Origin of the sequence: Micromonospora halophytica, from assembly GCF_900090245.1 — a bacterium.
Lineage (GTDB): Bacteria > Actinomycetota > Actinomycetes > Mycobacteriales > Micromonosporaceae > Micromonospora > Micromonospora halophytica.
Genome location: NZ_FMDN01000020.1, coordinates 1 through 107,843, shown reverse-complemented (window position 1 = coordinate 107,843; position 107,843 = coordinate 1). Strand labels below are relative to the sequence as shown.

98 protein-coding genes and 5 pseudogenes are annotated in these 107,843 nt (G+C 73.3%); 78 read left to right on the top strand and 25 right to left on the bottom strand.

Annotated elements, in window-relative coordinates; genetic code table 11:
- Both GA0070560_RS22450 and GA0070560_RS22445 read left to right on the top strand, forming a co-directional pair.
- Positions 1-320: transposase (locus tag GA0070560_RS22450; RefSeq protein WP_139131570.1), on the top strand; the 320-nt coding region annotated here is incomplete at its 5' end.
- 22 nt (positions 321-342) lie between these two features.
- On the top strand, positions 343-981 hold the full coding sequence (locus GA0070560_RS22445; RefSeq protein WP_091301160.1) for a TetR/AcrR family transcriptional regulator: 639 nt from the start codon (positions 343-345) through the stop codon (positions 979-981).
- Positions 982-1,093: 112 nt separating this feature from the next.
- Here GA0070560_RS22445 and GA0070560_RS29830 read toward each other — a convergent pair whose 3' ends face one another.
- Positions 1,094-1,219 carry a hypothetical protein gene (locus tag GA0070560_RS29830; RefSeq protein WP_281184912.1) on the bottom strand — a complete coding sequence of 42 codons (126 nt, stop codon included), beginning with the start codon at positions 1,217-1,219 and terminating at the stop codon, positions 1,094-1,096.
- Positions 1,220-1,359: 140 nt separating this feature from the next.
- On the opposite strand from GA0070560_RS29830, the gene GA0070560_RS22440 reads away from it, so the two are divergent.
- Positions 1,360-2,847 carry a glycoside hydrolase family 3 protein gene (locus GA0070560_RS22440; RefSeq protein ID WP_091301139.1) on the top strand — a complete coding sequence of 496 codons (1,488 nt, stop codon included), beginning with the start codon at positions 1,360-1,362 and terminating at the stop codon, positions 2,845-2,847.
- A gap of 99 nt (positions 2,848-2,946) precedes the next feature.
- Here GA0070560_RS22440 and GA0070560_RS22435 read toward each other — a convergent pair whose 3' ends face one another.
- Positions 2,947-3,234 carry a GNAT family N-acetyltransferase gene (locus tag GA0070560_RS22435; protein WP_091301137.1) on the bottom strand — a complete coding sequence of 96 codons (288 nt, stop codon included), beginning with the start codon at positions 3,232-3,234 and terminating at the stop codon, positions 2,947-2,949.
- A complete protein-coding gene (locus tag GA0070560_RS22430) occupies positions 3,231-4,457 on the bottom strand; it encodes a cysteine desulfurase-like protein (protein ID WP_091301136.1) in 1,227 nt (408 codons plus the stop codon). Before GA0070560_RS22430 ends, GA0070560_RS22435 begins: the two co-directional genes overlap by 4 nt.
- A gap of 85 nt (positions 4,458-4,542) precedes the next feature.
- Between GA0070560_RS22430 and GA0070560_RS22425 the strand changes: the two genes are divergently transcribed.
- The 7 genes and pseudogenes from GA0070560_RS22425 to GA0070560_RS22395 all read left to right on the top strand — a co-directional run bounded on the left by GA0070560_RS22425 (position 4,543) and on the right by GA0070560_RS22395 (position 8,904).
- Positions 4,543-4,908: a hypothetical protein gene (locus GA0070560_RS22425; RefSeq protein ID WP_091301158.1), complete on the top strand. Its 366-nt coding sequence runs from the start codon at positions 4,543-4,545 to the stop codon at positions 4,906-4,908.
- Between the two features lie 60 nt (positions 4,909-4,968).
- Positions 4,969-5,790: a DUF1206 domain-containing protein gene (locus GA0070560_RS22420; protein WP_091301134.1), complete on the top strand. Its 822-nt coding sequence runs from the start codon at positions 4,969-4,971 to the stop codon at positions 5,788-5,790.
- A 78-nt stretch (positions 5,791-5,868) separates the two neighbouring features.
- Positions 5,869-7,059 (top strand): annotated as a pseudogene (locus tag GA0070560_RS22415) (mechanosensitive ion channel family protein); the annotation flags it as partial.
- Between the two features lie 317 nt (positions 7,060-7,376).
- Entirely contained in the window at positions 7,377-7,811 is a 435-nt protein-coding gene (locus GA0070560_RS22410; protein ID WP_091301130.1) for a phage holin family protein, read from the top strand.
- Complete coding sequence (locus GA0070560_RS22405; protein WP_091301128.1) at positions 7,808-8,143, top strand: DUF3618 domain-containing protein; 336 nt, start codon at positions 7,808-7,810, stop codon at positions 8,141-8,143. The genes GA0070560_RS22410 and GA0070560_RS22405 overlap by 4 nt, the downstream gene beginning before the upstream one ends.
- The gene (locus GA0070560_RS22400) at positions 8,140-8,412 is read left to right on the top strand and encodes a DUF4235 domain-containing protein (protein ID WP_091301126.1); all 273 of its coding nucleotides are present in this window, start codon (positions 8,140-8,142) and stop codon (positions 8,410-8,412) included. The genes GA0070560_RS22405 and GA0070560_RS22400 overlap by 4 nt, the downstream gene beginning before the upstream one ends.
- 288 nt (positions 8,413-8,700) lie before the next feature.
- Complete coding sequence (locus GA0070560_RS22395) at positions 8,701-8,904, top strand: cold-shock protein (protein WP_007075740.1); 204 nt, start codon at positions 8,701-8,703, stop codon at positions 8,902-8,904.
- A 142-nt stretch (positions 8,905-9,046) separates the two neighbouring features.
- Here the strand turns inward: GA0070560_RS22395 and GA0070560_RS22390 are convergent, their stop codons facing one another.
- Positions 9,047-9,241 (bottom strand): hypothetical protein, encoded by a 195-nt coding sequence (locus GA0070560_RS22390; protein WP_091301124.1) that lies wholly within the window; start codon positions 9,239-9,241, stop codon positions 9,047-9,049.
- An 88-nt stretch (positions 9,242-9,329) separates the two neighbouring features.
- The gene (locus GA0070560_RS22385; RefSeq protein ID WP_091301122.1) at positions 9,330-10,313 is read right to left on the bottom strand and encodes an aldo/keto reductase; all 984 of its coding nucleotides are present in this window, start codon (positions 10,311-10,313) and stop codon (positions 9,330-9,332) included.
- 85 nt (positions 10,314-10,398) lie between these two features.
- Between GA0070560_RS22385 and GA0070560_RS22380 the strand changes: the two genes are divergently transcribed.
- Both GA0070560_RS22380 and GA0070560_RS22375 read left to right on the top strand, forming a co-directional pair.
- Positions 10,399-11,193 carry a trans-aconitate 2-methyltransferase gene (locus GA0070560_RS22380; RefSeq protein WP_091301120.1) on the top strand — a complete coding sequence of 265 codons (795 nt, stop codon included), beginning with the start codon at positions 10,399-10,401 and terminating at the stop codon, positions 11,191-11,193.
- Positions 11,190-12,215 (top strand): adenosine deaminase, encoded by a 1,026-nt coding sequence (locus tag GA0070560_RS22375; protein ID WP_091301119.1) that lies wholly within the window; start codon positions 11,190-11,192, stop codon positions 12,213-12,215. Before GA0070560_RS22380 ends, GA0070560_RS22375 begins: the two co-directional genes overlap by 4 nt.
- A 448-nt stretch (positions 12,216-12,663) precedes the next feature.
- On the opposite strand, the gene GA0070560_RS22370 is transcribed toward GA0070560_RS22375, so the two are convergent.
- The gene (locus GA0070560_RS22370; protein ID WP_091301117.1) at positions 12,664-14,055 is read right to left on the bottom strand and encodes a HAMP domain-containing sensor histidine kinase; all 1,392 of its coding nucleotides are present in this window, start codon (positions 14,053-14,055) and stop codon (positions 12,664-12,666) included.
- Positions 14,056-14,084: 29 nt separating this feature from the next.
- Positions 14,085-14,774, bottom strand: a complete 690-nt coding sequence (locus GA0070560_RS22365) for a response regulator transcription factor (RefSeq protein WP_088978393.1) — start codon at positions 14,772-14,774, stop codon at positions 14,085-14,087.
- A gap of 73 nt (positions 14,775-14,847) precedes the next feature.
- Here GA0070560_RS22365 and GA0070560_RS22360 point away from each other — a divergent pair, with 73 nt between their 5' ends.
- Complete coding sequence (locus GA0070560_RS22360) at positions 14,848-15,768, top strand: ADP-ribosylglycohydrolase family protein (protein WP_091301115.1); 921 nt, start codon at positions 14,848-14,850, stop codon at positions 15,766-15,768.
- A gap of 2 nt (positions 15,769-15,770) precedes the next feature.
- Here the strand turns inward: GA0070560_RS22360 and GA0070560_RS22355 are convergent, their stop codons facing one another.
- Positions 15,771-16,592, bottom strand: a complete 822-nt coding sequence (locus GA0070560_RS22355) for a DUF1775 domain-containing protein (RefSeq protein ID WP_091301113.1) — start codon at positions 16,590-16,592, stop codon at positions 15,771-15,773.
- Between the two features lie 203 nt (positions 16,593-16,795).
- Here GA0070560_RS22355 and thrS point away from each other — a divergent pair, with 203 nt between their 5' ends.
- On the top strand, positions 16,796-18,805 hold the full coding sequence (gene thrS / locus GA0070560_RS22350; RefSeq protein ID WP_091301111.1) for a threonine--tRNA ligase: 2,010 nt from the start codon (positions 16,796-16,798) through the stop codon (positions 18,803-18,805).
- Positions 18,806-18,907: 102 nt separating this feature from the next.
- Here the strand turns inward: thrS and GA0070560_RS22345 are convergent, their stop codons facing one another.
- Positions 18,908-19,645 carry a D-Ala-D-Ala carboxypeptidase family metallohydrolase gene (locus GA0070560_RS22345; protein ID WP_245675649.1) on the bottom strand — a complete coding sequence of 246 codons (738 nt, stop codon included), beginning with the start codon at positions 19,643-19,645 and terminating at the stop codon, positions 18,908-18,910.
- A gap of 225 nt (positions 19,646-19,870) precedes the next feature.
- Between GA0070560_RS22345 and GA0070560_RS22340 the strand changes: the two genes are divergently transcribed.
- The 3 genes from GA0070560_RS22340 (at position 19,871) to GA0070560_RS22330 (ending at position 22,379) form a co-directional block, all read left to right on the top strand.
- On the top strand, positions 19,871-20,416 hold the full coding sequence (locus tag GA0070560_RS22340) for an HIT family protein (RefSeq protein ID WP_091301107.1): 546 nt from the start codon (positions 19,871-19,873) through the stop codon (positions 20,414-20,416).
- An 85-nt stretch (positions 20,417-20,501) separates the two neighbouring features.
- A complete protein-coding gene (locus GA0070560_RS22335) occupies positions 20,502-21,134 on the top strand; it encodes a CG0192-related protein (RefSeq protein ID WP_091301105.1) in 633 nt (210 codons plus the stop codon).
- A 243-nt stretch (positions 21,135-21,377) separates the two neighbouring features.
- The gene (locus GA0070560_RS22330; protein WP_091301156.1) at positions 21,378-22,379 is read left to right on the top strand and encodes an aldo/keto reductase; all 1,002 of its coding nucleotides are present in this window, start codon (positions 21,378-21,380) and stop codon (positions 22,377-22,379) included.
- Between the two features lie 153 nt (positions 22,380-22,532).
- Here GA0070560_RS22330 and GA0070560_RS22325 read toward each other — a convergent pair whose 3' ends face one another.
- Positions 22,533-24,695 (bottom strand): elongation factor G-like protein EF-G2, encoded by a 2,163-nt coding sequence (locus tag GA0070560_RS22325; protein ID WP_091301102.1) that lies wholly within the window; start codon positions 24,693-24,695, stop codon positions 22,533-22,535.
- Between the two features lie 253 nt (positions 24,696-24,948).
- Here GA0070560_RS22325 and pgsA point away from each other — a divergent pair, with 253 nt between their 5' ends.
- The 8 genes from pgsA to GA0070560_RS22285 all read left to right on the top strand — a co-directional run bounded on the left by pgsA (position 24,949) and on the right by GA0070560_RS22285 (position 31,262).
- Positions 24,949-25,569 carry a phosphatidylinositol phosphate synthase gene (gene pgsA / locus GA0070560_RS22320; RefSeq protein ID WP_091301100.1) on the top strand — a complete coding sequence of 207 codons (621 nt, stop codon included), beginning with the start codon at positions 24,949-24,951 and terminating at the stop codon, positions 25,567-25,569.
- Positions 25,566-26,516, top strand: a complete 951-nt coding sequence (locus GA0070560_RS22315) for a phosphatidylinositol mannoside acyltransferase (RefSeq protein ID WP_091301098.1) — start codon at positions 25,566-25,568, stop codon at positions 26,514-26,516. The genes pgsA and GA0070560_RS22315 overlap by 4 nt, the downstream gene beginning before the upstream one ends.
- Positions 26,517-26,529: 13 nt before the next feature.
- Entirely contained in the window at positions 26,530-27,699 is a 1,170-nt protein-coding gene (locus GA0070560_RS22310) for a glycosyltransferase family 4 protein (protein ID WP_091301096.1), read from the top strand.
- Between the two features lie 8 nt (positions 27,700-27,707).
- Positions 27,708-28,211: a hypothetical protein gene (locus tag GA0070560_RS22305; RefSeq protein ID WP_091301154.1), complete on the top strand. Its 504-nt coding sequence runs from the start codon at positions 27,708-27,710 to the stop codon at positions 28,209-28,211.
- A gap of 187 nt (positions 28,212-28,398) precedes the next feature.
- The gene (gene pdxS / locus GA0070560_RS22300; RefSeq protein ID WP_091301094.1) at positions 28,399-29,316 is read left to right on the top strand and encodes a pyridoxal 5'-phosphate synthase lyase subunit PdxS; all 918 of its coding nucleotides are present in this window, start codon (positions 28,399-28,401) and stop codon (positions 29,314-29,316) included.
- Positions 29,317-29,389: 73 nt separating this feature from the next.
- On the top strand, positions 29,390-29,995 hold the full coding sequence (gene pdxT, locus GA0070560_RS22295) for a pyridoxal 5'-phosphate synthase glutaminase subunit PdxT (protein ID WP_091301092.1): 606 nt from the start codon (positions 29,390-29,392) through the stop codon (positions 29,993-29,995).
- 247 nt (positions 29,996-30,242) lie between these two features.
- Positions 30,243-30,992, top strand: coding sequence for a YebC/PmpR family DNA-binding transcriptional regulator (locus GA0070560_RS22290; protein ID WP_091301091.1), 750 nt, complete (start codon positions 30,243-30,245; stop codon positions 30,990-30,992).
- A 36-nt stretch (positions 30,993-31,028) separates the two neighbouring features.
- Positions 31,029-31,262, top strand: coding sequence for a hypothetical protein (locus GA0070560_RS22285; RefSeq protein WP_245675648.1), 234 nt, complete (start codon positions 31,029-31,031; stop codon positions 31,260-31,262).
- 3 nt (positions 31,263-31,265) lie between these two features.
- On the opposite strand, the gene GA0070560_RS22280 is transcribed toward GA0070560_RS22285, so the two are convergent.
- From GA0070560_RS22280 to GA0070560_RS22265, 4 genes are all read right to left on the bottom strand, one after another.
- Positions 31,266-33,242, bottom strand: coding sequence for a M48 family metallopeptidase (locus GA0070560_RS22280; RefSeq protein WP_091301089.1), 1,977 nt, complete (start codon positions 33,240-33,242; stop codon positions 31,266-31,268).
- Between the two features lie 16 nt (positions 33,243-33,258).
- Positions 33,259-33,855 (bottom strand): LemA family protein, encoded by a 597-nt coding sequence (locus GA0070560_RS22275; protein WP_170839526.1) that lies wholly within the window; start codon positions 33,853-33,855, stop codon positions 33,259-33,261.
- A 210-nt stretch (positions 33,856-34,065) separates the two neighbouring features.
- Positions 34,066-35,013: a permease prefix domain 1-containing protein gene (locus GA0070560_RS22270; protein ID WP_091301087.1), complete on the bottom strand. Its 948-nt coding sequence runs from the start codon at positions 35,011-35,013 to the stop codon at positions 34,066-34,068.
- Positions 35,010-35,351 (bottom strand): PadR family transcriptional regulator, encoded by a 342-nt coding sequence (locus GA0070560_RS22265; protein ID WP_091301085.1) that lies wholly within the window; start codon positions 35,349-35,351, stop codon positions 35,010-35,012. The genes GA0070560_RS22270 and GA0070560_RS22265 overlap by 4 nt, the downstream gene beginning before the upstream one ends.
- A 263-nt stretch (positions 35,352-35,614) precedes the next feature.
- On the opposite strand from GA0070560_RS22265, the gene dnaE reads away from it, so the two are divergent.
- Positions 35,615-39,148, top strand: a complete 3,534-nt coding sequence (gene dnaE, locus GA0070560_RS22260; RefSeq protein ID WP_091301084.1) for a DNA polymerase III subunit alpha — start codon at positions 35,615-35,617, stop codon at positions 39,146-39,148.
- Between the two features lie 102 nt (positions 39,149-39,250).
- Here dnaE and GA0070560_RS22255 read toward each other — a convergent pair whose 3' ends face one another.
- Positions 39,251-40,111 (bottom strand): SPFH domain-containing protein, encoded by an 861-nt coding sequence (locus tag GA0070560_RS22255; RefSeq protein ID WP_091301082.1) that lies wholly within the window; start codon positions 40,109-40,111, stop codon positions 39,251-39,253.
- 164 nt (positions 40,112-40,275) lie between these two features.
- On the opposite strand from GA0070560_RS22255, the gene GA0070560_RS22250 reads away from it, so the two are divergent.
- From GA0070560_RS22250 to GA0070560_RS22220, 7 genes are all read left to right on the top strand, one after another.
- On the top strand, positions 40,276-41,313 hold the full coding sequence (locus GA0070560_RS22250; protein WP_091301151.1) for an aminotransferase class V-fold PLP-dependent enzyme: 1,038 nt from the start codon (positions 40,276-40,278) through the stop codon (positions 41,311-41,313).
- 346 nt (positions 41,314-41,659) lie between these two features.
- On the top strand, positions 41,660-42,421 hold the full coding sequence (locus GA0070560_RS22245; RefSeq protein WP_091301080.1) for an ABC transporter ATP-binding protein: 762 nt from the start codon (positions 41,660-41,662) through the stop codon (positions 42,419-42,421).
- On the top strand, positions 42,408-43,100 hold the full coding sequence (locus GA0070560_RS22240; RefSeq protein ID WP_091301078.1) for an ABC transporter ATP-binding protein: 693 nt from the start codon (positions 42,408-42,410) through the stop codon (positions 43,098-43,100). The genes GA0070560_RS22245 and GA0070560_RS22240 overlap by 14 nt, the downstream gene beginning before the upstream one ends.
- 46 nt (positions 43,101-43,146) lie before the next feature.
- Positions 43,147-44,397, top strand: a complete 1,251-nt coding sequence (locus tag GA0070560_RS22235; RefSeq protein ID WP_091301076.1) for an ABC transporter substrate-binding protein — start codon at positions 43,147-43,149, stop codon at positions 44,395-44,397.
- Between the two features lie 115 nt (positions 44,398-44,512).
- Positions 44,513-45,394: a branched-chain amino acid ABC transporter permease gene (locus GA0070560_RS22230; protein WP_091301074.1), complete on the top strand. Its 882-nt coding sequence runs from the start codon at positions 44,513-44,515 to the stop codon at positions 45,392-45,394.
- Positions 45,391-46,395, top strand: coding sequence for a branched-chain amino acid ABC transporter permease (locus GA0070560_RS22225; protein WP_091301072.1), 1,005 nt, complete (start codon positions 45,391-45,393; stop codon positions 46,393-46,395). Before GA0070560_RS22230 ends, GA0070560_RS22225 begins: the two co-directional genes overlap by 4 nt.
- A 137-nt stretch (positions 46,396-46,532) precedes the next feature.
- On the top strand, positions 46,533-46,802 hold the full coding sequence (locus GA0070560_RS22220; protein ID WP_211565951.1) for a hypothetical protein: 270 nt from the start codon (positions 46,533-46,535) through the stop codon (positions 46,800-46,802).
- 139 nt (positions 46,803-46,941) lie between these two features.
- Here GA0070560_RS22220 and GA0070560_RS22215 read toward each other — a convergent pair.
- Positions 46,942-47,334: pseudogene (locus tag GA0070560_RS22215) on the bottom strand (hypothetical protein); the annotation flags it as partial.
- 572 nt (positions 47,335-47,906) lie between these two features.
- On the opposite strand from GA0070560_RS22215, the gene GA0070560_RS22210 reads away from it, so the two are divergent.
- Positions 47,907-49,472 carry an MFS transporter gene (locus GA0070560_RS22210; protein WP_091301070.1) on the top strand — a complete coding sequence of 522 codons (1,566 nt, stop codon included), beginning with the start codon at positions 47,907-47,909 and terminating at the stop codon, positions 49,470-49,472.
- Positions 49,473-49,483: 11 nt separating this feature from the next.
- Entirely contained in the window at positions 49,484-50,092 is a 609-nt protein-coding gene (locus GA0070560_RS22205) for a TetR/AcrR family transcriptional regulator (protein WP_091301068.1), read from the top strand.
- 4 nt (positions 50,093-50,096) lie between these two features.
- Here GA0070560_RS22205 and GA0070560_RS22200 read toward each other — a convergent pair whose 3' ends face one another.
- Together GA0070560_RS22200 and GA0070560_RS22195 are read right to left on the bottom strand one after the other, a co-directional pair.
- Positions 50,097-52,013, bottom strand: a complete 1,917-nt coding sequence (locus GA0070560_RS22200) for a helix-turn-helix domain-containing protein (RefSeq protein ID WP_091301066.1) — start codon at positions 52,011-52,013, stop codon at positions 50,097-50,099.
- A gap of 14 nt (positions 52,014-52,027) precedes the next feature.
- Positions 52,028-52,810 carry a 3-hydroxybutyrate dehydrogenase gene (locus GA0070560_RS22195; protein ID WP_091301064.1) on the bottom strand — a complete coding sequence of 261 codons (783 nt, stop codon included), beginning with the start codon at positions 52,808-52,810 and terminating at the stop codon, positions 52,028-52,030.
- A 254-nt stretch (positions 52,811-53,064) separates the two neighbouring features.
- Here GA0070560_RS22195 and ruvC point away from each other — a divergent pair, with 254 nt between their 5' ends.
- The 10 genes and pseudogenes from ruvC to GA0070560_RS22155 form a co-directional block, all read left to right on the top strand.
- Complete coding sequence (gene ruvC, locus GA0070560_RS22190; protein ID WP_091301062.1) at positions 53,065-53,592, top strand: crossover junction endodeoxyribonuclease RuvC; 528 nt, start codon at positions 53,065-53,067, stop codon at positions 53,590-53,592.
- Complete coding sequence (gene ruvA, locus GA0070560_RS22185; protein WP_088978427.1) at positions 53,589-54,191, top strand: Holliday junction branch migration protein RuvA; 603 nt, start codon at positions 53,589-53,591, stop codon at positions 54,189-54,191. Before ruvC ends, ruvA begins: the two co-directional genes overlap by 4 nt.
- A pseudogene (locus GA0070560_RS28340) lies at positions 54,188-54,398 on the top strand (Holliday junction branch migration DNA helicase RuvB); the annotation flags it as partial. The gene ruvA and the pseudogene GA0070560_RS28340, both read left to right, overlap by 4 nt.
- Before the next feature lie 17 nt (positions 54,399-54,415).
- Positions 54,416-55,204 (top strand): annotated as a pseudogene (locus GA0070560_RS29590) (LAGLIDADG family homing endonuclease); the annotation flags it as partial.
- Entirely contained in the window at positions 55,193-56,260 is a 1,068-nt protein-coding gene (gene ruvB, locus GA0070560_RS29585) for a Holliday junction branch migration DNA helicase RuvB (protein ID WP_425412694.1), read from the top strand. The pseudogene GA0070560_RS29590 and the gene ruvB, both read left to right, overlap by 12 nt.
- 136 nt (positions 56,261-56,396) lie before the next feature.
- Positions 56,397-56,744, top strand: a complete 348-nt coding sequence (gene yajC / locus GA0070560_RS22175) for a preprotein translocase subunit YajC (protein ID WP_170839525.1) — start codon at positions 56,397-56,399, stop codon at positions 56,742-56,744.
- A gap of 227 nt (positions 56,745-56,971) precedes the next feature.
- Positions 56,972-58,873 carry a protein translocase subunit SecD gene (gene secD, locus GA0070560_RS22170; protein ID WP_170839524.1) on the top strand — a complete coding sequence of 634 codons (1,902 nt, stop codon included), beginning with the start codon at positions 56,972-56,974 and terminating at the stop codon, positions 58,871-58,873.
- 1 nt (position 58,874) lies between these two features.
- The gene (gene secF / locus GA0070560_RS22165) at positions 58,875-60,068 is read left to right on the top strand and encodes a protein translocase subunit SecF (protein ID WP_091301053.1); all 1,194 of its coding nucleotides are present in this window, start codon (positions 58,875-58,877) and stop codon (positions 60,066-60,068) included.
- Positions 60,069-60,167: 99 nt separating this feature from the next.
- Positions 60,168-60,734: an adenine phosphoribosyltransferase gene (locus tag GA0070560_RS22160; protein ID WP_091301051.1), complete on the top strand. Its 567-nt coding sequence runs from the start codon at positions 60,168-60,170 to the stop codon at positions 60,732-60,734.
- 407 nt (positions 60,735-61,141) lie between these two features.
- Positions 61,142-63,421 (top strand): annotated as a pseudogene (locus GA0070560_RS22155) (RelA/SpoT family protein); the annotation flags it as partial.
- Positions 63,422-63,493: 72 nt separating this feature from the next.
- On the opposite strand, the gene GA0070560_RS22150 reads toward GA0070560_RS22155, so the two are convergent.
- Positions 63,494-64,333, bottom strand: a complete 840-nt coding sequence (locus tag GA0070560_RS22150) for a peptidylprolyl isomerase (RefSeq protein ID WP_091301149.1) — start codon at positions 64,331-64,333, stop codon at positions 63,494-63,496.
- A gap of 58 nt (positions 64,334-64,391) precedes the next feature.
- Complete coding sequence (locus tag GA0070560_RS22145; RefSeq protein WP_091301047.1) at positions 64,392-65,276, bottom strand: peptidylprolyl isomerase; 885 nt, start codon at positions 65,274-65,276, stop codon at positions 64,392-64,394.
- Between the two features lie 261 nt (positions 65,277-65,537).
- Between GA0070560_RS22145 and GA0070560_RS22140 the strand changes: the two genes are divergently transcribed.
- The 3 genes from GA0070560_RS22140 to GA0070560_RS22130 all read left to right on the top strand — a co-directional run bounded on the left by GA0070560_RS22140 (position 65,538) and on the right by GA0070560_RS22130 (position 68,774).
- Positions 65,538-66,257, top strand: a complete 720-nt coding sequence (locus tag GA0070560_RS22140; RefSeq protein ID WP_091301045.1) for an MBL fold metallo-hydrolase — start codon at positions 65,538-65,540, stop codon at positions 66,255-66,257.
- A gap of 120 nt (positions 66,258-66,377) precedes the next feature.
- Positions 66,378-67,700 (top strand): histidine--tRNA ligase, encoded by a 1,323-nt coding sequence (gene hisS, locus GA0070560_RS22135; protein ID WP_091301042.1) that lies wholly within the window; start codon positions 66,378-66,380, stop codon positions 67,698-67,700.
- Positions 67,701-67,835: 135 nt separating this feature from the next.
- Positions 67,836-68,774, top strand: a complete 939-nt coding sequence (locus GA0070560_RS22130) for an acyl-ACP desaturase (protein ID WP_091301040.1) — start codon at positions 67,836-67,838, stop codon at positions 68,772-68,774.
- A 186-nt stretch (positions 68,775-68,960) separates the two neighbouring features.
- Here the strand turns inward: GA0070560_RS22130 and GA0070560_RS22125 are convergent, their stop codons facing one another.
- The gene (locus GA0070560_RS22125) at positions 68,961-69,476 is read right to left on the bottom strand and encodes a PaaI family thioesterase (RefSeq protein ID WP_091301038.1); all 516 of its coding nucleotides are present in this window, start codon (positions 69,474-69,476) and stop codon (positions 68,961-68,963) included.
- Positions 69,477-69,532: 56 nt separating this feature from the next.
- Between GA0070560_RS22125 and GA0070560_RS22120 the strand changes: the two genes are divergently transcribed.
- The gene (locus GA0070560_RS22120) at positions 69,533-70,009 is read left to right on the top strand and encodes a winged helix-turn-helix transcriptional regulator (protein ID WP_091301036.1); all 477 of its coding nucleotides are present in this window, start codon (positions 69,533-69,535) and stop codon (positions 70,007-70,009) included.
- A 73-nt stretch (positions 70,010-70,082) separates the two neighbouring features.
- Here the strand turns inward: GA0070560_RS22120 and GA0070560_RS22115 are convergent, their stop codons facing one another.
- On the bottom strand, positions 70,083-70,913 hold the full coding sequence (locus tag GA0070560_RS22115) for a GDSL-type esterase/lipase family protein (RefSeq protein ID WP_091301034.1): 831 nt from the start codon (positions 70,911-70,913) through the stop codon (positions 70,083-70,085).
- Positions 70,914-71,160: 247 nt separating this feature from the next.
- Between GA0070560_RS22115 and GA0070560_RS22110 the strand changes: the two genes are divergently transcribed.
- Entirely contained in the window at positions 71,161-72,216 is a 1,056-nt protein-coding gene (locus tag GA0070560_RS22110; protein WP_091301032.1) for a S1 family peptidase, read from the top strand.
- Positions 72,217-72,243: 27 nt separating this feature from the next.
- Here the strand turns inward: GA0070560_RS22110 and GA0070560_RS22105 are convergent, their stop codons facing one another.
- A complete protein-coding gene (locus GA0070560_RS22105; RefSeq protein ID WP_170839523.1) occupies positions 72,244-72,888 on the bottom strand; it encodes a DUF998 domain-containing protein in 645 nt (214 codons plus the stop codon).
- A 169-nt stretch (positions 72,889-73,057) separates the two neighbouring features.
- Here GA0070560_RS22105 and aspS point away from each other — a divergent pair, with 169 nt between their 5' ends.
- From aspS to GA0070560_RS22090, 4 genes are all read left to right on the top strand, one after another.
- A complete protein-coding gene (aspS, locus tag GA0070560_RS22100; protein ID WP_091301027.1) occupies positions 73,058-74,881 on the top strand; it encodes an aspartate--tRNA ligase in 1,824 nt (607 codons plus the stop codon).
- Positions 74,882-74,998: 117 nt separating this feature from the next.
- The gene (locus GA0070560_RS28330) at positions 74,999-75,109 is read left to right on the top strand and encodes an NAD(P)-dependent oxidoreductase (protein ID WP_139131569.1); all 111 of its coding nucleotides are present in this window, start codon (positions 74,999-75,001) and stop codon (positions 75,107-75,109) included.
- A gap of 87 nt (positions 75,110-75,196) precedes the next feature.
- On the top strand, positions 75,197-75,790 hold the full coding sequence (locus GA0070560_RS22095) for an ArsR/SmtB family transcription factor (protein ID WP_091301025.1): 594 nt from the start codon (positions 75,197-75,199) through the stop codon (positions 75,788-75,790).
- A complete protein-coding gene (locus GA0070560_RS22090; RefSeq protein WP_091301023.1) occupies positions 75,787-77,130 on the top strand; it encodes an MFS transporter in 1,344 nt (447 codons plus the stop codon). The genes GA0070560_RS22095 and GA0070560_RS22090 overlap by 4 nt, the downstream gene beginning before the upstream one ends.
- A 26-nt stretch (positions 77,131-77,156) precedes the next feature.
- Here GA0070560_RS22090 and GA0070560_RS22085 read toward each other — a convergent pair whose 3' ends face one another.
- Entirely contained in the window at positions 77,157-77,897 is a 741-nt protein-coding gene (locus GA0070560_RS22085; protein ID WP_091301021.1) for a GNAT family N-acetyltransferase, read from the bottom strand.
- 117 nt (positions 77,898-78,014) lie between these two features.
- Here GA0070560_RS22085 and GA0070560_RS22080 point away from each other — a divergent pair, with 117 nt between their 5' ends.
- The 22 genes from GA0070560_RS22080 (at position 78,015) to GA0070560_RS21970 (ending at position 105,628) form a co-directional block, all read left to right on the top strand.
- Positions 78,015-78,227 (top strand): hypothetical protein, encoded by a 213-nt coding sequence (locus tag GA0070560_RS22080; RefSeq protein ID WP_074318554.1) that lies wholly within the window; start codon positions 78,015-78,017, stop codon positions 78,225-78,227.
- Positions 78,228-78,302: 75 nt separating this feature from the next.
- Positions 78,303-79,805: a replication-associated recombination protein A gene (locus GA0070560_RS22075; protein ID WP_091301019.1), complete on the top strand. Its 1,503-nt coding sequence runs from the start codon at positions 78,303-78,305 to the stop codon at positions 79,803-79,805.
- Positions 79,806-82,171: 2,366 nt separating this feature from the next.
- Complete coding sequence (locus GA0070560_RS22065; protein ID WP_091301147.1) at positions 82,172-82,795, top strand: hypothetical protein; 624 nt, start codon at positions 82,172-82,174, stop codon at positions 82,793-82,795.
- A 147-nt stretch (positions 82,796-82,942) separates the two neighbouring features.
- Complete coding sequence (locus GA0070560_RS22060; protein WP_091301015.1) at positions 82,943-83,404, top strand: DUF948 domain-containing protein; 462 nt, start codon at positions 82,943-82,945, stop codon at positions 83,402-83,404.
- A 25-nt stretch (positions 83,405-83,429) separates the two neighbouring features.
- Entirely contained in the window at positions 83,430-83,735 is a 306-nt protein-coding gene (locus GA0070560_RS22055) for a hypothetical protein (RefSeq protein WP_091301013.1), read from the top strand.
- Positions 83,732-86,410: an alanine--tRNA ligase gene (gene alaS, locus GA0070560_RS22050; RefSeq protein WP_091301011.1), complete on the top strand. Its 2,679-nt coding sequence runs from the start codon at positions 83,732-83,734 to the stop codon at positions 86,408-86,410. The genes GA0070560_RS22055 and alaS overlap by 4 nt, the downstream gene beginning before the upstream one ends.
- Positions 86,411-86,482: 72 nt before the next feature.
- Positions 86,483-86,944: a Holliday junction resolvase RuvX gene (gene ruvX, locus GA0070560_RS22045; RefSeq protein ID WP_091301009.1), complete on the top strand. Its 462-nt coding sequence runs from the start codon at positions 86,483-86,485 to the stop codon at positions 86,942-86,944.
- Entirely contained in the window at positions 86,941-88,137 is a 1,197-nt protein-coding gene (gene mltG, locus GA0070560_RS22040; protein WP_091301007.1) for an endolytic transglycosylase MltG, read from the top strand. The genes ruvX and mltG overlap by 4 nt, the downstream gene beginning before the upstream one ends.
- 117 nt (positions 88,138-88,254) lie before the next feature.
- Positions 88,255-89,097, top strand: coding sequence for a shikimate dehydrogenase (locus GA0070560_RS22035; RefSeq protein ID WP_091301005.1), 843 nt, complete (start codon positions 88,255-88,257; stop codon positions 89,095-89,097).
- A gap of 94 nt (positions 89,098-89,191) precedes the next feature.
- Complete coding sequence (locus tag GA0070560_RS22030) at positions 89,192-90,706, top strand: glycoside hydrolase family 16 protein (RefSeq protein WP_139131568.1); 1,515 nt, start codon at positions 89,192-89,194, stop codon at positions 90,704-90,706.
- Between the two features lie 95 nt (positions 90,707-90,801).
- The gene (locus GA0070560_RS22025; RefSeq protein WP_091301001.1) at positions 90,802-92,046 is read left to right on the top strand and encodes a hypothetical protein; all 1,245 of its coding nucleotides are present in this window, start codon (positions 90,802-90,804) and stop codon (positions 92,044-92,046) included.
- A 328-nt stretch (positions 92,047-92,374) separates the two neighbouring features.
- On the top strand, positions 92,375-93,196 hold the full coding sequence (locus GA0070560_RS22020; RefSeq protein WP_091300999.1) for a phosphatase PAP2 family protein: 822 nt from the start codon (positions 92,375-92,377) through the stop codon (positions 93,194-93,196).
- 78 nt (positions 93,197-93,274) lie between these two features.
- On the top strand, positions 93,275-94,216 hold the full coding sequence (locus GA0070560_RS22015; protein WP_091300997.1) for a glycosyltransferase: 942 nt from the start codon (positions 93,275-93,277) through the stop codon (positions 94,214-94,216).
- A gap of 227 nt (positions 94,217-94,443) precedes the next feature.
- Positions 94,444-96,417, top strand: a complete 1,974-nt coding sequence (locus GA0070560_RS22010) for a delta-60 repeat domain-containing protein (protein ID WP_425412693.1) — start codon at positions 94,444-94,446, stop codon at positions 96,415-96,417.
- 130 nt (positions 96,418-96,547) lie between these two features.
- A complete protein-coding gene (locus GA0070560_RS22005; protein ID WP_091300995.1) occupies positions 96,548-98,212 on the top strand; it encodes a Wzz/FepE/Etk N-terminal domain-containing protein in 1,665 nt (554 codons plus the stop codon).
- Positions 98,205-99,149 carry a glycosyltransferase family 2 protein gene (locus tag GA0070560_RS22000; protein WP_091300993.1) on the top strand — a complete coding sequence of 315 codons (945 nt, stop codon included), beginning with the start codon at positions 98,205-98,207 and terminating at the stop codon, positions 99,147-99,149. The genes GA0070560_RS22005 and GA0070560_RS22000 overlap by 8 nt, the downstream gene beginning before the upstream one ends.
- A 115-nt stretch (positions 99,150-99,264) precedes the next feature.
- Positions 99,265-100,686 carry an O-antigen ligase family protein gene (locus tag GA0070560_RS21995; RefSeq protein WP_091300991.1) on the top strand — a complete coding sequence of 474 codons (1,422 nt, stop codon included), beginning with the start codon at positions 99,265-99,267 and terminating at the stop codon, positions 100,684-100,686.
- Positions 100,683-102,230 carry a lipopolysaccharide biosynthesis protein gene (locus GA0070560_RS21990; RefSeq protein WP_139131567.1) on the top strand — a complete coding sequence of 516 codons (1,548 nt, stop codon included), beginning with the start codon at positions 100,683-100,685 and terminating at the stop codon, positions 102,228-102,230. Before GA0070560_RS21995 ends, GA0070560_RS21990 begins: the two co-directional genes overlap by 4 nt.
- A 13-nt stretch (positions 102,231-102,243) precedes the next feature.
- Entirely contained in the window at positions 102,244-103,137 is an 894-nt protein-coding gene (locus GA0070560_RS21985; protein ID WP_091300989.1) for a sulfotransferase domain-containing protein, read from the top strand.
- A gap of 68 nt (positions 103,138-103,205) precedes the next feature.
- Entirely contained in the window at positions 103,206-103,847 is a 642-nt protein-coding gene (locus GA0070560_RS21980) for a methyltransferase domain-containing protein (protein WP_091301143.1), read from the top strand.
- A 99-nt stretch (positions 103,848-103,946) separates the two neighbouring features.
- On the top strand, positions 103,947-105,125 hold the full coding sequence (gene aroC, locus GA0070560_RS21975) for a chorismate synthase (protein WP_091300986.1): 1,179 nt from the start codon (positions 103,947-103,949) through the stop codon (positions 105,123-105,125).
- Positions 105,122-105,628, top strand: coding sequence for a shikimate kinase (locus GA0070560_RS21970; protein WP_091300984.1), 507 nt, complete (start codon positions 105,122-105,124; stop codon positions 105,626-105,628). Before aroC ends, GA0070560_RS21970 begins: the two co-directional genes overlap by 4 nt.
- A gap of 119 nt (positions 105,629-105,747) precedes the next feature.
- Here the strand turns inward: GA0070560_RS21970 and GA0070560_RS21965 are convergent, their stop codons facing one another.
- Positions 105,748-106,476, bottom strand: coding sequence for an alpha/beta fold hydrolase (locus GA0070560_RS21965; RefSeq protein ID WP_091301141.1), 729 nt, complete (start codon positions 106,474-106,476; stop codon positions 105,748-105,750).
- An 81-nt stretch (positions 106,477-106,557) separates the two neighbouring features.
- Here GA0070560_RS21965 and GA0070560_RS21960 point away from each other — a divergent pair, with 81 nt between their 5' ends.
- Both GA0070560_RS21960 and GA0070560_RS21955 read left to right on the top strand, forming a co-directional pair.
- Positions 106,558-107,523 (top strand): helix-turn-helix transcriptional regulator, encoded by a 966-nt coding sequence (locus tag GA0070560_RS21960; RefSeq protein ID WP_091300982.1) that lies wholly within the window; start codon positions 106,558-106,560, stop codon positions 107,521-107,523.
- A 95-nt stretch (positions 107,524-107,618) separates the two neighbouring features.
- Positions 107,619-107,843: transposase (locus GA0070560_RS21955; protein ID WP_139131566.1), on the top strand; the 225-nt coding region annotated here is incomplete at its 3' end.

The window sequence follows — 107,843 nt, the reverse complement described above, 5'->3', positions numbered from 1 at the left end:
CCCGCACCCGACCCGATCGGGTCCTGGCTGACAAGGCGTACAGCTCGAAGGCCAACCGTGACCACGTGCGTCGGCGCGGTATCAAGGCCACCATCCCGATCAAGGCCGACCAGGCCGCCAACCGGCGCAAGAAGGGGTCGAAGGGCGGCCGACCACCCACGTTCGACCCCGTCGCCTACAAGCAGCGTCACGCCGTGGAATGCGGCATCAACCGGCTCAAACGCAACCGCGCCCTGGCGACCCGCTACGACAAACTCGCTGTCCGCTATGAAGCCACCGTGCACATCTCCATGATCAACGAGTGGCTACCCCGCTTATGAAACGCGGCCTAGGATGCCGGTGATGTCACCGAGGAGAGCCGCGGCGCTGCGCGGCGGCGACCAGAGCCTGCGCGAGCACCTGATCGCCGCGGCGGGGCGGCTGGTGGCCCGGCGCGGCACGGTCGGGCTGACCGTCCGCGACATCGCCCGCGAGGCGCAGGTCGCCGACGGCGTGCTCTACAACCACTTCGCCGACAAGGAAGAGCTGCTCGCGTACGCGGTGCACGCCCACCTGCGGGCCGCCGAGGCGGCGCTGGAGGGGGAGCCGCCCCGGCCGGGCGAGGGGACCGTGGCGGCGAACCTGCGGGCGTACCTGACCCGGGCGCTGGCGTTGCACGCGGCGATCCTCCCGGCGATGACGGGCGTGTTCACCCAGCCTGGTCTGCTCGCTCGTCTCGCCGAGCTGCCCGACCCGCTGGCCGGCGGCCACGGGCTGCGCGCCGAGCTGACCGGCTACCTGCGCGGTGAGCAGGATCGGGGTCGGGTGGCCCCCGACGCCGCCGTCGGGGCGGTCGCCGCCCTGGTCGTCGGGGTCTGCCACGACCTGGTCCTGCACCACCTGCTCGACCCCGCGGCGCCGGCGTCGGCGTCGGCTCCCGGGATGATCGACGACCTGGTCCGCACCCTGTTGCACGGCATCGTCCCACCCGGGCCGCGCTGACCCCGGCTCATCGCGGGCGAGGCGGCACCTCGCGTGGGTGGAGGCTCCCTCGCCGTCGTCCGGCCCCCGGGCTCACCGGTCGACGCTCAGACAGCGGTGCGGTGGTGATCAGTCAGCGTCGCCGGAACATCGCCCGGATGGCGGCGAGCAGCAGCAGGCCGCCGACCACCGCGCCGAGCAGGCGTACGCCGGGAATGTCGGCCGGTGAGGTGGCGTCGGCGAGCAGCGCGGGATCCATTCCGGAACTGTCGCACGACGCCGGAGAACGTGCCAGGCTCTAACAGTAAGGTTTATTGACTATTTCGTGGCTGGGTGTGACCATGGCAGCACCGCGACGGTGACGGGCCGTCCGATACGACACGGGGGTAGTGCGGCGGCATGAACGAGCGCAACCTGGCCGGCCTGGCGGCCGCCGTCCTCCAGCCGGGCTTCGTCGGCACCACCCCGCCCGAGTGGGTGTGCCGCTGGCTGGGCGAAGGGCTCGGCGCGGTGGTCCTCTTCGCCCGCAACGTCGCCGGCCCCGAGCAGCTCGCCGCGCTCACCGCGACCCTGCGCGCCGAACGCCCCGACGTGCTGGTCGCCATCGACGAGGAGGCCGGTGACGTCACCCGGATCGAGTCGGTGGCCGGCAGCTCCCGCCCGGGCAACCTCGCCCTCGGGGCGGTCGACGACCCGGCGTTGACCGAGGAGGTGGCCCACGACCTCGGCGCCGACCTCGCCGCGCTCGGCGTCACGCTGAACTACGCCCCGGACGCCGACGTCAACGACAACCCGGCGAACCCGGTGATCGGCGTACGCGCCTTCGGCGCCGAGCCGGACCTGGTCGCCCGGCACACCGCCGCCTGGGTACGCGGCCTCCAGTCCGCCGGCGTGGCGGCCTGTGCCAAGCACTTCCCCGGCCACGGTGACACCCGGGTCGACTCGCACCACGACCTGCCCCGGATCAGCGCCAGCCGGGCCCGCCTCGACGCCGTCGAGCTGGTCCCGTTCCGGGCCGCCGTGGCGGCCGGGGTCCAGGCGGTGATGACCGGCCACCTGCTCGTGCCCGCCCTCGACGCGGAACTGCCGGCCACCCTCAGCCCCCGCATCCTCGGTGACCTGCTCCGCGACGAGCTGGGCTTCTCCGGCGTGGTGGTCACCGACGCGGTGGAGATGCGCGCGGTCGCCGACCGGTACGGCTTCGCCGGCGCGGCCGTGCGGGCCCTGGCGGCCGGCGCGGACGCGGTCTGCGTCGGCGGCGACCACGCCGACGAGGCGGCGGCCCGGCACCTGCGCGACGCCATCGTCGCCGCCGTGCTCTCCGGCGAGCTGCCGGAGGAGCGCCTCGCCGAGGCCGCCAAGCGGGTCGGCCAGCTGGCCGCCTGGACGGTCGCTGCCCGCGCCGGGCGACCCGCGCGGGGCCTGCCGACCGCCGACGGATCCCCGATCGGGCTGGCCGCCGCGCGCCGGGCGCTGCGGGTCAGCGGTGAGGCGACCGGACGGCTGCCGCTGGCCGCACCCGCGCACGTGGTGGAGTTCGTGCCACCCCGCAACATCGCCATCGGCCAGGAGACCCCGTGGGGGATCGGCGAACCCCTCGCCGCGCTGCTGCCCGGGACGACCACCCTCCGGCTCGCCGAGACGGACCTGCCCGTCGACCCGACCGCCGCCGCCGGTGACCGGCCGGTGGTGCTGGTCGTCCGCGACCTGCACCGGCACGACTGGATGCGGGTCGCCGTCGACCGCGCCCTCGCCGACCGGCCGGACGCCGTGGTGGTCGAGCTGGGCGTGCCCGCGCTCGCCGTCGGCCGGGTGCACGTCGCCACCCACGGCGCCACCCGGGCGGGCGCCCGGGCCGCCGCCGAACTGCTCGCCGGTCTCGGCTGACCCGAGCCGCAACTGCCTCACGCGCGGCGGGTCGCGGTGTCCAGTGAGGCGGACACCGCGACCCGCCGCCCACCGTGCTCGCGGACCCGGACCGGCCGGTCAGACCGGCGTGACGACCAGGTCGGCGTACTCGGGGTGACGCTCGATGAAGGCCCGCACGAACGGGCACTGCGGCACCACCCGGCCGCCCTGTTCGCGCACCTGCTCCAGGGTGGCCCGGACCAGCGCCGCGCCGACCCCCATGTCCTGGTACTCCGGGCGGACCTCGGTGTGCGTGAACACCCGCACCGCACCCCGGGGCAGGTACGCGGTGAAGCCGGCCAGCGCGCCGTCGACCAGGATCTCGAAGCGGTGCTTGGCGGGGTTCTCCTCGACCAGGAAGCTCACCCGGCCATTGTCTCCCCCCGCCGGGCCAGCCGGTCCAGTTCGGCGAGCAACCGGTCCACCTCGGCGGCCGTGTTGTAGTGGTAGACGCTGGCCCGTACCGCCCCGCCGCTGTCGCGCAGCCCCATCGTGCGGAAGTACTCGTAGGCGTAGTAGTCGCCGCAGGAGAGACAGAGCCCGGCCTCGCCCAGCGCCGCGGCGAGTCCGGCCGGCGACCAGCCGGCGAGCCGGAACGACACCGTCGGGCAGCGGCGGGCCGCCGCGCCGTACACGGTGACCGCCGGCTGGGCGGTCAGCCCGGCGAGCAACCGGTCGAAGAGCGACTCCTCGTACGCCTGCGCGGCGGCCAGGCCCGCGCGGACCCGCTCCCGCCGGTCGCCGGTGGCGCTCGGGTCCAGCCCGGCCAGGTGGTCCACGGCCGCGGCCACCCCGGCCAGCAGCGGGAAGCTCGGGGTGCCCGCCTCGAAGCGGTCCGGCACGGCGTCGGAGGAGGGCAGCAGCTTCGCCGGGTGCAGCGACTCCCATCGGGCCGGGTCGGCGACCACCGCCGCCAGGTGCGGGCCGGACCACTTGTAGGCGCTGGTGACCAGGAAGTCCGCGCCCAGCGAGGCGAGGTCGGTCGGGCCGTGCGGCACCGAGTGCACGCCGTCGACGCAGACCAGCGCGCCCGCCGCGTGGGCGGTCTTGGCGATCGTGGCGACGTCCGGCACGGTGCCGATCGCGTTGCTGCCGGCGGTCACCGCGACCAGCCGGGTCCGCTCGCCGACCAGGTCGGCGTACTGGCCGGCGGGCAGCTCACCGGTGGCCGGGTCGAACTCCGCCCAGCGCACGGTCGCGCCGGCCGCCTCGGCCGCCTGTACCCAGGGCCGCACGTTCGCGTCATGGTCCAACCGGGACACCACCACCTCGTCGCCGGGACGCCAGGTGTCGCCGAGCGCCCGGGCCAGGGTGTACGTCAACGCCGTCGCGCTCGGCCCGAGCACCACGCCCTGCGCCGTCGCGCCCAGCAGGTCGGCCACCGCCGTCCGGGCGGCGGCGACCAGCTCCAGCGACCGCCGGCCGGGTACGAAGGCGGTGCTGCGGTTGCCGAGCGCGGTGCGCATGGTGTCGGCGACCGCGTCGACGACCGACTGCGGGGTCTGGGTGCCGCCGGCACCGTCGAAGTGGGCGAAACCCTCGGTCAGGGCGGGGTAGGCGGCCCGGGTCCGGGCGATGTCGAACGGCATGACCGGACCCTAACGCGAGCACCGGAGCCGGTCGGCTGATCATCGGGCGGTGTCGGCATGGCCCCCGTCTCGTACCCTTGTGCGGGTGACGACCCGAACCGGTTCCTCCCCGCTTCCCCCCACCCGTCGGGCCGCCGGCCTGATCGCCGCCCTGGCACTCGGCGCGGCCCTGCTCGCCGGCTGCAGTTCCGAGGGCGCCAGCACCGACTGCGGCCTGGACGCCTGCACGGTCACCTTCGACCGGGGCGTCGACGCCAGGGCCAACATCCTCGGCATCGAGGCGAAGCTGATCGGCACCCAGGACGACCAGGTGACCGTCGAGGTCGCCGGTGAGCAGGTCTCCCTCACCATGGGCCAGCAGGCCGCCGAGGTGGGCGGCTTCGCGGTGACGCTGGACGCCGTCACCGACCAGGAGGTCAAGATCCGCGTCGCCCGCAGCGCCGGCAACTGACCGGCCGGGCCGGCGGTGGCCCAGGTTTGAGGATCTGGACATCCGGCAATAGACGGCGCCATGTCACTCACCCGGAATGCCGAAGCCACCGCCGCCCGCACCGCGGACAGCCGTTGGCTGGAAATCCTCGCCCGGGCCGGCTTCATCGGCTACGGGATCGTGCACCTGCTCTTCGCCTGGCTCATCCTCCAGGTCGCCTTCGACAGCTCCGGCGAGGAGGCGAACCAGAACGGTGCGCTGCGTACCCTGGGCGCCCAGCCCATGGGCAAGTTCCTGTTGATCGCGATCGCCGTCGGCCTGGTCGCCATGGCGATCTGGCAGGCGCTGGAGGCGGCCGTCGGCCACCACGCCAAGCAGGGCAAGGAACGACTCTTCGAACGCATCGCCTCGGTGGTGCGCACGGTGGTCTTCCTCTGGCTGGCCTGGACCGCCTTCCGGGTCGTGCAGGACGCCAGCAGCAACAGCGCCGACCAGCAGCAGGCCTTCAGCGAGAAGCTGATGGCCTCCGGGGGCGGCCGGTTCCTGGTCGGCCTCGCCGGCCTGGTGCTCGCCGCCGTCGGTGTCGGCATGGTGATCTACGGCCTGAAGAAGAAGTTCGAGCGCAACCTGAAGATCGGCGAGATGAGCCCGAAGACGCGGACGCTGGCCCGGCGGCTCGGCATGGCCGGCTACATCGCCCGCGGCGCGGTGTTCGCGGTCGCCGGTCTGCTGATCGTGGTGGCCGCCGTGAACTACGACCCGGAGAAGGCCCGGGGCCTGGACGGCGCCCTGCGGACCCTGCGCGACCAGCCCTACGGCCAGATCCTGCTGGCGCTGATGGCCCTCGGCGTCGCCGCCTTCGGCGTCTACTGCTTCCTCCAGTCCCGGTACCGGAAGGTCTGAGCTGGCCGATTCCGGAAGCGCCGGGCACCATAGGGCCTTTGCCCAGAAGTGATCAGCCCGGCCGGAGGGAGAACACCAGTGCGGAACTACCTCGAAACGATCGCCGCCGCGACCATCGCGGCGGCGATCGCGTTGCTCGTGGTCGAGGTGGTGCACCGGGTGATCCGCCGGCTCGGCCGGCGGTCGCTGCTGATGACCGAGCTCACCGACCACGTGCACCGGCCTCTCCAGGTGGCCGCCACCGTGCTCGCCGTGCAGTTCGCGGTCCGCTTCAGCACCGGGTACGCCGTCGGCACCCCCTGGCGGCAGGTGGTGCTGCACACCCTGGTGCTGGGGGTGGTCGCCGCGGTGGCCTGGCTGGTCGCCTCGCTGCTGGTGGTCATGGAGGACACCGCGCTGGCCCGGTTCCGGGTGGACGTGCCCGACAACCGGCACGCCCGTCGGGTGCGTACCCAGGTGGTGCTGCTGCGCCGGCTGACCATCGCGGTGATCGTGATACTCGCGATCGGCGTGATGCTGATGACCTTCCCCGCCGTACGCGGCATCGGCGCCGGCGTGCTGACCAGCGCCGGTGTGGTCGGTGTGGTCGCCGCGCTGGCCGCGCAGAGCCTGCTCGGCAACGTCATCGCCGGCCTCCAGCTCGCCTTCAGCGACGCGGTACGCCTCGGCGACGTGGTGGTCGTCGAGGGGGAGTGGGGCCGGATCGAGGAGTTGACCCTCAGCTACGTGGTGGTCCAGATCTGGGACGACCGCCGGCTGATCCTGCCCACGTCCTACTTCACCAGCACCCCGTTCCAGAACTGGACCCGCACCGAGGCGGCGGTGCTGGGCACCGCCGAGTTCGACGTCGACTGGTCCGTCCCGGTGCAGGCGATGCGGGAGGAGTTGCGCCGGGTGGCCGAGGGCACCGACCTGTGGGACGGCCGGGTCTGCGTGCTCCAGGTGACCGACGCGACCGGTGGGCTGATCAAGGTCCGGGCGTTGGTCAGCGCCGCCGACGCGGGCAGCCTCTGGGACCTGCGCTGCCTGGTCCGTGAGCACCTGGTCGGTTGGATCCGCGACCACCGCCCCACCGCGCTGCCCCGCTCCCGCACCGAGATCGGCGACGCCTCCGGCGCCCTGCCGTGGCAGTGGGTGCGGCCGCGCCGGCCGGTGCGCCGACGGTCGGAGACCGAGGTGCCGGACGACGCGCGCGTCTTCGGCGGCAGCGACGACGGCGACGCGCGCAGCGAGGCGTTCGTCGGCCCCGGTGACGACGCCGACTCCCGCGCAGACGGGCATGACGACTCCCGCGCAGACGGGCGTGACGACTCCCGCGCAGACGGGCGTGACGACTCCCGCGCAGACGGGCGTGACGACTCCCGCGACGGCGTTCTCGTCGGCGCCGAGGAGCCGCGCGACGGCCACCGCTGACCACCCCTCGACGGCCCCCGTGACCTCGTGTCCGGGGGCTTCGTCGTACCCGCTTCCGCGTTTCGCCGGACGGTACGGCCCGACCTGCGGTCAGATGTGGTTGGTCACTGCGCGCAGGATTGACGGGCGGCGACTCCGGGCATACAGCGCGGTGTTGATGAAAGGAGGACAGCATGGCTGACGTCGCGAACCACCGCACGTCCCGGACCGGGAGCGAGCCGTCCACCGCCGAACTGGTGCAGCGGGCCACCGAACAGGTCTCCCGACTGGTGCGGGACGAGCTGGCGCTGGCCCGGGCGGAGTTGACCCAGAAGGGCAAGCACGCCGGGATCGGCATCGGCCTGTTCGGCGGAGGCGGGGCGCTCGCCCTCTACGGGCTCGGCGCCCTGGTCGCCACGGCGATCCTGCTGCTGGACCTGGTGCTGCCCGCCTGGGCGGCCGCCCTGATCGTGGCGGTGGTGCTCTTCCTGCTCGCGGGCATCTTCGCCCTGGTCGGCAAGAAGCAGGTCAGCCGTGCGGTCCCCCCGGTTCCGGAGTCGACGGTCCGCAGCGTCCGGGCGGACGTGGACGTCGTCACCGCGGCGGTGAAGGACAGGGGACGGGCATGACGGGCAACGGGACCGGCGACACGGACGCGCTCCGCGAGGAGATCCGGCGTACCCGGGTGGAGTTGGGCGAGACGATGGAGCTGTTGGCCGCCAAGGCCGACGTCAAGGCCCGGCTGCGGTCCTCCGCCGGCCAGGCGAAGGAGCGGATGCGCGAGCAGGCGGCGGTCACCGTGGCCCGGGTACGCGGGCAGGCGGCACAGCAGGCCGGCCAGGCGCGGTCGCAGGGCCACGGGGAGGCGCTCGGGCGAAGCCCGGCACCGTGGGCGGCGGTCGCGGCCGGTGCCGTGGCGACGATGATCGTGCTGCTGATCGTGCGGGGGAGGCGTAGGTGAGCAAGGGGATCGGTAAGGCCGCGTACAGGCCCGTCGGGGTGCTGCTCGGCCTGGCCGCCGGTACGGTCGCCGGGGCGATCTTCCGGCAGGTGTGGAAGATGACCGCCGGCGACGGCGAGGCGCCCAGCGCCACCGACGAGGACCGCGGCTGGGGCGAGGTGCTCGCCGCGGCGGCACTGCAGGGCGCCATCTTCGCGGTCGTCCGGGCGGCCGTGGACCGGGGTGGCGCGGTCGGCGTACGACGGGTCACCGGCAGCTGGCCGGACTGAACAGTGGACGTGAGGACCCCCCTCCCGCATCGACGGGTGGGGGGTCTCTCGCACGTCCGCAACCCCCCTCCCAGCGGACGTCGGGCATCCGTCAGGTCACATGTCGGAGAATTTCGTCCGGTAGGCTGTGCAGAGTTTTTGCGTACGTGGTTTGCTGATCCCCGCTGTTGCGAGATGGCGTGGGTTGAGAGAAGTCTCCTTCGTGGGGGCCGCCTCAGGCGCCGCTGCTCGAAAACGGCCAACCGGCCGCACGGCGTGCTCGGCCGCCAGTTTTAGAAGGAGATACACATGGCGCAGGGAACCGTGAAGTGGTTCAACGCTGACAAGGGCTTCGGCTTCATCACCGTCGACGGCGGGGGTGCTGACGTGTTCGTCCACTTCTCGGCCATCCAGACCAGCGGCTACCGCACGCTGGAGGAGAACCAGCGGGTGGAGTTCGAGATCGCCCAGGGTCAGAAGGGTCCGCAGGCCGAGCAGGTCCGCCCCATCTGAGCAGTGCCGGTCGGCAGCCGCCGGCCCGGGTGATCCGGCCAGCCGGATCGACGAGAAGCCCCGTGTCCCCCGGACGCGGGGCTTTCCGCGTCAGATCACCTGCCGCCGCCGCGCCGGCCCCGCCCGACCGCGGCCGGTCGGCTCAGGTCCGCCGTCGCGAGCGCATGCCGCGCCAGAGCAGTCCCAGCCCCGCCAGGGTCAGCACCGGGCCGAGCACCGCCCAGACCCGCTGGTCGGTCATCACGCTGCCGCTGACGTACCCGAGCCCCTGGACGGTCCAGACGGCGCCGACCACCACGGCCAGCAGGCCCAGGGTGAGCGTGAACCAGCCTCTCATCCGTCTCCCCTCCACTCGCCGGCGCAGCCGGCCCCACCGTGAGCATCCGTGCCGGCGGGGCCGGACGCGAGCACCGTGCCCGTGCGGCTCACCAACGGTCGTGCACGCGCGGGCGGACCAGTTCGTCGTAGACGGCCCGGACGGTGTCGTGCTCCTCGGCGGTCGACGGGGGCGGCGCGGCGGCCGAGGCGTTGCTCCGGGCCTGCTCCGGGTTGCGGGCGCCGGGGATGACGACGGTGAGGCCGGGCTGGTCGATGATCCAGCGGAGCGCGAACTGCGCCATGGTGCGCTCCGGGCCGACCAGCGGGGCGAGCCGGCGGACGACCTTCAGGCCGAGGTCGTAGTCGACACCGGAGAAGGTCTCGCCGACGTCGAAGCTCTCCCCGTGCCGGTTGAAGGTGCGGTGGTCGTCGGGGGCGAAGGTGGTGTGCTCGTCGTAGCGGCCGGAGAGCAGGCCGCTGGCCAGCGGCACCCGGGCGATGATCCCCACTCCGGCGGAGGCGGCGGCCGGCAGCACCCGCTCCAGGGGCTTGAGCCGGACCGCGTTGAGGATGATCTGCACGCTCGCCACGCCGGGCCGGGCGATCGCGGTCAGCGCCTGGTCGCAGGTCTCGACGCTGACCCCGTACCCGGCGATTCTCTGCTCGGACACCAGGGTGTCCAGCGCGTCGAAGACCCGGTCGTCGGTGAAGACCGCCGTCGGCGGGCAGTGCAGCTGGACCAGGTCCAGGGTGTCCGTGCCGAGGTTGGCCCGGGACCGGTCGGTCCAGGCCCGGAAGTTGTCCAGGGTGTACGCCTCCGGCGTCTGTGCCACCCGGCGGCCCATCTTGGTCGCCACGGTCAGCCCGTGCCCGGGCCGCTCGCGCAGGAACCGGCCGATGAGCTGTTCGCTGCGCCCGTCGCCGTAGACGTCGGCGGTGTCCAGGAAGGTGACCCCGGAGTCCACGGCGGCGGCGAGGACGGCCTGGGCGTCGGTCTCGTCGACCTGGCCCCAGTCGGCGCCGAGCTGCCACGCGCCGAGGCCGACCACACCCACCCGTCGGCCGAGCCGGTCGAAGCTGCGCTGTTCCATTCGACCGAGCCTAGTGACCGTGTTGCCGAGCCGCAGCGCGGGCCGTAGGGTCCAAGAAAGACGTACGTACGGTTTGGAGGTTGTGATGTGGGACCCGACCGCCTACCTGCGCTACGGCGACGAACGGTCCCGGCCGTTCCACGACCTGATCGCCCGGATCCCGGCCGACCGGCCGCACGTCGTGGTCGACCTCGGCTGCGGACCGGGCACCCTGACCACCACCCTGGCCCGCCGCTGGCCTGAGGCCCGGGTGGTCGGCCTCGACTCCGCACCGGAGATGATCGACCGGGCGCGGACGCTGGCCGCCCCGGTCGACTTCGCCGTCGGTGACGTCACCGCCTGGCGTCCGGCCCCGGACGTCGACGTGGTCGTCGCCAACGCCGTGCTCCAGTGGGTGCCCGGCCACCGCGAGCTGCTCACCCGCTGGGCCCACGCACTGCCCGCCGGCGCGTGGCTGGCGTTCCAGGTCCCGGGCAACTTCTACGCCCCGTCGCACCGGGCGCTGCGCGAGGTCGCCCGTCGGGACCGGTGGGCGCCCGCGCTGGCGTCGCTGCTGCGCGAGGCGCCGGTCGACGACGCCGTCGGCTACGCCGCGTCGCTGGGCGACGCCGGCTGCGTGGTCGACGCCTGGGAGACTGTCTACGTGCACCTGCTCCCGGCCCACGCCGACGCCGACCATCCGGTGCTGACCTGGATGGAGGGGACGGCGCTGCGCCCGGTCCGCGCCGCGCTGGACCCCGCCGGCTGGGCGGACTTCCGGGCCGAGCTGGGCGTACGACTCGCCGAGGCGTACCCGGTGCGGCATGGTCAGGTGCACTTCCCGTTCCGCCGGATCTTCGTGGTCGCCCGCACCGGCGCCCGTGCAGAGGAGAACCTGTGACCGACCTGCCCACCTTCATCGCCGGACTGCCCAAGGTGGAGCTGCACGTGCACCACGTCGGCTCCGCCTCGCCCCGGATCGTGGCCGAGCTGGCCGCCCGGCACGAGGGGCGCAGCCCGGTCCCGGCGGACCCGGACGCGCTCGTCGACTACTTCGCCTTCCGCGACTTCGCCCACTTCATCGAGGTCTACCTGAGCGTGGTGGACCTGATCCGCGACCCGGAGGACGTCTGGATCCTCACCCACGAGGTCGCCCGGGAGCTGGCCCGCCAGCAGGTCCGGTACGCCGAGCTGACCGTCACCCCGTACTCGCACGTGCACCGGGGGATCCCCGCCCCGGCGTTCTGCGAGGCGATCGAGGACGCCCGCAAGCGGGCCGAGGCCGACTTCGGCATCGCCCTGCGCTGGTGCTTCGACATCCCGGGCGAGGCCGGGCTGCCGGCCGCCGAGGAGACCCTGCGGATCGCCCTGGAGCAGCGGCCGGACGGGCTGGTCAGCTTCGGCCTCGGCGGCCCGGAGATCGGCGTGCCCCGGCCGCAGTTCAAGCCGTACTTCGACCAGGCCCGGGCGGCCGGGCTGCGGTCGGTGCCGCACGCGGGGGAGACCACCGGCCCGCAGACGGTCTGGGACGCGTTGCGCGACCTCGGCGCCGAGCGGATCGGCCACGGCATCGCCGCCGCCGAGGACCCGGAACTGCTGGCGTACCTGGCCGAGCACCGGATCGCGTTGGAGGTCTGCCCGACCTCCAACGTGCGTACCCGGGCCGTCGCCCGCATCTCCGGGCACCCGCTGAGGCGGCTGGTCGACGCGGGCGTGCTGGTCACCGTCAACTCCGACGACCCGCCGATGTTCGGCACCACGCTCAACGACGAGTACGCGGTGGCCGCCCGGCTGCTCGACGCCGGCCCAGACCGGCTGGCGGCGCTGGCGAAGGACGCGGTGACCGCCTCGTTCCTCGAACCGGGGGAGAAGACCCGGATCAGCGCCGAGATCGACGCCTACGCGGCCACCGCCCCCCGCTGAGCCCGGCACCCGGCCCGCCGCCACCGGCCCCGGCAGCGCACGGACCGCTCGGACCCGGGTGGCCATGATCCGGTCGCACGTCTGCACACGTACCGCGGCGTGTCGCGCCGGAAAGTGTGACTGGATCATGAGCGGGGCCGCCTCGTGCGGCGGCGGGGGTGGGAGGTGGACGCGCGGCGGGAGCGGGTGTGGGGGGACCGTACTCCCGCCGCGCGTACGGCTCCACCGGCCGGCAGTTGTCAGGGGCGACAGGCCGGTGGAACTGATGGGTTCGTCGTCGATCCTGTCACCGCGCGGCCCGATCGCCGCCCGCGTTAATCCGGATCTAAGGAAGACTTGCGCCACCCCACAGCCGGCCGCAGCGGTGCGGCGGCCGGCGTGCTCCCGGAGGCGGCGGCGCGAGGTGTCACGGGGCCGGCTCGGCCCACCGCCACGGAAAGTGCCGCGGTCAGGAGCGGCGCCGGGGCCAGCGGCCGCCCGTCTTCTGCTCGCGGGCCTCCCGGGCCATCCGGCCGACCAGCCCGAACCGGTTGACCTGCCGGGGCGTCGCCTCCGGGTCGGCCAGCAGCATCACCACGCTCGCCCCGCCGAGCCGGGCCCGGTCGATGCTGACCGAGCCGTTGGCCTGCAACGCCACCCGCTTGGCGATGTCCAGCCCCAGGCCGGTGGAGCCCTGGTCGCTGGTGCCGCGGCGCAACGCCCGGTCCGGGTTGGCGATGCCCGGGCCGGCGTCGTCGATGCGGATCGCCACGTACCCGTCCCGTCGGGAGACCGCCACCTCGAACGCGGTCCCCTGCGGGGTGTAGCGGAAGACGTTGCCGATGACCGCGTCCAGCGCGGCGGCCAGCTCGGCCCGGGGGACCGGCGCGGGGATCCGCAGCTGGGCACCGATCACCCGGTGCGGGCGGTTCTGGTCGCCGGCCAGGGCCGCCCAGAAGACCATCCGGTCCCGGACCACCTCGCTGACGTCGCACTCCGCCGGCCCGGCCTCGTGGGTGACCGCCTTGCGGGTGGTCTTGATCAGCACGTCGATCTCACCCTCCAGGGTGACGATCGCCTGCCGGATCCGCCGGATCGTGCGCCGCCGGTCCAGCTCCGCCGGGGTGAACGAGCCGACGCTGGTGTCGTCGGAGTCCAACCCCTCGGCGTCCAGCCGCAGCACGGTCAGCGGGGTACGCAGCCGGTGCGACAGGTCCGCCACCAACTCACGCTCGTCGGTGCGGGCGGCGACCATCCGGTCCGCCATCCGGTTGAACGCGTACCCGGCCTCGGCCAGCTCCCGGGGACCGCTCGGCTCCACCCGTACGCCCAGGTCGCCGTCGCCGACGGCCAGGGCGGCCCGGACCAGCCCTCGGGTGGAGTCGACCGCCCGCGCCGCCACCCGGTCCACCACGATCACCGCCGCGCCGACCAGTGCCACGGCCACCGCGGCCAGCAGCAGCCACGTCCCGCCGGCACCCTCGTCCAGTTCGGTGGCGGGGACGAACGTCTCCACCACGGCGATCTGGTCGTCGAGCACCACCGGGTCCAGGCGCAGCACCCCGTCGTCGACGTCGACGACCACCGACCGCTGCCCGTCGCGCGCCCGCTCCAGGTCCGCCTCGGCGGCCCGGCCGGCGGGCTCGGCGCCGCCCAGCCCGTGCACGACCGGCCGGGTCGCCGGGTCGTCGCCGCTGGCCTCCACGGCCCGGCGTACCGCTGCCGGCTCGGTGCTCACCGCGAGCGCCCCGGTGACCAGCGCGCTGCGGCGCGCCGCGTCGGCCAGCGCCTCGTCGCGTACCTCGTCGCGCAGGCTCAACCCGAGGGGGACCAGGAAGGCGAGCGCGACCAGCGCGCACATGCCGGCGGTGAGGTAGGCCAGCGCCAGCCTCAGTCCGGGGCCACCAGCCGGAAGCCCACCCCCCGCACGGTGCGCAGGTAGCGCGGCTTCGCCGCGGACTCGCCCATCTTTCGGCGCAGCCAGTACAGGTGAACGTCGATGGTCTGGTCCTCGCCGACCGACGGCTGCCGCCATACCTCCTCCAAGAGCTCCCGCCGGGACACTACCCGGCCGGGTCGTGCGGCGAGATACGCCAGCAGGTCGAATTCCTTGCGGGTCAGCGCCAGTGGCTCCCCGTCGAGCAGCGCGCTGCGCTCGCCCACGTCCACCCGCAGGCCGCCGACGGTGTGCACCGCCGGCTGCACCGTCCGGCTGGCCCGGCCGACCCGGCGCAGCACGGTGGTGATCCGGGCGTCGAGATGCGCGCCGGTGAAGGGCTTGACCATGTAGTCGTCGGCGCCGGCGCGCAGCAGCCGGACCACCGACTGCTCGTCGTCACGGGCGGTGGCGATGATGATCGGCACGTCGGTGATGCCGCGCAGCATCCGCAGCGCGTCGGAGCCGTCCAGGTCGGGCAGGCCGAGGTCCAGCACGACGAGGTCCGGGGTCTCGGCGGCGACCCGGCGCAGCGCGTCCAGCGCCGTGCCGACGGCGTGCACGGCGTGCCCCCGCTCGGTGAGGGACCGCAGCATCGCGCCGCGTACGACGTGATCGTCTTCGACCAGGAGCACGGTGGCCACGTCAGCACCGTACTGCCCGTGGCAAGTTGATCGCGTTGCGGCGTCCCGGCCGACCGGGCAAGCTGGCACGACGATGACCTTCACGCTGTTTCCCGACGCCAGGGCGGCCCTGGCCCGCGACAGCCTCGCCGGCCTCTCGGTCGGCGATGCCCTGGGATCGCAGTTCTTCGTGCCGGGGCGGCACCCGGCCGACGTCGCGGCCGGGCGGCTGCCCCCGCCACCCTGGCAGTGGACCGACGACACGGAGATGGCCTGCTCCGTGGTCGCGGAGCTGGCCGAGCACGGCGACGTCGACGCCGACCGGCTCGCGCTCGCCTTCGCGCAGCGCTGTGAGCCGTACCGGGGGTACGGGCCGGGCGCGGTGACGATCCTGCGGCTCATCCGGACCGGCACACCGTGGCCGGTCGCCGCCGCCTCGGCCTTCGACGGGCAGGGCTCCTGCGGCAACGGCGCGGCGATGCGGGTCGGCCCGCTCGGCGCCTGGTACGCCGACTCCACCGCGAAGGCGGCGGCCCGGGCCCGGGCGTCGGCCGAGGTCACCCACGCCCACGCGGAGGGGATCGCCGGGGCGGTCGCGGTGGCCGTCGCCGCCTCGCTCGCCGCCCGCGCCCGGCTCGACGGCGACCGGCCGGACCCGGCCCGGCTGCTGGCCGCGGTCGCCGCCGCGCTCGATCCCGCCGCCGAGGTGGCCCGGGGGGTGCGTCGCGCCGCCGGCCTGCTCGGCCGACCGCTCGCCGAGGCGGTCGACGGGCTCGGCAACGGCTCCCGGGTCACCGCCCAGGACACCGTCGCCTTCACGCTCTGGGTGGCCGCCACCCACCTCGCCGACTATCCGGCGGCGGTCCGCGCCTGCGTCGAGGCGGGCGGGGACGTCGACACCACCGCCGCGATCGTCGGCTCGGTGGTGGCCGCGTACACCGGGGTGGGCACCCCGGGCGGCGTGCCGGACGGCTGGCTGGCGGCCCGGGAGCCGCTGCCGGAGTGGGTGCGCTGACCTCAGCGTGACCCCACCGGCTCGGCCGCCGGACGCGACTCGTCGGTCGACGGCTCGCTCTCCGGCTGGTCGTCGTCCGGCTCGGCCCGGTGCCGCGCCCGGCTCACCGCCCAGCCGATCAGCGCGCCCCCGCCGAGGCCGATCAGCAGCCCGCCGCCGAGCAGCACGTCCGCGCTCGGCCCGTCGTCGCCGTCGGCCCGCGCCGCCCCGGCCGGCTCCCCGGCCGCGCCGCCGTGCGGGTCCCCGGCCGCGCCGCCGTGCGGGTGCCCGGCCGCGGCCCCGGCCGCCGCCGGCAGCAGGGTCAACGTCGGCGCGGGGTGCGCCCCGCCGCTGCGGTCGGCCCAGCGGACCACCGTGCCGTCCGAGTACGTCTGCACCACCTCGAAGTCCATCCGGTCGGTCCGCGGCAGCGGCCCCATGGCGACCGAGAGGCGGGCCGGGCCGGGCACCGGCGCGCCGGCGGCCCGGGTCCACACCACCGAGGCGGTCACCGTGGTGACGCCGGGGGCGTGGATCCCGGCCACCGGCCGGTCCAGGGTGCGGGAGGTCATCAGCGGCGCCCAGCCGTCCACCGACAGCGGGTAGACCTCGCCGACCGGGGCGTCCTCCGGCAGCCTGAACTCGATCTTCTCGGTCCGCGCGCCCGGCCGTTCCTCGGGCACCACCAGGCGTAGTGTCACCGCCTCGCCCTGCGCCGCCTGCGTCGGCGTGGTCGTCACGCCCGCCGCCGACGCGGCCCCCGGCCAGCCCAGCACGCCGGCCACGGCCGTGGCCAGCACGAGTACGGTCCGGCCCCGCCGGCTGCCACTGCGGGTCGTCGCCATCCGTGCCCCCATCCGTCTCCACCCGGCCGGCACCGGCTCCGGCCACACCCGGTAGTTCGGACGGGAAGCGGAAAAGGTTCAACCGCCGGCGGGACGACATCCGGGCCCTTCCTTTCCCGACGACCGGGCGGAAGGGGGCGACCGATAGCATCGCAGGAGCCGGACCCCGGCACATCCGTACCGTCTGCAGCTGAGGAGTCACCGTGTCCGCACCCCGTACCCCCGCAGTGGCCGACCCCGTCGTCGTCGCCGCCGGGACGACGGCGGCCGACGCGGTGGCCGCGGCCGGGCTGCCCGCCACCAACCCGAAGGCGATCGTGGTGGTCCGTGACCCGCAGGGCCAGCTGCGTGACCTGGACTGGATGCCGGCCGAGGACACCACGGTCGAGCCGGTCGCGATCGACACCCCGGACGGTCTGAACGTGCTGCGCCACTCATGCGCGCACGTGCTCGCCCAGGCCGTGCAGGACGTCTTCCCGGAGGCGAAGCTCGGCATCGGCCCGCCGATCGAGAACGGCTTCTACTACGACTTCGCGGTGGACAAGCCGTTCCAGCCGGACGACCTCGGCCGGCTCGAGAAGCGGATGCAGGAGATCGTCAAGTCCGGGCAGCGGTTCCGCCGCCGCCGCTTCGACAGCCTGGAGCAGGCCAAGGCCGAGCTGGCCGCGGAGCCGTTCAAGCTGGAGCTGATCGACGTCAAGGGGGAGGGGCTGGACTCCTCCGAGGTGATGGAGGTGGGCGGCGGCGAGCTGACCATCTACGACAACCTCGCCGCGACCGAGGAGAAGGTCTGCTGGTCGGACCTCTGCCGTGGCCCGCACCTGCCGAACACCCGGCTGATCGGCGCGTTCAAGCTGATGCGCTCGGCCGCCGCCTACTGGCGCGGCTCGGAGAAGAACCCGCAGCTGCAGCGGGTGTACGGCACCGCGTGGCCGACCCGGGACGAGCTCAAGGCGTACCTGAAGCTGCTGGAGGAGGCCGCCCGGCGCGACCACCGCAAGCTCGGCGCGGACCTGGACCTGTTCAGCTTCCCCGACGAGATCGGTTCCGGCCTGCCCGTCTTCCACCCCAAGGGCGGTGTGATCAAGCGGGAGATGGAGGACTACGTCCGCGCCCGCCACATCGAGGAGGGCTTCCAGTACGTCGGCACCCCGCACATCTCGAAGGAAGGCCTCTTCCACACCTCGGGTCACCTGCCGTACTACGCCGACGGGATGTTCCCGCCCATCGAGTTCGAGGGCGCGGACTACTACCTCAAGGCGATGAACTGCCCGATGCACAACCTGATCTACCGGTCGCGCGGGCGGTCCTACCGTGAGCTGCCGATGCGGCTGTTCGAGTTCGGCTCGGTGTACCGGTACGAGAAGTCGGGCGTCATCCACGGGCTGACCCGGGTGCGCGGCTTCACGCAGGACGACTCGCACTCCTACTGCACGAAGGAGCAGGCGCCGGCCGAGGTCAAGCACCTGTTGAGCTTCGTGCTCGGCCTGCTGAAGGACTTCGGCATCGACGACTTCTACCTGGAGTTGTCGACCCGCGACGAGTCCAAGCCGGAGAAGTTCGTCGGCACCGAGGAGGACTGGGCGACGGCGACCGCGGTGCTGGAGCAGTGTGCGCGCGAGACCGGGCTGGACCTGGTGCCCGACCCCGGTGGCGCGGCCTTCTACGGCCCGAAGATCTCCGTGCAGGCCAAGGACGCGATCGGCCGTACCTGGCAGATGTCGACGATCCAGTACGACTTCAACCAGCCCAAGGGTTTCGGGCTGGAGTACCAGGCGGCCGACGGCACCCGGCAGCAGCCGGTCATGATCCACTGCGCCAAGTTCGGGTCGATCGAACGCTTCGTCGGTGTGCTCACCGAGCACTACGCGGGCGCGTTCCCGGCCTGGCTGGCCCCGGTGCAGGTGGTCGGCATCCCGATCCGTGAGGACCACACCGACTACCTGCACGAGTTCGTGGCGGCGCTGCGCGCCGAGGGCGTCCGTGCCCAGGTGGACACCGGTGACGACCGGATGCAGAAGAAGATCCGCACCGCGCAGCAGCAGAAGATCCCGTTCATGGTGATCGTCGGCGACGACGACGTGGCGGCCGGCACGGTCTCCTTCCGGTACCGGGACGGCTCGCAGCGCAACGGCGTGCCGGTGGCCGAGGCGGTGGCGCACGTGCGCGACGTCGTCGGCTCCCGGACCAACGCCGGCCCGTCCGCCGCCTGACCCGCTGCTGCCCGGCGCTGGTCGGGCGGAGCGCCCCGCGACGCACCGAAGGTCCCCCCGCCCGGCTTGGCGGGGGGACCTTCGTCGACGGGTCGTCGGGCGTCAGATGCCGCAGGTCGGCGCGGACCAGCCGCCGATCGCCCCGAGGTGGGTGTGGTCGTTGTGATTCGGGTAGCCGGGGCCGAGGATGTTGCCGAAGCCGTGGTAGCGGGCCTGCTGGGCGAGCCGGCAGAACGAGGGCGACCCGACGAGGTCGACGCCGTCGCCGTAAAGGTGCCGGCTGTTGGAGTATCCACCGACCGCGCTGTTGCAGGAGTAGCTGCGGAAGCCGCTGCTGACGGTGATCGGCACGCTGCCGAGGGCCTTCCGCATGGCCTGGAGCTTCCACATCGACACCAACGCGTTGAACTTGGCGGTGCTCGCGGGGACCGCGCCGCCGGACCAGGTGCTGTTGCACCGGTTCAGCTCCGCGTAGCTGAAGTTGACCGGGGTGCAGTCGTTGTCCTGCAACGCGTAGAGCTGGTTGAAGGTCTGCGTGCCGGCTACGCCGTCCGCGCTCAGCCCGTACGCCTGCTGGAAGCGGATGAGGGCGGAGCGGGTGGCCGGGCCGAACGACCCGTCGAGGGAGAGCACTCCGCCGTAGCCCGGGTAGCCGGCGAGCCGGATCTGGAGCTGCCGGACGTCCTCGCCCACCACGCCCTGTTTCAGGACGCGGCCCCAGGTGTAGCAGCCGTCGGCCTGCGCCGCGCTGCTCGTCGCCACCACCCCGACGAGGGTGGTGACCGCGGCGAGGGTACAGGCGACGAACGCCCGGCCGATCCTGCGGAATGCGGTTCTCACAACGACTCCCATCGACAGTGGATGATGTGATGTGTGCGAATGGATTCTTCAAGTCCGTTCACAATTCGGTCAAGAATCTCCACCCCCTATCCGTCCCCTGAACGCACCCCGCTCCCGGGGTCGTCCGGCGCGCGACGGACACCCGTCCCATGGGTCGGGAGCAGGGGTACGGGCCGGCCCCCGGCGTCGCCGAGCGCCGCCCGCCGGGAACGTAGGATCGGTGTCGTGACAGGGGTGGAACGGCACATGGACAGCGGCCTGGCCGACGGGCTGGAACGGCTCTGGACGCCGCACCGGATGACGTACATCTCCGGGGAGGACCGCCCCGAGGGCGGCTACGAGAAACCCACCGGCTGCCCGTTCTGCCTGGCACCCGGCCTGCCCCCGGAGCAGAGCCTGGTGGTGGCCCGCGGCGAGCACGTCTTCGCCGTGCTCAACCTCTACCCGTACAACCCGGGCCACCTGTTGGTCTGCCCCTACCGGCACGTCGCCGACTACACCGACCTCGACGCCGAGGAGACGGGTGAACTGGCGGTCTTCACGCAGACCGCGATGCGGGTGGTCCGCAAGGTCAGCAACGCGCACGGCTTCAACCTGGGCATGAACCAGGGTGGCGTCGCCGGCGCCGGCATCGCCGCGCACCTGCACCAGCACGTGGTGCCGCGCTGGGGCGGCGACGCCAACTTCATGCCGGTGATCGGGCGCACGAAGGTGTTGCCGCAGGTGCTCGGCGACACCCGTGAGCTCTTCGCCAGGGCCTGGCCCAGCTGAGCCGCCCGCGCCCCGCCCCGGCTGCCCCGGCACGCTGACCGCGCCGCCCCCACGGCGACCGGCCCCACCATTACGATCTTGTCGCATGGCCCTGCTGCACCGCGCGGAACTGCGCCCCTCCAAGCTCGACCTCCTGGCGACCTGGCTGCCCGGCCGTGACTGGTTCCACGGGCCGGCCGGCGGCGACGTCACCCGGGTGGCGGCGTACCGCTTCGACGACCCGGCCGGCGCCGTCGGCATCGAGACGATGCTGGTCCGGGTCGGCGACGGGCCGGTGCACCAGGTCCCGCTCACCTACCGCGACGCGCCGCTGGACGGCGGCGGCGACCGGCTGATCGGCACCACGCACCACTCCGTGCTGGGGCGGCGCTGGGTGTACGACGCCTGCGGCGACCCGGTCTACTCCGCCGCGCTCGCCTCGGCCGTCCTGGCCGGCGCCGGCCAGGCGGAGGAGTTCTTCGAGGTCGACGGGGTGCGCGAGCGTCGCGCCCCGAGCATGGGTATCGCCATCACCGGCCCCGCCGTGGCCGCCCCGCCGGCCGTGGGCGCGCTGCGCGGGGTGGTGGACGCCGACCCGACGGTCATCGTCACCGACGCGGTCGAACTGGTCGTGCCGCGTCGCCTGGTGGCGAGTGACCGGCCGGGCGCCGCCACGCTCACCGGCACCTGGGACGGCCAACCCGACCCGCTGCCGCTGGCGTACGCCACCCTTCGCTAGGCACGCGGTCCGCCGCTTCGTCGTCAAGGGCACCGAGGACGCCGCGTGACGGCCGGGGGCGGGCAGCAGCAGCGGCGACGACGCCGCCCGTCGCTGCGCGCGGTGACCACGCCGCGCCGTCCACTGTGTTCGATTCCGCACGGTCGGTGACGTTCCTGTCCGCCCCGGCCCTGAAGGTGACAGGATGCGGCGGTGACGACACGGACGTTGGGCCGCAGCGGCATCGAGGTCAGCGCCCTCGGCATGGGGTGCTGGGCGATCGGTGGCCCCTGGGCCGAGGGGAGCCGGCCGCTGGGCTGGGGCAGGGTCGACGACGAGGAGTCGGTCCGGGCCGTCCGCCGGGCGCTCGACCTCGGCGTGACCCTCTTCGACACCGCCGACACGTACGGGGCCGGGCACGGCGAGCGCATCCTCGGCCGGGCCCTCGCCGGCCGCCGGGACGAGGCGGTGATCGCCACGAAGTGGGGCTACACGTTCGACGAGCGGACCCGGCAGGCCACCGGTGAGGACGCCTCCCCGGCGTACCTGCGTCGGGCGGTCGTCGACTCGCTGCGCCGGCTGGACACCGACCGGATCGACCTCTACCAGCTGCACCTGGGCGACCTGCCGCTGCCGCGGGTGCAGGCGCTGCTGGGCACGCTGGAGGACCTGGTCGCCGACGGGCTGATCCGGGCGTACGGCTGGAGCACCGACCGGGCCGACCGGGTCGCGCCGTTCGCCGAGGCGGCGCCGCGCGCCACCGCCGTGCAGCACAGCCTGTCGGTGCTCCGGGACACCCCGGCCATGCTGGCGGCCTGCGACAAGCACGACCTGGCCAGCGTCAACCGGGGCCCGCTCGGGATGGGGCTGCTCACCGGCAAGTACACGACGGAGTCGACGCTGCCCCGCGACGACGTGCGTGGCCTCGCCCCGACCTGGCTGGAGTGGTTCCGGGGCGGCCGGCCGGCACCGGAGTGGCTGCGCCGGGTCGCCGCCGTACGCGGTGCGCTGACGGCCGACGGCCGGACCCTCGCCCAGGGCGCGTTGGGCTGGCTGTGGGCACGCAGCGGCCGGACCGTGCCGATCCCCGGCTGCCGCACCGTCGCCCAGGTCGAGGAGAACGCGGCGGCGCTGCGCCTCGGTCCGCTCGCCCCGGACCACTTCGCCGAGGTGGAACGGCGGCTCGCCGGGCTGCGCGCCGCCGCCCTGCGCGACGCCGACCGCCCGTACTGGCCGATGCCCCCGGTCCCCGCCGTGCGCCCCTGACCGCCCCGCGCCTCACCCGCCGGCCCGCCCAGGGGCCGCACTGTTTCAGGGAAAGAGTGGCTGTCCGACGCGGGATGGCCACTGTTTCCCTGAACTTGCGGGGGCGCGGCGTGGGGGCGCGGCGTGGGGGCGCGGCGTGCGTGCGGGTGGGTGTCAGGGGCGGGCGGTGTGCTCCTTGCGGAGCTGCTCGGCGAGGTGGGCAGGCATCGGCTCGTACCGGGCGAACCCGCGGCGGAAGGTGCCCGTGCCGGAGGTCATCGAGCGCAGCTCGACCGCGTACCGGAGCAGTTCGGTGGCGGGCACCTCGGCGCGGACCAGGCTGCGCCCCTCGGCGTCCGGGTCCGGTTCGGTGCCGAGCACCCGGCCGCGCCGGCCGGACAGGTCGCCCATCACCGCGCCGACCGAGCCGTCGGGCACCCGGACGACCACCTCGTCCACCGGCTCCAGCAGCGCCGGCTGCCCCTTCTCCGCGGCGTCGCGCAGCGCGAGGGCCCCGGCGGTCTGGAACGCCGCGTCGGAGGAGTCCACGCTGTGCGCCTTGCCGTCGACCAGGGTGACCCGCAGGTCCACCACCGGGTGCCCGGCCACCAGGCCGCGCTCCATCTGCGCCCGGACGCCCTTCTCCACGGAGGGGATGTAGTTGTGCGGGACGGCCCCGCCGACCACCTTGTCGACGAACTCGAAGCCGGCGCCCCGGGGCAGCGGCTCCACCTCGATGTCGCAGACGGCGTACTGGCCGTGGCCGCCGGACTGCTTGACGTGCCGGCCGTGCCCCCGGGCGGGCACGGTCAGCGTCTCGCGCAGCGACACCCGGACCGGCTCGGCCTCCAGCTCCACGCCGCCGGTGCGCAGCCGGTCGAGCACGACGTCGGCGTGCGCCTCGCCCATGCACCAGAGCACCAGCTGGTGGGTCTCCGGGTTGCGTTCCAGCCGCAGGGTGGGGTCACCGGCGACCAGCCGGCCCAGGTTGCGGGCCAGGGCGTCCTCGTCGGCCCGGCTCTTGGCCACGATCGCCACCGGCAGCAGCGGCTCGGGCATCTCCCACGGGGCGATCAGCAGCGGCTCGTCCTTCGCCGAGACGGTGTCACCGGTCTCCGCGCTGCCCGACTTGGTGATCGCGCAGATGTCGCCGGCGACGGCGGCGGGCACCTCGCGCAGCGTCGCGCCCAGCGGGCTGTAGACGTGCCCGACCCGCTCGTCGGCGTCGTGGTCGGGGTGCCCGCGCTCGGCCATGCCGTGCCCGGAGACGTGCACCACCTGGTCGGGGCGGAGCGTGCCGGAGAAGACCCGGACCAGGGAGACCCGGCCGACGTGCCGGTCGACGGTCGTCTTGACCACCTCGGCGACCAGCGGGCCGTCCGGGTCGCAGACCAACGGCGGGCGGGGGGAGCCGTCCACCCCGGTGACCGCGGGCAGTTCGTGTTCCAGCGGCGAGGGGAACGCGGCGACCAGCCCGTCGAGCAGCACGTCCAGGCCCACGCCGGTCTCCGCGCAGACCGGCACCACCGGGTAGAAGTGGCCCCGGGCCACCGCCTTCTCCAGGTCGGTGACGAGCACCTCGGTGTCGATCTCCTCGCCGCCGAGGTAGCGGTCCATCAGGGTCTCGTCCTCGCTCTCGGCGATGATCCCCTCGATCAGCTCGTTGCGGGCCTCCAGGATCGCCGGCAGGTGCTCCGGGTCCGGCTCGCGCACCGCCGCGGGCAGGCCCTGCGAGTAGTCGAAGACCCGCCGGGTGATCAGGCCCATCAGCCCGGCCACCGACTCGCCGTCGTCGCCGAGCATCGGCAGGTGGAGCGGGAGCACGTTGTCACCGAAGACCCGCTGACAGAGCGCCACCGCCTCGTCGAAGTCGCCGCGCGGGTGGTCCAGCCGGGAGACCGCCACGGCGCGCGGCATGTCCACCGCGGCGCACTCCTCCCAGAGGGCGGCGGTGGCCATGTCCATCCCGTCGACGGCGGAGACCACGAACAGCGCGGCGTCGGCGGCGCGCAGCCCGGCGCGCAGCTCGCCGACGAAGTCGCCGTACCCGGGGGTGTCCAGCAGGTTGACCTTGACGCCGGAGTGGACGAGCGGGGCACACGCCAGGCTCACCGAGCGCTGCTGGCGTACCGCTGCGGGGTCGTGGTCGCAGACGGTGGTGCCGTCGGTGACCGTGCCGGCCCGGCCGATCGTGCCGCTGGCCGCGAGCAGCGCCTCGACCAGGGTCGTCTTGCCCGCTCCGGAGTGCCCGACGAGCACCACGTTGCGAACCCTGCCGGGCTCGGTCACCACCGGCGTGCCGCCGGTGACACCCTTCTCCTGGTTCTTCTGCGCCATCGCGGCGCACCTCCCTCAGCCGTGGTTGGTGGCGACCGCCGCGCGCGACGGGAAGCGGGCCCGGGCGGGTGCCGCGGCGATATCCTCCGGTGCTCTCCTGGACGACGGGTACTCCGGCCGTTCGGTCGGTGAACTGGCTCACCTCCCACACTCGATCTCACACCCGTTGCCGACGCGGCACAAGCCTCCGCCACGCGGGTCGGACGAGGTGGCCGTATCGCCGCCGGGTGCCGGCCGTTATCGTGGGACCGCCATGGCGAAGATCTTCCAAGTGACGGCCCGCGCGGGGATGACCCGCGTCGTGGAGCCGGTCGCGCGCGGCCTGCTCCGCGCGGGCGTGTCCCCCAACGCGGTCACCGTGACCGGCACCGTCGGCGTGCTCGTCGGCGCACTGGGCTTCGGCGCCCGGGGCGACCTGGTCGCCGGAGCCCTGATCGTGACCGTCTTCGCGCTCACCGACCTGCTCGACGGGACGATGGCCCGGATGAGCGGCGGCTCCACCCGGTTCGGCGCCTTCCTCGACTCGAGCATGGACCGGATCGCCGACAGCGCGGTCTTCGGCGCGGTCGCGTACTGGCTGGCCACCGAGGGCAACCACTCGGGGGTGGCCGCCGCGCTGCTCTGCCTCGCCGCCGGCGGGCTGGTCTCCTACGTCAAGGCACGGGCCGAAGGGCTCGGCATGAGCGGCGACGTCGGCATCGCCGAGCGCACCGAACGGCTGCTCATCGTCGGCGTCGGCGGTCTGCTCACCGGCCTCGGTGTCGACCCGGCCCTGGAGATCGCGCTCTGGCTGCTCGCCGCCGTCTCGATCTTCACGGTCGGGCAGCGGATGGCCCACGTGTACCGGCAGGCCCAGCGGGTCGGCCAGGAGTGAACCTCACCGAGCTCGGCTACGTCGCCGGGTGGCGCGTGGTCCGGGCGCTGCCCCGGCCCGTCGTGGCCGCGGCGTTCCGGGCGGGCGCCGACCGCGCGCACCGCGCCGGCGGCGGCGGTACGGCCCGACTGCGCGCCAACCTGCGCCGGGTGGTCGGCCCCGACCTGCCCGAGGTCGAGCTGGACGACCTGGTCCGGCGAGGGTTGCGCTCGTACGCCCGGTACTGGATGGAGGCGTTCCGGCTGCCCGCGTTGAGCCGCGCCGAGATCCTCGCCGGGTTCCGGCTGGCCCCGGAGGGGGTCGACCGGCTCTCCGCCGACGTGGCCGCCGGCCGGGGTGCGGTGGTGGCGCTGCCGCACGCCGGCAACTGGGACGCGGCCGGCGCCTGGGTGGCGGCCACCGGCTGGCCGATCACCACGGTCGCCGAGCGGCTGAGGCCCGAGGGGCTCTACGAGCGGTTCCTCGCCTTCCGGCAGGGGCTGGGCATGGAGATTCTGCCCACCCACGGCGGTCCGCGTCCCGCCTTCGACGTGCTGGTGGACCGGTTGCGTGCCGGCACGGTGGTGCCGCTGCTGGCCGACCGGGACCTCTCCGCCCGGGGCATCGAGGTCGACTTCTTCGGCGGCCGGACCCGGATGCCCGCCGGGCCGGCGCTGCTGGCCCTGCGCACCGGAGCGCCCCTCTACGTCGCCTCGATGTGGTACGAACCGGACGCCGCGTGCGCGTCGATCGAGGGTCCGCTGCCGCTGCCCGACCCGGACTCCGCCCCGCTCGACGCCCGGGTCCGCACGGTCACCCAGCGGATTGCCGACGGTCTGGCGGCCGGGATCGCCCGCCATCCGGAAGACTGGCACATGTTGCAGCGGATGTGGCTGGACCAGCGCGCGGCGACCGACGGCGGCTCCCGCCCCTCGGCGCAGCCGCCGGCCACCACCGGGACGAACTGAGGGAGCGGGCGCAATGCGGATCGGCATCGTGTGCCCGTACTCCTTCGACGTGCCCGGCGGGGTGCAGAACCACGTCATGGACCTCGCCGAGGCGCTGATCGGGCTCGGCCACGAGGTGAGCGTGCTCGCCCCGGCCGACGAGGACTCGCCGCTGCCGTCGTACGTGGTGTCGGCGGGGCGGGCGGTGCCGCTGCCGTACAACGGTTCGGTGGCCCGCATCGCGTTCGGCCCGGTCTCCACGGCGCGGGTCCGCCGGTGGATCATCCGGGGCGACTTCGACGTGCTGCACGTGCACGAGCCGCTCACGCTGAGCCTGTCGATGCTCGCCGTGCTCTCCGCCCGGGGCCCGGTGGTTGCCACCTTCCACACCGCGATGACCCGGTCCCGGGTGCTCGCCGCCGCCCAGGGGGTGCTGCAGATCGTGCTGGAGCGGATCACCGCCCGGATCGCGGTCAGCGCCCTGGCCCGCAAGGTGCAGGTCGAGCACATGGACGGTGGCGCGGTGGAGATCCCCAACGGGGTCGCCGTGGCGAAGTTCGCCGGCGTGGAGCCGCTGCCCGGCTGGCCGGGGGAGTGCGCCCCGGGCGCGGGCGGCACGATCGGCTTCCTCGGCCGGTTCACCGAGGCCCGCAAGGGTTTCCCGATCCTGGCCGACGCCTTCGTCGCGCTGGCCCCGCACCGGCCCGGGCTGCGCCTGCTGGTGGCCGGGCCGGGCGACCCGGACGACCTGTACGGCCGGTTCCCGGCCGAGTTGCGCGACCGGGTGACCTTCCTCGGCATGGTGCCCGAGTCGGACAAGGCGCGGATGCTGCGCAGCCTGCACCTCTACGTCGCCCCGAACACCGGTGGGGAGTCCTTCGGGATGATCCTCACCGAGGCGCTGGCGGCGGGCGCGACCGTGGTCGCCAGCGACCTCGACGCGTTCCGGCGGGTGCTCGACGGCGGGCGGGCCGGGCGGCTGTTCCCCACCGGCGACGCGGCGGCCCTGCGGGCCGCCCTGGCCGAGCTGCTCGACGACCCGGAGCAGCGGGGCGCGCTGACCGCCTGCGGCGACCAGGTGGTGGCGCACTACGACTGGCCGGTGGTGGCCCGCCGGGTGATCGAGGTGTACGCGGCGGCGATCGAGGCCACCGACGGCCGGGTCATCGATCAGGAGTGGGCGGGACTGGGCGGGGCGGTGTGAACACGACCATGCCGCACCTGTGGTGGGCGTTGGGCGGCGCCGTCCTGGTCGCCCTGGTCGTCGTGTACCTGGTCTGGACGGCCGGGCGGGTCGCGCGGTTGCAGGCCCGGGCGGAGTCGGCGGCCCGGGCGCTCGACGCGCACCTGTTGCGCCGCGCGGCGGCGGCCGCGGTGCTGGCCGAGAAGCGGTACGGCGTCGAGCTGTACGCGGCGGCGCGGATCGCCCTGGACGCCGCCCCGGAGGAGCGCGAGGCCGCCGAGAACGACCTGACCCGTCAGCTGCGCACGATCGCCCTCGATCCGGCCGATCCGGCCTGCGAGGCGGTGATCGCGGCGAGCCGCCGGCTGGCTCTGGCCCGCCAGGTGCACACCGACCTCGTCCGGGATGCCCGGGCGGCCCGCAGCCGCCCGCTGGTGCGGCTGTTGCGGATGGGGCGGGGGCACGAGTGGCCTCGCTACTTCGACGTCGACGACCCCACCCTCACCGTGCCCGCCGAGGCTCCCGCGAGTTGACCCGCCCGGTTCCTGCCGGGTGGTCCCCGGTGACCGTTTCCGGGGCGCCGATTGGCCTGCGCGGCCCGGGTGATGACGGCCACAGTGCAGGCCACCGTGGGGCTGATTGGCTGTCGGAGTGGCGTTGAGCCCGTCGTAGCATCGCACTAGCCAGCCCCCCCCCCGAAGGTCCGAGGAGCGATAACCCGTGCCCGAAACCACCTCCCCGAACGCCACCGCCACGCCGGTCGTCGGCACCGCCCGCGTCAAGCGCGGCATGGCCGAGATGCTCAAGGGCGGCGTGATCATGGACGTGGTCACCCCCGAGCAGGCCAAGATCGCCGAGGACGCCGGCGCGGTCGCCGTGATGGCGCTGGAGCGTGTGCCTGCCGACATCCGCGCGCAGGGCGGCGTCTCCCGGATGAGCGACCCGGACATGATCGACGGCATCATCGCGGCCGTCTCCATCCCGGTCATGGCCAAGGTCCGCATCGGCCACTTCGTCGAGGCCCAGATCCTGCAGTCGCTCGGCGTCGACTACATCGACGAGTCCGAGGTGCTGACCCCGGCCGACTACGCCAACCACATCGACAAGTGGGCGTACACCGTCCCCTTCGTCTGCGGCGCCACCAACCTGGGTGAGGCGCTGCGCCGGATCACCGAGGGTGCGGCCATGATCCGCTCGAAGGGCGAGGCCGGCACCGGCGACGTCTCCAACGCCACCACCCACATGCGCAAGATCCGGCAGGAGATCCGCCGGCTGCAGTTCCTGCCGGAGGACGAGCTCTTCGTCGCCGCCAAGGAGCTGCAGGCGCCGTACGAGCTGGTCAAGGAGGTCGCCCGGACGGGCAAGCTGCCGGTGGTGCTCTTCACCGCGGGCGGCATCGCCACCCCGGCCGACGCCGCCATGATGATGCAGCTCGGCGCCGAGGGCGTCTTCGTCGGCTCCGGCATCTTCAAGTCCGGCAACCCGGCCCAGCGCGCCGCCGCGATCGTCAAGGCCACCACCTTCCACGACGACCCGGACGTGCTGGCCAAGGTCTCCCGCGGCCTGGGTGAGGCGATGGTCGGCATCAACGTCGACGAGATCCCGCAGCCGCACCGGCTGGCCGAGCGGGGCTGGTGACCGCGCGGCAACGCACCCACGAGCGACCGGTCACGGCGGCCCGCACCGGGCCGACGACGAGAGGACAACACGCATGAGCGACGCACCGACCATCGGTGTGCTCGCCCTCCAGGGTGACGTCCGCGAGCACGTCGCGGCCCTGGCCGGCGTCGGCGCGGACGCCCGGCCGGTCCGCCGTCCGGCCGAGCTCGACGCGGTCGACGGGCTGGTCATCCCCGGCGGCGAGTCCACCACCATGAGCAAGCTCGCCGACATCTTCGAGATGCGCGAGCCGATCGACAAGCGGATCGCCGGCGGAATGCCGGTCTACGGGTCCTGCGCCGGCATGATCATGTTGGCCGGCGAGGTCCTGGACGGTCGGCCCGACCAGCGTGGCTTCGCCGGCATCGAGATGACCGTGCGGCGCAACGCGTTCGGCCGGCAGGTCGACTCGTTCGAGGCGCCGGTGCGGATCGCCGGGGTCGAGGGCGAGCCGTTCCACGCGGTGTTCATCCGGGCCCCGTGGGTGGAGCGGGTCGGCGCGGGCGTGCAGGTGCTGGGCCGGGTCACCGACGGCCCGGCCGCCGACCGGATCGTCGCGGTCCGGCAGGGCAACCTGCTGGCCACCTCGTTCCACCCCGAGCTCACCGGCGACCTGCGGCTGCACCGGTACTTCGTGGACCTGGTCCGCGCCGCTTGAACATCCTGTCGACTGACCGACCAGCGCTTTCGCCCCGTCTGTCCCGATAAGGGCGGGCGGGGCGGTGTCGCGGCGCGCGGCGCGTGACACCGGCCGGGCGGACGTCGGTAGGATTGCCGAGATTCGGCAGGGCCATCTGCCCGCCACGGCTTGCCGCAGGGCTGACCGGCACCGTCCGCGTGCGCCGGCGGGAACGGGGCGTGCGCGGTGCGGTCGATGCGGACGACGGTAGCAACGGAGGTAACAGATGTCCGGCCACTCAAAGTGGGCGACCACCAAGCACAAGAAGGCCGTCATCGACGCCAAGCGCGGCAAGATGTTCGCCAAGCTGATCAAGAACGTCGAGGTCGCGGCGCGGACCGGCGGCGGCGACCCGGCGGGCAACCCGACGCTCTACGACGCCATCCAGAAGGCCAAGAAGAACTCGGTCCCCAACGACAACATCGACCGCGCGGTCAAGCGGGGCTCCGGCCTGGAGGCCGGTGGCGCCGACTACCAGACGATCATGTACGAGGGGTACGGCCCGAACGGCGTCGCGCTGCTCATCGAGTGCCTCACCGACAACCGCAACCGCGCCGCGACCGAGGTGCGGACGGCGCTGACCCGCAACGGCGGCTCGTTCGCCGACGCCGGCTCGGTGTCGTACATGTTCTCCCGCAAGGGTGTGGTGATCGTCCCCAAGGCCGGGACGACCGAGGACGACGTGATGATGGCGGTCCTCGACGCCGGCGCCGAGGAGGTCAACGACCTCGGTGAGGCGTACGAGGTGGTCTCCGAGCCGGGTGACCTGATCGCCGTCCGCACCGCCCTGCAGGACGCCGGCCTCGAGTACGAGTCGGCCGAATCCTCCCTGATCCCCAGCGTGAACGTGCCGCTGGACGAGGAGGGCGCCCGGAAGATCTTCAAGCTGATCGACGTGCTGGAGGACTGCGACGACGTGCAGAACGTCTACGCCAACTTCGACGTCTCCGACGAGATCATGGCGGCGGTCGGCTGACCCGGTCGTGACCGGCGGCACCTCGCGCCGGGCGACGTGGTCGTCCGGCGCGAGGTGCTGCGCGGCCAGGTGTGGTTCGACTGCCCGACGATCTGCGTCGAGGACTCCGCCGACCTGCTCGCGCTCCACCTGCCGCCGGACGCCGAGTTCGGCTTCCCCGACCACGGCGCCTTCCCGTGCGGCCGGCACGGCTCCGCCCCCGCGATCGTTCGACCACCCTGCGGCCCGGACCGGCTCGCCGCGGCCCCACCGGCCGGCGACGCGGGCTGACGTTCAGCCGACCCCGTCGCCCGCCATCGGGGGCAGCGGGCAGTGCAGCAGCCCGCAGACGGTGCGCAGCAGCTCGATCTCGGGCACGGTCATCGTGCCGTCGTGGCTGATCACCGCGACCGTCGCCGCGACCAGCCGTTCCTTGTCGCTCGGGCGGAGCCCGTCCAGCACCGGCCAGGCGGTCTCCAACGCGAGGACGCCGTCGTCGGGCGGCGAGTACGGCAGGGTCGTCCCGGGCCGTAGCGCCGCGACACCGGCGGCGAAGGCCCGTTCCGCGGCGGCCCGCTCGGTGTGCCCGGCCTGAGCGAGGACGGTCAGCAGGGAGGCCGCCGCCGAACGGGCGTCGGTGAGTCTGCGCCGGTCGGCACGCCAGCGCGAGTCCGGGTGCAGCGACTCCTGGAGTCCGTTCAGCAGCAGCCGGGACAGGCAGTACTCGGAGACGTCGATCGCACCGTCGGCACGGATCACCGTGAAGACGCTCGCCAGCAGCGACTCCAGCTCCGGGCCCGGGCGGTCGCGCAGGGCGGGGAAAGCCAGCTCGGCCAGGGGCAGCCGGAATGCCGGGTGCAGCCCGGCCACGGTGTCGGCCGCCCGCAGGGCGGCGTCGGCCGGGCCGGGTCCGTGCCGGTCGGCCAGGGCGGCGTGCTGGTGTCGGCGTACCCCAGGGTCGCCGCTGAGCAGCAGACCGAGCAGCAGCGGCACGACCGCCTCCCGGTCTCGTGCCCGGTCCAGCAGCTCCGGCGGGATCCGGTCCAGGATCGCCGCCGCGTGCGTGTATGCGGTCCCGGTCGGGGCGGCCACCCGGTCCAGCACCTCGGCGGGTGCGACGGGCACCTGCAGGCCCTCCACCGGCAATGCCCGCCCGGGGGTCGGCGGCGTCTCTCCGGCCGGCCCGGTGGCAGCCGCCGTCGACACGTCACGCGGAGCCAGCCCGAGGGCGACGTCCTCCTGCCGGCCGGAGGGGGGCGATGCCGCCCACTGCCGGGCGAGGCGGGACAGCTCGGCCGGGTCGAACGACGGGTCCAACGCCCTGATCCGGTCGGCCAGCGGCGGGTGGGTGGCGAACCAGGACGCCCGGCCGGTGGCCTCTCCGAGCAGCATGTGGCCGACCTCGTCGCGCTTGGGGGCCTTCAGCTCCGACCCCTCGGCGACCCCGCCGATCTTCTTCAGTGCCCCGGCGATGCCCTGGGTCTGGCGGGTGTACTGCACCGCCGAGGCGTCGGCGAGGTACTCCCGCTGCCGGGACACCGACGCCTGGATCAGCCGCCCGGCGAGGACCCCGACGTAACCGGCGGCCACCATCGCCAGCCCGACCAGCGGCAGTGGGTTGGCGCCCCCGCCGCCCCCGCGGTTGCGGCCGCCGCCGAGGATGCCGGCGCGCAGCAGGCCGCGGCCGATCACCGCGAGGAAGAGGATGCCGAACAGCAGGCCCATCAGCCGGATGTTGAGCCGCATGTCGCCGTTGACGACGTGGCTGAACTCGTGGGCGATCACCCCTTGCAGCTCGTCCCGGTTGAGTCGTCGCAACGCGCCGCGGGTGACCGCGACGGCGGCGTCCGACGGTGTCCAGCCGGCGGCGAAGGCGTTGATCGCCGGCTCGTCCGGCAGCACGTACACCTCGGGCACCGGCACCCCCGAGGCCAGCGCCATCTCCTCGACGACGTTGCGCAGCCGGCGCAGTTCGGGGTCGGTGGTGTCCGCCGGAACGGGTACTCCGCCCAGTTCGCGGGCCACCTTCCCGCCGCCGCCGCGCAGCGCCACGGTCCGGAACAGCGCGGCCAGCCCGATCGCGGCGAGGGTGCCGACGGTGACCACCGCGATCAGCCCGAGCAGCTCCTGTGCCGGGGCGGCGGTGGCGTTGAACGCCACCACCGCAGCCAGGTCCACCACCAGCACGATGCCCACCACCGCCAGGACGAACAGCAGCACCAGCCGTACCGACAGCCGGCGTACCCGGCGCTGGCGTTCGAAGAAGTTCATCGGTCGGTACGGGCGGTCAGAAGGAGACCTGAGGGGCCTGGCGCTGCTGCGGGTCGTCCGGCTCGAACAGCGCTGCCGGGCCGAACGAGAACATCCCCGCCACCACGCTGGAGGGGAACACCTCGCGCTTGTTGTTGTAGGTCATCACCGCGTCGTTGTACGCCTGCCGGGCGAAGGCCACCCGGTTCTCCGTCGAGGTCAGCTCCTCCGACAGCTGCATCATGTTCTGGTTGGCCTTGAGGTCCGGGTAGGCCTCGGCCAGCGCGAACAACCGTCCCAGGCTCGCGGTGAGCATGCCCTCCGCGCCGCTGAGCTGCTGCATGGCGGTGGGGTCACCCGGGGCCGCGGCGGCGTTGGCCTGCGCGTTGACCGCGGACGTCCGGGCCGCGATGACCGCCTCCAACGTCTCCCGTTCGTGCCTGAGGTAGCCCTTGGCCACCTCGACCAGGTTGGGGACCAGGTCGTGCCGGCGGGCGAGTTGCACGTCGATCTGGGCGAACGCGTTGCGGTAGGCGTTGCGGGCGCGCACCAGCCCGTTGTAGATGGCGACGCCGAAGCCGAGCACCGCCACGACGACCAGCGCCAGGCACGCCAACCCGATGATCCACTCCATGGCCGCTCCTCGTCGCCGTACGTCTGCCCTGGTGACGATGGTACGGCCGGTGGCGGTCGATCGTCGGGGCGTGGCCGAGGAGGCGACGCCGCGCCCCCGGCTCCCGGAGGTACTCGCCGACCTCCTCACCGTCCCCGGCCCCGCGCAGGCGGCCGGTCGAGCGCCGGCCCGGCACCTTCCGGTGTGCCGGGCCGGCGGTGCCGCCGAGGGTCAGCGGGTGTGCCGGCGGGCCTTGACCACGCTGTCGACGACGTCCCAGACGGTGATGACCACGACGACCACGATCGTCACCCGGCCGACCATCTCCAGTCCGCCCTCGCGCAGCCACTCGAACCGGTCGACCAGGTCCGGGTTGAGTAGGCGCTCGGTGGCCAGCAGCCAGATCAGCGGCACGGCGAACGCCAGGTTGAGCAGGGCGTTGAGGCCGACCAGCGGCCAGGTCCACCCGCCGAGCCGGTACTTCACCAACTCCAGGCCGATGGACAGGACCAGCACGACGGCGAGCACCGGCAGCCAGGACGTCCACAGTGCCGGGTCGAGCAGCGGCAGGCCCCTGCCGTCGGTGTCGGAGACCCAGGAGCGCAGGTGCTGCCAGGGCAGGAATGCCAGGGTGATCAGCAGGAAGGCGATCGAGGCGCAGGTGTCGCTCAGCTTCACGTCCCGCTCGACTGGCGCCTCGGCCAGTTGGTCGGGGCTCCATTCGGGCAGCGTGAGCGGGGTGCGGGTGCGTTCCAGCACCGCGAAGCTGAGCGTCACCCAGAAGGCGATCTGCACACCGGTCTGGAAGGCGACGACGATGCCGGCCCCGACCGCCGCCTCCGGCTCGTCGCCCACGGTCGCCTTGAGCACCCCGACCACCACGCCGACGACGGCCGGGATCACGGTGAGCAGCCGGCGCAGCAGGCTCTGCCAGACCAGGTAGTACGCCGGGCCGATGAGCTGCAGCGGCCGGTCGACGTAGCGGGCGGCGAGCCGGTCGGGGTGGCCCAGTTCGGTGAGCACCTCCCGTTCGGCGGCATCGGCGTCCTGCCCGGCGGCGGCCCGCCCCTCGATCATGTCCTTGATGGAGGCACGCAGCTCGTCGGCGATCTCGGCGCGGCGCGGCGCGGGCACCGTCCGCAGGGTCGCGGCGACGTAGCGGTCGGTCAGGGAGGTCATCGCTTGGCTCCTTCGATAAGCCCGGTGACGGAGGTCTGCACGGCGGCGAGGTCGTCGAGCAGGCGTGCCAGGACCGCCTCACCGTCGGCACTGGTCCGGTAGAACTTGCGCGGCCGGCTCTCCTCGGTGTTCCACTCGCTGGTCAGCAACCCCTGCTCCTCCAACCGGCGCAGCAGCGGGTACAGCGTGTTGGCGTCGACCGGGAAGCCGTGTGCGGTCAGGCGCTGCAGCAGCGCGTAGCCGTAGTCGGGGTGACGCAGGGCGACCAGGCTCGCCACCACGACGGTGCCGCGGCGCAACTCCTGGAGGTGGGTCCGCAGGATCTCGTCGCTAACCATGCTTCGCACTATACCGTGCGGCACACACTATTGGTATGGCACACCACTGCCGCAGTCGCGACGCGCCCGGAGGCGACCGTCCGCTGCCCGCTTCGTCGCGGCCCCGGTGTGACCGGTCGCCGAGGTGACAGGGCGGATCCGGTCGCGTCGAGAGACTCGTGCCACCGCCCCGGCGCGGACGGTGGAGCCCTGCAGGGCACCTCGGTAGGGTGGGCCGGTCGAATCCGACGCAGCCTTGATCCACACCCCGGGGGGCGCCACGCATGGGCGATTCGTTCGCGCATCTGCACGTACACACCGAGTACTCGATGCTCGACGGGGCGGCCCGGCTCAAGGACCTCTTCGCCGAGGCCAACCGGCTCGGCATGCCGGCGGTGGCGATCACCGACCACGGCAACATGCACGGCGCGAACGACTTCTACAACCAGGCGATGGCCGCCGGGATCACCCCGATCCTGGGCGTCGAGGCGTACGTGGCGCCGGAGTCGCGCTACCACAAGGCGCGGGTCAAGTGGGGTCGGCCGGAGCAGAAGAGCGACGACGTCTCCGGTAACGGCGCGATCACCCACAAGACCATGTGGGCCCGCAACGCCACGGGCCTGAAGAACCTCTTCACCCTCAACTCGCGCGCCTCCATGGAGGGCCACTACGTCAAGTGGCCCCGGATGGACATGGAGCTGATCGCCGAGCACGCCGAGGGGATCATGGCGACCACGGGCTGCCCGTCCGGCGCGGTGCAGACCCGGCTGCGGCTGGGCCAGTTCGACGAGGCGCTGAAGGTGGCCGCGAGCTACCAGGACATCTTCGGCAAGGAGAACTACTTCCTGGAGATCATGGACCACGGCCTCGAGATCGAGCGCCGGGTCCGTGACGGGCTCGTCGAGATCGCCCGCAAGCTGGACATCCCGCCGGTGGTCACCAACGACTCGCACTACACCCACGAGGCCCAGGCCACCGCGCACGACGTGCTGCTCTGCGTGCAGACCGGCAGCAACATCGACGACCCGAACCGGTTCCGCTTCGAGGGCGGCGGCTACTTCGTCAAGTCCGCCGAGCAGATGCGCGCGGTCGACTCCTCCGAACTGTGGCAGCAGGGCTGCCGCAACACCCTGCTGGTCGCCGAGAAGGTCGACCCGAAGGGGATGTTCGAGTTCCGCAACCTGATGCCGCGCTTCCCGGTGCCGGAGGGGGAGACCGAGGAGTCCTGGTTCCGCAAGGAGACGTTCGCCGGGCTGGCCCGTCGCTACCCGGGCGGGATCCCCGAGGGTCACGTCGTGCAGGCGGAGTACGAGCTGGGCGTCATCAACCAGATGGGTTTCCCGTCGTACTTCCTCGTGGTCGCCGACTTCATCCAGTGGGCGAAGAGCCAGGGCATCGCGGTGGGTCCGGGTCGTGGCTCGGCCGCCGGCTCGTTGGTCGCGTACGCGCTGGGCATCACCGACCTCGATCCGATCCCGCACGGGCTGATCTTCGAGCGGTTCCTCAACCCCGAGCGGGTCTCGATGCCGGATGTCGACATCGACTTCGACGAGCGTCGGCGCGGTGAGGTGATCAAGTACGTCACCGAGAAGTGGGGCGAGGACAAGGTAGCCCAGATCGCGACCTTCGGCACGATCAAGGCGAAGGCGGCGATCAAGGACTCGGCCCGGGTGCTCGGCTTCCCCTACGCGGTGGGTGACCGGATCACCAAGGCGATGCCGCCGGCGGTGATGGGCAAGGACATCCCGCTCACCGGCATCTTCGATCCGAAGCACCCGCGCTACGCCGAGGCCGGCGAGATCCGGGGCCTGTACGAGTCGGACCCGGACGTGCGCAAGGTCATCGACACGGCCAAGGGCATCGAGGGGCTGATCCGGCAGACCGGCGTGCACGCCGCCGGCGTCATCATGTCCGCCGAGCCGATCATCGAGCACATCCCGCTGATGCGCCGCGACGCCGACGGGGCGATCATCACCCAGTTCGACTACCCGACGTGTGAGTCGCTCGGGCTGTTGAAGATGGACTTCCTCGGCCTGCGCAACCTGACGATCATCGACGACGCGGTCAAGAACATCGAGCTCAACCACGGCGAGAAGCTGGACCTGCTGGGGTTGCCGCTGGACGACAAGGCCGCCTACGAACTGCTGGCCCGGGGCGACACCCTCGGCGTCTTCCAGCTCGACGGTGGGCCGATGCGCTCGCTGCTGCGGATGATGAAGCCGGACAACTTCGAGGACATCTCCGCCGTCCTGGCGTTGTACCGGCCCGGCCCGATGGGCGTGGACTCGCACACCAACTACGCGCTGCGCAAGAACGGCCTGCAGGAGATCACCCCGATCCACCCGGAGCTGGAGGAGCCGCTGCGGGAGATCCTGGCGCCGACCCACGGCCTGATCGTCTACCAGGAGCAGGTGCAGCGCGCCGCGCAGATCCTCGCCGGTTACACGCTCGGCCAGGCGGACCTGCTGCGCCGCGCGATGGGCAAGAAGAAGAAGGAGATCCTCGACAAGGAGTTCATCCCGTTCCGGGACGGCTGCCGCGAGCGCGGCTACTCCGACGAGGCCATCCAGGCGGTGTGGGACGTCCTGGTCCCGTTCGCCGGGTACGCCTTCAACAAGGCGCACTCCGCCGCGTACGGGCTGGTGTCGTACTGGACGGCGTACCTGAAGGCGCACTACCCGGCCGAGTACATGGCGGGGCTGCTCACCTCGGTGGGCGACGACAAGGACAAGATGGCGCTCTACCTGTCCGAGTGCCGCCGGATGCGCATCCAGGTCCTGCCGCCGGACGTCAACACCTCGGCCGGGCCGTTCACCCCGGTCGGCAAGGACATCCGTTTCGGCCTGGCCGCGGTGCGCAACGTCGGCGCGAACGTGGTCGCCTCGATCATGCGGTGCCGTCAGGAGAAGGGCGAGTACGCCGACTTCTACGACTTCCTGTCCAAGGTCGACGCGGTGGTCTGCAACAAGAAGACCATCGAATCACTGATCAAGGCCGGCGCGTTCGACTCGATGGGGCACCCCCGCAAGGGCCTGCTCGCCGTGCACGCCGACGCCATCGACGCGTACGCCGACGTCAAGCGCAAGGAGGCCGTCGGCCAGTACGACCTCTTCGGCACGGGCTTCGGCGACGCCGACACCGGCGGCAGCACCACCGTCATGCCGACCATCGGCGACAGCGAGTGGGACAAGCGCGACAAGCTCGCCTTCGAACGCGAGATGCTCGGCCTGTACGTCTCCGACCACCCACTCTTCGGCCTGGAGCACGTCCTGGGCGCGGCGGCGGACTGCACCATCGCCGTGTTGTCGGAGGAGGGCACCGTGCCCGACGGCGCGGTGGTCACCCTCGCCGGCATCCTCTCCGGCGTGCAGCGCCGGGTCACCAAACAGGGTCGGGCCTGGGCCTCGGCCACCCTGGAAGACCTCGCCGGCGGCGTGGAGACCCTCTTCTTCCCCAACACCTACGAGGTGATCGGCCAGTACATCGCCGAGGACGCCATCGTGGTGGTCAAGGGCCGCGTCGACCGCCGCGACGACACCCCGCGCATCATGGCCATGGACATGTCCATGCCCGACATCAGCAGCAACCCGGCCAACAAACCGGTCACCCTCACCATCCCGGTGCACCGGTGTACGCCGCCGCTGGTCGAACGGCTCAAGGAAACCCTGGTGCTGCACCCCGGCGACACCGAGGTCCACGTCAAGCTCCTCAACGGCGGCAAGACCACCACCCTGCGCCTCGGACCGTTCCGGGTCGCCCCGACGACCGCGCTGATGGGCGACCTGAAGAGCGTCCTCGGCCCGGCCAACGTCAGCTGACGCGGGATCGCCGCGCGACCGCGGGCAGCAGCCCCGTGGTCGCGGGTCGGCGGCCGGCGGGTCCTGCTGGCCGCCGTAGGTGCCGACCGCTTCGTTCGGTCGTCACTTGCCCCCGGTCACGATCCCCGGGTTGATGCACAGCCCGGGGCTGCTGCCGTTCTTCTCCGCGATCTCCAGGCAGCGGGACACCTTGTCGACCTTGGCGTTGGTCTCGGTGATCTGCTTCTGGATGTCGGCGTTCTTCCGGTCCTGTTCGAGGTTGCGGGTCTGCGCGAGCTTGTCCTGGAAGACCTTGATGTTGCCCTCGGTCTTCTCGTCGTGGTTGACCCGGGTGATGGTCACGGAGAGGACGTCGACGTCGCCGGAGAGCCGCGCCTCGGCGTTGCCCCGTACCTTTTCGGCGAAGGGCTTGAGGTCGACGTTCAGGTTGCCCGTCCGGGCGTCGATCTTCTCCAGCGGGTTGTACACGGCGAAAGCGTCGTTGACGGCGCTGTCGAGCTGCACACCCACCCGTTGGCCCCGGAAGCTCTCGAAGTCGCCCTTGTAGTCCATGAACTGCTTCGGCGCGTTCTCAGGCTTGACCTGCCACTCGATCAGCACCTCCACGCAGGCGTCGGCGAGGGTGCCGGTACGGACCCGAACACACTGGTCGCCGCCGATGTGGTCGTACTTCTGCCGGCCGGCGTCCCACTCGCCGACCTTCTGCCAGGGCGCGACCCACTTCAGACCGGAGCCGGTCACCTTGCCGGTCGGCTTGTTGAAACTGGTGACGATCCCGACTGAGCGGATCGGCACGGAGTGTGCGCTCGACCCTACGGTGAAGACCAGCGCCCCGGCCAGGCAACCGAGCGCGACCAGCCGGGACACCTGCTTGACGCCTTGGTTCCGGGCGATGGCCGCCACCGCGCCGGAGATCGCCAGCCCGATTGCGAGAATGACGGCGAGTGAGAAGCCGACCGGCACGCTGCATCACCTTTTCACAGGTCGTCACGATGTGGATCACCAACCTAGGGCAGCATGTCAAGGCTGACCAGGCCCGGGTTCGGGCCACCGTCGGCGGCGACCTGGGCCACGACGCCGGGATTGGCGCTGACGCCGCCACCGGGGGAGCGGCTAGCGTCGGCCGCATGGAACTGGAGCAGGCGCAGAAGCTGTGGCAGCCGGAGCCCGGTTGGCTGAACACCGCCAGCTACGGGCTGCCCCCTGAGCCGGCCTGGACGGCGGTGCAGGACGCCCTCGCGGACTGGCGGGTGGGGCGTACCTCCTGGGAGCCGTGGGGGGAGACGGCCGAGCGGTCCCGCAGGGCCTTCGCCGGGCTGGTCGGTGTGCCGGCGGCGGACGTGGTCATCGGCAGCGTCGTGTCGCAGCTGCTCGCCCCGGTCGCTGCGGCGCTGCCCGCCGGGGCGCGGGTGGTGGTCCCGGAGGTGGAGTTCACCTCCAACCTCTTCCCCTGGCTGGTGCAGGCCGAGCGCGGTGTCGAGGTTCGTACCGTGCCGTTGGCCGGGCTGGTCGACGCGATCGACACCGGCACCGACCTGGTGGCGTTCAGCCTGGTGCAGTCCGCCGACGGGACGGTCGCCGAGTACGAGAAGGTCGTCGCCGCGGCCCGCGCGCACGACGCCCTGGTGGTGGTGGACGCCACCCAGGCGTGCGGCTGGCTGCCGTTCGACGCGGGCCTGGCCGACGCGGTGGTCGTCGGGGCGTACAAGTGGTTGATGGCGCCGCGCGGCGCGGCCTTCGGCTACCTCGCGCCGGCACTGCGCGAGCGGCTGCGTCCCGACGCGGCGGGCTGGTACGCGGGCCTCGACCCGCACTCCTCCTACTACGGCCCGCCGCTGCGGCTGGCCGACGACGCCCGTCGCTTCGACATCTCCCCGGCCTGGTTCAGCTACGTCGGTGCCGCGCCCGCCCTGGAACTGCTCGCCGAGATCGGCCTGCCGGCGGTCCGCGACCACGACGTCGCGCTGGCTAACCGGTTCCTCGCCGGACTGGGCCGACCGCCCGGCGACAGCGCGATCGTGACCGTCGAGGTGCCCGGGGCGCAGGAGAAGCTGGCGCGGGCCGGGGTCCGCGCGGCGGTGCGCGCCGGTCGGGTCCGCGCCTCCTTCCACCTGTACTCGACCGTCGACGACGTCGACCTGGCGCTCGACGCGCTCACCGGCTGAGGCGCCGATCGGGCGGCCGGCGCCGCGATGAGTTTCCGGCCGCCGATCGGTCCACCTTCATGGCGCGTGGCCGCGGCCGGTATCGACCCGGCCGGTGGACCGCGCGCCGCGGGTGGCGTCACCACATGTCGCCACCCATCGGTGGCCGTCGACCCCTTGCGCCGGCCGCCAACGGGGGCTGACGGGCCCGTCCCTGTGGGGGGCGGGCCCGTCCGTGCCGGTCCGAATGTGTGCCCGATCGACATGGCTCGACTCCCGGCATGCGCCGTAGGTTTCCTGCACGCGACGGCACTGTGACCCCGGTCACCGATCCGGCCGTCGCGGGTGACCTGCGGAGGTGGAGGCGATGGCCGGGCAAGCGCTGCTGGCGGCGCGCGGACTGACCCGTGACTTCCGGGGCTTCCGCGCGGTCGACCACGTCGACCTCGACATCGCCCCGGAGAGCGTGCACGCCCTGGTCGGCCCGAACGGCGCCGGCAAGACCACACTGTTCAACCTGCTCACCGGCTTCCTGCCGCCGACCGCCGGCACGATCGCGCTGGCCGGCCGGGACGTCACCGGCCTGCCGCCGGAGCGGGTGGCCCGGCTCGGCGTCGCCCGCTCGTTCCAGATCACCAGCCTCTTCCCGCAGCTGTCCGCCCGGGAACACGTCGAGTTGGCGTTGCAGAGCCCGAGCGGGCTCGGCTGGCGGTTCTGGCGCTCGGCGACGCTGATGCGCCGCTACCGGGACCGCGCCGACGAGCTGCTGGACATGGTCGGTCTCGCCGCGCTCGCCGAGGCCCCGGCCGAGGCCCTCGCCTACGGACGCAAGCGTGCCCTGGAGTTGGCCATCGCGCTCGCCCTCGACCCGAAGGTGCTGCTGCTCGACGAGCCCACCGCCGGCATGGGACTGGAGGACGTCGACCGCACCGTCGACCTCATCGCCACCGTTCGGCAGGGACGCACGGTGGTGCTGGTCGAGCACAACATGAGCGTCGTCGGCCGGCTCGCCGACACCGTCACCGTCCTACAGGCCGGCAAGGTCCTCGTCGAGGGCCCCTACGAGCAGGTCCGCGCCGACGAGCGGGTCATCACCGCCTACCTGGGAGCCGCTGATGCTGCGCATTGACACCCTCTCCGCCTGGTACGGCGAGGCGCAGGTGCTGCGGGAGGTGAGCCTGGACGTGGCCGCCGGCGAGGTGGTCACCCTGGTCGGGCGCAACGGCGCCGGCAAGTCCACCCTGCTGCGCTGCCTGATGGGGCTGCACCCCGGCCAGCGCGGCACGGTCGAGCTGGACGGGCGGGACATCGGCCGGCTGCCGGCGTACCGGCGGGCGCGGGCCGGTCTCGGCTGGGTCCCCGACGACCGTGGCGCGTACGCCACCCTCAGCGTCACCGAGCACCTGACACTGCCGCCCCGGGTCGGTCCCGACCCGTGGCCCCTGGAACGCATCTACGAGGCGTTCCCCGCCCTGTTCCAGCGGCGCGACTCGGCGGCGACCATGCTCTCCGGCGGCGAGCAGCAGATGCTCGCCCTGGCCCGGGTGCTGCGGATGGGTGCCCGGCTGCTGCTCTGCGACGAGCCCACCGAAGGGCTGTCGCCGCTGCTCGTGCAGCAGGTCGGCGACCTGCTGCGGGAGGCCAAGCAGCACGGCGTGACCGTGCTGCTGGTCGAGCAGAACCTGCACTTCGCCACCGGCGTCGCCGACCGGCACTACCTGCTGGCCGAGGGGCGCGTCGTGGAGGCGTTGGCCAACTCCGAGGTGCGCTCGCGGGAGCGCGAGCTGCTGGCGTACCTCGGCATCTGAATCGACGGCTGACCCGCACCGATGTGCGCGGCACGAAGGGGATGACATGCGTCAGAGCGTGGGTGTGGCCGCCGCCTCGGCGGCGGTGCTGCTGGTGGCGGGCTGCGGCGGCGGTGGCCCGCAGTCCGACGGCGACCAGAAGCTGACCGGCGACAAGATCGTGCTGGGGGTGCTCAACGACCAGTCCGGGGCCTACTCGGAGCTGTCCGGGCGCAACTCGGTGCAGGCGGTGGAGATGGCCATCGCCGACTTCAAGGCCAGGCACGGCGACCGGGCGGTCACCAAGGACATCTCCGTGGAGACCGCCGACCACCAGAACAAGCCGGACGTGGCCAACGCCAAGGCCCAGGAGATGTACGACCGCAAGGGCGTCGACCTGATCCTCGACGTGCCCACCTCGTCGGCGGCGCTGAAGGTCGCCGACGTGGCGAAGGAGAAGAAGCGGCTCTACTTCAACATCGGCGCGGCCACCACCGAGCTGACCGGCAAGAGCTGCAACAGGTACACGTTCCACTGGGCGTACGACACGTACATGCTGGCCAACGGCACCGGGAAGACCACCACCGAGCAGATCGGCAAGAACTGGTACATCCTCTACCCGAACTACGCCTTCGGTCAGGACATGGAGAAGAGTTTCTCCGCCGCGATCACCTCGGCGGGCGGCACGGTCGTCGGTAAGGACGGCGCGCCCTTCCCGAACACCAGCGGCGACTACTCGACCTTCCTGCTGAAGGCCCCGACGCTGAACCCGAAGCCGCAGGTGCTCGGCACCATGCAGGCCGGCGCCGAGCTGGTCAACGTGGTCAAGCAGTACAACGAGTTCAAGCTGCGGGACAAGGGCGTCGGGCTGGCGGTGGGGCTGATGTTCCTCACCGACATCCACTCGCTGACCCCGGCGGCGCTGGCCGGCACCACCTACACCGACGCCTGGTACTGGAACTTCGACCAGCGCAACCGGGAGTTCGCCGACCGGTTCTCCAAGGAGACCGGCACCCGGCCCACCTTCGCCCACGCGGCCAACTACTCCGCCGCCACCCAGTACCTGGAGGCGGTGCAGGCCGCCGGCACCGACGACGCCGACACCGTCGTCGAGGGCCTGGAGGGCAAGACCGTCGACGACGTCTTCCTGCGCAACGGCAAGATCCGCGCCGAGGACCACCGGGTCGTGCACGACGCGTACCTGGCCCAGGTGAAGTCGCAGGCCGAGGTCACCGAGCCGTGGGACTACGTGAAGGTGCTCAAGACCATCCCCGCCGCGGAGGCGTTCCGCGCCCCCTCGCCGGACTGCAAGCTGTGAGCGCGAGGAGTGAGCCGGTTCTGCGGGCCCCGCAGTCGCGGAACGGGGGTGGCTGGGTGAGTGCGAGGAGTGAGCCGGTTCTGCGAGCCCCGCAGTCGCGAACGAAGGCGGCACGGTGACCGGCTTCCTGCAGAACACGTTCAACGGGTTGGTGAGCGGGGCGTTCTACGCCCTGCTCGCCCTCGGGCTCGCGGTCATCTTCGGCATGCTGCGGGTGGTCAACTTCGCCCACGGCGCGTTCTACATGCTCGGCGCGTTCGGGGCGTACGTGCTGCTCAGTGAGGCCGGCGTGCCGTTCTGGGCGGCACTGGTGATCATGCCGCTCGGCCTCGCCCTGCTCGGCATGGCGCTGGAACGGGCGGTCATCCACCGGCTCACCCGGCTCGATCCGCTCTACAACTTCCTGCTGACCTTCGGCCTGACGCTGATCCTGCAGGACCTGGTCAAGACCCGGTACGGTGTGCAGTCCAGCCCGTACGCCACCCCGGCCGAACTCAGCGGCTCGGTCGACTTCGGGCTCTTCGACTTCCCGACCTACCGGGTCTTCATCCTCGGCTTCGCCGTGCTGCTCTGCGTCGCCGTCTGGTGGGTGCTCACCCGTACCCGGATCGGCATGGTGGTCCGGGCCGCCACCGAGCGGCCGGAGCTGACCCGCGCGTTCGGCATCGACGTCGGGCGCTGGGTGACCCCGGTCTTCGGCTTCGGCATCGGCCTCGCAGGCCTCGCCGGGGTGCTCGCCGCGCCGATGCGGGCGGTCAACCCGCTGATGGGCGCCGACCTGATCATCGTGATCTTCGCGGTGGTGGTGATCGGCGGTCTGGGCTCCATCTTCGGCTCGGTCGCCGCCGGCTTCGGCATCGGCCTGGTCCAGGCGTGGGGCGAGGCCTACCTGTCCGAGTTCCCGATCGTGTCCCAGACGATCGTCTTCGTCGTGATGGCCGCCGTGCTGCTCTGGCGGCCGGCCGGGCTGTTCGGCCGTGAGGAGGCACCGGCATGACCGCGACCGTGGACACCGAGGCCGCGCCGGCCCGCTCCGGGCTGCTCGCCGTCGCCCGCGCGCCCGGCTGGGTCCGGTACGCACTGCTCGCCGCCGGCCTGGCCGTGGCGCTCTGGCTGCCCAACGGGCTCTACCCGGCGGTCGCGGTGGACATCCTCTGCTGGGCGCTGTTCGCCGTCTCGGTGGACCTGCTGCTCGGCTTCACCGGGCTGATGTCCTTCGGGCACGCGGCCTTCTGGGGCACCTCGGCGTACCTCACCGGCCTGGTGGCGGTCCACGCCGGCCTGCCGTTCCCGGTCGCGGTGCTGGCCGGCGCGTTCGGCGCGGCGGCGCTCGCGCTGCCGATCGGTTACCTGGCGGTGAAGCGGACCGGCATCTACTTCGCGATGGTCACGCTGGCCTTCGCACAGATGGTCTACTACGTCGCCAACGAGTGGCGCTCGGTCACCGGTGGCGAGAACGGCCTGCAGGGCGTGCCCCGGTCGCTGTTCGGCCTCGACCTGACCGACGACTACTACTTCTACTACGCGATCCTGCCGATCGTGCTGTTCGGCCTGGCCGCCGCCTGGCGGATCACTCATTCGCCGTTCGGCCGGGTGCTGGTCGGCATCCGTGACAACCCGGCCCGGGCCCGCGCCCTCGGCTACCCGGTGCACCGCTACAAGCTGACCGCGTTCGTCCTCTCCGGCTTCATCGCCGGGCTCGGCGGCGGGCTTTTCGCCGTCGGTCACCGCTTCGTCTCGCTCGACGTGCTGCACTGGACCACCTCCGGCAAGGCGGTCATCGTGGTGGTGCTCGGCGGCATCGGCACCCTCTGGGGCGGCGTGCTCGGCGCGGCGGTGGTGGTCCGGCTGGAGGACTGGCTGTCGTTCTCCGGATTCGAGGCCATCGGCCTGGTCACCGGCGGTATCTTCGTCCTCGTCGTGCTGTTGTTCCGGCGCGGGATCTGGGGCAGCGTCGCCGCGCTGGTCCTGCGGTGGATGGCCGCCCGTCGCAGATAGTCCCGCGCCGGCCGATGCGGTGCAGGAGGCCCGCAAGCGGCTCGCCGCCGCCGCGGAGGACCTCGACGCCAACCGGGTCGCCGCGCTGGTCCTGGAGTTCGCCGCCGCGTCGGGCCGAGGTGTGGGAGCAGTTGTGTGTGCCGCTGCTGGCGACGCTGCACGGGCGGACCGAGCACGAGACGCACTGCCTCGGGCTGCACGCCCTCGCCGCGGCGCTGCGCGAGCAGGGGAGGGGCTGCCTGCTGCTCGGGCCGGCGCTGCCCTGGGCGGCGCTGGCCTCCGCCGTGGTCCGGGCCCGTGCGCGCGCTGTGCTGGTCTGGTCGCAGACCCCGCTCACCGGTCGCGCGTACCGCCTGGTCCGCTTCGGCTGCGGTGCCCCTGACCCACCGAGCCGCCCTCAGCCGTGACCCCCTCGGCCCGCCCTGACCGCCCTCGGCGCTGACATGACGGTGGTGGCGGTGTCGATCTGCTCCGCTGTCCCTTCATGCAGACGCCGCTGGCCGGCACCCCGTGGTGGGGTGCCGGCCAGCGTTGTTGTGGGTGGGGTCAGCTGTTCCAGTGTTCGGCGACGAGGTCGGCGGCCTGCTGCTCCCACTGGGCGTAGTGGTCCGGGTAGGCCGACACCTGCACGGTCTGCGCGGCCTGGGTCAGCGGCATGTCCTGCCACCCGTCGACCTGCTTCAGACCCTTCAGGAACGCCATCGTCGAGTACTCCGGGTCGGTGATCTGCTCCACCGTGCCCCAACCCGAGGACGGTCGCTGCTGGAAGAGGCCCTGCGAGTCGTGGTCGTTGCGGTCACCCAGGTGACCCAGGTTCTCCAACTTCGACTCCTGCAGGGCGGTCGCGATCGACACCACTGCGGCACGCTCGTCCATCCCGGCCTTCTTCGTCGCCGCGATGATCGCCTTGACGTTGCCGACCTGCTCGTCGGTCAGGTCGCGCTCGATGGGGGTCGAGCCGACGTGCGGGCACCTCGACAGGCGCTGGGGAAAGTCGATGACCCGGCAGGCACGGGCGAACCAGGCTCGCGGCGCCGGGACCATGTGTAACGACCCCGGCCCGGCCACCATTCCGCCACCACGATGGCACCGGCCACACCTCGCGGTCCGGGCAGTGCCATTCCGGATCCGGTGGTGTCCGGTGTCCGGTTCGGCGGTCAGGGCTTGGCGGTCGTTCGCCAGGACCGAAGGCCGTCCCAACCTCGACCAGCCGGGGACCGTGCGGTCGCTACAGACCTGATCGCACAGATGGATCAGGCGTCCCTCCGTCGACTCGCGGCCTGAACCACCTGTGCGATCAAGTCCGTAGCGTCCCCGGGACGCCGTTCGGGGAGTTCCTCGGCCGAACCGCCGGTGCCCGGCGCAGGACCGGCTCGGGAGGATGGTGACGCCCGCCACACGCGATACGGAACGGTTCCGTATCGAAAGCATGGGCCCTATGCTCAGGCGCATTACGAGTCTGGCCCGTATCGTATTTCGCGCGTGCGGGTGCACCGGGGGGAGAACCGGACATGGAACCGCACGAGAACACCGGACATCCGAGACGTTGGGCGATCCTCGGGGTGCTGGTCGTCAGCCTGCTCGTCGTCGTCCTCGACAACACCATCCTCAACGTCGCGCTGCGCACCCTCGCCGACCCGGTGCACGGCCTCGGCGCGAGCCAGGGCGAGCTGGAGTGGTCGATCAACTCCTACACCCTGGTCTTCGCCGGGCTGCTGTTCACCTTCGGCGTGCTCGGCGACCGCAACGGGCGACGTCGGTTCCTGCTGATCGGCCTGGCGCTCTTCGGCCTGGCATCGTTGCTGTCGGCGTACGCCCAGAGCCCCGCCCAACTGATCGCGGCGCGCGCGCTGATGGGTGTCGGCGGCGCGGCGATCATGCCGGTGACACTGTCGATCATCTCCAACGTCTTCGACCCCCGGGAGCGGGCGCGGGCGATCGGCATCTGGGCCGGCGCGGTCGGCCTGGCGGTGGCGATCGGCCCGATCCTCGGCGGCGCGCTGCTGGAGAGCTTCTGGTGGGGCTCGGTCTTCCTGATCAACGTGCCGGTGGTGACGATCGGCCTCGTGCTGGTCGCGGTGCTGGTGCCCGAGTCGCGCGACCCCCACCCCGGTCGCGTCGACCTGCTCGGTGTGCTGCTCTCGGTGGTCGGCCTCGTCGCGCTGACCTACGGCATCATCGACGGCGGCGAGCACGGCTTCGGCCGTCCGACGGTCTGGGCCGCCATCGTCGGTGGCCTGGCGGTGCTGGCGTGGTTCATCGCCCACGAGCGGGGCAGCGACCACCCGTCGCTGGACGTCCGGCTGTTCCGGGTGCCCCGCTTCGCCGCGCCGGTGGCGATCGTCGGGCTGGTCTTCTTCGCCGCGATGGGCGTGCTCTTCTTCAGTTCCTTCTACCTGCAACTGGTCCGTGGCTACAGCCCGCTGGAGACCGGCCTGCTCTTCCTCCCCTTCGCCGGTGCCCAACTGGTCTTCGCGCCGCGCAGCGCGGCGATGGTCCGCCGCTACGGCGGCAAGGCGGTCGCGGTCGTGGGGCTGACGTTGACCTCGGTGGCCCTCGGCGCCTTCGCCGTCGTCGACGAGACCACGCCGATCTGGATCGTCCTGCTCTTCTACTTCCTCCAGGGCGTCGGGATGGCCAACATCATGCCGCCGGCCACCGAGTCGATCATGTCGGCGCTGCCCCGCGAGAAGGCCGGCGTCGGTTCCGCGGTCAGCAACACCATCCGTCAGATCGGCAGCGCGCTCGGCGTGGCCGTGCTCGGCTCGGTGCTCTCCGCGTCCTACCGGGCGAACATCGCCACCGCCGTCGACGCTCTGCCCGCCTCGGCCCGGGACGCGGCCACCGAGTCCATCTCCGGCGCGTACGCGGCAGCCGCGCAGCTCGGCCCGGCGGGGCCGAGGCTGGTCGCGGCGGCCAACGAGTCGTACGTCTCGGCCATGCACTGGGCGGCGGGGCTCGCCGCGGCGGTGGCCGCCCTGGGCATCCTCGTGGTGCTGCGGTGGATCCCCGGCCGGGCGGCGGGGCCGTCCGCCGCGCCGGCGGTCGGCGGACGGGAGTTGGCCGGAACCGCGTAGGTTCGGGGACAATGTCTGACATGACTTCCACCGCGGATGCTCCGCGGTCGCCCGGGCGACCGCGGAGCATCCGCGCGGACGAGGCCATCGTCGAGGCCACCCTCGACCTGCTCGCCGAGGGCAGCACCATCGAGGCGCTGTCCATCGAGGCGATCGCCGCCCGCGCCGGCGTCGGCAAGGCCACCATCTACCGGCGCTGGCCGGGCAAGGACGCCCTGCTGCTGGACGCGCTGCGCCGGCTCAAGGGGATCGTGCCCCAGCCGGCGGGCCACTCCGTCCGCGACGACCTGGTGCTGCTGGTCGGCGCCGTCGGGCACCACATCGATCCGCGCGCCAGGAAGATCATGCCGTGCCTGGTGCCCGAGGTGAACCGGAGCCCGGACCACTTCCAGCTCTACCAGAACATCATCGAGCCGCGCCGGCAGCTCATGCGCGAGGTGCTGCGACGTGGCGTCCGCGACGGCGACCTGCGCGCCGACCTCGACGTCGAGCTGACCATGGCGCTGCTCACCGGGCCGATGCTGATGCAACGGATGCTGCGCTGGCACCCCGAGCTGGACGAACGGATCCTCCCCGAGAAGATCGTCGACGGGGTGCTGGAGGGCATCCGCGCCCGCTGAGGAATCAGCCCGGGGAACGCAGCCGGTGCAGCCGCAGCGCCAGCTGCACCTCCAGCGCCCGCTCGGGCTTCTGCCAGTCCGCGCCGAGCAACTGGCCGACCCGCTCCAACCGCTGGGTGACCGTGTTGACGTGTACGTGCAGCTGCTCGGCCGCCCGGGCCAGGCTCCCGCCCACCCCGAAGTACGCCTCCAGCGTCCGCACCAGCGCGGTGCCCCGCCGCGCGTCGTAGTCCACCACCGGCCCGACCGTGGCGGTGAGGAACCGGGCCACGTCCTGCTCGCCCTGGTCGCCGACGGTGCCCAGCAGCAGCCCGACGAAGCCCAACTCGGCGGTGCTCGCCCCCTCACCGGTGCGGCCCAGCGCCCCGAGCGCGGTGAGACAGCGGTCCGCCTCGGTGAACGTGGTGGCCAGCGCCGCCGGCCCGGACGTCGGCCCGCTCGCCCCGGCGGTCACCGGTCGGCCGGTCACCCGGGACAGGTCCCGGGCCACCGCGCGGGCGCTGCCACCCGCGTCCCGGCCCGGCAGCATCAGCACCACCCGACCGTCGCGCGCCGCGGCCAGCCCACCCCGGGCCGAGGCGTACGTGGTGGCCCAGGAGAGCACCCGCTGCCGGGCGGAACCGGTCGCGGCGATCGCGTCGTCGCCGACCGCCACCAGCACGTGCGGCGCGTCCAGGTCCACCCCGAGGCGACGGGCCCGGCTGCGCAGCGCGTCGGTGTCCCGCAGCGGCCGGGCGATCAGGTCGTCGAGCAGTTCGCCCCGGACCCGCCCCTCGGCCTCGGCCACGGTACGGCGGAACAACAGCAGCAGCGCCGTCACCAGCGCCGCCCGCTCCAGGATCCGCTGGTCGGCGTCGACCAGTTCGCCGTCGGGGCACAGCACCAGCGCCCCCAGGTTCTCCGCCCCGGCGACCACGGCGGCGTACCAGAGGTTGCCCCGGCGCACGCTGCGCCCTTCCGTACGCGACGCCGCCACCGCCTCCACCAGGTCGGCCCGGTCCGGCTCCCCGATCTCGCCCACCCGGGCCAGCAGCCGGCCCTCCGCGTCCAGCGCCAGCAGCGCCCCGCCGAGCACGTCGGTCACCGCCGCCGCCACGTCCTCCATGCCGCCGCCGCGCAGCACCAGCGCGGTCATCCGGTCGTGCGCCGCGGCGGCCCGCTCCACCGAACTGCTGTGCGCCCGGATGGTGGTGTTCGCCGCGGACAGCTCGGCCAGCGCCGAGCGGGTCTCGGCCAGCAGTCGGGCGGTGTCGATGGCGACCGCGGCGTGCGCGGCCAGCGAGACCAGCAGCGACACCTCCTCCCGGGCGAACGGCCGGGCCGACCGGTTCGCCGCGTAGAGCACCCCGATCACGCTCGACCCCAGCCGCAGCGGCACACCGAGGATCGCCACCAGGCCCTCCTCGCCGACCCCGGCGTCGATCTCGCCGGTGTGCCGGAACCGCTCGTCCTCCGGATAGTTCGCGGTCACATACGGGGTGCCGGACTGGGCCACCAGGCCGCCCAGCCCGTCGCCCATCTCCAACCGCAGCCGCTGGAACTTCGCCGAGATCGAGCCGTCGGTGACCCGCATGTACGTGTCGCCGCGCTCCTCGTCGTTGAGCGTCATGTACGCGACGTCCGCGCCGAGCAGGTGCCGGGCCCGGTGCACGATCGCCCGCAGCACGTCGTCCAGGTCACGCAGGCCGGCCAGGTCGCTGGCGGTGTCGTACAGGCCGGAGAGCTCGGTCTCCCGACGCCGGCGGCGCTCCAGCAGGCCGCGCACCCGCAACGCCACCACCTTGGCGTGTTCGAGCTCGGCCAGCCGCTCCGGCGGCAACCCGGCCGCCCGGGCGGCCACCAGCGGGCCCTCGAACTCGACCGCCGCGGCCTCCCGGGCGAGCAGTTCCAGGAACTCGACCGGCGACGACATGACGCTCATTGTGCGGGCAACCACTAGTTCGCCGTCCAGCCCCCGTCGAGGGCGATCGACGAGCCGGTGATGAACGCCGCGGGCGGCGAGCACAGGTACGCCACCAGTTCGGCGACCTCCTCCGGTTCGATCAGCCGCTTGATCGCCGCCCGGGCCAGCATGATCTTCTCGACCACCTCGTCCTCGCCGATGCCGTGGGTGGCCGCCTGGTCGGCGATCTGACTCTCCACCAGCGGCGTGCGCACGTACGCCGGGTTGACGCAGTTGGCGGTGACGCCGTGCGCGGCGCCCTCCAGAGCGACCACCTTCGACAGCCCCTCCAGCGCGTGCTTGGCGGAAACGTACGCCGACTTGTACGGCGAGGCGCGCAGCCCGTGCACCGAGGAGATGTTGACGATCCGGCCCCAGCCCTGGGCGTACATGTGCGGCAGCGCACGGCGGATCAGCCGGAACGGCGCCTCCACCATCACCCGGTGCAGGTGGGTGAAGCGTTCGGCGGGGAACTCCTGCACCGGCGCGACGTGCTGCAGGCCGGCGTTGTTGACGACGATGTCGACGTCGGCGTCGATCCGGTCCACCGCCGCCGGGTCGGCCAGGTCGACCCCCTCGGCCCGGCCACCGGCCTCGGCGGCCACCGCCTTGGCCGCCTCGACGTTACGGTCCACCACCAGCACCGCCGCGCCGGCCGCCGCCAGCCGCAGGGCGCAGGCCCGGCCGATGCCGCTGCCACCACCGGTCACCAGGGCGCTACGACCGGACAGGTCGACGCGTACGACGTGGGGGACCGCCACGGGTTCTGCCGTCATGGCGCAAGAAGTTACGAGCTGTGCGGCCGGCGGCACATGGGGCGGCGACACATACTCCGCCCCGGGTCTGTGTGGGCGTCGGCGCGGCGGCCGGCGTCGGCCCGGCTCCGTCGCGTGGTCGCCGTGGCGATCGAGCCCGACCCGACCCGCCGGTAGGCCCGGGGCCCGCACGGCGTGTCCCGGACGGCGGCCGTCGGCGGGCACCAGTAGGGTGTCGAACACACGTACTGCTGACGGCTGGGGGAGGAGGCGGCGTGCGCGTGCTCGGCGTCGACCCGGGGCTGACGCGGTGCGGAGTCGGCGTGGTCGAGGGCGTGCCGGGGCGGCCCTGCACCCTGATCGCCTACTACGTCGTCTACACCGACCCCGCCGACGATCTGCCGCTGCGCCTGCTGCACCTGGACCGCTCGCTCACCGACCTGGTCGCCGAGCACCGGCCGGACGCCGTCGCCGTGGAGCGGGTCTTCAGCCAGCACAACGTCCGCACGGTGATGGGCACCGCCCAGGCCAGCGGGATCGCCGTGCTCGCCGGGGCGCGCGCCGGCCTGCCGGTGCAGACGTACACGCCGAGCGAGGTGAAGGCGGCGGTGACCGGTTCCGGTCAGGCCGACAAGAAGCAGATGACGACCATGGTGACCCGGCTGCTGCGGCTGTCCGAGCCGCCGAAGCCCGCCGACGCGGCCGACGCCCTCGCCCTGGCCATCTGCCACGTGTGGCGCGGCGGCACGCGGTCGAAGCTGGCCGCGGCCGCCGACCGGGTACGACGAGGAGGAGCACGATGATCGCCAGCGTGCGCGGCACGGTGACCGCGACCGGTCCCGACCACGCGGTGGTGGAGGTCGGCGGGATCGGCCTGGCGGTGCAGTGCGCCCCCGGCACCCTCGCCGAGCTGCGGGTCGGCCAGCCCGCCCGGCTCGCCACCAGCCTCGTCGTCCGGGAGGACTCGCTCACCCTCTACGGCTTCGCCGACGACGACGCCAAGCAACTGTTCGAGCTGCTCCAGACGGCCAGCGGGGTCGGCCCCCGGCTGGCCCAGGCGGTGCTCGCCGTGCACACCCCCGACGCGGTCCGCAAGGCCATCGCCAACGCCGACACCGCCGCCCTGACCCGGGTGCCGGGCATCGGCAAGAAAGGCGCCGAGCGCCTGGTGCTGGAGCTGCGCGACCGGATCGGTCCGGTGCCGGTCGGCGCCGACGGCGCGGCCGGGGTCACCGGCGGGGCGTGGCCCGAGCAGGTCCGCCAGGCCCTCGTCGGGCTCGGCTGGACGGCCGCCCAGGCCGACCAGGCGGTGGCGGCCGTCGCGGAGACGGTCGACGGGGAGACGCCGCCGGTGCCGGTCCTGCTCAAGCAGGCCATCCGGCTGCTGGGCCGCACCCGATGACCGGCGACGACCTGGTCTCGGCGTACGCCGACGACGCGGAACGGGACGCCGAGGCCAGCGTCCGGCCGAAGCGGCTCGACGAGTTCATCGCCCAGCACCGGGTCCGCGACCAGCTCGACCTGCTGCTCCAGGGCGCGATGCGGCGGGGGTCGCCCCCCGACCACATTCTCCTTTCAGGGCCACCGGGGCTGGGCAAGCCCGTCTCCGTCGACGCGCTCGTGCTCATGGCGGACGGCTCACGACGCCGACTGGGTGACATCGTCGTCGGGGATCGCGTCATTACCCGTACGGGTGAGGGCGCGGCGGTGACCGCCGTGCACGAACAGGGCGAACTCGACTCCGTCCGGATCCGTACCGGCAGCGGACGGGAGGTCGTCGCGGCTCCGGACCACCCGTTCTGGACGCCCGAGGGCTGGGTCAAGGCCGGGGACCTCACGGAGGATGACTTTCTGGCCAACGTCCTGTGTCCGGACCTCGTCGCCGACGCCACCGAGGATCTCGCGGAGTACAAGCTCGCCGGGTACCTGATCGGTGACGGCTGCACCAGCAACCAGGTGACCTTCACCGGTGGGGACGAGGAGGTCCTGGCGGACTTCCGATCGACGTGTGACCGGCTCGGCCACCCGCACGTCACGAGGCCCGACAGCGCCCGGAGCTCCCTGATCCGGATCAGCGGACTCCGGCCGTGGCTGAAGGAGCACGGACTCCTCGACAAGACCGCCTGGCGGCAGCGCGTACCGGAGTTCGTCTTCCGTGGCGACAGCTGGCAGGTCGGGGCGTTCCTCGGCGCGTACTTCGCCTGTGACGGCTCGGTGAGTCGGCGTGGGCGCGACCGCTACGACGTCGTGGTCGATTACCGCAGCGTCTCCAGGGATCTCCTCGCGGACGTACAGCATCTCCTGCTGCGCCTGGGCGTCCAGTCCCGGCTGAAGCTCAAGCGGGGACGCTACCAGGGCAGACCTCATGAGTCGTGGCGACTGAGCATCACCAGTCAGGATGACGTGGCCCGCTTCGTTCAGCGCGTGACGATCACCGGGGCGCGGGGCGAGCGGCTCGCACAGTGGGCGCCACGTCGGGACCGCTTCGAGGAGAGGCTCGCCGCGGACCGGGTGGTCTCCGTGGAGCGGGTCGGCCTGCACGAGTGCCGGTGCCTGACCGTGGACGGCGATCACACGTTCACCGTCAACGATTTGGTGGTGCACAACACCACGCTGGCGAACATCGTCGCCGCCGAGTTGGGCGCCGGCATCCGGGTGACCAGCGGCCCGGCGATCGAGCGTTCCGGCGACCTGGCGGCCATCCTGACCAGCCTCGCCGAGGGCGACGTGCTCTTCATCGACGAGATCCACCGGATCGCCAAGCCGGCGGAGGAGCTGCTCTACAGCGCCATGGAGGACTTCCGGGTCGACGTGGTGGTCGGCAAGGGGCCGGGCGCCACCGCCATCCCGCTGGACGTCGAGCCGTTCACCCTGGTCGGCGCGACCACCCGCTCCGGGCTGCTCACCGGGCCGATGCGGGACCGGTTCGGCTTCGTCGCGCACCTGGACTTCTACTCCCCGGCCGACCTGGAGGCGCTGTTGCACCGCTCGGCCCGGATCCTCGGCGTGCCGATCACCGACGACGGGGCCACCGAGATCGCCGGCCGTTCCCGGGGCACGCCCCGGATCGCCAACCGGCTGCTGCGCCGGGTCCGCGACTACGCCGAGGTCCGCGCCGACGGTGTGGTCACCCTGGAGACCGCCCGGGCCGCGCTGACGGTGTACGACGTCGACGCGCTCGGCCTGGACCGGCTGGACCGGGCGGTGCTGACCGCGCTGGTCGACTCGTTCCGGGGTGGGCCGGTCGGGCTCTCCACCCTGGCGGTGGCGGTGGGGGAGCAGCCGGACACGGTGGAGGAGGTCTGCGAGCCCTTCCTGGTCCGGGCCGGCCTGCTGGCCCGTACGCCCCGAGGGCGGGTCGCCACCGAGGCGGCCTGGCGTCACCTGGGCCGCACGCCACCAAATGGTACATTTGGCACCGATGCCCCGCCCGTGCCCGATCTGTTCTCCGCCACGCCCGATCAGCCGTGATCCGAACGTGATCTGCACCGCATTCGGCGTTCTCAGGCGCAGGGATTAGACTCGCCGCGGTCTGTACAGGATGTGAGAATCCGCCTCCGCTCCGGCGCCTCGTGCCGGCGGGGGGCCAATGGGAAGGTCGCACACCGTGCTTTACGCAGCAGAGTCCGGCGGAGGCGCCGGTGGTCTGACGCCGATCATCATGATCGCCCTGCTCTTCGGGGTCATGTACTTCATGATGATCCGGCCGCAGCAGAAGCGCCGCCGCGAGGCCGAGGCCATGCAGAAGGCGCTCGCCCCGGGTGACGAGGTCGTCACCATCGGCGGGCTCTACGGCACGGTCACCGGGGTGGACGACGACACGGTGCTGCTCGAGGTGGCCCCCGGAGTCCAGACCCGCTACGCCCGGCCGGCCATCGCCCGGGTGGTCAACCAGGCCGAGCGCACCGAGGCGACCGACCCGGTCGCCGAGGACGCGGACGCCGTCAAGGAGTGAACGCCGCGCCCGCCATCCCTGCGGACGGCGGGTGTGACGTGACAACTGGATAGGTGGGCCGGCATCCGCCGCCGGCACGCGCGACCGTCCGTACGACGCCCCCGCGTCGGCGGTGGCCCGCCGTGCCGACCGCGGCTCCGGCCCCGGAGAGCATGTCGGCCGGGCCCCCGGTCCGACCTCGCCGCCGCTGCGCCGGCGGCGCGACCGTTACAGGGAGACAGACAGCCGTGGCACCACCTCAGGGACAGATGCGCCCCGGGCGGCAGCTCGCCGTGCTCGGGTTCATCTTCGTCGTCCTCTATCTTCTGGTGTTCTTCTCGGGCGGGGCGAGCGGCGGTTGGAAGGACCGGCTGGAGCCCCGGCTCGGCCTGGACCTGATCGGCGGCACCCGGCTCACCCTGGAGGCCACCAACAGCATCGACGGCAAGCCGCCGACCTCGGAGAACCTGGAGGAGGCCCGGCGGATCATCGAGAACCGGGTCAACGCCTACGGTGTGGCCGAGGCCGAGGTGGTCACCGAGGGTGACCGGAACATCGTCGTCTCCCTGCCCGGTCAGAACCGCGAGCTGAACGACGTCGGTAGCGCCGCCGAGCTGCGGTTCCGCAAGGTGCTCAAGGCCACCGACGGCAGCGGCGCGGTGACCGCGCCGGCCGCGACCCCGGCGCCGTCCGGCAGCGCCTCGCCGGCGCCGTCCGGCAGCGCGTCGGCCTCGCCGAAGGCGTCCGCGTCGGCGAAGGCCACCGCCTCGCCGAGCGCCGGTGGCCAGGGCGGTGGCGCCCCCGCGCCCAGCGCCAGCCCGTCCGCGTCGGCCTCGCCGAGCGCCCCGGCCGCCTCGCCGAGCGCCAGCGCCGCCCCGGTGCCGCAGAGCGTCGAGGAGCAGCGCAAGGCGGTCGAGAAGAAGGTCGGTGCCACGGCCTGGGCCGCCGCGAGCGCCCTGCAGGCCCCGGCCGACTTCACCGCCGACCCGTCCCTGGCGGAGAAGCTTAAGCCGTTCGGCACGCTCTCCCCGGCCGAGGTCGCGGTGCTGTCGCCGCAGATGCAGTTCAACGTCCCCACCATCACCTGCGCCCAGCTCGACAAGCGCCCGGCAGCGTCGATCAAGGACGAGAAGCAGCAGGCGGTGGCCTGTGAGAGTGGCGCGGCGAAGTACCTGCTCGACGTGGCGAAGGTCGTCGGCACCGACGTCGACGACGCCGACGCGGTGCTCGACCAGACCAGCCAGTGGGTGGTCAGCCTGAACTTCACCGGCAGCGGTCAGGACAAGTGGACCGCGCTGACCCGCGAGGCGTTCAACAACGAGGGTGGCGCCTGCGACCAGACCGCGCTCGGCCAGGACGGCAAGTGCCGGGTGGCGGTCGTGCTGGACAACGAGATCGTCTCCTCGCCGGAGATCCAGGGTGTGTTGACCGGCGACTCGCAGATCACCGGCAGCTTCAACCAGAAGGACGCCGCCGAGCTCGCCGGCAACCTGCGCTACGGCGCGCTGCCGGTGACCTTCGTGCCGCAGGAGCAGCAGAACGTCACGGCCACCCTGGGTGAGAGCCACCTGCGGGCCGGTCTGCTGGCGGCCGGCATCGGCATGCTGCTGGTGATCATCTACTCGTTCTTCTACTACCGGCTGCTCGGCTCGGTCATCTTCCTGAGCCTGGTGCTCTCCGCGCTGCTGGTCTTCGGCGCGCTGGTCGTCCTCGGCCGGCAGATCGGCTTCACCCTCACCCTCGCCGGTATCGCCGGCATGATCGTCTCGCTCGGTGTGGCGGCGGACTCGTTCGTCATCTACTTCGAGCGGCTCAAGGACGAGATCCGGGAGGGACGCAGCCCGCGCAGCGCGGTCCCGCGTGCCTGGATCCGGGCCCGCCGGACGATCATCTCGGCGAACGCGATCACCCTGATGTCGGCCGTGGTGCTCTACATCGTCTCGGTCGGCGCGGTGAAGGGCTTCGCCTTCGCGCTGGGCCTCGCGACGATCCTCGACCTGGTGGTGGTCTTCCTCTTCCGGCACCCGATCATGACGATGTTCGCCCGTACCCGGGCGTTCCTCTCCCCACGGGTCAGCGGTCTCGGCCGGGCCCTGCCGGCCCGGACCGAGCAGGCCAACCCCCGCAACCCGCGTGTCAAGGAGGCCTGAGATGGCTGGAAGTGGTCTCGCGAGCCGGCTCTACCGCGGTGAGGCCGGACTCGACATCGTCGGCCGGCGCAAGCTCTGGTTCGCCGTCGCCGGCCTGCTGGTGCTGGTCTCCGTGCTCAGCTTCGCGGTGCTCAAGTTCAGCCTCGGCATCGAGTTCGCCGGCGGCAACTCGTTCCAGGTGCCGGCGAGTGTCGGCACCCTGGAGCAGACCGAGGTCCAGGTCGAGCGGGCGCTGGCTACCACCGGCAGCGGCGCCGAGGTGGTGACCGCCCAGCAGGTGGGCAGCACCAGTGGCGAGTACTACGAGGTGCGCACCTCGCAGCTCAGCCAGGAGCAGGCGACCGACGTCAAGAACGAGCTCGCCGGCGCGTTCGGCATCAACGCCGACCAGATCAGTGGCAACCAGGTCAGCGAGGCCTGGGGCGACCAGGTGACCTCCCGGGCGCTGCTCGGTCTGATCATCTTCGTCGCGGTGGTGGCGGTCTACCTGATCCTGCGTTTCGAGTGGCGGATGGCCGCCGCCGCGATCGTCTCGCTGTTCATGAACCTGATCCTCACCGCCGGCATCTACTCGATCGTCGGCTTCGAGGTCACCCCGTCGACGGTCATCGGCTTCCTCACCATCCTGGGCTTCGCGCTCTACGACGTGGTGGTGGTCTTCGACAAGGTGCAGGAGAACACCCGGGGCATCACTGCCAACAACAACCAGACCTACGGCGAGGCCGCGAACCTGGCGTTGAACCAGAGCCTGATGCGGTCGCTGAACACCTCAGTGGTCGCCCTGCTCCCGGTCGGCGGCCTGCTCTTCATCGGTGCCGGCCTGCTCGGCGCGGGCACCCTGAAGGACCTGGGTCTGGTGCTCTTCGTCGGTATGGCGGTGGCGTTCCTGACCTCGATCCTGCTGGCCACCCCGCTGCTGGTGCTGCTGAAGAACCAGGAGCCGCGGATCCAGGCCCACAACAAGCGGGTGCTGGCCCGCCGGGGCGCCCTCGCCCGGGGCGAGATCGCCCCGAAGGGCGCTCCCCGCCCGGCCGTCGAGGCCGACGCCGAGGCGATCGACCCGGAGGCGGCGGCGCTGGCCGGCACCGCGCCGAAGGTCGGCGCCCGGCCCACCGGCAAGCGTTCCGGCGGCGCGCGGGGCGGCCGTCCCAGCGGCGGTGGGGGCAACCGGCCCGGTGGCGCCAAGCGGCGTTGACCGGTCCGGCCGGACCCGGTAGGAGACGAACCGACGGCGTCCTTCATGCTGTGCGAGCGGCATGGAGGACGCCGTCGTCGCTTGAGAGGGAGCACCACCGTGACGGAGACGCACAGCACCGGGGTACGGGGAGACAGCGGCCCGGAGGTCGCCCGGCTGGTGGCCAGCCGGGTGCTGGACGTGCCGGACTTCCCCAAGCCCGGCGTCATGTTCAAGGACCTGATGCCGCTCTTCGCCGACGGCGACGTGTTCCGCGAGGTGATCGACGGGATCGTCGGGCACCACGGGCGTGACTCGTTCGACATCGTGGTGGGCATCGAGGCGCGCGGCTTCGTGATCGCCGCCGCGATCGCGTACGCCACGGGGGTGGGCGTGGTGCCGGTTCGCAAGGCCGGCAAGCTGCCCCGGGCCGCCTACTCGGCCTCGTACGCGCTGGAGTACGGCGAGGCGACCCTGGAGGTCCACCAGGACGCCTTCACCGCCGGGCACCGGGTACTGGTGGTGGACGACGTGCTGGCCACCGGCGGCACCGCCGAGGCCACCCTCGACCTGGTGGAACGGGCCGGCGGCACGGTCGCCGGGTTCACCGTCCTGATGGAGTTGGGCTTCCTGGGGGGCCGTGAGAAGCTCGCCGGACGCCCGGTCCATGCCCTGCTGACCGTTTGACCCGGACGCCGTCGGAGGGAGCCGTCGCCGTCCGTCCGGCGGAGCGGCGCGGCACCCACCCTGCGGGTAGCATTGCCCTTTGCTGACGGGCGGGTCCACCGCCCCTCAGGCGCGAGGACCGGCCGGCACACGCAGCCGGCGCGGAACAACACCGGCCCGACGGCCGGTTGAAGAAGGCGTCGACCGCACGGTCGGCGTGTTCCCGGCGAGCGGTGAGGAGGCCGGTGTCCCACGATGTCGTCCCTCCGGTGGAGGGCACGGTGCACCCGACAGGCGACGCTGACGGCTCGGTGACCGAGCGCAAGGGCACCCCGCCGGCCCGGGTGGCGGGTGACGGCGCGGTTCCCGAGGCGGCCGGTCAGGCCGGCGCCGGGACGGTGGCGCTGCCGGCCGACGGCGACCCCTCGCCGAGCGGCGGTTTCGCGCTCTCCAACGCGCCGACCGGCCGGCGGGTGCGCGCCCGGCTTGCCCGGTTCAACGCGCCCTGGCAGAGCTCGCAGGTCAGCGAGGTGCTCGAGCCGCTGATCGCCACCCACCGCGAGAACCACCCCAAGGCGGACGCGCGGCTGCTCCAGCGCGCGTTCGACACCGCGGCGCGCTGGCACTCCGGCCAGTACCGCAAGTCCGGCGACCCGTACATCACCCACCCGTTGGCGGTGGCCACCATCCTGGCCAACCTCGGGATGGACACCACCACCCTGGTCGCCGCGCTGCTGCACGACACGATCGAGGACACCGAGTACACCCTCGACCAGATGCGGGCGGACTTCGGCCCGGAGGTGACCCTCCTGGTCGACGGCGTGACGAAGCTGGACAAGGTCAAGCTGGGGGACGCGGCCAAGGCCGAGACGATCCGCAAGATGGTCGTGGCGATGGCCAAGGACCCGCGGGTGCTGGTGATCAAGCTGGCCGACCGGCTGCACAACATGCGGACCCTGACCTTCCTGCCCCGCCCGAAGCAGGAGCAGAAGGCGAAGGAGACGCTGGAGATCCTGGCCCCGCTGGCGCACCGGCTGGGTATGAACACGATCAAGTGGGAGTTGGAGGACCTCGCCTTCGGCACCCTGTTCCCGAAGCGGTTCGAGGAGATCAACCGGCTGATCGGGGAGCACCAGCCGCAGCGCGAGGCGCTGCTGCGCCAGGTGACCCAGAAGGTGTCGACCGACCTGAAGGCCGCCAAGATCAAGGCAGAGACGACCGGGCGGCCGAAGCACCTCTACTCGATCTACCAGAAGATGATCGTGCGGGGTCGCGACTTCAACGACATCTACGACCTGGTCGGGGTGCGGATCCTGGTCGACACGGTGCGGGACTGCTACGCGGCGCTGGGCGTCATCCACGCCAACTGGCAGCCGGTGCCGGGCCGGTTCAAGGACTACATCGCCATGCCCAAGTTCAACATGTACCAGTCGTTGCACACGACGGTCATCGGGCCCACCGGCAAGCCGGTGGAGATGCAGATCCGCACGTACGCCATGCACCGCACCGCCGAGTTCGGCATCGCCGCGCACTGGAAGTACAAGGAGCACAAGGGCACCCAGATCGTCGGCCCGCCGGCGCACATCGACGAGATGACCTGGCTGCGGCAGTTGCTGGACTGGCAGCGGGAGGCGGCCGACCCGAGCGAGTTCCTGGACGCGCTGCGCTTCGACCTGTCCAGCCAGGAGGTGTACGTCTTCACCCCGAAGGGTGACGTCATCCCGCTGCCGACCGGGTCGACGCCGGTGGACTTCGCGTACGCGGTGCACACCGAGGTGGGGCACAAGTGCATCGGGGCGCGGGTCAACGGCAAGCTGGTGCCGCTGGAGTCGACGCTGTCCAACGGCGACGTGATCGAGATCTTCACCTCGAAGTCCGACACGGCCGGCCCGACGCAGGACTGGCTGGGCTTCGTCAAGAGCCCGCGCGCCCGCACCAAGATCCGCCAGTACTTCAACAAGGAGCGGCGCGAGGAGGCGATCGAGGCCGGTAAGGACGCGATCGTCAAGGCGATGCGCAAGCAGGGCATGCCGTTGCAGCGGATGCTCACCTCGGACGCGTTGATGGCGATCGCCCGGGACCTGCACCTGGCCGACGTCGCCTCGCTCTACGCGGCGGTCGGTGACAGCCAGGTCTCCGCCCAGTCCGTGGTGCAGAAGCTGATGGCCACGTACGGCGGCGAGGAGGGCGCGGCGGAGGACATCGCCGAGACCGCCGTCGCCACCCGTCCGCCGCGCAGCCGGCAGAGCAGCAGTGATCCGGGCGTCGTCGTGCGTGGCGTCAGCGACGTCTGGATCAAGCTGGCCCGCTGCTGCACCCCGGTGCCGCCGGACGCGGTCTTCGGTTTCGTCACCCGTTCCGGCGGGGTGAGCGTGCACCGCGACGACTGCGCCAACGCCGAGGACCTGCGCGCGCAGAGCGAGCGGGTGGTCGAGGTGAGCTGGAAGCTCACCTCCGCCTCGACGTTCCTGGTCGCCATCCAGGTGGAGGCGCTGGACCGGCACAAGCTGCTCGCCGACGTCACCCGGGTGCTCTCCGACGAGCGGGTCAACATCCTCTCCGCCACCGTCACCACCACCCGCGACCGGGTGGCGGTGAGCCGGTTCAGCTTCGAGATGGCCGACCCGAAGCACCTGGGCCACCTGCTGGCCGCGGTCCGGAAGGTGGACGGCGTCTTCGACGCCTACCGGGTCACCTCGGGGGCCTGACCGGCCGCCCGCTGCGGGCACGACGAGAAAGCGCCCGCCGGCTCAGCCGGCGGGCGCTTCGTCGTACCGGGATCAGCTCTGGATCTCGCTCATGGTCAGCTTGTTGATGACGACCTCCTTCTTGGGGTGGCCGCCGCCGGCCTGCTGGGCGAAGGCCTTGTCGTCGCCGGCCGCCGCGACCTGCTTGACCAGGTCCATGCCGCCGGTGATGGTGCCCAGGACGGTGTAGTTCGGGTCGAGCGGCGAGTCGCCGTAGACGATGAAGAACTGGCTGCCCGTGCTGCCCGGCTGACCCGAGTTGGCCATCGCGATGACGCCCTCGGGGTACGCGGGGCGCTTGTCGGTGGGCAGGTTCTCCTCGGCGAGGTTGTAGCTCGGGCCGCCGGTGCCGTCGGTCTCGCGCCAGCCCTTGCCGGTGGCGCTCGGGTCGCCGCACTGCAGGACCTTGATGCCCTCGGTCACCAGTCGGTGGCACTTGGTGTCGTTGAAGAAGCCCTTACTGGCCAGGTGGGTGAAACTCCCGGCGGTGCAGGGGACCGCCGACCGGTCGATCTTGGCGGTGATCGGGCCCAGGTTGGTGTCGATCGTCATGGTCTGGGTGCCCTTGTTGGCCTGCTGGTTGGCGGGCAGGCCGACGTCCTTGATCTGCTTGGACCGGGCGTCGGCGGGCACCTCGTTGTACACGCACTGCGAGAAGCCCGCGGTGGTGCTGGTGGTGCCCTGCTCGTCGTCGTCGCCACCGAGGGCGGTGGCCAGCCAGACGGAGCCGGCGACCACGAGCACCAGGACCGCGGCGGCCCCGACGATGGCCTGCGTCTGCCGACGCTTGCGGGCCTTGGCCGCGCGCTCGGCCATCTCCCGCTCGAGTCGGGCCCGCGCCGCCGCGCGCTGCCGCTCTCTCGTGGACGTCACGGTCACTCCTCCTGGACGATCTGCGCGGTCGGTGCCGCGTACGGGTGGTCTGTCCGGTTCAGCCGGCGCTGGGGCTGGCCGACGGGGCACCGGAGGCCGGGCCCGTCGGGGCCGGGGCCGCCTGGGTCGGCTCGCCGACGGTGAGCTTCTGCAGCACCACGTCGGTCTTCGGCTTGACCTTGGCCCCGGTCCCATTGTCCACGGTCGGGAGCGCACCGATCTTCTCGATCACGTCGAGCCCGCCGGTGATCCGCCCGATGACCGGGTACGCCGGCTTGGCCGGGTTGAAGTCCTTGAAGAAGATCAGGAACTGGCTGCCGTTGGCGCCCGGCGGGTTGGCGATCATGGCGACCGTACCCTTCGGGTACGCCGGCGCCTGGCCCGGGGCGGGGCTGGCCGACGGGCTCGCCTCGGACGCCGCCGGGACGTTCTCGTCGTAGAAGGAGTAGGACGGGCCGCCCAGGCCGGTGCCGCTCGGGTCGCCGCAGCGCAGCGCGCCCTCGGCGGTGATCTCGTGGCACTTCGTGTTGTCGTAGAACGACTGGCCCGCGAGGTGGGCGATGCTGGCCGCGGCGCAGGGCGCGCCGGCGAGGTCCAGCTCGGCGGTGACCGGGCCGCCCTGGCTGGTGTTGATCGTCATGGGCCGGGTGCCGGAGGTGGGCAGGTCGGTGGTGGCCGGGGTGCCGACGTCGCGGAGGTTGGTGTTCGCGGCGGCGTCCTGCGGGGTCCAGAGGCAGACGTCCTGGGCGGTGTCCTTCGTCGGTTCCCGGTCGAACGCGCCGAGGCCCCATGCCGCGCCGACCACGATCAGCGTCAGCACGACCGCGGCGCCCACGCCGGCCTGGATCCGTCGGCGGCGACGCGTGCGCGCGGCCCGGCGGGCCAACTGCCGGTCGAGCTTGGCGCGCGCCAGTTTGCGCTGCCGGTCCCTGCTGGAAGCCACCCGTGCTCCCCTTCCTCTACCCTGGTCGTCACCGGCACCTCGCGGCCCCTGCGGCCGCCGTGGGGCGGGTGCGCCACGCCACACGCCCGCCAGAGTGTACGGGTAGCTGCTGGGAAAGTGGTGTACGAGGTCCGGACCGGTTTATCAAAGTGCGTCACTGTGACCGGTGAGATGGACGCGACGGGTGGGCCGGGAATACCGGATCGCCACGGCGACTAGGCTTGCCGGTGGGTACGACGACTCGACGGAAGGGGAGCGCCCGTGCTCGTGGCCGGCTTTCCCGCGGACGCCTTCGGCACCAACTGCTACGTGGTGGCGACCGCTCCGGGGGAGCAGTGCGTGGTGGTCGACCCCGGCATCGGGGTGCTCGACCGGCTCGACGCCGTGCTCGCCGAGCACCGCCTGCACCCGGCCGCCGTGCTGCTCACCCACGGCCACCTCGACCACACCTTCTCCGTGGCGCCGGTCTGCGGCGCGCGCGGCATCCCCGCGTACGTCCACCCGGACGACCGGGAGCTGCTGGCCGACCCGTCCAAGGCGTTGTCGATGGACCTCACCCAACTCTTCGGTGGCCGGCTGCCGTACGCCGAGCCGGACGACGTGGCCGAGCTGACCGACGGGGCGACGCTCGCGCTGGCCGGGCTGGAGATCACCGTCGACCACGCACCGGGCCATACCGGCGGGTCGGTGCTGTTCCGGATGCCCGGCGCCGGCTCGCCCTGGGAGGCGGAGCAGATCTGCCTCTCCGGCGACGTGCTGTTCGCCGGCTCGATCGGCCGCACCGACCTGCCGGGCGGCAGCATGCCCCGCATGCTGACCAGTCTGCGGGAGAAGGTCCTCCCGCTGGCGGACGACACCGTCGTCCTGCCCGGCCACGGCCCCGCGACCACCATCGGCCGCGAGCGCGCGACCAACCCGTACCTCGTCGAGGTGGCGGGGACCGGCGACGCGCGCCCGGCCGCGCCCACCCGCGGCCTGTAGCCGCCGCGACCCACGACCTGCCCGCGCGGTCCGCGCGGAACGCACGCAGGCTCTGCCGCGCAGCGCGCGGCTGCCAACGGAGATTCTGCCGCGCAGCGCGCGGCTGCAAGGGAGTACGCCATGAGCAAGCCCACGCCCATCTCCGGATTCCCGGAGTGGACGCCCGCGCAGCGGATGATCGAGCAGTTCGTCCTCGACCGGATCCGCGCCACCTTCGAGCTGTACGGCTTCGCGCCGCTGGAGACCCGGTCGGTGGAGCCCCTCGATCAGCTGCTGCGCAAGGGGGAGACCTCGAAGGAGGTCTACCTGCTGCGCCGGTTGCAGGCCGACACCGACGGCCCGGCCGGTGACGATGCTCTCGGCCTGCACTTCGACCTGACCGTGCCGTTCGCCCGGTACGTGCTGGAGAACGCCGGCAAGCTGCAGTTCCCGTTCCGTCGCTACCAGATCCAGAAGGTGTGGCGGGGCGAGCGTCCGCAGGAGGGGCGCTACCGCGAGTTCCTCCAGGCCGACATCGACATCGTCGACCGGGACACCCTGCCGGCGCACTACGAGGCGGAGATGCCGCTGGTGATCGGCGATGCGCTGCGGTCGCTGCCGATCCCGCCGGTGCGCATCCAGGTCAACAACCGCAAGATCTGCGAGGGCTTCTACCGGGGCGTCGGGATCGGCGACCCGGAGGCGGCGCTGCGCGCGGTCGACAAGCTCGACAAGATCGGCCCGGCCAAGGTCGCCGAGCTGCTCGCCGAGACCGCGGGGGCGAGCGAGGCGCAGGCCAAGGCGGCCCTGGCGCTGGCCGAGATCTCCGCGCCGGACGCCTCCTTCGCCGACGCGGTACGCGCCCTCGGGGTGAGCGACCCGCTGCTCGACGAGGGCGTCGAGGAGCTGACCGCGGTGGTGGAGACCGCCGCCGCGCACTCGCCCGGCCTCTGCGTCGCCGACCTGCGCATCGCCCGCGGCCTGGACTACTACACCGGCACCGTCTACGAGACGCAGATGATCGGGTACGAGCGGTTCGGCTCGATCTGCTCCGGCGGCCGGTACGACAACCTGGCCAGCGCCGGCACCGTCCGCTTCCCGGGCGTCGGCATCTCCATCGGGGTGACCCGCCTGCTCGGCCTGCTCTTCGGCGCGAACGCGCTGTCGGTCTCGCGCAGTGTGCCGACCTGCGTGCTGGTCGCGGTCACCGCCGAGGAGGAGCGCCCGGCCAGCAACCGGGTCGCGGAGGCGCTGCGCTCGCGGGGCATCCCCACCGAGGTGTCGCCCAGCGCGGCGAAGTTCGGCAAGCAGATCCGCTACGCCGAGCGACGCGGCATCCCGTACGTCTGGTTCCCGGGCGCGGACGGTGACGAGGTGAAGGACATCCGCTCCGGCGAGCAGGTGACCGCGGCGGCGGGGGAGTGGACCCCACCCCGGGAGGACCTGAAACCGCTGGTCGGCTGAACCATCGTCCGGGCGGTCCCGACCAGCCGTCAGGCGTCGCAGCGGTCGGTCGGGCCGGCGGAGTGGGACATTACTGGCGCGTACGCGGAGGAGGACCTACGGTGGCGTAAGCTACGCCACCGTAGGGAGACGCGCATGACCGCCCCGCTGAGCCAGACCGCCCTGCTGCTCGAACTCGAACCCGTGGTCGCGAAGAACCTCGACCGGCATCTGTCCATGGCCAAGGAGTGGTTCCCGCACGAGTACGTGCCGTGGAGCGAAGGGCGCACCTTCGACGGGCCGCTCGGCGGCGAGCCCTGGTCGGCGACCGACTCGACCATCTCCGACGTGGCCCGGACGGCGCTGATCGTCAACCTGCTCACCGAGGACAACCTGCCCTCTTACCACCACGAGATCGCCACCCTGTTCGGTCGGGACGGCGCGTGGGGGACCTGGGTGCACCGGTGGACCGCCGAGGAGGGGCGGCACGGCACCGCCATCCGCGACTACCTGACGGTGACCCGGGCGGTGGACCCGGTGGCCCTGGAACGGGCCCGGATGACGCACATGTCGGCCGGCTACGAGAACGTGCACGGCGACGAGGTGCTGCACTCCCTGGCGTACGTGTCGTTCCAGGAGTTGGCCACCCGGATCTCGCACCGCAACACCGGCAAGGCCACCGCCGATCCGGCCTGCGAGGCGCTGCTGGCCCGGGTGGCCGCCGACGAGAACCTGCACATGGTCTTCTACCGCAACCTGCTCGGCGCCGCGTTCGAGCTGGCCCCCGGCCAGGCGATGCGGGCCGTGGCCGACGTGCTGGCCGACTTCCAGATGCCCGGTGTCGGGATCGAGGGCTTCGCCCGCAAGTCGGTGGCGATCGCCCTCGCCGGCATCTACGACCTGCGCCAGCACCGTGACGAGGTGGTCCTGCCCGTGCTGCGCCAGTGGGACGTCTTCAACGTCACCGGCCTGGACGCCGACGGCGAGACTGCCCGCGACCAGATCGCCGCCCACCTCGACGGCCTGGAGCGCTCGGCCGCCCGCTTCGAGGAGAAGCGCGCCGCCCGCGAGGCCCGCCTCGCCGCCCGCCCCTGACCCCCACCCCCACCCCCACCCCCACCCCCACCCCCACCCCCACCCACCCACCCACCCACCCTCGCGCGCGATCTTGCAGTTTCGGCCGCGACAAAGGGTGCATCGCGCCCGTATCGATGACCCGAAGTGCAAGATCGCGAGGGTCGGGGGTGGGGTGGGGGTGGGGGTGGGGGTGGGGGTGGGGGATTAGGTGGGCTGGTTGAGGGGGAGGAGGAGGCAGCTCGACGTGGCGTGGGCGATCAGGCGCCCCCGGGCGTCGGTGAGGCGGGCCTCCGCGAGGGCGGTGCGGCGGCCGCGTTGCAGCACCGTTCCCTCGCAGCGCAGGGTGCCGCTGGCGACGGTGACCGGGCGGAGGAACTTCACGTTCAGGTCGAGCGAGGTGTAGCCGACCCCGGCCGGCAGGGTGGTGTGCACCGCGCAGGCGGCGGCGGTGTCCAGCAGGGTGGAGATCACCCCACCGTGGACGGTGCCGAGCGGGTTGTAGTGGAACTCCTGGGGGACCAGTTCGACGGCGACCCGGCCTTCGTCGGCCTCCATCCGCGCCATGTCGATCAGGTGCATGATCGGCGGCGCGGCCAGTTCCCCGGCGATCATCGCGCGGAGCAGCTCCAGGCCGCCGCGCCGGCCGACGTGCGCCGCGCCGGCTGTCGGGTCGGACCAGGTGAAGGTACGGCTGCGCGCCGGATCCTGCGTCTGAGTCATGGACCCAGCCTGGCAGCGTGTTGCTGAGTCTGTCAATCAGACCTAGCCTGGTCGGTATGAGACCCGCGGCACTGGACTGGTCGGTGGAGAACTGCACCATCGCCCGGGCGATGGCGATCCTGGGCGAGCGGTGGACTCTGGTGGTGCTCCGCGAGGTCTTCAACGGCGTCCGCCGCTTCGACGACATGCGGGTGCGCACCGGCATCCCCCGGCAGGTGCTGACCAACCGGCTGGCCACCCTGGTCGAGCAGGGTGTGCTGCACCGCGAGCCGTACCAGGAGCCGGGCAGCCGGGTGCGGCACGAGTACCGGCTCACCGAGAAGGGGCTCGACCTGTGGCCGGTGCTGGTGGCGGTGCTCGGCTGGGGTGACCGCTACCTGGCCGACCCGGAGGGCTCGCCGCTCTCCGTCGGGCACCGGGACTGCGGGGCCGAGGTCCACGTCGAACTGCGCTGCGCCGCGGGGCACGAGGTGGGCCGCCCCCGCGACGTGGTGCCGCGACCCGGCCCCGGAGCGCGCCGCCGGGCCGACTGAGCACGCGGCGGTCCGGGGAACCCGGGCGCGGTCCGGCGCGCGGACGGTCACCGCCGCGCGCCGGACCGGCCGGTCACCAGCCGAAGCCGTTGGCGTACGAGACGCTGGCCAGCACCGCCTGGCCGCTGGTGTTGGGGTGGAAGTAGTCCCAGGTGGAGACCTGGCTCAGTGCGAACGGGTAGTTGAACACCGCGTTGTCGTCGAAGTCGCAGTTCGGGCCGTACGCGGCGCAGGCCTGGGCGAGCTGGGTGTTGAAGTCGACGACCCGCTGCCGGACCCGGTTGCGCCGGTCGACGTCGGCCTGCTGGGTGGAGGTCGGGTTCGCCAGCATCGACTGGCAGATGCCGAAGAGCGACCAGGCGCTGCGGGCGCTGCTGCTGCCCTTGCCGACGTACCAGAGCCGTTGGATGTCGGGCACGCTGACGACCAGCACCCGGGCGTTGGGCAGGCCGGCCTTGAGCCGGTTCAGCGCGGCGTCGATGTTGGCCCGGAAGGTGCTCACCGGGGTCATCGACGACTCGGAGCTGGTGCAGGCGTCGTTGGCGCCGATCAGCATCGTGACGTAGTCGACGCCCTGGCTGACCGCGGTGCCGGCCTGGCCGTACATGTCGGCGGACTTGGCGCCGCTGCGGGCGTCGTTGTGGTTGCGTCCGCCGATGTTCGGGTTGAGTGCGCGGACGCGCAGGTAGTGACTGTTCACGCTGGAGTAGTCACCGGTGCTGAACGACCGCGAGGTGCAGTCGGTGTACCAGCCACAGGCGTTGAAGCCGCGGGTGATCGAGTCGCCGAGGCTGGCCATCGAACTCGGTGGCGGGCCGGCGTCGGCGACGGCGGGGGTGGTGGCGAGCAGGACGAGGGCGGTGGCGCTGGCGAGGGCGGCGAGCGCGCGTCGGACGAGGGTCATGGTTGGCCTCCGGTTCACGGGTGCCGGCGTACTGCGGTGGCCAGATCGTATAGACGACTCTCTGTGTCCACAATGTTGCTCCACGGTCACCTGGGGCAGCGGGGTGAATTCGGGCAAAGGGATGCCTTGCGCATGAACTTAAATATGTGAATACTTGCCTCACTCGGTCGGTTTCCCCAGGTCGGCCGGGTTGTCCTCGGGCGCGTTGACGTGACGCCGCCCGTCGCCCCCTTCCGGAGGTTGTTACATGCGACCCACGAGGTCATCGCTCCGTCGCGCCGCAGCCGTCGCCATGGCCGGCACCCTGGTCACCGGCGCGCTTCTCGGCGCACCCGCCCAGGCGGCCCCCGCACCGGCGTCCCCCGACGCCGCCGCCAGCCTGGCCGACCGGCTCGGCGACCGCGCCGCCGGGGCGTACGCCGACGCCAACGGCAAGATGGTCGTCACCGTGACCGACGAGGCCGCCGCCCGCCAGGTGCGCGCCGCCGGCGCCACCCCGAAGCTCGTCACCCGGGGCGCCGCGGTGCTGAACGCCGCCACCGCGGAGCTGGAGCGGTCGGCGAAGATCCCGGGCACCGCCTGGTGGACCGACCCGGCGACCAACCAGGTCGTGGTCTCCGTCGACAGCACCGTGACCGGCGCCAAGCTGGAGCGGGTCAAGGCCGCCGCCGCCCGCACCGGTGGCGCGGTCCGGATCGAGGCCGAGGCCGGCACCCTGAGCACCCGCATCTCCGGTGGCCAGGCGATCTACGCCGGCGGCGGCGGACGCTGCTCGCTGGGCTTCAACGTCCGCAGCAGCAGTGGCGTCAAGTACTTCATCACCGCCGGGCACTGCACCAACATCTCGTCGAGCTGGTACAGCAACTCCGCCCAGACCTCCTACCTGGGCAGCCGGTACGGCACCAGCTTCCCGGGCAACGACTACGGCATCGTGCGGTACAGCAACCAGACCACCACGCAGCCGGGCAACGTCTACCTCTACAACGGCAGCTACCGGGACATCACCCGCTCGGGCAACGCCTACGTCGGCCAGAGCGTGCAGCGCTCCGGCAGCACCACCGGCCTGCGCGGCGGCTCGGTGACCGCCCTCAACGCCACGGTGAACTACGCCGAGGGCTCGGTCTACGGGCTGATCCGCACCAACGTCTGCGCCGAGCCGGGCGACAGCGGCGGCTCGCTGTTCAGCGGGTCCACCGCGCTGGGCCTCACCTCCGGCGGCAGCGGCAACTGCCGCACCGGCGGCACCACCTACTTCCAGCCGGTCACCGAGGTGCTGAGCCGCTACGGCGTCAGCGTCTACTGACCGTCACACCGCGAGCGGGCCGCCGGGTCACCCGGCGGCCCGCTCCGCGTGCGGGCGTGGTCCGGGTGAACCACCCGCTGCCCGCCGGCCCCGGTCGAGCGTCACCGCCACCAGCAGTGGGCAGAGCGCCTGCGCCCCGGCCGCGACCCGCTCGGACAGCCCGATCCGCGGCCCGCCCACGACCAGTTCCAGCACGAACCAGCCGACCAGCACGAGCAGCAGCGCGGCGCAGGCCGTACCCGCGGCGGGAGTGACACCGGTGACGCGGCCGGGCGCGCGGCGGCTGCCGGCGGCGAACGCCGGCCACACCGCGAGCGCACCGAACGCGACGGCGGCGGCCAGCCCGTGCGGGGTGGAGGACCCGCGCTCGGCGGGCAGCGGGAAGGCGGCGACCGCGACGGTGGCGACACCGCCGAGAGCCAGCATCAGCCGACCGGCCGGGCGCAGCGGTCGCAACCCGGCGGCCGTGACGCAGTGGCAGAGGCCGAGGCCAAGCAGCGCGACCGTCATGATCCAGCGGTCGGCCGCGTCCCTCGCCGCGAGCGCGCTGATCGTTGCGGCGACCTGGTCGAAGCCGCCCGGCTGGCGGGCTGCGGCGAGGGTCCAGCCACCGATCAGCAGCACGGGGGCGAGTGCGGCGGAGAGCAGGGCCCAGCGGGGTACGACACGCACCCGGCACACCGTACGCGCCGGTGCCCGTCGCGTCGCCGGACACGGCTCGGCCGGACGCCTCGCCGGTCGCGCCGTCCGCGTGGCGTGACCGCCCGGTGCCAGCCGGTCCGGGGTGTCCCTGACACAATGCGAGCATCAGACGTGGACCGCAGATGAGGAGACGCAAGTCGTGATCCGTACCCATGACGCCGGCAGCCTGCGCGCGACGGACGCCGGCACCACGGTGACGCTCGCCGGGTGGGTGGCCCGCCGGCGCGACCACGGCGGTGTCATCTTCGTCGACCTGCGCGACGGCTCCGGTGTGGTCCAGGTGGTGTTCCGCGAGGAGGACGCGCACGCGCTGCGCAACGAGTTCTGCGTCAAGGTCACCGGCGAGGTGACCCGCCGTCCCGAGGGCAACGAGAACCCGGAGCTGCCCACCGGCGAAATCGAGGTGACCGCCAGCGAGCTGGAGGTGCTCTCCGAGGCGGCCCCGCTGCCGCTGCCGGTGGACGACCAGGTCGAGGCCGGCGACGACATCCGCCTCAGGTACCGCTACCTCGACCTGCGCCGTAGCGGCCCGGCGAAGGCGATGCGGCTGCGGTCGCGGGCGAACCAGCTCGCCCGGCGCGTGCTGCACGAGCGGGACTTCCTGGAGATCGAGACCCCGACGCTGACCCGCTCCACCCCGGAGGGCGCCCGCGACTTCCTGGTCCCGGTCCGGCTCCAGCCCGGCAGCTGGTACGCCCTGCCGCAGTCGCCCCAGCTGTTCAAGCAGCTGCTGATGGTCGGCGGCCTGGAGCGGTACTACCAGATCGCCCGCTGCTACCGGGACGAGGACTTCCGTGCCGACCGGCAGCCGGAGTTCACCCAGCTCGACATCGAGATGTCCTTCGTCACCGAGGACGACGTGATCGACCTCGGTGAGGCGATCGTCTCGGCGCTCTGGAAGGACCTGGCCGGGTACGAGATCCCCCGGCCGATCCCGCGGATCACCTGGCACGACGCGATGGCCCGGTACGGCTCCGACAAGCCGGACCTGCGCTACGGCCTCGAGCTGACCGAGCTGACCGACTACCTGCGCGGCACCGAGTTCCGGGTCTTCGCCGGGGCGATCGACGCCGGTGGGTACGTCGGCGCGGTGGTCATGCCCGGCGGCGCGGCGCAGACCCGCAAGGAGCTCGACGGCTGGCAGGACTGGGCCAGGGCGCGCGGCGCCAAGGGCCTGGCGTACGTGGTGCTCGACGCCGAGACCGGCGTCCCGCGCGGCCCGGTGGCGAAGAACCTCTCCGAGGCGCACCTGACCGGCCTGGCCGACGCGGTCGGCGCCAAGCCGGGCGACGCGGTCTTCTTCGCCGCCAGCACCAACACCCGCGAGGCGCAGGAGCTGCTGGGCGCGGCCCGGATCGAGATCGCCAAGCGGGCCAAGCTGGTCGACGAGAGCGCCTGGGCGTTCTGCTGGGTGGTCGACGCGCCGATGTTCGAGCGGGTCTCCGACCAGGACACCGGCGGGGCGGGCGGCTGGACGGCCGTGCACCACCCGTTCACCTCCCCGAACGCCGAGTGGGTGGACCGGTTCGAGCAGGCCCCGGACCGGGCGTTGGCGTACGCGTACGACATCGTCTGCAACGGCAACGAGATCGGCGGCGGCTCGATCCGTATCCATCGGAGCGACGTGCAGCAGCGGGTCTTCGACCTGCTGGGCATCACCCCGGAGGAGGCGCAGGACAAGTTCGGCTTCCTGCTGGAGGCGTTCAAGTACGGCGCCCCGCCGCACGGCGGCATCGCCCTCGGGTGGGACCGGGTCTGCATGCTGCTCGCCGGCGTGGACTCGATCCGCGAGGTGATCGCCTTCCCGAAGACCCGGGGCGGCTTCGACCCGCTGACCGGCGCGCCGACGCCGATCACCGCCCAGCAGCGCACCGAGGCCGGCATCGACGCCAAGCCCAAGGCGCCGACCGGGGCGCACGCCGGCACCGCCGGCCCGGCCGCTCCGGTGGCCGACCCGGTCTGACCCCGCCCGGGCGCCCCGCCGCCCACCCCCGTTGATCACGAGGTCTGCGTCATGATTCGCCCCGTCGGCGTGACGCGGACCTCGTGATCGTTTTCGGGTGGGACGGAGGGTGGCGGGATGAGGGTGCTCGTGGTGGGAGCCGGTGGTTTCCTGGGCGGTGCGGTGTGCCGGCGGGCCGGCCTGCTCCGGACTCGGCTGCGCGGGGTCACCGAACTGCTCGCGTCCTGACGGCCGCCGCTCAGGGCCGGGTCGCGTCTGCACACTTCCTATGCAGAACTATTGTGCAAAGTAAGTGTGCACAGATATCGTGCAACCATGGGGAACGACGAGAAGGCCGCGTCACCGCGGGAGGTCCGCCTCGACCACCGGCAGGTCCGGGTGCTGGCGCACCCGCTGCGGATGCGCCTGCTCGGCGCGCTGCGCACCACCGGGCCCGCCACCGCCACCACGCTGGCCGAGCTGCTCGACACCAACACCGGCGCCACCAGCTACCACCTGCGCCAGCTCGCCGAGGTCGGGCTGGTCGTCGAGGACCCCGAGCGGGGTAGCGGACGGCAACGCTGGTGGCAGGCCGCGCACGACGTCACCAGCTGGGAACCGACCGACTTCGACGACGACCCGGACGCCCGGGCGGCGGTCCAGTGGATCCACGGCGACCAGGTACGGCTGCTGGTCGAGCGGGCCGAGCGGTGGTTGGCCGTCGAACACGAATGGCCGACGGCCTGGCGCGACGCCTTCGGCATGGGCGACATCTTCATGACCATCCCCGCGCACCGGCTGGAGGCGCTCAAGACCGAGCTGTGGCAGGTCCTGGAGCGATACCACGACGAGGCGGACCCGGCCGAGCCGGGCGCCGAGCAGGTGCACCTCTTCCTCGCCGGCTACCCGATGCTGGAGGGCAGGCGGTGAGCGCACTGACCGTACGCCAGGTCCGGCTGCGCTACCTCGCCCTGCACGGCCTGCGCTGGACACCCACCGGGCTGATGATCCCCGTCATGATCCTGCTGATGCAGGAGCGGGGCCTGTCGCTGTCGGAGATCGGCCTGGTCTTCACCGCGCAGGCCCTGGTGGTGCTCGCCCTGGAACTGCCCACCGGCGGCCTCGCCGACGCCCTGGGCCGTAAACCGGTGCTCGTCACCGCCTGGACGCTCAACCTGATCTCACTCGTCGTGTTCGCGGCCGCCGACTCCTTCGCGCTCTTCTTCCTGGTCTGGGCGTTGCAGGGCGTCTACCGGGCGCTCGACAGCGGCCCCCTGGACGCCTGGTACGTCGACACCACCCTGGCCGCCGACCCCGACGCGACGTACGAGCCGGGTCTCGGTCTCGCCGGCACCGTCGCCGGTGTCGCCATCGGCGCCGGTGCCCTGCTCAGCGGTGGGCTGGTCGCGCTCGGCCCGGTCGGCCCGGTGAGCGCCCTGACCCTGCCCGTGCTGGTCGCCCTCGTCCTCCAGGCGGTGGCCCTGGTCGCGCTGCTGACCCTGCTGGTGGAGACCCGCCCGGCCCAGGGCCTCGGCGCGCTGCGCGCCTCGGTCGCCGACGCGCCCCGGATGGTGGGCCAGGCGTTCGGCCTGCTGCGCCGTTCCCGGGTGCTGCTCGCCCTGGTCGCCGTCGAGCTGTTCTGGGGCTTCGGCATGGTCACCTTCGAGTCGCTGCTGCCGGTCCGCCTCGCCGAGGTGGTGGGGGACGCCGACCGGGCGGCGGCGCTGCTCGGGCCGACCAGTTCGGCGGCCTGGCTCGCCTCGGCGGCCGGCGCGGCGCTGACCCCGCTGCTGCTGCGCTGGCCCGGGGGCGCGGCGAGCGCCGCGCTGCTGCGCGTCGTGCAGGGCGCGACCGTGGTCGGCATGGGACTCTTCGCCGGGCCGGTCGGGGTGCTGGTCGCCTACCTGGTCTGCTACGCCGTGCACGGCGCGTCCAACCCGCTGCACACGGGCCTGCTGCACCGGCAGGTCGACGGGCCGTACCGGACCAGCGTGATCTCGCTGAACTCGCTGATGGGGCAGCCCGGGTTCGCCCTCGGTGCGGTGCTGCTCACCGCGCTCGCCGACACCCGCGGCGTCAGCACGGCGATGCTGGTCGGCGCGGTGGTGCTCGCCGTGGCCGCCCCGCTCTACCTGCCGGCGTGGCGGGCCGGCCGCCGCGCCGGCAGCCCGGAGCCGGTGCGGCCCGACGGGGCGGACGGGCCGGGCGGCCCGCACCGGGCTGCCGGGACGGATGGCCACCGTGAGCCGACGGTGACCGCGAGCCGGTGACCCGGCCGGCGTCCTCTCCGCGTCGCTCAGCCGAGCTGGACCGAGCTGCGGGCGAGCGTGCCGGTGAAGCCGAGCCGCCGGTAGAGCCGGACCGCGCCCACGTTGTGGGTGTAGACGCCGAGCGCCACGCGGTCGTACCGGGCGGCGAGGGCGCGGGTCATCCCGGCGGTCAGGGCGGCCCCGAGCCCTCGGCCGCGCCGGTGCGGGGCCACGGTCAGGCCGGCGAGGAAGCCGATGTCGCCCCGGCTGCGGTCGGCGCCGCAGGCGACGATCCGGTCACCGTCGCGGATGCCGTACCAGTCGACGACCCCCGGATCGCCCGGGCGGGAGGTGGTGCTCGGGAACGCCTCGTCGATCAGTGCCGCCAGCGCCGGATGGTCGGCGGCGGTGAGGCGTACCACCCGCTCCTCGTCGGCCTGCGGCGGTGGTGGGGCGTCGGTCCACAGGAAGTCCCACTCGTCGAGGCGGGCGATGGTGAACCGCCCTGCCAGCGTCTCCGGGTCGGTTCGGGGCAGCTGCACCCAGTGCCCGCGGTGCAGTGCGCCCTCGGTGGCCAGCGCGGCGAAGAGGTCCACCGCCGGGGCGCAGGCGCCGATGGCGCCGCCCACCGGGCCGGTCCCGGACGCCAGCAGCCACGCCACCAGGCCCTCCCGCCGCCAGCCGCGCGGTCGCGCTCCGGGGCGGATCACGTGCCGGGCGAACGGGTGGTGGCCGGTGGCGGCGAGCAGCGCGGCCCGACCCACCAGCTCCTGATCGGCGATGATCATGGGATCAGCCTAGAACGGGGCCGCGCGACCCGCCCGGTCCAGGGTGGAGATTGACGGACGGACCGATTGGGTACATCCCGGTCGACCTACTGGGAACCCCCACCGGAGGACACTGACATGCTCGCCATCCTCGCGGCCATCGTGTTCGGCTTCGCGCTCCTGATCGACCTGCTGAACACCAACTTCGGCGCACCCGACCTGTTCAACTGGAACACCCTCGTGCTGATCGGTCTGCTGCTGCTCTCGCTCTACCTCGCCGGGGTCGGCAGCGGCCCGCGCGGTGGCGGCGGCGGTCGCTGGTACCGGGGCCGTCGGCCGGGCCGCGGCTGACCGCAAGCGATCAGGGCGGGCGCGGTCAGCGGCGCGATTCCGGCGTTGCTGACCGCGCCCGGTACTGTCTTCGTGATGGAATCCGACGCCCTCTTCTCCCTCGGTGGACCCGCCGCGGCGCCCAGCGCCCCCGCGGGTCCGGGTGGCGTCGACGGCTTCAGCACGGTGGGGGAGGATTCGCCCCTGCCCGTCCGGATGCGTCCGGCGAGCATCGATGAACTGGTCGGTCAGGACCACCTGCTCGCCCCCGGCGCGCCGCTGCGCCAGCTGGTCGGCGGCGGCGCCGGAATGTCGGTCATCCTCTGGGGCCCGCCGGGCAGCGGCAAGACCACCATCGCGCACCTGGTGGCCGGGGCCACCGACCGCCGGTTCGTCGCCATGTCGGCCCTCAACGCCGGCGTCAAGGACGTCCGGGCCGTCATCGACACGGCCCGCCGGCAGCGCCGCGCGGGCGGCCCGCAGACCGTGCTCTTCATCGACGAGGTGCACCGGTTCAGCAAGACCCAGCAGGACTCGCTGCTCGCCGCGGTGGAGGACCGGACGGTCACGCTGCTCGCGGCGACCACCGAGAACCCGTACTTCTCGGTCATCTCCCCGCTGCTGTCGCGGTGCGTGCTGCTCACCCTCCAACCGCTCGACGACGCGGCCGTGCGCGGCCTGCTGCGCCGCGCGGTCGCCGACGAGCGCGGCCTCGCCGGCGCGCTCACCCTTCAGGCCGAGGCCGAGGACCATCTGGTACGCCTCGCCGGCGGCGACGTGCGCAAGGCGCTGACCGCGCTGGAGGCCGCGGCGGCCTCGGCGACGGCGCTGGGCACCGGGCGGATCGACCTGGCCACCGCCGAGCAGGCGGTCGACGTGGCCGCCGTGCGCTACGACCGCGACGGCGACGCCCACTACGACGTGACGAGCGCGTTCATCAAGAGCATGCGCGGCTCGGACGTCGACGCCGCGCTGCACTGGCTGGCCCGGATGCTGGTGGCCGGGGAGGACGCCCGGTTCATCGCCCGCCGGTTGGTGATCTTCGCCAGTGAGGACGTCGGCATGGCCGACCCGACCGCGCTGGGCGTGGCCACCGCCGCTGCCCACGCCGTCGAGTACGTCGGCCTGCCGGAAGCCCAGCTGAACCTGGCCCAGGCGGTGATCCACCTGGCCACCGCCCCGAAGTCGAACTCGGCGACCAGCGCGATCGGCGCGGCGATCGCCGACGTGCGGGCCGGCCGGGGTGGCCCGGTGCCGCGCGGGCTGCGCGACGCGCACTACTCCGGCGCCCGTGGCCTGGGGCACGGCACGGGCTACCGCTACCCGCACGACGACCAGCGCGGGGTGGTCACCCAGCAGTACGCTCCCGACGATCTCGTCGGGACCGACTACTACCGGCCCAGCGGGCACGGCGCGGAGCGGTCGGTGGCCGCCCGCCTGCCCCTGCTGCGCCGGATCGTCCGAGGGCTGCCCGCCCCGGCGTCGCGTCCCGAGGGACCGGTGCCGGTGGCGGTGAACGGCCGTCACCCGTCGGGCACGGGGCACGCCGGTGGGGCGGATGAGGGCGGCGTGGACGCCGCCGAGGAGGGTCAGCAGTGACATCGCGTGGTGGGGAGCGACCGCAGGACGGTCCCGACGAGCGGCGCGACCCTCGCGCCAAGGGGCGGCGCTGGGGCCGGGGCAAGGCCGAGGAGGCTCCCCAGGAGCCGGCTGGCGAGGAGTTCGGCTGGATCGACGATCTGCGTACCGCCAAGCAGCAGCGCACCGAGCTGGGCCCGGACGGCGAGCCGCCCCGCCCGGTCCCGCCGCCGCCCGCCGGCCGTGGCCCGACGCCGCCTGCCGGACCCCGCCCCGCGCCGGCGGGTCCGCGTCCGGAGGTTGCGCCGCCCGGTGCGCGTCCGGGGCCGGCAGGTCCGCGTGCCGATGTCGCCGGTGCCGTGCGCCCGGGCGCGGCCCGCCCGGACGGCCCGCCCGGACGGCCCGGTCCCGCCGGTGGTCCCGGCCCGGATGCGCCCCGTCAGTCCCGGCCCGCCGGCCCACAGGCGTCCCCACCCGTGCGCGAGGGCTGGCCGGCCGCCCCGGAGCAGCGGCCCCGACCCGGCGAGGGCCCGTGGCCGGGTACGGCTGCGGCCGCCCGCCCCGGTCACCGTGGCCCGGACCGTCCGCAGGGCGGCCCCCGCCCGGACGGGTCGACCGCACCCGTCTCCGGCCCCGGCGCCGGGATGGCGCGCGCCCCGCAGCCCGGCCCCGCCGCCCCCGGCGTCAGGCCCGGCTGGGACGGCCCGTCGCAGGGCCCTCCCGGCCCCGCCCCCGGCGTCCGGCCGGGTTGGGACGGTCCCTCACAGGGCCAGCCCGGCCGGCCCGGCCGCCGTACCGCACCGGCCGGCCGGGACAACGGACCCCGTCCCGCCGAGGGCGCCGGGCCCGTCCGGCGCGGCCCCGCAACCCCCGCCGACCCGGCGTACCCGAACCCGGTCAGCGGTGCTCCGCGACCGGTGAGCGGCGCCCCGCGCCCCGCCCCCGCAGCACCTCCCGTGGGCGGGCCGCGTCCCGACCAGGCGGTCCCCGAGCCGCGTACCGGATCCGGCCGGCGCGGTGCGGCCGCCCCGGCGTCCGGCGACACCGTCGGCGGGCACACCGGCGGCCCGGCCGTCCCGGGTCGTCCCGCCGGCCGCCGCCGCGCCGCCGACCCGGACCAGCCCGTGTTGCCGACGAGCGGCAACGCCCCACCGGTTCCGCCGTCCGGCCCGGCTCCGGCCGGACCCGGCGTCGCCCGTCCCGGCCCGGCCGGTCACGACCCTGCGGCGCGGCACGGCCAGCGCGCCGACGGCGACCAGCCCGGCGGGCCCCGCCGGGCGACCCCGCCCGGCGGCAAGGCCCGCGCCGACCGGCCGGAACGGCCGGCGGACTGGCTCCGTCAGGCCGGCCGCACCTCGCACACCGACCCCGCGCTCCCGGTCGTCGACCGGTCCGGCCCGCCCACCGGGCCCGCCGTCCCGCCGGGCCCGGACGGGACGGGCCGGCGTGGCGGCCCCGCCCCGGCCGGTCGGGCCCGCCCCGGCGGCCCGCCGCCCGCCCCGCCGCGCGAGGGCCCACCCGCCCCGTTGCGCGAAGGGATGCCCGGCCCGGCCCGCGCGGCGGCCCGCCCGGTTCCCCCCGTGCCCGCCCAGGGTGCCGACCACGCCGCGCGCCCCGACGGCGGCGGCCCGCGTCCCGATGCCACCCGGCCGCCGCACGGCCCCCGGGCCGACGGACCCGACACCGGCCCCCGCACCGGGGCCCCGGCTCCGACCGGTCAGCTCCCCGGTGGTCGCGCGGGTGTCGCCGCCGCGCCGCCGGGCGCGCATCCCGGCGGTACCACCCCGACGCAGGCCGGCCGGCGTCCCGGTGCTCCCGAGCCGACGCCCGAACAGGGACCCGGCCGCCGCCCCGGTGGCCCGGCGCAGGGCCCCGCCACGCGACCGGGCGGCCCCGCCCCGGTCCCGGGCGGGCGTCCCGGCGAGCCCGGCCCGACCGGTGCCCCGCGCCCCGGCGTGCCGGCCCGCGGCGCGGCCCGCCCGGAGGGAACCCCCACCGGGGCGGCCCGTCCGCCCGCGCCGGCCGAGGACCCGCGCCGGGACGGCCCGTCACCGCAGGCCGGACCGCGTCCCGGCGGGCCGGGACCGTCGGCTGCCGCCCGGGCCGCCGCGCCGGTCGCCCGCCCCGACGAGCACCCCGGCCGGGCCACGCCGCCGCAGCGGCAGCCGGGCCGACCGGACGTCACCGGCGCCGCGTCCGTCCCACCGCCGTCCCGGCCCGAGCCTCCGGTGGCCGTCGCGCGGGCGGCGGCCTCGGTGCCGCCGCCCGGAGCCGGGCCGGCAGAGCCGGTGAGCGGCCCGCCGCTGCGCCGGGCCGCCGACGAGGAGCAGTCCGGCGAGGCCGCGTCCGGCGGGCTGCGTGGCGCCCGCTCCGAACTGCGTCGCCAGATGCGTGAGCGGCGTCGCCTGCGGCTGGGCGTCCTGGTCCTGGTCAGCGTGGTGCTGCTCGGCGCGATCCCGCTCTACTTCGGCATCCGTACGCTCAGCCGCGACCCGGTCTTCGACACCCTCGACTCGCTGGACGTGCCGAGCTGGGCGGCGGTGAAGACGGTCGACAACGTCAGCGGCAGCCGGTGGTGCCTGCAGGACTGCCGGCTGCGGGAACGCACCGTGGAGTCGGAGCGGGCGCCCGAGGAGACCGCCCGGGTCTACGAGACGGCCCTGCGCGAGGACGGCTGGGCGCCCTGGAAGGTGAGCCCCTGCCCGGAGCAACCGGCCAAGGGCAGCTACACCTGCTGGCGGCGCGACGAGCTCACCCTCGACCTGTGGGTACGCGAGCCGACCTGCGTGCCGCCGCCGGTCGACGGGGAGCCGGCCGTCCCACCGTCCCCGGAGGCGTCGCCCGCAGCGGGGGACTGCGCCGGATCGTTGGTGTCGGTGAAGGTGCGCAACGCGATCGACGACGAGCGGACCCGGCCGCAGCCGAGCACCGATCCGTCGCTGACCGGTGAGGACCCGTTCCCGACCATCACCGACGATCCGCTCGGCGAACTGACACCCTCACCGTCCTGAGCCGGTTTCCATCACGGACGGTAGGGTCTGGGGCTGGCGGGCCCGTCCGCGCCCGTTGACCGTGGCTGGGTCGGCGAGTGCCGGTGTGGGTAGACGGTCGCGCGTTCCGGGGCGTCGGGCCCCGAACTCAGCTGGAGGAGGACAGGCGTGGAGCTTGGAGAGGTCGCGGCGCTGATCGCGGCGATCGCGTTCGCGATGCTGGTGCTGATCCTGACGCTGCCGATCCTGCGGTTGCGGCACACCGTGGATGCCACGACCCGGATGATCAACGACATCAACGAGCAGACCACGCCGCTGCTGGGCGACGTCAACACCACCGTGAAGAACGTGAACACCGCCCTGGAGCAGGTGCAGACCTCGCTCGACGGGGTGAACCTCCAGCTCGCCAAGGTCGACACGATGACCACCCACGCGCAGAACGTCACCGCCAACGTGGCGAACCTGGCCACCGTCGTCTCCGCCGCCGCAGCCAACCCGCTGGTCAAGGTCGCCGCCTTCGGGTACGGCGTGCGTCGGGCCGCCTCGGCCCGCCGGCACGCCGAGACCGAGCGCGAGGTGCGCGACACCATCAAGCAGCAGCGTCGCGCCGCCAAGCGCGGCAACGGCTGATCCGGCCGCGCGGGAGGATGAGAGCATGAGACGACTGTTCTGGCTGGGCATCGGGCTGGCCGTCGGCGTGGTGGTGGTCCGCAAGGCGACCCGCACCGCGCAGGCGTACACCCCGGCCGGCATCGCGGGCGGGCTGTCGCAGTCGGCCGGCAGCCTGGTCGAGTCGCTGCGGAGCTTCGTGGAGGACGTCCGGGTCGGGATGGCCGAGCGCGAGCAGGAGATCCACGAGGCGTTCGCCCGCGGCGAGGCGTTCGACGACCAGTTCGCCGAGCTGCGGGAGGACCCGCGCATCGGCGACCGAGAGATTTTTCCGGAGGAACACCAGCGATGAAGACGGCGGAGATCAAGCGGCGGTACCTCGCCCACTTCGAGGCGAACGGCCATGCCGTGGTGCCGTCCGCTCCGCTGCCCGCCATCAGCGACCCGAACCTGCTGTTCGTCAACGCCGGCATGGTGCAGTTCGTCCCCTACTTCCTGGGTCAGCAGACCCCGCCGTACACCCGCGCGGTCAGCGTCCAGAAGTGCATCCGCACACCGGACATCGACGAGGTCGGCAAGACCAGCCGGCACGGCACGTTCTTCCAGATGAACGGCAACTTCTCCTTCGGTGACTACTTCAAGGAGGGGGCCATCCCGCTCGCCTGGGAGCTGGTCACCAACCCGGTGGAGTCCGGCGGCTTCGGGCTGGACCCGGAGCGGGTCTGGCCGACGGTCTACCTGGACGACGACGAGGCGTTCCAGATCTGGCGGTCGGTCGGCGTGCCGTCCGAGCGGATCGTCCGCCGGGGCAAGGCGGACAACTTCTGGTCGATGGGCATCCCCGGCCCGTGCGGTCCGTGCTCCGAGCTGTTCTACGACCGCGGCCCGGAGTACGGCCGCGAGGGCGGCCCGGCGGTCGACGAGGACCGCTACATGGAGTTCTGGAACCTCGTCTTCATGCAGTACGAGCGGGGCCAGGGCACCGGCAAGGAGAACTTCCCGATCCTGGGCGACCTGCCGGCGAAGAACATCGACACCGGCATGGGCCTGGAGCGGATGGCCTCCATCCTGCAGGGCGTCGACAACCTCTACGAGATCGACGAGGTCCGGCCGATCCTGGACCGGGCGGCCGAGCTGACCGGCAAGCGGTACGGTGCCCGCTCCGGCCAGGTGGCCAGCGAGTCGCACCCGGACGACGTCCGGCTGCGGGTGATCGCCGACCACGTCCGGACCGCGCTGATGCTGATCGGCGACGGGGTGACCCCGAGCAACGAGGGGCGCGGCTACGTGCTGCGCCGGATCATGCGTCGCGCCATCCGGGCGGTGCGCCTGCTGGGCTGGCAGGACCGGGCGCTGCCCGAGCTGCTGCCGGTGGCGCGCGACTGCATGTCCCCGTCGTACCCGGAGCTGGCCGAGGAGTTCGACCGGATCTCGCAGTACGCGTACGCCGAGGAGGATGCCTTCCTGACGACGCTGCGCGCCGGGACGACGATCCTGGACACCGCGATCGCCGAGACCAAGTCGGCCGGGAAGCCGGCGCTCTCCGGTGACAAGGCGTTCCAGCTGCACGACACCTACGGCTTCCCGATCGACCTGACCCTGGAGATCGCGGCGGAGCAGGGGCTCCAGGTCGACGCCGAGGGCTTCCGCCGGCTGATGGCCGACCAGCGCAACCGGGCCAAGGCCGACGCGCAGGCCCGCAAGACCGGGCACACCGACGTGTCGGCGTACCGGGCGGTGCTGGACGACGGCGGTGCGGTCGAGTTCACCGGCTACACCGAGCTGAACCGGGAGTCCCGGGTCCGCGCGCTGCTCTCCGGCGGCGCGGCGGTCGGCGCGGCGGTCGAGGGCGACACCGTCGAGCTGGTCCTGGACACCACCCCGTTCTACGCCGAGGGTGGTGGCCAGCAGCCCGACCAGGGTCTGATCACCGTGGGCGGCGGACAGGTCGAGGTCTTCGACGTGCAGCAGCCGGTGCCGGGCCTGATCGTGCACCGGGCGAAGGTCGTCCGGGGCGAGGTGCGTGCCGGCGAGACGGGCTACGCCGAGATCGACGTGACCCGGCGGCGGGCGATCTCGCGGTCGCACACCGCCACCCACCTGGTGCACCAGACGATGCGCAACTTCCTGGGCGAGTCGGCGACCCAGGCGGGTTCGCTGAACGCGCCGGGCCGGCTGCGGTTCGACTTCAACACCCCGACGGGGGTGGCGCCGAGCGTGCTGCACGACGTGGAGCAGCAGGTCAACGAGGTGCTCCTGGCGGATCTGGAGGTGCACGCCTTCATCACCACGCAGGAGGAGGCCCGCCGGATCGGCGCGATGGCGCTGTTCGGGGAGAAGTACGGCGAGCGGGTCCGGGTCGTCGAGGTCGGCGACTACGCCCGGGAGCTGTGCGGCGGCACCCACGTTGCCCGCTCGGCCCAGCTCGGCCTGGTCAAGATCCTCTCCGAGGCGTCGGTGGGTTCGGGCGTGCGGCGCATCGAGGCACTGGTCGGCATGGACGCGTTCGGCTTCCTGGCCCGGGAGCACCTGCTGGTGTCCCGGCTGGCGGAGCTGTTCCGGGTGCCGGGCGACCAGGTCGCCGATCGGGTCGAGCAGACCGTGACCCAGCTGCGCGACGCCGAGAAGGAGCTGGAGAAGCTGCGCGCCCAGCTCGTGCTGGGTGGGGCGGCGGCGCTGGCCGGGCAGGCGAAGGACGTCCGGGGCGTGGCGTACGTCGGCACCGAGGCGCCGGAGGGCGCGGCCGGCAACGACGTGCGGACCCTGGCCCAGGAGATCCGCGGCAAGATCGACCCGGTGCGGCCGGCGGTGGTCGCGGTGGCGGCCCGGGCAGGCGGCAAGGCGTCCCTGGTGGTGGCGGTCAACGCGGCGGCCCGCAGTCGGGGCCTGGCCGCGAACGACCTGGTGAAGGCGGCCTTCTCCGGTCGTGGCGGCGGCAGCCCGGAGCTGGCCCAGGGCGGCGGCCTGCCGGCCGCCGAGGCTCCGAAGTTGCTGGCCACCGTCGAGCAGGCGATCGCCGACGCGTGATGTCGCAGTTCGTGAGCCAGGGCGGGCCGGGTCGGTCCGCCCTGGCTCGTTCTATCCGAGGAGTGACCCGCCGTGGCTGAGTTGTCCCGAGGTGTCCGGCTGGGCGTGGACGTCGGGCAGGTCCGGGTCGGGGTGTCCCGCTCCGACCCGCACGGCATCCTGGCCACCCCGCTGGTCACCCTCGCCCGTGACCTGACTGCGGAGCCGGACACGGTGCCCAGTGACATGACGGAACTCGCACATCTCGTCACGGAGCACGAGGCCGTCGAGGTCGTCGTCGGCCTTCCGGTCAATCTCGCGGGTAAGCTCGGTCCGGCGGCGCAGCATGTGACGGCGTACGTGACCCGATTGGCCGATGTAATAGCGCCGGTTCCGGTGACGCTCTCCGACGAGAGGATGTCGACCGTCGTGGCGTCTCGTAGGCTGGCGGAGCGGGGCGTCCGGGGAAAGCGCCAACGCGCGGTGGTCGACCAGGCCGCCGCGGTCGAGATCCTGCAGAGCTGGCTAGACGCGCAGCGGAGGCGGACGGAATGATCGACGATCTGGACCTCGGGTTCGACGAGCCGGAGAGGGGGGAGAAGGGCCGGCACCGACGCGGCTCCCGTAAGCGCAACGGCAAGTCCGGCGGGCGGGGCAAGACCATCTTCGCCCTGCTGATGGCGTTGGTGCTGCTGGGCGGCATCGGCGGCGGCGTCTTCTACGGCTTCGACCGGATCCAGAACTACCTCGTCACCCCGGACTACGACGGTGCCGGGACGGGTGAGGCCCTGGTCGAGGTGAAACAGGGTGCCCTGATCGCCGACATCGGCGACGCGCTGGTCGCCGCCGACGTGGTGAAGAGCACCAAGGCATTCATCGAGGCGGCCGAGGAGAACGCGCGCAGCAAGAACATCCAGCCCGGCCTCTACAAGGTGCGCAAGCAGATGAGCGCGGAGAACGCGCTGACCATGCTGCTCGACCGGAAGAACAAGGTCACCAACCAGGTGACGATCCCGGAGGGGCGCACCGCCAAGAACACCTACAAGCTGCTCTCCGAGAAGACCAAGATCCCGGTCGAGGAGTTCGAGGCCGCGGCGAAGGACCCGGAGGCGCTCGGCGTCCCGGAGGAGTGGTTCGTCCGCAAGGACGGCAAGAAGGTCACCAAGTCGATCGAGGGTTTCCTCTATCCGGACACCTACGAGATCGCGCCGAACGCGACCGCCGAGACGATTCTCAAGGACATGGTCGGCACCTTCCTCACCGTCACCGGCGAGATGAAGTTCGCCGATACGGTCGAGGGTGGCCTGGGCGGGGTCTCGCCGTACGAGGCGCTGATCGTGGCGTCGCTGGCGCAGGCGGAGGCCGGTAACAAGGACGACCTCGGCAAGGTCGCCCGGGTGGCCTACAACCGGGTGTACAAGGGCAACTTCGACTGCGGGTGCCTGGAGATGGACGTCACGGTCAACTACTACTACGAGTTGATCGGCAAGAAGACGCTCAGCTCCAAGGAGATGGGGCCGGCGGAGATGGACAACCCGAAGAACCCGTACAACCGCAAGCTGCGCGGCATGCTGCCCACCCCGATCAACAACCCGGGCAAGGAAGCGCTGGCGGGGGCGGCGAGCCCGCCCAAGGGCAACTGGCTCTTCTTCGTCGCCATCGACAAGGAGGGGCACTCCGAGTTCGCCGACACGTATGAGCAGCACCTGCGCAACGAGGCCAAGGCCCGCAAGGCCGGCATCATCTGACCTGACACGCGGACGCCGGTGGTGGCCCTCGGCCCACCACCGGCGTTGCCGTGTCGTCGGCCGGGCCGCCGCCGACGGTGGTTGCTAAGGTCTCGCTGCGAGGAACGGGGGAGCGACGTGACGGGACGCAGGGCGGCGGTGGTCGGCAGGCCCATCGCGCACTCGCTCTCCCCGGTGATCCACCAGGCCGGCTACGCCGCCGCCGGGCTCGCCGGGTGGTCGTACACCCGCATCGAGTGCGGGGCCGAGGAGCTGCTGGCCCTGGTCGCCGGCCTGGGCCCGGAGTGGGCCGGGCTGTCGGTGACCATGCCCGGCAAGGAGGCGGCGCTCGCGCTGGCCGACGAGGTGTCGCCGGTCGCGGCCGCCGCCGGCGCCGCCAACACGCTGGTACGCCGCCCCGACGGCACCTGGTACGCCGACAACACCGACGTCACCGGCATGGTCGAGGTGCTCACCACGGCCGGGGTGTCCACCGGTGCCACGGTCACCGTGCTCGGCGCCGGCGGCACCGCCCGGGCGGCGCTGGCGACGGCGGCCCGGCTCGGCGCGTCCGGGGTGACCGTGGTGGCCCGGCGGGAGTCCGCGATCGACGAGCTGCGGCCGGTGGCCGGGGCGCTCGGGATCCCGCTCACCGGCGCGGGCTGGCCGGACGCCGCCACGCACGCCGCGACCGCCGACGTCGTCGTCTCCACCGTGCCGAAGGGGGTCGCCGACCCGCTCGCCACCGAGGTGCGCTGGCGACCCTCGACGGTGCTCTTCGACGCCCTCTACGACCCGTGGCCCACGCCGCTGGCCGCCGCCGCGTCGGCGGCCGGCTGCCGGGTGGTCTCCGGCCTGGACCTGCTGCTGGCCCAGGCGGTCGGCCAGTTCGAGCACTTCACCGGCATGCCGGCGCCCCGCGCGGCAATGGCCCGTGCGGTGGCCGGGCACCGCCGTCCGGCTTCATCAGGGCGAAGTTGAATCCTCCTGCCGACACCCGAACGGACGACGGACGACGGCCGGTGCCCGTCGATACGCTGCTGCGGGTAGCCGTCTCCGACACGGGGAGTGTCCTTTGAGCAGGCACGGACTCCACCGCGCAGCGTCCCGCCTCGGTGGTCGCCGCAAGGCTGTCGTGCTGAGCGTCCTCAGCGCCGGTGTGGTGGCCGGTGTGGTGGCCACCATGATGCCGCTGGTGGCGGCCGAGGTGCCCCCGGTCGTGGTCGCCGCGACCGCGGACACCACCGCCACCCAGGTGCCGCAGGACGGCGACAACGGGGTGAAGACGACGCTGGCCAGCTGCCCCCGCCTCTGCGACGGCAACCGTCACGGCCGCCGCGACGCCCTGGTCGAGTTCGCGGTCCGAGGCCTGCCCGCCGACGCGGTCCGGATCCGCGCCACCCTGCGGGTGTACGCCTGGCAGCCGTTCACCTCCCGGGTCCACGCGCACCAGGCGTGGGGCAGCGCCACCGGGCCGGGCGTCTGGGAGCGGCGGCCGGCGCTCGGCCCGGCCCTGGCCGCGGTGGACCGGGTCGGCGTCGGCTTCAACGAGTGGGACGTCTCCGCCTCCGTCACCGGCAACGGCCGGGTGGCCTTCGCGTTGGCCCAGGAGACCTGGAACACCCGGATCTACTGGGCCTCCCGGGAGAACACCCGGACGGCGCTGCGACCGCACCTGGTGCTGCGCTACTCCCGGGGCGGGCACATCGCGCCGCCCCGGACCACCGCCGCCCCCGAGCCGAGCGTGACGCCCACGGCCGTGCCCCGGCCCTCGCCGAGCCGCACCGCGACGCCCTCACCGTCGCCGAGCCGTACGACGGCGCCGCCGACCACGAGCCCGCCGACGCCCTCGCCGACCGTCCGCCCCGGCACCCAGGTCCCCGGCTGGCGGCTGGTCTGGTCCGACGAGTTCGACGGTCCGACGCTGGACCGGTCGAAGTGGAACCTGCGCGACGGCGAGGGGCGCGACATCGACCGCGGCTGCAACGTCGACGACCCGGACAACACGTTCGTCTCGGGCGGGGTGCTCACCCTGCGCGCCCAGCGGGAGACCGCGGTGTGCAGCTCGCAGACCCGGCAGTACACGCAGAGCTACCTGGACACCATCGGCCGGACGTCGTTCCGGTACGGCCGCTTCGAGGTGCGCGCGCAGCCGCCCAACGGGCCGGACGACTCGCGAGGGCTGTGGCCGGCGTTCTGGCTGCGCCCCGAGGACGGCGGCCGGGGTGAGATCGACGTCGTCGAGCTGCCCGGCGGCCGGGACCGGTACCGGGCCGCGACGCTGGGCATCTTCTACGACTACACGCCCGTCAAGCAGGACACGCGCTACGCCTTCCCGACCGGGCACCCCGGCGACGGCTTCCACACGTACACCACCGAGTGGGAGCCGGACGCGATCCGCTGGTACGTCGACGGCCGGCTGGTCTGGCAACGTGACCGCGGCACCACGCCCTGGTTCGACGAGGTGTTCCACAAGCCGTACAACCTGCGGTTGAACTTCCAGGTCGGCGGCTGGCTCGGCGACCCGGACGCGACGACCCGCTTCCCGGCCGACTTCCGGGTCGACCACGTCCGGGTCTGGCAGCGCTGACCTGGTCGGCCGCCGGTCGGCTCCCGCCCGCCGGTCGGCAGGTTGCCCGCGCGCCCTATCGTGTCCGCCAGCATCCAGGGGCGGCGGGAGACGGCATGACGGTGCACCGGGCGGGCGACCCGCGAGGTCGTGAGGACGGCCTCGGCTGGGTGAGCCGGGCCATCTTCGGTGACCCGCGCCTGTGGCTGGGCCTGTCCACCGGCCCGTCGTCGCTGCCGCCCGGCCACCGGGTCGCCGCCCGGTACGCGGTGGTGCCGTCGGTCGAGCGGGCGAAGTTCCTGCTGCCGCTGGCCTCCCGCCGGGTCGGGGCGGCCTCGACCCTGGCGTACAACGCGCTGCGGCCGCCCCGGGTGCGGGTCAACCGGTTCGCGGTGGGGGCGCTGGCCGGTCTCGGGGCCACCGGCCTGGCCGGGATGCCGGTGCTCACGGTCGCCGTGCCGGACGGTGTCGACCCGGCGGAGCTGCTGCTGGCCGAGCACCTGGGCCGGCTGGCCGGTCGCCGGCTGCACGCGGCGATCGGCGTCCGACCGCCGGACCCGCACCACAAGCCGACGTTGCAGCTCTTCGACGACCGGGGCACGCCGCGCGGGTACGCGAAGATCGGGTGGAACGACGCGACCCGGGCGATGGTGGCGGCGGAGGCCGCGGCGCTGCGTGAGCTGCCCCGCGACGGCGGTGACTTCCCTGACGTGCCGCGCCTGGAGCGCGAGCTGCGCTGGGCCGATTTGGCGGTGACCCTGGTCGCGCCGATGCCGCCCCGGGTCCGGCGGTTGCCGCGGCCCGAGCGGCCCCGGGTGACCGCGATGCTGGCCGTGGCGCGTCGGGGCGGCCCGCCGGCCGCGCCCCGACCGTTGGCCGGTTCGCCCTTCCTGGCCGACCTGGCCGCCCGCGCGCAGCGGGCCGGTGGACCGGTCCGCGACGTGGTGGCCGCGCTGGCCCGCCGCGACGGCGCGGTCGCGCTGGAGTTCGGTCACTGGCACGGCGACTGGGTGCCGTGGAACCTGGGTGTCCACCGTGGCCGGTTGACGGTGTGGGACTGGGAGAACAGCGGATCGCAGCGGCCGGTCGGGTTCGACCTCGCCCACCAGGGGTTCCAGAGCGCGCTGTCGCTGCGGGACCGGCCGGTGCCGGCGGCGACGGCGGAGATGGTCGAGGTGCTCGGGCTGCACGGCGACGCGTTCGGCCTCGACCCGATCCGGCGCCGGCTGGTCGCCGACGCCTACCTGGTCGAGCTGTGGCTGCGTACGGCGGAGCTGGCGGCCGGCGGCGGCGGGTGGAGCCGCAAGCTGCACCCCGCGCTGCTGGACGTGGTGGCCGATCGACTCCGACCGTCGGGGTGAGCACGGTGCGTCCCGGTGCCCAGGACGCACTGTCCGGTCGGCGACGGGAAAAACGCGGAAAAGCCGCAGGGGCGACATCGTCGCTACCGTTCGCCCGGCGCGGTCCACTAGTGTGGCACCACTCGATCACCATCCGCCGGGGGCGCGGTGTGGTCGGTCCTGTCCGGACGACGTGGGGGCGTCACCGGGCTCCGGGGCATGGGGAGGTCCGGCCGTCGGCCGGCATGGCAGGGAGACCGATGACATCGGCACACATCGCCGGGCGAGGGGCCGCCCGGCGGAGGGACGTCGGCGCGTGCGCCGGCCCGCCCGGCGGCGGTGACCGCCGATGATCCTCATCTACGCGCTCGGGGCGCTGTCGGTGCTGCTGCCCGTCGTGCTGGTGCCGGCGCTCGCCCGTCGGATGCCCGGCGTCCGCGCCGGCCGGGCGGCGCAGCGTCTCCGGGTCGCCGTCGCCGGGCTCACCGCCGCGTTCGGCCGGGTCGGCGCGGCGCTGGTCGTGCTGCTCGCCGGCTGCGCCGCGGTGGTGGCGATCTGCTGGCCCCTCGGCGAGGCGCTGGCCCGCCTCGAACCGCACGTCGACCATCCGGTCTTCGACTACGTGCACGCCCGCCGGGTCGACACCTGGGCGGACCTCAACTTCTTCTACACCGCCCTCGGCGACCGGTACCCGCTCATGTGGGTCACCGTGGTCGCGGCAGTGGTCTTCGCCGTGCTCTGGCGCCGCCGGCGCTGGTGGGTCCCGCTGGTCGTGCTGCCCCTGCAGTTCGTGGTGGAGCAGTACGTCCAGGCGGTCCTGGCCACCATGGTCGACCGGGGGCACCCGCCGACCGACCTGGGCACCTATCCGTCCGGCGGGTGCGCCCGGATCATGATGACCTTCGGCACCATCGCCGTGCTGGCCATGCTGACCTGGCGTGTGCCGCGCGGCGTCCGGGTGGCCCTGATGACGGTGGTGGTGACGCTGGTCAGCCTGGAGGGCTACACCCGCGTCTACACCGAGAAGCACTGGTTCACCGACGTGATCGGCGGCTGGGTCTTCGCCGTCCTGCTGTTCGCGGTGACGGCGCTGACGCTGCTCGTCGCCGAGGGCCGGATCCGGCCGCCGGCCGAGCGGGACGCCCCGCAACGCGTCACCGCCGGCACCTGAACACCCCGGGCCCGGCGTCGCGACCCCTTCCCGCGCGGCGACCGGCCCACCACCCCTCGACACGGAAGTTGGCACGACGTGACCACCCTTCTCGTCGCCTCCACCGGTGGGCACCTCGCGGAGTTGCACGACCTCGCGCCGCGGCTCGGCGTGCAGGACGACTGCGTCTGGGCGACGTTCGACTCGCCGCAGAGCCGGTCGCTGCTCGACGGGCAGGAGGTCATCCACGTCCCGCCGGCCACCACCCGGGACGCCGCCGGCGCGCTGCGGGTTTTCCTGGCCGCCCGCAAGGTGCTGCGCGGCGACCGGTTCCGCCAGGTGATCAGCACCGGCGCCAGCGTCGCGCTCTCCTTCTTCCTGCCGGCTGCCCGGCACGGCCTGGCCTGCCACTACATCGAGAGCGCCACCCGCACGGAGGGGCCCTCGCTGACCGGCCGGCTGGTCGCGCGGGTGCCGCGTACCCGGCTCTACACCCAGTACCCGGGCTGGGCCGGCGGCCGGTGGCGCTACGGTGGTTCCATCTTCGACGGCTACGTCGCCGTCCGGCGTCCCGAACCCCGGCCGGTGTCCCGGATCGTGGTGGCGCTCGGCACCCACGAGCGGTTCGGTTTCCCGCGGCTGCTGGCCCGCCTGGTGCAGGTGCTGCCCCCGGAGGCGGAGATCCTCTGGCAGGTCGGGTCGACCGAGATCCCCCGGATGCCGACCGGCGCCCACCGGCAGGTGCCGCACGCCCAGATGCAGCAGGCCCTGCGGGAGGCGGACGTCGTCGTGACGCACGCCGGGGTGGGTTCGGCGCTGGCCGCGATGCGCGCCGGACACCGTGCGATCTACGTGCCCCGGCGTCGGGCACACGCCGAACACGTCGACGACCACCAGGTCGAGATGGCCCGGGAACTGGACCGGCGCGGGCTGGTGCTGGCCCGTGAGGCCGACGCGGTCACCGTCGAGGACCTGGCGGAGGCGGCATCGTGGACGGTCGGCACGGCCGGCTCCCTCACTCCGTTCCGGTGGGCGGCGTGAGTGCCCGGCCCGGCCGGCACGTCCACCGGTCGAATCAGCGACGTCGTCCGCCGCGGGTCGCCGGACAGCGACCCGTACGGACAGACCGGACCGAGCCGCCGCCCGAGCGGTCCGGTCGGTTGATGGTGCGAAATGTCCGGGCGCAGCAAGCTACGCACGATCTCACTTCATCATTGGGGGCGCCAGTGCTGCTCAGAACGTCGTCTCGATCGGGCCGGGTGGGGGGCCTGCGGCGGTGGCTCGCCGCGCTCGCCGCGCCGGTGCTGGCCGTCGGCCTGCTCGCCGCGCCCGCCCGGGCCGCGGTGCCCACCCCGGTCGCCATGACCCTCACCTCGGCCAACCCGGCTGACAACACCCCGCACGCGCAGAACGGTGACGTCAAGGCCTTCGCCGAGATCGGCACCACGGTCTACGTCGGCGGGGCCTTCACCTCGGTCAAGGCCGCCGGTGCCGCGGGCTGGACGAGCCGCAACTACCTCTTCGCGTACGACCGGACGACCGGGGCGCTGAAGGCCGACTTCACCCCGGCACTGGACGGGGCGGTGCACGCCCTGGCCGTCAGCCCGGACGGCAAGCTGATCGTCGGTGGCGCCTTCAAGACCGTCAACGGCGTGGACCGTAAGAACCTGGTGCAGCTCGACCCGATCACCGGCGCCACCGTCGGCTCCTGGGTCGGCCGCAGCGACGGCGGCCTGGTCCGGCGGACCATCGTGGTCGGCGACAAGCTCTACATCGCCGGCGCCTTCCACTGGGTCAACGGCACCCAGCACTCGTTGCTGGCCCGGCTCAACGCCAGCACCGGCGCGATCGACCAGACCTTCCAGATCGACGCCAGCGTCGCCCGGTCCAGCTCGGAGCTGGTCTGGGGTCTCGCTGTCGCGCCGAACGGCGAGAGCCTGGTGGCGGTCGGCAACTTCACCCTGGTCAACGGCGAGTCCCGTAACCAGGTGGTGCTGGTCGAGAACCTCAAGGGCACCCCGCAGGTCGCCGACTGGAGCACCCAGCGGTACGTGGCGCAGTGCGGCGCCGGCTTCCCGTTCTACGCCCGCGACGTCGACTTCTCCGACGACGGCAGCTACTTCGTGATCGCCGCGGACGGCGGCCGGACCATCGGCGCGTACTGCGACACGATCGTCCGGTTCGAGACCGCCACCCGGGGCGCGGCCATCGACGCCACCTGGATCAACGACACCGGCCGCGACTCGGTGACCTCGATCGAGGCGGCCGACAACGTGGTCTACGTCGGTGGGCACTTCCGCTGGCTGAACAACGCCAACGCCAACGACGCCGCGGGACCGGGCGCCATCAACCGGTATGGCCTGGGCGCGCTCGACCCGGTCAACGGCATGCCGCTGGTGTGGAACCCGACGCGCTCCGGCGCCCCGGCCGGTACCACCGACTGGGGCCCGATCCTGTGGGAGCTGTGGCGCGGCAGCACCGGTGTCTACGCCGGCTTCGACAGCGACGGCCTGGGCAACGAGTACCACGGCCGGATGGGTCTGTTCCCGCTCGCCGGCGGTCGGACGATCCCGGCTGTCAACGCCCCGTCGGCCGCCTCCGGGCACCTCTACGTCGGCACCGGTGACGGGCAGACCACCAAGGTGCCGTTCGACGGCACCACGCTCGGCACCCCGGAGGCCAGTGCCCAACCGAACCTGACCGCAGCCGGCGCGTCCTTCCCGGTCGGCAACAAGCTCTACTGGTCGAAGACCGACCCGACCGCCCCGAGCGGCAGCTACCTCAACGTGTCGATCTTCTCCGGTGGCTCGGTGGGCGTGCCGTGGATCAGCAGCGGCTACAACAACTGGTTCAAGCCCGCGACCATGAGTGGGGCGTTCTACCTCAACGGTCGGATGTACTACACCAGGTCCGGCACCAACAAGCTCTTCTACCGCTACCTGGAACCGGACGGGTTCATCGTCGGCTGCACCGAGTTCGCGCTGCCGAGCGTCGGCCTGGCCTGGGGCAGCGTGCGGGGCATGGCCTGGGTCAACGGCAAGATCGTGTACGGCCACACGGACGGCGGGCTGCGGGCCGTGCCGTTCGACGAGGCGGCCGTCGACGGCGCCGCGTCGGTGCTGGTCGCGCCGGACTCGGCCGGGGTGGACTGGTCCAGCCGGACGCTCTTCTTCGCCGGCTCCTCGTCCCTGTCGACCGATCGCGTACGTCCGGCGCCTGTTCCGAAACACCGGCGGTCCTGACAGTGGGTGGGGGCCGGTGGACGTGTCGACCATCGGTGAACGGTCGGCGACAATGAGACGACCACCGGCCCCCGCGCCCCCTCGCCCGGCCCGGTCGGCCGCCCACCCCTCATCGCGCAAGGACTGACTGATGGACGTGACCGACGTCGCTCCCGCCCGGCAACGCCCGGTCGGCCTCGTCGAGCTGGCCCGCATACCGGTGCGGCGGTGGCGGATGGTGCTCGCCACCGCGACGCTGGTGCTGCTGGCCGTGCTCGGCTACCTGTTCGTCCTGCCCGCGACGTACACCGCGACCACGGCCGTGGTGGTCCGGCCGGTGGTCACCGACCCGTTCTCGGTGGCGTCCGTCGGCGCCGACCGGGCGGTGAACATGACCGCCGAGAGCGGCATCGCCACCAGCAACGAGGTGATCGACAAGGTCGCCGGCATCACCCGACGGGATCCCGAGGACGTGGCCGACGCCCTGGAGGTGGAGACACCGGTGGGCGGCCAGGTGATGCGTTTCAACTACTCGGGTCGCACCGAGCAGGAGGCGGTCGACGGCGCGAACGGGGCGGCCGAGGGATACCTCGAACAGCGCCGGGGGATCTACGAGAACCAACGTGCGGCGGTGCTCAAGTCGTACGACGAGACGATCGCCGTGGTCACCGCCCAGCGCACCACCACGCAGAAGTCCCTGCCGGCCAACCAGCCGTCGAGCAATCCGTCGCCGCGCACCAGCGCCCTGCTGGACCAGCTCCGGGCGCTCAACGACCAGCTGGCCACGCTGGCCGAGCAGCGGTCCAAGGTGGCCTCCGCCGACCTGAGCCCGGGCTCGGTGACCAGCGCCGCGCGTGCCCCGGTGCCCTCCAGCCGGGACGCCGCGCCGCTGATCCTCATCGCCGGCCTGCTCGGCGGCCTGCTCCTGGGCGGCCTGGTGGCCTTCGTCCGGGAGTCGCTGGACCGCCGGGTGCGCACCGCCGCCGAGGCCGCGAGCGCGATCGGCGCGCCGCTGCTCGGCACGGTCCGCCGGGACCGGTCCGGTCAGCCCGACGAGGCCGACCTGCGCTACCTGGCGCTCGCCCTCGGCCGGTGGGTGGACGGGCCGCAACGCACCCCGCTGGTGGTGCTCTCCTCGGCGGCCGACGAGGGGCGCGAGCAGGTCACCGCCGGCCTGGCCGTGGTGCTCGCCGCCGCCGGTCACGAGGTGCGGCTCGGGGTCACCCCGGAGAGCCTGGACCGGATCCGGCCGCTGATGCTGGACGCGCAGCGCCGCAACCCACCGGTGGAGCCGGCCCGGACGAAACTGCCGCGACCCCGTCCGGTGCCCGCGACCACCTCGGTGCCGGCGGCCACGCCGGCCCCGGCCCCCACGCCGGCTGCCGGCGGGGGCCCGGAGGACACCATGGTGATCCCCGCCGTCCGCAAGCCCCGGCCGTTCCCCACCGCGGAGGCGAAGAACGGCGCGGTGTACCGGTCCACCACGACCGACGACAGGACGGAGGTCATCCCGACGACGCCCCGGCCCACCCCGGCCGCCGGCAGCGCGGCCGACGGGCAGGAGTTGCGGATCGGCCCCGGCCGGGTACGTCTCGTCGACCTCGACGCCGGGCCCGGGGACGGTCTCACCGTGCTCGACGCCCCGCCCGCGCTGCACGACGAGCGGGGGGTCCGGGCCGCCCGGGAGGGCCGGGCGGTGCTGGTCGCGGCCCGGGACCGGACCCGCACCGGCCAGCTCCAGCAACTGGTGGAGCGGCTGCGGTCGGTCGGGGTGGAGCCGTTCGGGTTCGTGGTGACGGGAGAGGGACGTGACTGACCGCGATCAGCCGGCGGGCGACGCCTCGGCGTACCCGCCGGTGACCGTGGTGGTGGCCACCCGGGACCGTCCGGGGCTGCTGGAACGGGCCGTGCGGGCGGTGCTCGACCAGGACCATCCCGGCCCGGTCGAGTGCGTGGTCGTGTACGACCACACCGACATCCGCCCGCTCGACCTGCCCGTGCCGGACGGTCGCACGCTGCGCTACGTCAACAACACCCACTCCCGGGGCCTGCCGGGTGGCCGGAACACCGGCATGGACACCGCCTCGCACGACCTGATCGCCTTCTGCGACGACGACGACTTCTGGCTGCCGGCCAAGCTGCGCCGCCAGGTGGAACTGCTCGCCGACCGGCCCGACGCGGCCGCCGCGAGCTGCGGCATCCGGCTGGCGGGCCCGGGCATCGCCAAGGAGCGCCGCCTCGACGCCGCCGAGGTGACCCTGGCGGACTTCGTCGAGGACCGGATCATGGAGGTGCACTCCAGCACCATCCTGATCCGACGGTCCACCTGGGAGGCCGTCGGCCCGGTCGACGAGGAACTGCCCGGCGGCTACGGCGAGGACTACGAGTGGCTGTTGCGCATCGCCGCGCACGGCCCGGTGGTGATCGTGCCGGAGGTGCTGGTGGTGGTGGACTGGCACGGCGGCTCCTTCTTCTTCGGCCGCTGGGCCATGATCGTCGAGGCCACCCGCTACCTCCTCGACAAGCATCCCGAGCTGGCGGGCAGCCGTACCGGCCTGGCCCGGCTGCACGGGCAGATCGCCTTCGCGCTCGCCTCCGGACGACGGCGCCGGGAGGCGGTGCGGGAGCTGGGCCGGGTACTGCGGCTGAACCCGCGCGAGAAGCGGGTGCTGGTGACCGTGCCCGTGGTGCTCGGGCTGCTCTCCGGGGAGCGGGTGCTCCGACTGGCCCAGCGGACGGGGCGGGGTGTCTGACCGACGGCCCGGGACCGCTGCGCCGCCGACACCCGGGAGCACCGCGCCGACCTCCGGCGGCCCGGCGCGGCGCACGCCGGGGCCGCCACCGCTGCCGGTCTGGCCGCTGACGGTCATGTTCGCGCTGGTGCCGCTCTGGTGGGCGCTGGGCGCGTTCTACCTCGGCTGGTCGGTGCTCGGCGTCGTCCTGCTCGCCCTGCTGGTCGCCCGAGGCCGGGTGCCACTGCCCGCCGGCGCCGCCTGCTGGCTGGTGTTCCTCGTCCTGGTGCTGCTCAGCGCCACCCGGCTGGACCGGGTCACCGCGTACTTCACCTTCGGGCTGCGCTACGGCTTCCTGGTGACCGCTCTGGTGGTCTGCGTGTACGTCTACACCCTGGTCCGGGAGGGCACCTCCTGGGAGCGGGTGCTGCGCCCACTCGGCTGGTACTGGCTGGGTGTCGTGGCGCTGGGCTGGCTGGCCGTGCTGGCGCCCACCTTCGCGCTGACCACGCCGGTGGAGATGGCGCTGCCGGGCGGCATCGCCGGTGAGCGGTACATCCAGGCGCTGACCCACGTCCGCGCCAACGAGTTCAACCCGGTGTCCCGGGCGCCGATCTACCGCACCGCCGCGCCGTACCCGTACACCAACAACTGGGGCACGGCGTACGCGCTGCTGGTGCCGTGCGTGCTGGCGTACCTGACCTCGGTGCGCACCGGGCGGTTCCGGGTGGCGCTGTGGGTGTCGCTGCCGCTGTCGGTGGTGCCGGCGTTCATGACGCTCAACCGGGGCATGTTCATCGGTCTCGGCGCCGGCCTGCTCTACCTGGGCCTGCGGGCGCTCGTGCGCGGCAACGCCCGGCTGATCGTCTCGATCGCCGGGCTGGTGGTGCTGGTCTGGATCGTCAGCCTGGTCGTCCCGGTGCAGGAGATGATCGACGCCCGGGTCAGCACCACCGACACCAACGTCGACCGGATGGACCTGTACCTGCGCACCTGGCAGGCGGTGGAGCGCTCGCCGCTGCTCGGCTACGGCGCGCCCAAGAGCGTGGACACCACCCTCGCGGAGGAGCCGCTGGGCACCCAGGGGCTGATCTGGCAGATCCTCTACAGCCACGGCATCCCGGCGCTGGTGCTCTTCCTGTCCTGGCTGGTCCTGGTGGCCCGGCGGCTGGCCGCCGCGGTCTCGCCGGCCGGGCACTGGCTGAGCACCGTCCCGGTGATCGCGCTGGTGGTGATCCCCGTCTACGCCTACATCGACCCGAACCTGTCGGTGATCTTCTTCGCCGTCGGGGCCGGGCTCGCCGCGGTCGCCGGGCCGGTCAACCGGGCCTCGCTCGGCCCGTCCAGCATGTCCCGGCCGGCGCCGCTGACGCCGTGGCGTACCCGGGGCTTCGGCCGGGCCGCCGTGCCGCAGCGCCCGGACACCCCCGAGGGGGCGACCGGGGTCGCGGCCGTGCCGCTGCGCACCGCCGACCCGGCCGCGCCGGGCCGTCCGCCGACCGGAGCCGCGCCGCAGCGGCCGGTCGGCAAGGCGCCACGAGGGGGAGGGACGGCATGACCGATCCGGGTACGCGCGCCACCGCCGTCGCGTCCGCGCCGCAGTCCGGCGAGCGGGAGGTGCGGCGCGGCACCCGCAACGGCATGGTCGGGCTGGCCGGCGCGGCCGTCAACGGCCTGCTCGGCTTCGTGCTGACCGTGGTGATCGTCCGGGGTCTCGGTCCGGCGGGCTCCGGCGCGATGTTCACCGCCATCGGCGTGGTGGCCATCATGGGCGTGCTCTGCTGCGCGGGCGCGGACACCGCGCTGGTCTGGGCGCTGCCCCGGCGTACCCCCGGCCGGCACGGGGACGCCGCCCGGCTGCTGCCGGTGGCCCTGGCCCCGACGTTGCTGTTCACCGTGGCCGTGGCCGGGGCCGGCGTCGCCGCGGCCGGGGCGCTCGCGCCGGTGCTGTTCGACCCGGGCACGACCGAGGGTCCGGGCCTGCTCCGGCTGGCCTTCGCCGGCCTGCCGTTCGTGGTGGCGATGACCGTGCTGCTCGCCGCCGTGCGGGCGGTCCGCCCGGTCGCCGCCCTGGTCGCCGTGCAGTACGTCCTGGTGCCGGCGGCCCGCCCGGCGCTGGTGCTGGCCGCGCTCGCCGCCGGTGCGGGAGTGACCGTCGCCTTCGGCGGCTGGCTCGCCCCGGTGGCGCTGGCGGTGCTGGTCTGCGCGGCGCTGCTGGTGCGTCCGCTCGCCCTGACCTCCCCGGAGACGCTGCGGCCGGTCCGCGAGGACTGGCGGACGCTGTGGGGCTTCGCCCTGCCCCGGGCCGCGTCCGCGACCATCGACGCCAGCAGCATGTGGCTGACCGTGCTGCTCACCGCCGCCCTCGCCGGCCAGGCCGAGGCCGGCGTCATCGGCGCGGTCGGCCGGTACGCGCTGGCCGGGCTGCTCATCATGCAGGGCCTGCGGGTGGCCGTCGCGCCGCAGTTGTCCCGCCTGCTGGGGCAGGGGCGCACCGCCGAGGCGGCGGCGGTGTACCGGCGGATCACCGGCTGGATCATCGCGCTGTCCTGGCCCGGCTACCTGCTGCTGGCCGTCTTCGCCCCGGGCTTCCTGCGGCTGTTCGGCACGGAGTTCACCGCCGGCGCCGCCGCGATGGTCGTGCTCGCCGGGGCCATGATGGTCAACTCCGGCACCGGCATCGTGCAGACGCTGCTGCTGATGAGCGGCAGCAGCGGCCGGCACCTGATCGCCGCCGCCACCGGGCTGCTGCTCAACGTCGGGCTCGCCGTGCTGCTGATCCCGCCGCACGGCGCGCTCGGCGCGGCCCTGGCCTGGACCGCCGGCATCGTGGTGGAGAACGTGATCGCCACGGTGGCCGCCCGTCGGGTGGTCGGCGAGCCGCTGCTCACCCGGGCGGTGCTGTCGGCCGCGCTGGTCGCCGGCACCGCCACCGCCGTCCTGGCCGGGGCGGGCGCGGCGGTCGCCGGGCGCGGGGTGGCCGGACTGTTCCTCACCCTCGGGGTGGCGGTGCTGCTCGCCGGCGCGCTGCTGCTGCACCCCGGGGTACGCCGACGGGTGCGGGCGACGGCGCCCACCCTGCTGGGGCGGGGGCCGCGATGACGAGGAGGACGCGATGACGACGATGCGGGACCGGGTCAAGCAGTTGGTGCCCACCCCGTTGGTGACCGGGGTGCGCAGCTCACTGGTCCGGTACGGGGAACGCACCAGCGACCGGCGTCCGCTGCCGGACTTCCTGATCATCGGCACGAAGCGCGGCGGCACCACCTCGCTCTGGCGCTACCTGCTGGAGCACCCGCTGGTGCCGCGGCTCTTCCCGGCCTGGAACACCAAGACCTCGCACTACTTCGAGGACACCTTCTCCCGGGGCGAGGCGTGGTACCGCTCGCACTTTCCGACCCGCCGGCAGCGGCAGGCGCTGGAGCGCCGGCACGGCGGGCCGACCCGGGTGGGGGAGGCGGCGCCGCTGTACATGTTCCATCCGCTCGCCGCGCAGCGGGTGGCCGACCTGATCCCGTCGGTGAAGCTGATCGTGCTGCTGCGCGATCCGGTGGAGCGGGCGTACTCGCACTGGAAGGAGCGGCGCACCGAGGGGGTGGAGCCGTTGGACTTCGCCGAGGCGCTGGCCGCCGAGGAGGAGCGTACGACGGGGGAGCGGGAGAAGCTGATCGCCGACCCGACGTACGCCAGCAACGCCTACGACTGGTACAGCTACCGGGCCCGGGGCCGCTACCTGGAGCACCTTCAGCCCTGGCTGGACCGCTTCGACCCGGCGCAGCTGCTGATCCTGCCCAGCGAGACGCTCTACCGGGAGCCGGCCGCCACGTACGCCCGGGTGCTCGACTTCCTCGGCCTGCCGCCGTACCGGCTCGACCGGTTCGAGGTCTTCAACGACCGGCGCAGCAGCGCCATGGACCCGGCCGTGCGCGCCGAGCTGACCCGGTACTACGCGCCGTACAACGAGGCCCTCGCCAGCCGGCTGGGCATGACCTTCGACTGGGGGAGCTGACCGTGGCGAGCGGGACCCGAACGAACGACGAGAGCCCGGCGGCGCCCCGCCGCAGCTCCCTCAACGCGCTGCGTTTCCGGCTGGTCGACTCGCCCGACTCGTACGGGGCGAAGCGCCGGGCGAAGCGGGCGCGCTGGCTGTCGGAGACGTTCCCCGACCTGGCGGAGATGTCCGTGCTGGACCTGGGCGGCCGGGTGGGCAGCTGGTCGACGGTGCCGGTGCGGCCGAAGCACGTGCACGTGGTCAACCTGGAGCCGCTGCCCGCGGAGCTGCCCGAGGGGATGGAGGCCGACCACGCGGACGCCTGCGAGCTGCCGCCGGCCATCCTGGGCCGCCGCTACGACCTGGTGTTCAGCAACAGCGTGCTGGAGCACGTGGGCGGGCACGAGCGGCGTCGCCGGATGGCCGAGGCGATCCGGGAGCTGGCCCCCCGGCACTGGGTGCAGACCCCGTACCGGTACTTCCCGGTCGAGCCGCACTGGGTGGCGCCCGGCATGCAGTTCCTGCCGGTGCCGGCCCGGGTCGCGGTGGCCCGCAAGTGGCCGCTCGCCTACACCCCCGGCAAGTCCTGGGAGCAGGCGATGAAGCAGGTGCTCACCACCGAGCTGATCGGTCGGGCCGAGATGCGTTACCTCTTCCCCGACTCGACGATCCGGGCCGAACGGCTGCTCGGCATGACCAAGTCGATCATCGCGGTCCGGACGGTCTGACCGGCCCCGGTGACCTGCCCTGCGGACGCGCGTGTCCGCAGGGCGGGACGCCCCGGGCAGCGCGTCGGGCGGGTGTCTCGGCGTGACAGACTGAGCGTCGTGTTGCGCTGGCTGACTGCAGGTGAATCCCATGGTCCCGCCCTCGTCGCGTTGCTGGAGGGGGTGCCCGCCGGGATCGAGGTGACCACCACCGAGATCGCCGGCGAGCTGGCCCGCCGCCGGCTCGGCTACGGCCGGGGCGCGCGGATGGCCTTCGAGCAGGACGAGGTCGAGATCATCGGCGGGCTGCGGCACGGCCTCACGCTGGGCAGCCCGGTGGCGATCCGGGTCGGCAACTCCGAGTGGCCGAAGTGGCGCACCGTCATGGCCGCCGACCCGGTCGACGCCGACGAACTGGCCAGCCAGGCCCGCAACGCGCCGCTGACCCGGCCCCGGCCGGGCCACGCCGACCTCGCCGGTATGCAGAAGTACGGCCACACCGACGCCCGGCCGATCCTGGAGCGGGCCAGCGCGCGGGAGACCGCCGCCCGGGTGGCCGTGGGCACGGTGGCCAAGGCCCTGGTGAAGCAGGCCCTCGGCATCGAGATCGTCTCGCACGTGGTGGAGCTCGGCCCGGTCGCCGTCAAGCCGGGGCTGCGGCCCCGGCCGGAGGACGCCGAGCGGATCGACGCCGACCCGCTGCGCTGCCTCGACCCGGAGGCCAGCGCCCGGATGGTCGCCGAGGTCGACGCCGCGAAGAAGGCCGCCGACACCCTCGGCGGCGTGGTCGAGGTGCTGGCGTACGGGGTGCCGCCGGGGCTCGGCAGCCACGTGCAGTGGGACCGCAAACTCGACGCCCGGCTCGCCACCGCGCTGATGTCCATCCAGGCGATCAAGGGCGTGGAGATCGGCGACGGTTGGCAGCAGGCCCGCTCGCGCGGCTCCGAGGCGCACGACGAGATCGTGCCCACCGCCACCGGCGTGCGGCGGGTCACCGACCGGGCCGGCGGCCTGGAGGGTGGCATCACCACCGGCGAGCCGCTGCGGGTGAAGGCCGCGATGAAGCCGATCTCCTCGTTGAACCGGGCCCTCGCGACGGTGGACGTGACCACCGGCGAGCCGGCCACCGCGATCAACCAGCGCTCCGACGTCTGCGCGGTGCCCGCCGCGGCGGTCGTCGCCGAGGCGATGGTGGCCCTGGTCCTCGCCGAGGCGGCCACCGAGAAGTTCGGCGGCGACTCGGTGGCGGAGATCCGCCGCAACCTCGCCGGCTACCTCGACGCGCTGGTGATCCGGTGACGAAGCCGGTCTGTGTGCTGGTCGGCGCGCCGGGCTCCGGCAAGACCACCGTCGGCGAGGAGCTGGCGGCCCGGCTCGGGGTGGACTTCCGCGACACCGACGCCGACATCGAGGCGCTGGCCGGCAAGCCGATCCCGGAGATCTTCATCGACGAGGGGGAGGCGCACTTCCGTACCCTCGAACGGGCTGCGGTGGCGGCGGCGCTGGCCTCGCACGGCGGCGTGCTGGCCCTCGGCGGCGGCGCGGTCCTCGCCGAGGAGAACCGCGCCGCGCTGGTCGGGCACACCGTGGTGCACCTGTCGGTGGAGCTGCCGGACGCGGTGAAGCGGGTTGGGCTCAGCACCGGCCGTCCGCTGCTCGCGATCAACCCGCGGGCCACCCTCAAGCACCTGATGGACCAGCGCCGCCCGCTGTACGCCGAGGTGGCGACCGCGACCGTGGTCACCGACGGGCGCGCACCGGAGGAGATCGCCGCCGAGATCGTCGGCCTGCTCAAGCCCTGACGCCTCCGGCGCCGGCCCGCCCCGGCCGCCGTGCCCGCCGCTCCCGCGCGGTCGGCGGCCCTCGGCGATCGGCCGGGCGTCGCCGGCCCGGGTGGACCGGCGACGCCCGGTGCGGCCCGTCAGCCGCGCGCGATCGTGTCCAGCACGTCGGCCAGCGCCTTCGGCTCGCTCAGCATCGGCCAGTGGCCGGTGGGCAGTCCGTGCAGCGCGGCGTCGCGCACCCCGGCGAAGAACGGGTGCCCCTCGGCGATCATGGCTCGGGCCACCTGCACCGGGATCGTGCAGGCGACCAGCGCGGTCGGCACCGGTCGCCCGCCGGTGCGCCGGACCGGGTCGGTGGCGGCCCGCAGCGGCTGCCCGGTGCTGCGCCGGCGCAGCAGCGCCAGCGCCGAGTCGTCCAGGCCAGCCAGGTTCTCCGGGTCCTCGGCCCGATCCCAGGCCGGCGGCGGCAGCAGGTGGCCGTCGCCGATCAGCGCCCGCAGTCGTTGCTGCTCCTCGGGCGGGTTGGTGTCGAACTGCGACGTCCCGTCGGGCAGTGGGCCGCTGTCCACGTAGACCACGGTGGCGATCCGGTCCGGGATCCGGTCCGCCGCCTGGGTGACCGGCATGCCGCCGCCGGAGTGCCCGACCAGCACCACGTCGCGCAGTTCCTCCGTCTCGATCAGCGCGGTGATGTCGGTGGTGTGCGTCTCCAGGCCGACCTGCGGTCCGGCGAGGTGGGCCCGCTCGGCCACCCCGGTCAGGGTCAGTGGGTGCACCTCGTGGCCGCGCCGGCGCAGCTCACCGGTCACCTCCCGCCACGCCCAACCGCCCAGCCAGAACCCCGGCACCAGCACGAACGTCGCCATCTCGATCTCCCTCGGCTCGGCGTACCCGGACACCGTAGGATCGATACCGGACAGCTTCCGCCCGGTATCGAGGGGTGGCCCGTGTCACATCCCGCCGGCCGGGTGCTCGGCATGCTCGAACTGCTCCAGAGCCACCACCGGCTCACCGGGGCGGACCTCGCCGCGCGCCTGCGGGTCGACGAGCGCACCGTGCGCCGCTACGCCAGCACCCTCGCCGACCTCGGCATCCCGGTCACCGCCGAACGCGGCCGGTACGGCGGCTACCGGCTGCGTCCCGGGTACAAGCTGCCGCCGCTGATGCTCACCGACGACGAGGCGGTCGCCGTGCTGCTCGGCCTGCTCGCCGCGGACCGGCTGGGGCTGGGCACCGAGGAACCGGCCACCGCCACCGCGCTCGCCAAGATCCGCCGGGTGCTGCCCGCCCCGCTCGCGGAGCGCCTCGCCGCCGTGCGGGAACACCTCGGCTTCACCCTGCGCGAGTCCGACCCGTCGCCCCGGCCGGCCACCGGCACGCTGCTCGCCCTCGGCGCGGCCACCCGGCAGCGCCACCGGGTCACCCTCGACTACCGGTCCCACTCCGGCGAGGCGTCCCGCCGGCAGCTCGACCCGTACGGGCTGGTGTTCCACTCCGGCCGCTGGTACGTCACCGGGCACGACCATCTCCGCGGCGAGGTACGTGTCTTCCGGCTGGACCGGATCACCGGTGTCAGCACCGGGGCGCAGACCTTCACCCCGCCGGCCGGCTTCGACCCGGTGGCCCAGGTGACCCGCTCGCTGGCCGCCGTCCCGTACGCCCACACCGTCGAGGTGCTGCTGGAGACCGACCTGGCCACCGCCCGACGGCGGGTGCCGCCCAGCGTGGCGGAGCTGACCGAGGCACCCGGTGGCGTGCTGCTGCGCGCCCGGGCCGAGCGGCTCGACGGGATGGCGCAGCTGCTCGCCGGCCTGGGCTGGCCGTTCACCGTCCACCACCCGGCCGCGCTGCGCGCCGCCGTCCACGCCCACGCCGCCCGCCTCGCCACCTGGGCCGCCCGCCCGCCCGACTGACCGCACCCCTGCCCACCCCAAGATCCGCCGCAATGTCACGGATCTAGGGCGTGTCTCCTGGATCTTGGGGCGTGGCTCGACTATTCATCTCTGTTGTGGGTGGACGGTTTGAGCTGAGCGATGTCGAGTACGCGCGGATCGCGCCGTTGCTGCCGGCGATGACGCCGCAGCGTGGTGGGCGGTGGCGTGATCACCGGCAGGTGATCAACGGGATCGTGTACCGGGTGCGGACCGGGGTGCCGTGGCGTGACGTGCCGGAGCGATACGGATCGTGGAAGACGCTGTACAAGCGGTTCACCCGCTGGCAGGAGGACGGGACC

Bases quoted from the DNA above. Each gene is read 5' to 3' on its own strand.
- GA0070560_RS22440 (WP_091301139.1), top strand. From the start codon at position 1,360: ATGAACGAGCGCAACCTGGCCGGCCTGGCGGCCGCCGTCCTCCAGCCG.
- GA0070560_RS22005 (WP_091300995.1), top strand. From the start codon at position 96,548: ATGGACGTGACCGACGTCGCTCCCGCCCGGCAACGCCCGGTCGGCCTC.
- GA0070560_RS22325 (WP_091301102.1), bottom strand. From the start codon at position 24,695: ATGGCGCAGAAGAACCAGGAGAAGGGTGTCACCGGCGGCACGCCGGTG.
- GA0070560_RS21990 (WP_139131567.1), top strand. From the start codon at position 100,683: ATGACCGATCCGGGTACGCGCGCCACCGCCGTCGCGTCCGCGCCGCAG.
- GA0070560_RS22195 (WP_091301064.1), bottom strand. From the start codon at position 52,810: ATGACGGCAGAACCCGTGGCGGTCCCCCACGTCGTACGCGTCGACCTG.
- alaS (WP_091301011.1), top strand. From the start codon at position 83,732: ATGAAGACGGCGGAGATCAAGCGGCGGTACCTCGCCCACTTCGAGGCG.
- GA0070560_RS22115 (WP_091301034.1), bottom strand. From the start codon at position 70,913: ATGACCCTCGTCCGACGCGCGCTCGCCGCCCTCGCCAGCGCCACCGCC.
- GA0070560_RS22240 (WP_091301078.1), top strand. From the start codon at position 42,408: ATGCTGCGCATTGACACCCTCTCCGCCTGGTACGGCGAGGCGCAGGTG.
- dnaE (WP_091301084.1), top strand. From the start codon at position 35,615: ATGGGCGATTCGTTCGCGCATCTGCACGTACACACCGAGTACTCGATG.
- GA0070560_RS22360 (WP_091301115.1), top strand. From the start codon at position 14,848: ATGACCTTCACGCTGTTTCCCGACGCCAGGGCGGCCCTGGCCCGCGAC.
- pdxT (WP_091301092.1), top strand. From the start codon at position 29,390: ATGAGCGACGCACCGACCATCGGTGTGCTCGCCCTCCAGGGTGACGTC.
- GA0070560_RS22445 (WP_091301160.1), top strand. From the start codon at position 343: ATGTCACCGAGGAGAGCCGCGGCGCTGCGCGGCGGCGACCAGAGCCTG.
- GA0070560_RS22385 (WP_091301122.1), bottom strand. From the start codon at position 10,313: ATGGAACAGCGCAGCTTCGACCGGCTCGGCCGACGGGTGGGTGTGGTC.
- GA0070560_RS21995 (WP_091300991.1), top strand. From the start codon at position 99,265: ATGTTCGCGCTGGTGCCGCTCTGGTGGGCGCTGGGCGCGTTCTACCTC.
- GA0070560_RS22270 (WP_091301087.1), bottom strand. From the start codon at position 35,013: ATGACCTCCCTGACCGACCGCTACGTCGCCGCGACCCTGCGGACGGTG.
- GA0070560_RS22025 (WP_091301001.1), top strand. From the start codon at position 90,802: ATGACGGTGCACCGGGCGGGCGACCCGCGAGGTCGTGAGGACGGCCTC.
- hisS (WP_091301042.1), top strand. From the start codon at position 66,378: ATGAGCAAGCCCACGCCCATCTCCGGATTCCCGGAGTGGACGCCCGCG.
- GA0070560_RS29830 (WP_281184912.1), bottom strand. From the start codon at position 1,219: ATGGATCCCGCGCTGCTCGCCGACGCCACCTCACCGGCCGACATTCCC.
- GA0070560_RS22020 (WP_091300999.1), top strand. From the start codon at position 92,375: ATGATCCTCATCTACGCGCTCGGGGCGCTGTCGGTGCTGCTGCCCGTC.
- ruvA (WP_088978427.1), top strand. From the start codon at position 53,589: ATGATCGCCAGCGTGCGCGGCACGGTGACCGCGACCGGTCCCGACCAC.
- GA0070560_RS22305 (WP_091301154.1), top strand. From the start codon at position 27,708: ATGCCGCACCTGTGGTGGGCGTTGGGCGGCGCCGTCCTGGTCGCCCTG.
- GA0070560_RS22065 (WP_091301147.1), top strand. From the start codon at position 82,172: ATGCGTGAGCGGCGTCGCCTGCGGCTGGGCGTCCTGGTCCTGGTCAGC.
- GA0070560_RS22310 (WP_091301096.1), top strand. From the start codon at position 26,530: ATGCGGATCGGCATCGTGTGCCCGTACTCCTTCGACGTGCCCGGCGGG.
- GA0070560_RS22225 (WP_091301072.1), top strand. From the start codon at position 45,391: ATGACCGCGACCGTGGACACCGAGGCCGCGCCGGCCCGCTCCGGGCTG.
- GA0070560_RS22085 (WP_091301021.1), bottom strand. From the start codon at position 77,897: ATGATCATCGCCGATCAGGAGCTGGTGGGTCGGGCCGCGCTGCTCGCC.
- GA0070560_RS22420 (WP_091301134.1), top strand. From the start codon at position 4,969: ATGTCACTCACCCGGAATGCCGAAGCCACCGCCGCCCGCACCGCGGAC.
- pgsA (WP_091301100.1), top strand. From the start codon at position 24,949: ATGGCGAAGATCTTCCAAGTGACGGCCCGCGCGGGGATGACCCGCGTC.
- GA0070560_RS22275 (WP_170839526.1), bottom strand. From the start codon at position 33,855: ATGGAGTGGATCATCGGGTTGGCGTGCCTGGCGCTGGTCGTCGTGGCG.
- GA0070560_RS22280 (WP_091301089.1), bottom strand. From the start codon at position 33,242: ATGAACTTCTTCGAACGCCAGCGCCGGGTACGCCGGCTGTCGGTACGG.
- GA0070560_RS22330 (WP_091301156.1), top strand. From the start codon at position 21,378: ATGGGGTGCTGGGCGATCGGTGGCCCCTGGGCCGAGGGGAGCCGGCCG.
- GA0070560_RS21985 (WP_091300989.1), top strand. From the start codon at position 102,244: ATGACGACGATGCGGGACCGGGTCAAGCAGTTGGTGCCCACCCCGTTG.
- GA0070560_RS22390 (WP_091301124.1), bottom strand. From the start codon at position 9,241: ATGAGAGGCTGGTTCACGCTCACCCTGGGCCTGCTGGCCGTGGTGGTC.
- GA0070560_RS22290 (WP_091301091.1), top strand. From the start codon at position 30,243: ATGTCCGGCCACTCAAAGTGGGCGACCACCAAGCACAAGAAGGCCGTC.
- GA0070560_RS22095 (WP_091301025.1), top strand. From the start codon at position 75,197: ATGGGGAACGACGAGAAGGCCGCGTCACCGCGGGAGGTCCGCCTCGAC.
- GA0070560_RS22355 (WP_091301113.1), bottom strand. From the start codon at position 16,592: ATGGCGACGACCCGCAGTGGCAGCCGGCGGGGCCGGACCGTACTCGTG.
- GA0070560_RS22410 (WP_091301130.1), top strand. From the start codon at position 7,377: ATGGCTGACGTCGCGAACCACCGCACGTCCCGGACCGGGAGCGAGCCG.
- GA0070560_RS22380 (WP_091301120.1), top strand. From the start codon at position 10,399: ATGTGGGACCCGACCGCCTACCTGCGCTACGGCGACGAACGGTCCCGG.
- GA0070560_RS28330 (WP_139131569.1), top strand. From the start codon at position 74,999: ATGAGGGTGCTCGTGGTGGGAGCCGGTGGTTTCCTGGGCGGTGCGGTG.
- GA0070560_RS22205 (WP_091301068.1), top strand. From the start codon at position 49,484: ATGTCTGACATGACTTCCACCGCGGATGCTCCGCGGTCGCCCGGGCGA.
- GA0070560_RS22245 (WP_091301080.1), top strand. From the start codon at position 41,660: ATGGCCGGGCAAGCGCTGCTGGCGGCGCGCGGACTGACCCGTGACTTC.
- GA0070560_RS22250 (WP_091301151.1), top strand. From the start codon at position 40,276: ATGGAACTGGAGCAGGCGCAGAAGCTGTGGCAGCCGGAGCCCGGTTGG.
- GA0070560_RS22055 (WP_091301013.1), top strand. From the start codon at position 83,430: ATGAGACGACTGTTCTGGCTGGGCATCGGGCTGGCCGTCGGCGTGGTG.
- GA0070560_RS22265 (WP_091301085.1), bottom strand. From the start codon at position 35,351: ATGGTTAGCGACGAGATCCTGCGGACCCACCTCCAGGAGTTGCGCCGC.
- GA0070560_RS22125 (WP_091301038.1), bottom strand. From the start codon at position 69,476: ATGACTCAGACGCAGGATCCGGCGCGCAGCCGTACCTTCACCTGGTCC.
- GA0070560_RS22130 (WP_091301040.1), top strand. From the start codon at position 67,836: ATGACCGCCCCGCTGAGCCAGACCGCCCTGCTGCTCGAACTCGAACCC.
- GA0070560_RS22370 (WP_091301117.1), bottom strand. From the start codon at position 14,055: ATGTGCGCGCTGGTCGCGCTCGCCTTCCTGGTCCCCCTCGGGTTGAGC.
- GA0070560_RS22335 (WP_091301105.1), top strand. From the start codon at position 20,502: ATGGCCCTGCTGCACCGCGCGGAACTGCGCCCCTCCAAGCTCGACCTC.
- GA0070560_RS22395 (WP_007075740.1), top strand. From the start codon at position 8,701: ATGGCGCAGGGAACCGTGAAGTGGTTCAACGCTGACAAGGGCTTCGGC.
- secF (WP_091301053.1), top strand. From the start codon at position 58,875: ATGGCTGGAAGTGGTCTCGCGAGCCGGCTCTACCGCGGTGAGGCCGGA.
- GA0070560_RS22235 (WP_091301076.1), top strand. From the start codon at position 43,147: ATGCGTCAGAGCGTGGGTGTGGCCGCCGCCTCGGCGGCGGTGCTGCTG.
- GA0070560_RS22210 (WP_091301070.1), top strand. From the start codon at position 47,907: ATGGAACCGCACGAGAACACCGGACATCCGAGACGTTGGGCGATCCTC.
- GA0070560_RS21965 (WP_091301141.1), bottom strand. From the start codon at position 106,476: ATGGCGACGTTCGTGCTGGTGCCGGGGTTCTGGCTGGGCGGTTGGGCG.
- GA0070560_RS22120 (WP_091301036.1), top strand. From the start codon at position 69,533: ATGAGACCCGCGGCACTGGACTGGTCGGTGGAGAACTGCACCATCGCC.
- GA0070560_RS22080 (WP_074318554.1), top strand. From the start codon at position 78,015: ATGCTCGCCATCCTCGCGGCCATCGTGTTCGGCTTCGCGCTCCTGATC.
- GA0070560_RS22405 (WP_091301128.1), top strand. From the start codon at position 7,808: ATGACGGGCAACGGGACCGGCGACACGGACGCGCTCCGCGAGGAGATC.
- GA0070560_RS22110 (WP_091301032.1), top strand. From the start codon at position 71,161: ATGCGACCCACGAGGTCATCGCTCCGTCGCGCCGCAGCCGTCGCCATG.
- GA0070560_RS22430 (WP_091301136.1), bottom strand. From the start codon at position 4,457: ATGCCGTTCGACATCGCCCGGACCCGGGCCGCCTACCCCGCCCTGACC.
- GA0070560_RS22200 (WP_091301066.1), bottom strand. From the start codon at position 52,013: ATGAGCGTCATGTCGTCGCCGGTCGAGTTCCTGGAACTGCTCGCCCGG.
- mltG (WP_091301007.1), top strand. From the start codon at position 86,941: ATGATCGACGATCTGGACCTCGGGTTCGACGAGCCGGAGAGGGGGGAG.
- GA0070560_RS22075 (WP_091301019.1), top strand. From the start codon at position 78,303: ATGGAATCCGACGCCCTCTTCTCCCTCGGTGGACCCGCCGCGGCGCCC.